Origin of the sequence: Parahaliea maris, from assembly GCF_008064665.1 — a bacterium.
Taxonomy (GTDB): domain Bacteria; phylum Pseudomonadota; class Gammaproteobacteria; order Pseudomonadales; family Halieaceae; genus Parahaliea; species Parahaliea maris.
Genome location: NZ_VRZA01000003.1, coordinates 228,575 through 343,917, shown reverse-complemented (window position 1 = coordinate 343,917; position 115,343 = coordinate 228,575). Strand labels below are relative to the sequence as shown.

The following is a 115,343-nucleotide window of genomic DNA, read 5'->3' as shown; positions in this document are numbered from 1 at the left end:
GTTCTACTCGGATTCACACAACGACCTGCCGCTGCTGAAGCAGGTGGAAAATCCGGTGGCGGTGGATCCTGATGAGACGTTGTTGGCTTATGCGGAGTCGGAGGGGTGGGAGGTTATCTCCCTTCGCTAACCGAGCACTTAGGTTGCGAGCGATCGACTTTGTGAGCGAACCGGGCTGTCGCTTCGATCAAATTATGTGGCGTCGCGCACGACGGGAGCGGGTTCTCGGACACGCCGCAAGTACATCCATGTAGTCTCGTGTTCGACATCCGTGTCTCACACGGTCCGCGAACCCGCTCCCGCCGTACGCTTCTTCAATTCTGGCTTCTTATCCCCGTTACACCACAGCAGAGGTTGCTATCGCCCATATTCTTAAGTCACGAATGTTGACTGAAGGACTTCGAATGGGAGGGCCCCGTAGAGACCGTCAGCGGCCTGGACGGCCGCTGTCGAGCGAGCCATGGATGGCATGCTTTATAGCGCGTCTCGGAGGGGGCCTGCCATTTGGAGGCCGCCACCAAAGTGTTATGAGACCATGAGGGTCAGACCAGAACCGAATCCAAAAACGCTTTCAGATTCATGAGTAAATGAGTCAGAGTGCCCTGAAAAAAAGCGCCTTCAGGTATTCCGTCTCCGGAATCGCCGGATGAATCGGATGATCCGGCCCCTGCGCCCCTTGCTCGATCAGCCGCACCTGCCGGCCCACACGCACGGCAGCCGCCTGCACCGCCGCTACCAGGTCCGCACGTGACAGGTGCATCGAGCAGGACCCCGACACCAGCACCCCACCGGGTTCGAGCAGCTTCAGCCCCAGCGCGTTGATACGCTGGTAGGCCTTGATGCCCTTCTTGATATCGCGCTTGCGCTGGATAAAGGCCGGCGGGTCGAGAATCACCACACCGAAGCGGCGCCCCTCGGCTACCAGCGTCTCCATCGCCTCCGCCGCGCTGCCCTGCAAGGTGCTGACCCGGTCCTCCAGACCATTCAGGCGGGCGTTGACCTCCACCCCATCGAGGGCGGTCGCGGAACTGTCCAGGCAGCACACCGCGCTGGCGCCATAGGCCGCTGCCTGGATACCCCAGCCACCGATGTAGTTGTAGACATCGAGCACCTCGCGGCCTGCCACATAGGGCGCCAGCCGGGCCCGGGCCATGCGGTGGTCGTAAAACCAGCCGGTTTTCTGGCCGGCGTGTACGGGGGCTTCAAAGCGTACCCCGTTTTCCTCCAGTGGCAGGCGTTCGGGCACTTCCCCGTGGACCACGGCTATGCGGTCTTCGAGGCCCTGCTCGCGACGGTTACGGCTGTCGGCCCGCAGCAGGACACCAGCGGGGGCCAGCAGGCCGACCAGGGCGTCGACAATGGCGGCCTCGTAGCGCTCGATACCGGCATTGTTGAGCTGGACGACAAGGTAGTCATCGAAGCGGTCTACCACCAGGCCCGGCAGCAGGTCGCTGTCGCCGTAGACCAGGCGATAGCAGGGACGATCGAAGGCCTGCTCGCGACCTGTCAGGGCGGCGGAGAGCGCCTCTGGCAGGCTCTCGACGAAGGATATCTCGCGGCCGGGTGCGTAGAGGCGGGCACAGATGAGGTTATTGGGTTCAAGATAGGCGCTGCCGAGAAGCGCGCCATTACTGGCGCGCACAGCAACACAATCACCGGCGGAGAAGTCGCTCAGGGGGCTGCGCGCGGTATCGACCTCGTTGGAGTACACCCACAGGTGACCTCCGCGCAGGCGACGGTCGCCGCCACGGCGGAGAAACAGTTCGTTGGCAACGGGCATCGGTTAATCCGGGCGCCGGCAGCGGCACCCGCGGAATCAGTCTTCGTCGTCGCAGTGCTGCTGATAGGCTTCGGCGGAGAGCAATTTTTCCAGCTCCGCGGCATCGCCCGGTTGCAGCTTGTAGAACCAGCCGTCGTTGTAGGGATCGGAGTTGACGGTTTCCGGCTCGTCTTCGAGCACCTCGTTCACGGCGATCACTTCGCCACCGATCGGGGCGTAGATATCGGACGCCGCTTTCACAGACTCCACAACGCCGGCCTCGTCGCCTGCGGCCAGGGTGTCGCCCACGCCGGGAAGTTCGACAAACACGACATCACCCAGCGCCTCCTGGGCGTGGTCGGTAATGCCAACGGTGACGGTGCCATCTTCTTCGAGACGGGCCCACTCGTGGCTGCTGGCGTACTTCAATTCACTGGGGGTCTGGCTCATGACGAATCCTCATCGGAGGCTGGTAGGCGGGCGGCACTCGGGCCGGCGAAAAATCAAGGCGCCATTTTAACCGCGGCAACGGCCAATCCCCAAGCCTGCCGGCGCAATTTCAGCCTGCCGGCGCAATTTCAGCCCGCTGGCACATTTCTGGTCGGCCAGCACTGTGTCCGGGACCAACGCCCACACAGCCAGATTACCCGCTCGCGCCCTTCTCAAGTGGCCCTCTCAAGTGCCTCTCTCTAGAGCCCTTCTCAAACGCCCAGGCCCATGGCCCGGCGCATGATCTCCTGTTTCAGCGGCCCAGCCCGGTGCACAGCGTTCATGCCAGCACTGCGCAACCAGCGCAGGGGCAGGGACTCCTGTTCGAACAGTCGTTTGAAGGTATCCATGGCCCCCATCATCAGCAGGTTCTCGCCCTTGCGACGGCGCTGGTAGCGACGCAGCACCGCCAGGTCGCCCGGATCCACACCGCGGCCGTGGGCGGCCAGCACTTCCTCGGCCAGCACCGATACATCCTTGAAGCCCAGGTTGATACCCTGCCCCGCCAGCGGGTGAATGGTGTGCGCGGCATCCCCTACCAGGGCCACCCGGGGGCGAATGTAGTCCACCGCGTGACGTTGTCGCAGGGGAAAAGCGGCACGGGGAGATGCCCCCACTACCCGTCCCAGGCGCTGCTCGAAGGCTTCCTCCAGCCGATCACAGAAAGCCGTGTCGTCAAGCGCCAGTACCTCGTCTGCCAGCGAGTCCCTTAGCGACCAGACAATGGAGCAGAAGTGCCTGCCGTTCTCTCCCGGCAACGGCAGGAAGGCAAGTGGGCCACTTGGCAGGAAGCGTTGCCAGGCTGTATTACCGTGAGGTCGCCCGGTCTCAACGGTCGCCACCAGGGCCCGGTGGCCGTAGTCCCATTCGCGGGTCCGGAACTGCAACAGTGACCGCACGCTGGACAGCGCCCCGTCCGCAGCCACCAGCAACCGGGCACGCAGGGTATCGCCGTCTTCGAGTTGCAGGTTGACCGTGTCGTCTTCAATGGCAACCGCCGCCAGCTTGCCCGGTGCCACAACACGCAGGTCGCCGGCGTCCTGCAGGCGAGCGATAAGGCCACTGATAACCGCCCGATTCTCGACAATGTAACCGAGGGCGCTGTGATCCACATCCGCGGCATCGAACTCTATCTGTCCCGTCCCCTCGGCATCCCAGACGGTCATGTGATGGTAGGCGCAGCAGCGATACTGCTCGACCGACTGCCACGCTTCAAGACGTTGCAACAGGCTCACTGACTCCGGGTTCAGCGCACTGACCCGGGAATCGAAAGCGTCCAGTTCCCGCTGCAAGGGAAGCTCCGGCGCAGTGAGCGGGCGCGACTCGATCAACGCCAGCCGCAGGCCCCGGCCACTGAGCGCTGCCGCCAGGGCACCGCCCGCCAGACCCGCACCGACAATGGCAATATCGACGTCACTCACGCCCTTCACAAAGCTTCTCCTGACTGGCCGTCCAGTGCGGCGACACCAGCCGCATAGCGCACAAACTCACGCTTGAGCCGGGGAGTGACATCGAGGCCAGACAGTGCCAGATCCCGCGCCATGCCCAGCAGGGGATCACTGTGCATGAACAATTCCGGCAGCAAGTCGCTGGCGCCGATGGTGCGCTGCTGGTCCGCCTGCTGGGCACGCTGGTAGCGCTGCAAAGGATCGAGGGCACCATAGTCGCCATCTCCCACCTCAGAGAGCACAGCGGCCAGTCGGGCCACGTCGCGCAGGGCGAGGTTAAAGCCCTGGCCCGCCACCGGGTGCAGGGTGTGGGCAGCATTGCCCATCACCACGACCCCCCGGCGCACCTGCTCCTGCGCCTCGCGCCGGGAAAGGGGGTAGGTATGCCGTTCACCGGCCCGAAGGAAGCGCCCCAGGCGATAGCCGTAGGCTTCCTGCAGCGCCTCCAGAAAGTCGTCCTCGTTACTCGCTTTGAGTTCTGCTGCACGCTCAGGCGACAGGGCCCAGACCAGGGCGCTGCGGTTGCTCGCTCCGGCTATCGGCACCAGCGGCAGGAGGGCCAGCGGCCCGGAGGCGGTGAAACGCTCGTAGGCACAGCCCCTATGGGGTTCGGCAAAGGCCACATTGGCAATCAGGGCATGCTGGCCATAGGGCTTGTCCGCTACCGCCACCCCGAGAGATTCGCGCAAGCTGGAGTCGGCACCATCAGCCACTACCAGTAGCCGGGTGTGCAGGCATGACTGCCCGGCGCCCTCCAGTTGCACCAGGGTGCCCGCCCGGTCCGGCTCAACGGCCGTGACCCTGGCGGGACTGACGACTTCCACCCGGCCCTGGCGCAGCAGCGCCTGGGCCAGGCTGTGCCCCAGCAAGGCATTCTCAACCACATAGCCCAACGCCGGCCAGCCGTGCTCTTCGGCGCGGAGGACCGCGCTGCCAAAGCGGCCCCGACGCGACACATGGATGGTCTCGATGGCACAGGCCTGCGCCGCCAGGTCCTGCCACTGCCCGGACTGCTCATAGAGCAGGCGCGAGCTGTAGCTGAGTGCAGTGGAGCGGGCGTCAAAGGAAGGGTGCCCCGGCGCGACGCCTTGCTCTGGAAATGGGTAGCCTTCAACCAGGGTAATGCGCACAGTGTCGGGAAGCCGGACTGCCAGTTGCAGTGCCAGGCTGATACCCACCATACCGCCACCGGCAATCAGGATATCGCGCTGCTCGCTCATAGGGGCCTCCGCCTGCTCAAAGGACTCACCTGCTGCTCCACATCATCAGGCCGCCATCAGGGCTTCAATCTCCGCTACCGTGCGAGGTACACCTTCCGTGAGAATCTCGAAGCCGTCCGCTGTCACGGCCACATTGTCCTCGATCCGGATTCCGATGCCGCGCCAGCGCGGTTCCACCCTTGTGTTGCCCGGTGCCACATAGATACCGGGCTCCACGGTCATCACCATACCGGGCTCCAGCACTCGCCAGGCGTCACCGACCCGATAGTCACCGACATCGTGAACGTCCAGCCCCAGCCAGTGTCCGGCGCGGTGCATGTAGAAGTCGCGATAGGCCTCGCGCTCGATAAGCTTTGACACCGACCCCTTCAACAGCCCCAGCCTCACCAGACCTTCGGTAATGACACGCACTGTTTCATCGTGGGGTTGATTCCAGTGGTTGCCGGGGCGGATAGCTTCGAACGCGGCGCGCTGGGCGGCGAGCACGACCTCATACAGCGCCTTCTGCTGGCGATTGAAACGCCCACCGACCGGAAAGGTGCGGGTTACATCAGCGGCATATCCCTCCAGTTCGCAGCCCGCATCGATCAACACCAGGTCGCCGCGCCGCAGCTTTGCGCTGTTTTCAATGTAGTGAAGGATGCAGCCGTTGGCGCCCCCTCCGACAATGCTCGGATAGGCGGGCTGGCGCGCTCCGGCCATGGCAAACTCGTGCAGGATTTCCGCTTCCAGTTGATACTCGTACTGGCCGGGGCTGCAAAATTGCATGGCGCGACAGTGAGCGCGTGCGGTGACCTCTCCGGCCCGGCGCATGAGGCGCAGCTCCGCGGCGCTCTTGATCAGGCGCAACTCGTGGAGCATATGGTCGAGGTCAGTGAGTTCTCCAGGCGGCACCGCGCCGCTCGCCTCGCGGGCGCGTATCTGGTTGACCCAGGCCATGACCTGGCGATCAAAATTGGCGCTGCGTCCCATGGAATAATAAACACGCTGCCGCCCCTCGATCAGGCCCGGCAGGATGTCGTCGATATCGCCGATGGGAAAGGCGTCGTCGGCACCGTAGTGCTCGCAGGCCCCTTCGGGCCCCTGCCGATAGCCGTGCCAGAGCTCCTTGTCGGCGTCGCGATCCCGGCAGAACAGCACACACTCCCCATGCTCCCGCCCGGGCACTAGTACCAGCACGGCATCCGGCTCACCAAAGCCCGACAGGTAGAAAAAATCGCTGTCCTGGCGAAAAGGGAACTCGGTATCGCGGCTGCGGGTCAATTCGCGCGCCGAAGGAATAATGGCAATACTCCCGGGCTCCATCATCGCCATGAGGTGGCTGCGCCGCCGGGCGAACTCTGCCCGGGACACACCGCCGGCGGCGGGCTTGCGCGGTTTGTCGGATTTTGCGCCAGCCATCAGTGCAGCGACGGCGAACCGCCGCCATCGGCAGCGGCCCGCCCCTGGGTATCCATGTACACGTTCAATGCGGCAAAACGCAGGTACTCAACGATTTCGGTGTAATTGCCCTCGGACTCGTCCTCGGGCAGCTCCTCGTCCACCCCGGCCTGGGCAATGGCGGCGATATCGCGCAGGATCTCGGCACTGTCGCCCGGCAGGCTGGCATCACCACTGCCGGCACTGGCGGTCGCCCGGGCATAACCGGCCATAAAACCCCGGCACCAGTTGCCCAGCGCCAGCACCCGCAGGTCCAGCTCGGTATCATCGTCGGGCAGCAGGGGATGGAAGTCGAACTCCTCGTCTTCCAGCGCTGCCAGGGTGACGGCGTAGAGTTCAAGCATGATTTCGGCGAGTTCGCCGTGCAGGTCCAGATTGAGTGCCTGGTTCAAGCCGGCCAGCCCCGCGGCGGGCTCACCCACCACTCCGGCAGCCATCAGGCCGGTAAGGCAGCCGTGAAGTTCCGAGGGCGAGCACTGCTCGCCCTGCTCTACAAGATGATCTGCAATTTCATCGAAATCGAAGACCCGGCCTGCGCCCGGCAAATCGTCGAACATTGAATCATTTCCGCGTGGTGCCCACCGCGCTGTCCAGTTACAGCAGTGACTGGAAAACCCTCGGCAGGCTATTGAATTCTCTATAATTTATATCGAGCCCCAAGGGCTACGGCGTTGACCTCATTCCGGTGCCCGCCTATAGTGATGGCACCCGAACGCACGCTAGTATAACGCCATGGCTGATAACCCGCTCAAGGCACTGGAGAGTAAAGTCGACCAGTTGATTGCCCTGTGCAATGATTTGAACCAGGAAAATCAGGCACTGAAGGCCGAGGCTGCCCGATGGGAAGCGGAGCGCCGGGATCTGATCGACAAGAATGAGCTGGCCCGGGGCAAGGTCGAGGCCATGATCGATCGCCTGCGGGCCATGGAGTAGTAGCGTGAGCCAGCCACATACCGTCACCGTTCGCATCCTCGACAAGGATTACCAGGTCGCCTGCCCGGAAGAGCAGCAGGCGGAGCTGATTGTGTCCGCCAAGTATCTCGACAAACAGATGCGCGCCATCCGCGACACCGGGAAGGTCATCGGGGTCGAGCGTATAGCCGTCATGGCGGCACTCAACATCAGCTATGAACTGCTCAAGGCCTCCGAACAGGGCGACGCCGGCGGCAGCCTGGCAGACGCCGACCCGGATGACGTACGCCAGTTGAATCGTAAAATTGACGACGCCCTCTACCACCTGCGACAGCTGGAAATCGGCTGATTCGATATTGCGGGGCGCAACCCGGTCCGCACTGCGTTATAATCCTCCTCGGATCCCTGGTGTATTCGCCAGGCAGACAGTCCTCGAGCCGATATCTGTAATACCGGGGGTTGCCAGCAACTGCTGTTGTGCAGGTCCGGTACAAACCGGAAAGCCTGAAGCGGTACGGCCACCACCACCTTGAACCATCGGGTTCAAGGGCAGCACTGCCAGCGGTATACCGGGAATCCATCCCCATGAACACTCCCCCGATCGACCCTTCGCACGACAAAGCCAGTCTCCGTGCCAGCCTGCGCGCACAGCGCCGCGCCATGAGCCCTGCGGAACAGGCCGAGGCGGCGTCCCGCGCTGCCGGCTACCTGGACAACCTGCCAGACTGGCAGCGATATCAGCACGTCGCGCTGTATGTCGCTGCCGATGGCGAACTGGATCCCACACCACTTGCACAAGCCTGTCGCCAGCAAGGGCGAACCCTGTACCTGCCCCGCCTGCTGGGCCCGGGGCAGATGTGTTTTGCTCAGTGGGAGGACAACAGGCCGCTGGAGCGCAACCGCTACGGCATTCCCGAACCGGATGCAGGGGCGGCGTTGCGCGAGGCATCGGAGCTGGACCTTATGCTCTTGCCCCTGGTGGGCTGGGACCGCAGTGGTAATCGCCTCGGCATGGGTGCCGGATACTATGACCGGGCCCTGGCAGAGGGGCGGCCGCGGTTACTGGTGGGACTGGCTTACGGCACGCAGGAGGTGGACCGGCTACCGGCCGACCCCTGGGATATTCGCCTGGATTTTGTGTTGTGCGAGAGCGGCCTGGTGCGCTGTGATCGCACCCCTGGATGACAACCCCCTGCCTTGAGGCAGGATGTCAGTCCTGGACGATTACCCCGGCCTGCAACTCGGATGCAGGCGCGGCTACCGTATCGTTGGCTGCCATCGGCACCAGCAGGGTGACCAACACCCCCATACCAAAGGCCGCCATCAGGATCAGCAGAAAATCCGGTCTACGTTTCACGCTCTGTTACTCTCGCTAAAAGGTCGATTCACCCTGACACTCTGCGGTGCCGTGGGCTCTGGTCTTGTTAGTTATGTTCTCTTCCTGTGATTATTCCCGTTTGTGAGGCCACTTTTGTCGAAATGCGATGCCGCTCACAGGCCGGCGCCCTTTTGTTGGCAATATTTCACAAACTGATTGCGAGTCTATCCCAGCAATTTCCGGAATGAAAGCCCACAACCCGCATAAACACTGGGTTTATGGACTTTTTGTCGCATTCCTTCCGCAACGGCCACCACTCAGTCCGCGGTGCGGCCAAGATAGAGCCGGTACGCCACATTGTCGGTCTCTTCCCAATACCGGTAACCGACCTCATCGAGCACCTGGCGGAACTGCCCACGCTCGTTCCGCGGCACCTGCACCCCGACCAGGATACGGCCGTAGGCGGCCCCGTGATTGCGGTAGTGGAACATGGAAATGTTCCAGTTCTGGCCGAGGCCGGAAAGGAACTTGAGGAGGGCCCCCGGGCGCTCGGGAAACTCCACCCGGTATACCACTTCATTGTCGACTTCAGCGGGGGCTCGCCCCCCCACCATATGACGGATATGCAGCTTGGCCATCTCGTTACTGGTCAGGTCCTCGCACTCGTAGCCGTCTTCGCGCAACTCCTCCAGCAACTCCTGGAAATCCGGGCCGGGAGTAATACTCAGCCCGACGAAGACCAGGGCCTGGTCATCATCGGCATAGCGGTAGTTGAACTCCGTAATGTTGCGTCGGCCCAGGGCACTGCAAAAGGCCCGGAAGCTGCCCTTGCGCTCGGGAATCGTCACGCTGATCACCGCCTCGCGCTGCTCGCCGATCTCGGTGCGCTCAGAGATATAACGCAAGCGGTCGAAATTGGTGTTGGCTCCACTGACGATGGCCAGCAGGTGCTGACCCTGCACGCCGCTGCGCTCCACGTATTTTTTCATTCCCGCCAGGGCCAATGCCCCGGCGGGCTCGGCGATGCTGCGGGTGTCTTCGAAGATGTCCTTGATGGCTGCGCACATTTCATCGGTGGAAGCCGTGATGACCTCGTCCACCGTATTGCGGATGACCCGGAAGGGCTCCTTGCCAATCTGCGCCACTGCACAGCCCTCGGCGAACAGGCCGACCTCGGGCAGGCGGCCCCGGCGGCCGCGATCCAGCGCCAGCTTGAGGCAGGCCGCATCCTCCGGTTCCACACCGACAATACGGGTGCTGGGCCAGACATAGCGGATATAGGCCGCCACCCCCGCCAGCAGGCCGCCACCGCCCACCGGCACGAAGATCGCGTCCAGGGGCTGCTGGTGCTGGCGCACAATTTCCATCGCCACGGTGCCCTGCCCGGCAATGACGTCCGGATCGTCGAAAGGGTGCACATACACCAGGCCCTTCGAATCCACCAGTTCCTGGGCCCGGGCCGCCGCCTCCTCAAAGGAGTCTCCGTGCAGCACCACCTTGGCGCCCCAGTTCCGTACCGCATCGACCTTGATCACCGGCGTAGTCCGGGGCATGACGATCGTCGCCTTGACCCCCATGCGCTGGGCCGCCATGGCCAGCCCCTGGGCGTGGTTACCGGCCGAGGCTGCCACCACCCCCCGCTTGCGCTCCTCGTCGCTGAGCTGGTGCATCTTGTTGTAGGCACCGCGCAACTTGAACGAGAACACCGGCTGCAGGTCTTCCCGCTTCAGCCACACCCGGTTGTCCAGGCGCGCCGACATCAGCGGCGCCTCCTGTACCGGCGTTTCACGGGCCACGTCGTAAACACGCGCGTCCAGGATTCGTTTGATATAGCTCTGTGGCATGGCAATTCAGGCGCTGTCAAAAAAGGAACAGGGCATGTTAATGGAGCAGCCGGGCTTTTTCACCCTGTGCGGGGCTTTCGGTAATTTTGGTGCTTCAGGTAACCGGCTTACCTATAATGTCCGACCCACGTAAGGGCGGCCCACGACAGGGCGACCGACAAGCAGGAGAAATGCAATGACCCAGGACGAACTGAAACAGGCGGTGGCAGATGCAGCCCTCGCCCATATCGAGCCCCACGTGGATGACGAGACTGTCCTGGGTATCGGCACCGGCTCCACCGCCAACCTTTTCATCGACGCACTCGCCACCATCAAGGGCCGGATCGGCGCCACGGTCGCCAGCTCAGAGGCTTCCGCCGAGCGCCTGCGCTCCCACGGCATTCCGGTCTACGACCTGAACGGTGTCGACCAGGTGGATTTCTATATCGACGGGGCCGACGAGAGCAATCGCGCCCTGCAGCTGATCAAGGGCGGCGGCGGTGCGCTGACGCGGGAGAAAATCGTTGCCGCCGTCGCGAAGGAATTCATCTGCATCGCCGACGACAGCAAACTGGTCCACACCCTCGGCAACTTCCCCCTGCCGGTTGAAGTGATCCCGATGGCCCGGGGCCACGTGGCAAGGGAGCTGGTAAAACTGGGCGGAGATCCGGTCTACCGGGAAGGCTTCATCACCGACAACGGCAATATCATCCTCGACGTCCACAACTTCCCGATCGCCCAGCCCCTGGCCACAGAGGAAAAGATCAACGGTATCACTGGAGTGGTCACCAACGGCCTGTTTGCCCTGCGCCCCGCCGACGTCCTGCTGCTCGGCACAACCGACGGGGTCCAGACACTGCGCGCGGAATAAGCGCGCCGGATCCCTCAGGTCTGGTGATACTGGGGTGAGAGCTCCTGCACCGCATCGACAAACGCAGTAACGTGGTCCGGATTCACCTCCGGCGTAATGCCGTGGCCAAGGTTGAACACATGGCCTGAACCGTGGCCGTACCCCGCCAGAATCGAGGCGACCTCCTCCCGAATTCGCGCCGGTGAGGCGTACAGCATGGCCGGGTCCATGTTGCCCTGCAGCGCGACCTTGTCACCGACCTGCCCCCGCGCAGTGGCGATGTCGGTAGTCCAGTCGATACCGACGGCCTGGGCGCCGCAACCGGCAATGGCCGGCAGCCACTGGCCACCACCCTTGGTGAATACGATGACCGGCACCGGGCGGCCTTCGGACTCGTTGGGCAGCCTGGAGATCACCCGCTGCATATACTTGAGGGAGAACTCCTTGTAGCCCGCCGCACTGAGGCTGCCGCCCCAGGTATCGAAAATCTGCAGGGCCTGGGCACCGGCCTTCACCTGCTCAGCGAGATAGTCCGCCACCGCATCCGCCAGCAGGGCCAGCAGGTCGTGCATGAGTTGCGGCTGGTCATAGGCCATGGCCTTGACCCGTCGAAAGTCCTTGGAAGACCCTCCCTCGACCATGTAGGTGGCCAGGGTCCAGGGGCTGCCGGAAAAGCCGATCAACGGCACGCTGCCATTGAGTGCGCGGCGAATGGTGCTCACGGCATTCATGACGTAGCCGAGGTCATCGGCGGCACTGATTTTGTTGAGCCCCGCCAGGTCCGCCTCGCTGCGCACGGTCTTGCGGAAACGCGGACCTTCGCCTTCCTCGAAGTACAGGCCGAGCCCGAGGGCATCGGGCACGGTGAGGATGTCGGAGAACAGGATGGCGGCATCCATGGGATAGCGGCGCAAGGGCTGCAGGGTCACCTCGCAGGCCAGTTCGGCGTTTTTGCACAGGTCGAGGAAGGACCCTGCTTCGGCACGCGTGGCCCGATACTCGGGCAAGTAGCGTCCTGCCTGGCGCATCATCCAGATGGGAGTGCGATCAACGGGCTGGCGCATCAGGGCGCGGAGGAAGCGGTCGTTTTTGAGTTCGGTCACGGGGATATCCAATTGAGCGTTGTTGGCCGTTTTAGTTGTCATTGGGCCGGTTGTGGAGCGTCTTCGCCCGGCGCCATCACGAGGAGGGGCTTCCACGACACGCCGTGAACCCGTCCATGGGGGCTTGTGCTCGGCATCCATGCCTCACACAGTCGTGGAAGCCCCTCCCCGCACTGGCGCCTCTGGCGGAGCGTGATTCAGAATTTGCACAATTGTACGCAATTCGATGAGAGAAAGCGCAAAGCCTGTTCGATCAGATGGGGAAACGAGGAGCGGAGAACCTTTAATGCAATCGTCTGCCCAAAGTCCACAGCTATAACGTCACGCCGGAAGAGGTGCCAGTGTACGGAGGGGGCTGTAGCGACTCTCTGAGACATGGATGTCGAAGAGAAGCCCCCATGGACGGGTTCACGGCGTGTCGCGGAAGCCCCCTCCGTGCGCTGGCACCGCACGACGGAGCTCGGCTTGTCACAGAAGTGGGGGTAACCTGCATCAGAGATGTACCCTGGCAACAGCTACAAAATCACACTTCCAGGTAATCCAGAATCCCCTCAGCCGCCTGCCGCCCTTCCCAGATAGCCGTCACCACCAGGTCGGAACCGCGCACCATGTCGCCGCCGGCGAACACCTTCGGATTGGTCGTCTGGAAAGCGTATTCCTGCTCCTCGGGAGCCACCACGCCGCGCCAGTCGTTGATCTCTACATCGACCTCCGCCAGCCACTCAGGCGGACTCGGCTGGAAGCCGAAGGCAATAATCACCGCGTCCGCTTCCAGCACCTGCTCAGAACCCGGAATGGGTTCAGGCCGGCGACGGCCACCCTCGTCGGGCTCACCGAGGCGGGTTTCCACCATCTTTACGCCGCAGGCCTGACCGAAGTATTCCACCACCTCGATCGGCTGGCGGTTAAACAGGAACTCAACGCCTTCCTCGCGCGCGTTCTTCACCTCGCGACGGGAGCCCGGCATATTTTCCTCGTCGCGGCGATAGGCGCAGATCACGTGCTCGGCCTGCTGGCGCACCGCAGTACGCACACAATCCATGGCGGTATCGCCACCGCCAAGCACCACGACCCGCTTGCCCTTGAGATTGACGTAGGCCTCGGGGTCCTGCTCGAATCCCAGGTTGTTGTTCACATTGCCAATCAGGTAGGGCAGAGCTTCATAGACACCGGGAAGTTCTTCGCCGGGGAAACCGCCGCGCATGTAGGTGTAGGTGCCCATGCCGAGGAACACGGCATCGTACTCGTCCATCAGTTCGTCCATGGTGACATCGGTACCCACGTCGGTGTTCAGGCGGAACTCGATGCCCATGCCCTCGAATACCTCACGGCGGCGCACCATGACCTGCTTTTCCAGCTTGAATTCGGGGATACCGAAGGTCAGCAATCCGCCGATTTCCGGATAGCGGTCGTAGACCACCGCTTTCACCCCGGCACGGGTCAGCACGTCAGCGCAACCCAGGCCCGCCGGGCCGGCGCCGATAATGGCCACTTTCTTGCCGGTGGGCACCACTTCGGACAGGTCCGGGCGCCAGCCCATGGCGAGGGCGGTGTCAGTGATGTATTTCTCGGAGGAGCCGATAGTCACGGCACCGAAACCGTCGTTCAGGGTACAGGCGCCCTCGCACAGGCGGTCCTGGGGGCACACGCGGCCACACACTTCCGGCAGGGTATTGGTCTGGTGACTGAGTTCCGCGGCCTCGAACAGGTTGCCCTCGGACACCAGCTTGAGCCAGTTGGGAATGAAGTTGTGCACGGGGCACTTCCATTCGCAGTAGGGGTTGCCGCACTCGAGGCAGCGATGCGACTGCTCGGCGACCTGCTCGCTGGTGAAGGGCTCGTAGATTTCTACGTATTCACTCTTGCGCGCTTCAATGGCTTTTTTGTCGGGGTCGTTACGATCGACATCAACAAACTGGAAGTGGTTAGACAAACGCTCACTCATAGCCTTAATCCGTATTGCGCAGGCGCGACAGCAGGCGGTCGAGGTCCGCCGCCTTGGGTTTCACCAGCCAGAATTTGCCTACGTAATCCTCGAAGTTTTCCAGCAGCTCGGCGCCCCATTCGGAACCGGTTTCCTCGGTGAACTCCTGGATGTTGCTGCGCAGGTGGTAACGATAGGCTTCCATGTGCTCGGCATTGACCCGGTGGATCTCCACCAACTCGCTGTTGTACTTGTCGATGAAACTGCGGTCCATATCCAGCACGTAGGCAAAACCACCCGTCATCCCGGCGCCGAAGTTCACCCCGGTGGGACCCAGCACGGTGATGTTGCCGCCGGTCATGTATTCACAGCAGTGGTCACCCGCTCCTTCCACCACGGCATGGGCGCCGGAGTTACGCACCGCGAAACGCTCGCCGGCGATACCCGCCGCGAACAGCTTGCCGCCGGTGGCGCCGTACAGGCAGGTGTTGCCGATGATCACCGACTCCTGGGATTTGAACTGCACACCCTTGGGCGGGTACACCACCAGTTTGCCACCGGCCATGCCCTTGCCAACATAGTCGTTGGAGTCGCCCTCCAGGTACATATGCAGACCGCCGGCGTTCCACACGCCGAAGCTCTGGCCTGCAGTGCCGGTGAGACGGAAAACAACGGGATTGGCTTCCATCTCGGTGTTGCCGTAGCGCCGAGCGATCTCACCCGACAGGCGGGCGCCAATCGAGCGGTCACAGTTGGTGACCGCAAACTCGAATTCGCCGCCCCTCTTGGCCTCGATGGCCGGCAGCGCCGCCGCCACCATTTGCTCTGCTTTTTCGCCGCGGTCAAAGGGATCATTGGACGCAACCTGGCAAAACTCGGGCTGGTCAGCGGCCGCAGGATCCTTGTACAGGATGGGGCCGAGATCCAGGCGAGCGTGCTTGTCGGTGCTGCCCGGCAGTCGCTCCAGCAGATCGGTACGACCGATCAGTTCTTCCAGTGAAGATACACCCAGCTTCGCCAGCCATTCGCGGGTTTCCATGGCAATGAAGGTGAAGAAGTTCACCACCATCTCCACGGTGCCATTGAAGTGGTCTTCCCGCAGTTTCTCGTTCTGGGTGGCAACACCTGTGGCGCAGTTGTTCAGGTGGCAGATACGCAGGTATTTGCAACCCAGGGCCACCATGGGCGCGGTGCCAAAGCCGAAGCTCTCGGCACCCAGTATCGCCGCCTTGATCACGTCCAGGCCGGTCTTCAGGCCGCCGTCGGTCTGCAGCCGAATGTTGCCGCGCAGGTGGTTGCCGCGCAGGGTTTGCTGGACTTCCGCCAGCCCCAGCTCCCAGGGAGAACCGGCATAGCGGATGGAGGTCAGCGGGCTGGCGGCGGTACCGCCGTCGTAACCGGAAATAGTGATCAGGTCAGCGTAGGCTTTGGCCACACCAGCCGCGATGGTGCCTACACCCGGCTCCGAGACCAGTTTCACCGACACCAGGGCCGCGGGGTTGACCTGCTTGAGGTCGAAGATGAGCTGGGCCAGATCCTCGATCGAGTAGATGTCGTGGTGAGGCGGCGGTGAAATCAGGGTCACCCCCGGTACCGAGTAGCGCAGCCGGGCGATCAGGCCGTTTACCTTGCCACCGGGCAGCTGGCCACCCTCACCGGGCTTGGCGCCCTGGGCAACCTTGATCTGCAGCACTTCGGCATTGACCAGGTAGTGGGGTGTAACACCAAAGCGGCCGGAGGCGATCTGCTTGATCTTGGACATCCGCTCGGTGCCGTAGCGGGCCGGGTCTTCCCCGCCCTCACCGGAATTGGAGCGCGCACCGATCCGGTTCATGGCGGCTGCCAGGGCCTCGTGGGCTTCCGGGCTCAGGGCCCCGAGGGACATACCGGCCGAATCGAACCGCGGCAGAATTGACTCGATGGATTCGACATCTTCCAGCGCCAGTGGCATGGCGGACTCGACTGGCTTCAGCAGGTCGCGAATGGTCGCCACCGGGCGCTCGTTCACGTAGCGGGCGTAGCGCTGGTAAGTGCTGTAGTCGCCGCTGGCCACCGCCTGTTGCAGGGTCATCACCACATCCGGGTTGAAGGCGTGGTATTCCTGCCCGTGTACGTACTTGAGCAGGCCGCCCTGCTGCAGGGGCTTGCGTTTGTTCCAGGCCAGCCGCGCCAGGGATTGCTGGTCGGCTTCCAGTTCGGCAAAGCCGGCGCCCTGGATGCGCGAAGCGACTCCGCGGAAGGCCACATCCACCACCTCGCTGGCCAGACCCACGGCCTCGAACAACTGGGCGCCACGGTAGGAGCTGACCGCCGAGATGCCCATCTTGGACATGATTTTCAGCAGGCCCTTGTTGACGCCCTTGCGGTAGTTCTTGAAGCAGAGACTGGGTTCCCCCAGCAACTCACCGTCGCGAATCAGGTCTTCCAGTACCGTGTAGGCCATGTAGGGATACACGGCGGTGGCACCAAAGCCCAGCAGGCAGGCAATCTGGTGACTGTCGCGGGCGCTGGCGGTTTCGATCACCAGGTTGGCGTCGCAGCGCAGGCCCCTCTCGATCAGGTGGTGGTGCACGGCACCCGTGGCCATCAGGCTGTGAATCGGCAACTGGTCCGGGGTAATACTGCGGTCGGACAGGATCAGGACTGTCTTGCCGTCACGCACCGCCTGCTCGGCAGCGGCATTCAGGTCGGCTACCGCCTGCTGCAGGTCCTTCTCTTGCGGATCGTAGGTGCCATCGATATCGGCGACGGCAAATCCGGGCCGATCCAGTTGCAGCAGGGTGTTGAACTTGCCCTGGGACAGTACCGGTGAGGCGAGGATGATGCGGTCGGCGTGCTCGGGCCCTTCGTGGAAGATGTTCTTTTCGGAGCCCAGGTCGGTCTCCAGCGACATCACGATAGTTTCCCGCAGGGGGTCGATCGGCGGGTTGGTCACCTGGGCGAATTTCTGCCGGAAGAAGTCGTACAGGGAGCGCTCCTGCTGCGACAGGACGGCCATCGGCGTGTCGTCGCCCATGGAGCCGACCGCTTCGTTGCCGGACTCGGCCAGCGGCCGCAGCACCTGGTCCCGCTCCTCGAAACTGACCTGGAACATTTTCATGTAGCTGTCGAGTTTCTCGGCTTCGATACCCGGAGTCAGCTCGCCACCGAAAGTGCCCTCGATGCGATAGGAGTTCTCCTTCAGCCACTTCTTGTAGGGAAAGCGGGATTTCAGCCGGTTGTCGATTTCGTCGGACTGTAACAGCTCGCCCGTGTGGGTATCGACCATCAGGATCTGGCCGGGCCCGACCCGGCCTTTGGCCACCACATCCTCGGCCTTGTAGGGGTGAGTGCCCACTTCGGAGGCAAGCGTGATGAAACCGTCGGTGGTCTTGACCCAGCGCGCCGGGCGCAAACCGTTGCGATCCAGCAGGCAAACGGCGTAGCGACCGTCAGTCAGAACGATACCGGCGGGCCCGTCCCAGGGCTCCATGTGCATGGAGTGGTATTCGTAGAACGCCTTCAGGTCCGGGTCCATGGACTCGATGTTCTGCCAGGCGGGCGGTATCAGCATGCGCAGGGCCCGCGCCATGTCGACACCACCGGTGAGCAGTGCGTCCAGCATATTGTCGAGGCTGGATGAGTCAGAACCGGTGCGATTGACCAGCGGTGCGATCTCGCGGATGTTGGGCAGCTTTTCGGTTTCGAACAGGGCCGCGCGGGCATCCGCCCAGTTGCGGTTGCCTTCGATGGTGTTGATCTCACCGTTGTGGGCCAGCAGGCGGAACGGCTGGGCCAGCGGCCAGCGGGGCATGGTGTTGGTGGAAAAACGCTGGTGGAAAACACAGATTGCGGTTTCCAGGCGCTCGTCGTCCAGGTCGTGGTAGAACCGCGGCAGGTCTACCGGCATGACCAGGCCTTTATAGGCGATCACCCGGTGGGACAGGCTGCAGATATAGAATTCGGGATCGTTGGCGGTGGCAATCTCCGCCTTGCGCCGGGCGACAAACAGGCGCGTGGACACTTCGTCGCCGGAAAGCCCCGGAGCATCGATAAAAATCTGCTCAATCACCGGCAGGGTGGAGAGCGCAATTTCACCACAGACGCTGCTATCGGTGGGCACAACACGCCAACCCACGACTGTCAGGCCCTGGTCTGTCACCGCCTGCTCCATGGCGGCACGACCCGCTGCGGCGCGGGCCTTCTCGGTGCTGAGGAAGATCTGGCCAATAGCGAACTGTTCTGCCAGTTCCTTGCCGAAATGCTCCTGTGCCAGGGTACGCAGGAACTGGGCCGGCATCTGCATCAACAGGCCGCAGCCATCGCCTGTCTTGCCGTCCGCAGCGATACCACCGCGGTGGGTCATACAGGTCAGGGACTCGATCGCGGTCTGCAGGAGGCGATGACTCGCATCCCCGGAGGTATGGGCGATCAATCCGAATCCGCAGTTGTCGCGGAATTCTTCAGGTCTGTAGAGGCCTGCACTCATAGTCAGTCCAGAATAATCAATGAAAACAGATGGTTATCGTGACGCGCCCCCTGCCACTGCAGTACCGGGGCGAAAAGGGGGAGCCATTTTACACAGATGGCCAAGAGCGAACAAACGTTGCTCAAGTAACTAAAATCTGCTTCCGGGCGCCGTTCAGGTGCTACCCAACAGCGCTGCCAGCTCACCTTCTGTCACGTCATCGACCACGGTGGCCGCACCAATTTCCCGCAACAACACCAGTCGCAGCCGGCCATCGAGGACTTTTTTGTCCCGCCCCATAAGGGTGCGGAATTCTTCCAGCGTCATTTCCGCAGGCGCCGCAACCGGCAGGCCCATGCTGAGCTGCAGATCCACCAGCTCCGCAACAGACGCGTCACTTATCCATCCACGCATTGCTGAGAGTTTTGCAGCAAGCACCATGCCAGCAGCAACTGCCTCACCGTGTAACCAGTTACCGTAACCCTGGTGCGTTTCGATGGCGTGACCAAAGGTATGCCCAAGATTGAGAATAGCCCGCAGGCCACCCTCACGCTCATCGGCAGCCACCACAGCGGCCTTGGCAGCACAGCTGCGCTCAATGGCCTCTGCCAGGGCAGCCTCCTCCCGCGCCAGTAATCGCGGCATGTTGCCCAGCAACCACTGGTAGAAACCGGCATCACAAATGAGTCCATATTTGACCACCTCGGCCAAACCCGCTGCGAGCTCACGGGCCGGAAGGGTCTGCAGTGTATCGATGTCAATCAGCACCGCCTGGGGCTGGTAGAAGGCCCCGATCATATTCTTGCCCAGCGCGTGGTTGACTCCGGTTTTACCACCCACGGAGGAATCCACCTGGGACAACAGGGTAGTGGGCAGCTGGATAAAGTCGACGCCGCGCTGGTAACAGGCCGCGGCGAAACCGGTCATATCGCCGACCACGCCGCCACCCAGTGCGATGAAGGTCGTGGTGCGATTGTGCCCATCAGCGAGCACCCGGTCGAAAATATGCTCCATACTGGCCAGGGTCTTGTGCTGCTCTCCGTCGGGAAGTACCACCTCGGTAACCAGGGAGCATCCTTCGAGCGCCTGTAATACCCGCTCCGCGTATAGAGGCGCGACCGTTTCGTTACTGACCAGCACCACCTGGGAGCCACCGACGTGACGCCGCAGTAAATCTCTGTCGCGCAGCAATTCGCGACCGATAAAGATGGGGTAGCTGCGCTCTCCCAGATCGACATGAAGGGTGTGGGCAATCACGACTTGCTCCAGTAAAAACAGGGGGCGCCCATGATAGCGCCGGGGCGCGGCCCTGTCTCGTGGGGCCATCGCTCGTGGAGGGTCCTGTGCGGGGCGCTTGAAAGACTTACCGCAAAGCCTGCCGGGGCAAATTACAGGAGGTCACGCACCAGGCGCTGGGCGACAGTGCGAGGACTGCAACCGTCGGTATCAATAACGTGATCCGCGATCTCACGATAGAGGGGGTCGCGCAGGGCCATCAATTCGCGCAATACGGCCTCGGGGTCACCCTTCTGCAGCAGAGGCCGGCGGCGGTCTTTGCGGGTCCGACGCACCTGCTCCTCAATCGTGGCGTGCAGGTAGATGACGAACCCCCGGGAGCCGAGAGCCCGCCGGTTTTCGGGCCGCTGCACTACACCTCCACCGGTGGCGAGCACGATATTGTCCCATTGGGTCATCTCTTCCACCACCTGCTGCTCCCGATCGCGGAAACCCTCCTCACCCTCGACATCGAATATCCAGGGAATATCGGCGCCGGTTCGCGCCTCGATCTCGGTGTCAGTATCGGCAAAGCCCAGCTTGAGGTGCTGGGCCAGATACTTGCCGATGGTGGATTTGCCGGCCCCCATGGGGCCGACCAGGAATACGCGCTGCAATACCGCCATTACGAACTAAACGCGCCCCGCCTCAATCCAGCAGGGTATCGGCGAGGATGCGCGGAGTGATGAAGATCAGGGTTTCTGTCTTGGTTTTGGACGTCGCCGTATTGCGGAACAGTGGGCCGATATAGGGCAGATCGCCGAAGAAGGGCACTTTGGTGACCGATTCGAGGTCTTCCGTACGGAACACTCCGCCCAGCACTACCGTCTCGCCGTTACCTACGAGGACCTGGGTGGTGAGCTCGGTGGTGTCGATGGAGGGGATAAAGCCGCCGTTCTGGCCACTGGGGACCAGGTCGCCCAGTGAATCCTGGTTGATCACCAGATCCAGCAGAATTCGATCGTCCGGTGTGATATTGGGTGTGACTTCCAGTTTGAGTACGGCTTCCTTGAAGGACACGGACGTCGCACCAGACTGGCCCGCAGACTCCTGGTAGGGAATCTCGGTACCGGACTTGATGGTCGCCTGCTGCTTGTCACCGGTAATCACCTTGGGCTGGGACACTACCTCGCCTTTACCGGCAGACTCGAGGGCGCTCAGTTCCGCGGTGAGGAACAGGTCATCACTGGTAAAGCCCACGGCAAAGCTGCCTGTGGCATTGGCAACGCCGAGGTCAACAGCCAGAGCACCCGGGAAGGTGGGTGACGGCTGGGTACCATTGATCACCGAGTTGTTCAGGTCGTATACGTTCTGACCATCGCCGGAAATGGAGATGATATTGCCATTGTGGTCCGGGTCGAGGTAGGCGCCGCCCCACTCGATGCCGAGTTCCTCTTCGAGGTCGGACTGGGCAATCACGATGCGGGATTCGATCATCACCTGGCGAATGGGGATATCGACCAATTCGATCAGCTCGCGAATATCCGCCAGCTTGGCCGCCGTTTCGGTAATGATCAGCGAATTGGTGCGGGGGTCGACTACCACGGAGCCACGCTCCGAGATCAGTTGGCCGCCTTCTTCGGCACCTGCCTGGAACAGCTTGACGATTTCAGCGGCACTGGCGTAACGGATCCGCACAAACTCGCTCTGCAGCGGCGCCAGCTCGGCGATCTGTTTGTTGGCTTCGATTTCCTGGCGCTCACGCTCGGCGATTTCCGCCGCCGGCGCCACCATTAGCACATTGCCCACCTGCCGCTTGTCGAGGCCCTTGGTTTTCAGGACCAGCTCCAGAGCCTGGTCCCAGGGCACATTTTGCAAACGCAGGGTAATCCGGCCACCCACCGTGTCGCTGGCCACCAGGTTAAGCTCAGTAAAATCGGCGATCAACTGCAGCACCGCCCGCACTTCGATGTCCTGGAAGTTCAGGGAGATGCGCTCGCCGACATAGTTGAACTCGTCGCGACGATCTTCCAGCTCCTTCTTGCTGAGCGGCTTGACGCTGATGACGTATTGGTTATCCGTCTGGTAGGCCAGGTAATCCGAGTCGCCGAGGGTTTTCAGGGTCAGCTCCGCACCGCGCTCGGTGGTATTGACGTCCACCCGCTCGACCGGAGTGGCAAAGTCGGTAACGTCGTAACGGCGCACCAGGCGCTCAGGCACGTTGGTGTCCAGGAACTGGACCTTGACATCGCCACTCTCGCTGAACACATTCACATCGACGCTGGGATTACTCAGCTGCAGCGTGAGCCGGCCCTCGCCATCCGCGGTACGGCGGAACTGGAGGTCGGTAATTTCGGATTCCACCTTGGCGACCTGCTCAACCTGGGTGGGCATACGTGTGGGGTCGGTGGTCTGCTTGACATAGTCACCGCCGGCTACACCCACCACCAGATACAGATTATTACCCTCCACCCGGGTGGTGTAGGGAACCAGGGTCACCAGATTGACCACCATGCGGGTGCGGTCGCCGGAATCGAGTACCACGACGCCGGTGGCGTTGCCGTAATTGAGGGAGTAGCGCTTGCGCTCCAGCGCGCTGCTGGTGTCGGGAAAATCGATGGCGATGCGCGCGGGTTTTTCAATGGTGTATGCCTGCAAGTCCGGTGGCGTCTGGTCGAACCCCAGGCGGACTTCGAACATACTGTTAGGTCGCGAACTGAATTCGATATCGGTCACGGTGGGGCCCGCCTGCACAGCCTGGGCGAAGCAGGCGACGAACACGGTGGCCACCAGCGCCCGCAACCGGTTTGCAGTCCTTTTTCTTCCTTCCATCACGGCTCTTTTCCCCAACGTCTCTGTTATTCTCAACATGGCATTCATCCGCAGCTAGATGCCGCTCATCTCGATGGTCCGCGGCCTTTCCACCCAGCCGTCTTCAGTACCATCGCTGACGATTTCTACCACCGCGACATAGGTGTCGGTCATCTCGACCACCTTGCCATGGTTGCGCCCCAAATAATTACCCAGCGTTACCCGGTGTATCCCGCCTTCCGGATCCCTGACCAGGCTCCATTCCGTGCCGCCCCGCTCCAGCGTCCCCACCATCTGCAGGGAGTCAAAGGTAAACTGTTCGAGGAATTCCTTCGGCCGGCTCTCATCCGGCTTCACGGCACTGATCGCCTGCAGCTGCTCCAGCTCGCGCACCTCGATCGGTCGATCGAAGGGGCTGCGCAACGCCGTCGCGCTGTAGGCAAAGGCCTCATAGGCCTTGAAGGTCGGTATCGGTGCAATCACGCCACCGGGGCGCGCCCGCTTCTCCGCCATAAAGGCATCGAGGTCGGAAAAGTCGTTACCCCCACAACCCGCCAACAACAGCACGGGTAAGGACAGGGCAATATAACGCATCTTCAGCCCGTTCATTTGCCGCCCTCCCCATCCTTGTAGCGGTAGGTCTTGGCGATGATTCCCAGGCTGAGTCGGTTGGTATTCGGCCCCGTCGCCCTGATATTGAAGTCATGCAGGGTCACAATCCGCGGCAGACCCGCCATGCCACTGATAAAGGCACCGAGATCGTGGTAAGAACCGGTCGCCTGAATGGAGATGGGTAATTCGACGTAAAACTCTCGTGCCTGTTCTTTCTGCAGGTCGATGCTGGCAATCTCGAGTCCGTTCAACAGCCCCTTGTTGGTAATGTCTTCCAACAACCCGGGCACCTCGGTATCACTGGGCAATTGCGCTACCAGGGCACCGAAGGTTTCCTCCATTTCGACCATCTGCTTGCGATAGGCATCCAGGTTTGCCACCTGGAAGGCCTTCTTCTCATACTCCTGCTTGAGCTGAACCTCTTTGGCTTTCTCGCCGTCGAGCTGGAGGCGCAAATCCTCGATATGGTAGTAGTACCCCCCCACCACCACGCCAGTCAGCAGCAGGGCGCAGAGAATAAACTTGATAATACCGGGCCAGGAACCGATGTTGTCGAAATCCAGGTCGCCGAGGTCAAACTCGCGGAGCGAGCGCATGCTGTCTTCAAATGCCACGACCTAGCCTCCTGATTCTTCTTCTGCTTTCGGGAGCTGCACTTTCACCGTCAGGTTGAAAGTGGTGGCCTGGTCGCCGTACTGGGCTGCGGCGTTGACCCGGTCCAGGTTCGGGTCCGCCAGCCAGTCGGATGCATCCAGCCGGCGCATCAGACTGGACACCCGGTTGTTGGATTCCGCCACCCCGGAAATCGAAATTGTTTTGTCCTTGGTCTGCAGGCTGGTGTAGAACACGCCGTCCGGTACCGTGCGCACCAGCTGATCCAGAATCCTGACAATGATCGGCCGGTTACCCTGCAGCTCCTGAATCACCCGCATGCGATCCAGCAGCTGGTTGCGCCGGCGCTGCAGTTCCTTGATCTCGGCAATTTTCTTGTCCAGTTCGCGGATATTCTGGGTCAGGTAGTTATTGCGGGACTGCTGGTATTCGATCTGGCCGTTCACGTAGCGATCGGCCAGCAGGACCAGCCCCACCGCCACCACAAAGACGACAGCCAGGATAGTCAGGAATTCTTTTTTCTGCTCCTGGCGACGTTCGTCGCGCCATGGCAGGAGGTTAATCTGCGCCATCAGTCAAAACTCCGTAGAGCCAGCCCGCAGGCAATCATCATTGCCGGCGCGTCGCTGCCGAGCGCCACTGCATTGACCCGTGAGGAAATACTCATATCTGCGAAGGGGTTGGCCACGGCAGCGGGGGTGCCCAGTTTGTCCTGCACCACGTCTGCCAGGCCCTCCATCGAGGCCACGCCCCCTGCGAGAATGATGTAATCCACATCGTTGTACTGACTTGAAGAGAAGAAGAACTGCAGTGAGCGCGCCACCTGCTGCACGACAGCTTCCTTGAACGGCTCGAGTACCTCCGGCTCGTAATCGTCGGGGAGTCCGCCCTGCTTCTTGGCCAGGCCGGCTTCCTCCAGGGGCAAACCGTAGCGGCGCATGATCTCGTCGGTGAGCTGCTTGCCACCGAACAGCTGTTCGCGGGTATAGATGGTATGGCCGCGATTCAACACGCTGAGGGTGGTCATGGTCGCGCCGATGTCGACAATGGCGACCGTGCTGTCCTCGTCGAGGTCCAGGCTGCCGCGAATCATCGAGTAGGCTCGCTCCATGGCGTAGGCCTCGACGTCCATGATCCTGGCAGTAAGATCCGCGCCCTCGACGGCATCGACCCGCGAGTCAATGGTTTCGCGGCGGCAGGCCGCCAGCAACACCTCGACCTGGTTGGCGCGGTCGGGGGACGGCCCCTGGACCTCAAAGTCGATTGCCACTTCGTCGAGTGGGTAGGGAATGTACTGATCGGCTTCCAGCGTCAGCTGGGTTTCCATGTCGTCGTCTGACAGGCCATCTGGCATGTCAATCACCTTGGTGATGACCGATGAACCCGCCACTGCCGCCGCGACCGTCTTTAGCTTGGTGCGGGACTGCGCGACAACGCCGCGGATGGCGTTGGCCACGCCATCGATGTCGTTGACGTTCTTTTCGATCACCGCGTCCTGCGGCAACGAACTCACCGCGTAGCTCTCTACGCGGTAGCGACCGCCCGAGTAGCTAAGCTCCAGCAACTTCACGGTGGTCGAACTGATGTCGAGCCCCAGCACCGGTGTTGCCTTTCTCTTCCCCAAAATACCGAACAATTTATTTTCCTATCAGTATCATTAACTTAGCTATTTTTTATGCACCGATACATTAAATTCTAGGTATAACATAGCCCCTTGTGTAATCAAAAGCCAAAAAAAGCTTATAATTACCAAAGGGCTCTCCCCCTGTTCTGGTTACAGTAATACAAGCCACTGTTTTGTAAAGGGATAAATGGACTTCCTCCGCTTTTTCTTGCGCGCGATCACGCTGTCATCCCTCGGAGGCGTGTGGATACTCGCCGGCGTATACCTTTATCTGAGCCCGAAACTGCCTGACGTAGAAACCCTGCGCGACGTCAAATTGCAGACGCCGATGCGGGTCTATACACGGGAAGGTGATCTGATCGGCCAGTTTGGTGAGCAGAAGCGCAGCCCCCTGCCTTTCGACGAGATCCCCCAGCAATTTATCAACGCCCTGCTGGCCGCCGAAGACGATAACTTTTTCCATCACCAGGGCATCGACCTGATGGGCCTGATGCGGGCGGTATCGGAACTGGTACTGACGGGTGAAAAAGGCTCCGGCGGCAGCACCCTCACCATGCAGGTGGCGCGCAACTATTTCCTTACCCTCGAGCGTACATTCCTGCGCAAGTTCAATGAAATTCTGCTGGCCATCGAAATCGAGCGGCGCCTTAATAAAGAGGAAATTTTCGAGCTCTATTTCAACCGCGTGTTTCTGGGCCATCGCGCCTACGGCTTCGAGGCGGCGTCCCACGTCTACTACGGCAAGGGTATTACCGAACTGAGCCTGGCCCAACACGCCATGCTGGCGGGGATCCCCAAGGCCCCTTCACGCAACAACCCCATCAGTGGCCCGGATGCCGGCCTGGAGCGCCGCAACTGGATTCTCGGACGTATGCAGCAGCTGGGCTATATCAGCCCGGAAACCTATAGCGGCGCCGTTCACGAGCCAATCAGCGCGGCCCATCACGGTGCCCAACTGAGCTTTGCCGCCCACTACGCCGCCGAGATGGCGCGCCAGGAAATGCTCGACCGCTACGGCATCGCCGCCTACAACGACGGCTTCCAGGTCTACACCACGATCAGCTCGGAACTGCAGCAGGTCGCCCAGCAGGCTGTCATTAACGGCCTGATCACCTACGACAAGCGCCATGGCTACCGCGGCCCCGAGCGCCAGTTGCCGCCCACAGTGAATACCCCGGAAGCCATCACCGCAATGCAGGACACCTGGATTGCCACACTGCGAGACACACCCACCGTCGCAGGGCTGCGCGCCGCCGTGGTCACGGCGCTTTATGACGACGGCATCACCGTCCTGCTGGGCGACAAACGCAGTGTCGAGATCCACTGGGCCAACGGCCTCAAACAGGCCAGCCCCTATCTCACGGAGAATTCCAGAGGGCGCAGTCCGCAACGTCCCGAAGAGGTCGTGGCGATCGGCGACCTGGTTCGCGTGAAACAGGATGACAGTGAAACCTGGCACCTCGCCCAGGTACCCGCAGTACAGGCCGCACTGGTGTCCCTGAACCCGGACAACGGCGCCATCGTCAGTGTGGTCGGAGGCATGGGCTTCGAGGACAGCAAGTTCAACCGAGCCACCCAGGCCCAGCGCCAGCCGGGATCCAATTTCAAGCCCTTCCTCTACAGCGCTGCCCTGGACGACGGTTTTACCGCCGCCAGCCTGGTCAACGATGCCCCGGTCGTGGTGGACGACAGCTCGCTGGAAGGCATGTGGCGGCCCGAGAATGACAGCGGCAAGTTCTACGGACCAACCCGGCTGCGCTGGGCGCTGACCAAGTCGCGCAACCTGGTGTCCATTCGCCTGCTGCAACAACTGGGAATCGACAAACTCCTGGCTTACATCGGGCGCTTCGGCTTCGACGCCAGCGAGTTCACCCCGAACCTGTCACTGGCCCTGGGCACCCAGACTGCGAGCCCGTTACAGATCGTCGCCGCCTATGCGGTACTGGCCAACGGCGGCTACCGGGTCGAGCCCTACCTCATCCAGCGTATCGATGACCTCAACGGCAACCCCATATTCGAAGCCCGGCCGCCTACCGTCTGTCGCGACTGCGGCAGCGAAAGCCCGGGACGGGACGGTGCCGAGGAACTCAGCATGGAGGAAATCCTGGCCCAGGACACGCCCGGGCAGGCGGCCCTGCCACGGGCAGAACGGGTAATGGACGAACGGGTCAATTTCATCATTAACAGCATCCTCCAGGACGTGATCACCCAGGGCACCGGCCGCAAGGCCCTGGCGCTGGAGCGCCGGGATCTCGCCGGCAAGACCGGAACCACCAATGGCCCGATGGACGCCTGGTTTTCGGGCTTCAATCGCGACGTAGTCACCACCGCCTGGGTAGGCTTTGACCAGTACACCCCGCTGGGGCGACGGGAATTCGGCGGTACCGCTGCGCTGCCCATCTGGATCGACTACATGCGCGAGGCACTCAGGGACAGCCCCGATGTACCGCGCCAGCTACCACCCGGTATCGTGCGGGTGCGGATAGACCCGGATTCAGGGCAACTGGCCACACCCGGCCAGGCCGGCGCCATGTTTGAGTATTTCCGCGAGGAGCGGGTACCCGCCGAGCCGGACATGGGCAGCGAAACTCTCCCCGGCACACGGGGTACCGAGGACCTGGTCCGGGATATTTTCTGAGACGGGTTATCTTGCGAAGGGCAGGATATCTTGCGAAGAAAGCGCCGCCGGCCGGCGGCGCCGGAGTTGCCTCGCCAGCCTTACAGCGAAGGGCAGTAATCTGCGGGCAGTGGAAGACGGGCAACGCCGGTGTCCACCGCTGCCTGAGCCACCGCAGGGGCAAGGCGTGTCAGCAGTCGCGAATCCATTGGCTTGGGAATGATATAGTCAGGGCCAAAGGAAAGTGACTCCAGGCCGCAGGCACGCAGTACCTCCGGTGCAACCGGCTCCTTGGCCAGATCACACAGCGCCCGCACCGCGGCCATCTTCATTTCTTCATTGATCGCGCTGGCACGCACATCCAGCGCGCCGCGAAAAATAAAGGGGAAGCCGAGCACGTTGTTCACCTGGTTGGGATAGTCCGAACGCCCGGTGGCAATGATCAGGTCATCGCGGGTCTGCAGGGCCAGTTCCGGCTGAATTTCCGGATCCGGGTTGGAACAGGCGAACACGACCGGACGATCGGCCATGGACCGCAGCATCTCGGCGCTCAGCAGGTTGGCACCGGACAGGCCGACAAACACATCTGCCCCGGCGATGGCGTCGGACAGGCTGCGTTTTTCCGTGCGGTTGGCAAACTCGCGCTTGAAGGCGTTAACGCCCTCGCGACCGGCATAGATCACACCCCGGCGGTCAAGCATGTAGATGTTCTCGCGGCGGGCACCCAGACTCACCAGGAGGCGCATGCAGGCAATGGCGGCGGAACCGGCACCGAGGCAGGTGATCACCGCGTCTTCCAGCTTTTTGCCCTGAATCTCCAGCGCGTTAATCATGCCCGCCGCAGTCACGATGGCGGTGCCGTGCTGGTCGTCATGGAATACCGGGATGTCACAGCGACTGATCAGGGTGGATTCGATCTCGAAGCACTCCGGCGCCTTGATGTCCTCCAGGTTGATACCGCCAAAGGTGTCGGCAATACGGGCCACGGTATCGATGAATTCGGCGGCATTCTCGGTGTCCACCTCGATATCCACCGCGTTGATGCCGGCGAAACGCTTGAACAGCAGCGCCTTGCCCTCCATCACCGGCTTGCTGGCCAGGGCGCCGAGGTTGCCGAGACCGAGAACCGCCGTGCCATTACTGATCACGGCAACCAGGTTGCCTTTGCCGGTGTAACGGTAGGCCTCTTCGGCATCTTCGGCGATTTCCCGGCAGGGCTCGGCAACGCCAGGGCTGTAGGCCAGTGACAGGTCAAGCTGGGTTTCGGCGGGCTTGGTCAGCTCGACGCTGATCTTGCCGGGGGTGGGTTCGGCGTGGTAATCCAGCGCCGCTTGTCGGAAGTCGTGTGTCATGGCGGTGTTCCGCGTCTCGGGGCAGGTCGTCAGGGGCACCCGAGAATATAGAAAAGGTGAATTGTCGACAAGGCGACAAATGTCAGGTTGACGCACTAACTATAGACGGAAGTATGGGGCCGGAAAAAGAAAACGCCGGCAAAGGCCGGCGTTTTCGAGAGACTGTGTGTTGGCTGCAGATTAACGCTTGGTACCGCGGCTGCCAAAACGCTTCTTGAAGCGGTCTACACGGCCGCCGCTGTCAACAATCTTCTGCTTGCCAGTGAAGAAGGGGTGACACTGGGAGCAGACGTCGACGTGGAAGTCTTCGCACAGGGTGGAGCGGGTCTGGATCTGGTTGCCGCAGCTGCAGGTCGCAGTTACCGCTTCATACTTGGGATGGATATCAGCTTTCATGGTTTTCTCCTGGATATCGGTACCGCCACCCGATCTTTCGCCGGGCACCGTACCTGGGTTCCGGACAGGCATTGCGCACAGGCGAAATGGCCAGCCGGTCAAAAAATAGGCGGGCATCTTACCAGAGGATCGCCAGGAAGCAAGCCCGCCTGAGGATTTGTTACAATCCCGCGCCACTGACCCGATTACCTCGCCAAACCAGACTCCGGGGCGTAATGACCATACTCGAACTGGCCCTACCCACTCCCCTGCGGCGACTCTTTGACTATCTGCCCCCTGACGGACTGACGCCGGAACACCTTGCAGCACTGAAACCGGGCCAGCGCATCAGGGTGCCCTTCGGCAAGCGGGAAGCCCTCGGGATTCTGGTCAAGGTAAAAACAGAGTCTGACGTTCCCACCGGGCAGCTCAAAGCGGCCCTGGCTGTACTCGACGGCGAGACCGCTGCCGTGTCACCTGAAATCCACGCCCTGTGTCGCTGGGCGGCCGATTACTATCACCATCCACTGGGTGAGGTATTCACTGCCTCCCTGCCTCGCCACCTGCGCCTGGGCAAGCCGCGTCAACCGGGGGCGATCAAGGCCTGGCGACTCACCCCCCGCGGACTCGGCCTGCCCCCAGGCGCACTGCCGCGCTCCCCGCGCCAGGCCCAGGCGCTGGCCGCCCTCCAGAAAGAGGATGCAGTGAGCACCGACCACCTGCAGGCGGCGGGCATCAGCGCTGCGGTGCTGCGGTCGCTGGCGGACAAGGGGCTGGCGGAACGCTGCCAGCTTGCCCCCGCCCGCTACACACCCGTCTGTCACCCGGGACTTGAGCTCAACCCGGATCAGGCAGCCGCCATGAAGGGAATACTGTCACCCGGGGGCGGCTTTGCCTGCCACCTGCTTGAGGGAGTCACCGGCAGTGGCAAGACAGAAGTCTATCTGCAACTGATCGCCGACTGCCTGGCCCTGGGCCAACAGGCCCTGGTACTGGTCCCTGAAATCGGCCTCGGCCCCCAGACTCTGGCCCGATTCCGCGCCCGTTTCGATGCCGAGATCGTCGTACTCCACTCGGCCCTGGCCGAGGGTCAGCGCTACCGCGACTGGGAGGCCGCCGCGGCAGGCCGCGCCCACATTGTGATCGGTACCCGCTCGGCGGTGTTCACGCCACTGGCACGACCGGGCCTGATCGTGGTCGACGAGGAACACGACGGTTCCTATAAACAGCAGGATGGCTTCCGTTACTCGGCCCGGGATGTGGCGGTGAAACGCGCCCAACTGGCCGCCTGCCCGGTGGTACTGGGCAGCGCCACCCCTTCCCTCGAAAGCCTGCACAATGCCATCGAGGGCCGCTACCACCACCACCGCCTGCCCCGGCGGGCGGGCAGCGCCGAATTGCCCCGCATCAATGCCCTGGACGTACGTCACCAGCCTCTTCAGGCCAGCCTGTCGGAAGCCCTGGCCACGCGCGTGGAACAGACCCTGGACCAGGGGCAGCAGGTACTGCTGTTTCTCAACCGCCGCGGTTTCGCCCCCAGCCTGCAGTGCCACGACTGCGGCTGGCTCGCCGAATGCGCGGCCTGCGATGCCCGCCTGACAGTACACCTGCGCCAGCGGCGCCTGCGCTGCCACCACTGCGAGGCCAGCCGCCCTTTGCCGTCCACCTGTCCCGAATGCCACGGCCGGCAATTACTGACCAGCGGCGTGGGTACCGAGCAGGCGGAAACTCACCTGCGCCAGCGCTTCAGCGGCTGGCCGGTTTACCGGGTGGACAGCGATTCAATGCGCGGCCGGGACGCCATGGAGACCCTGGCGGAAGAAATCAATCGCGGAGAGCCCTGCATTCTGCTGGGCACACAGATGCTCACCAAGGGGCACCACTTTCCCGCCGTTACCCTGGTAGCGGTGCTGGATGCCGACGCATTGCTGTTCAGCGCCGACTTTCGCGGCGAGGAGCGCATGGCACAGCTATTGACCCAGGTGGCAGGCCGGGCCGGGCGCGCCGACCTCCCCGGGGAGGTCATCCTCCAGACCCACCATCCGGACCACCCCGCGCTGCAGGCCATGCTGCACCAGAACTATGCCGAACAGGCTCGGCAGTTGCTGGCACAGCGGCGCCAGCTCGGGCTCCCTCCCTGCGGCCAGATGGTCATGCTGCGCACCGATGCCGCCGATGGCGAGGCGGGTGAGGCCTTCCTGCAAACACTGCGACGCGATTTCGAAGCGGCACCGGTGCCCCAGTGCACCCTGGTCGGCCCCCTGCCTTCCCCGCTACCAAGGCGCCAGGGCCGCTACCGCAGCCAGTTGTTGCTGTTGGCCCAGGGGCGGCCCGCCGCTCGCGCCGCGGCCGCTCGCCTGGTGGCGCTGGCGGAGGCCCTTCCGAGGAAGGGGGGCCTGAACTGGTCCATCGACATCGACCCCACCGAGGGCTGAGGCGCAAACAGCCAAAGCCCCATCACGGTGGCCAAGCCCCGCCGATACAGCGATAATAGGCGGTCATGGCCGATCACCACGGCCCTTCCCACAGACCAAGCAGGCTATTTTCCTTTCCCGATGAAGCAAGAACTCTCCGCGCTGATCCAACAGGCCCTGGATTCGCTGCAGGCACAGGGCGTGCTGCCCGCCGACATCACCCCCAACATCCAGATCGACCGCACCCGCGACCCGAGCCACGGGGACCTGGCGAGCAATATCGCCCTGACCCTGGCCAAGGCGGCGGGCAAGAACCCGCGAGAACTGGCCGGGCTGATTTGCGAGGCCCTGCCCAATGCGGGCTTTGTCCAGTCCACCGAGGTGGCAGGACCGGGCTTCATCAACTTTTTCCTGTCCCAGGCCAGCAGCCAGGCCGTGGTCCAGCGCGTGCTGGAGCAAGGTGAGAGCTTCGGCCGCAGTGACGAGGGCCAGGGTCGCAAGGTGCAGGTGGAATTCGTCTCCGCCAATCCCACCGGCCCCCTGCACGTCGGCCACGGCCGCGGCGCCGCCGTGGGCGACAGCCTGTGCCGCCTGCTGGCCGCCACCGGTTGGGATGTCTCCAGCGAGTTCTACTACAACGACGCCGGCGCCCAGATCAGCAACCTCGCCCTGTCGGTACAGGCACGCTGCAAGGGCCTCGGCCCCGACGATGCCAGCTGGCCGGAGGATGGCTACCGCGGTGACTATATAAAGGACGTCGCCGCTGCCTATATGGCCGCCGAGAAAATCGACGCCGAGGACCGCCACGTTACCGGAGCGGCCGATGCCGACGACCTGAACGCCATCCGCGACTTCGCCGTGGCCTACCTGCGCCGGGAGCAGGACCTCGACCTGAAGGCCTTCGGCGTGCACTTCGACGTGTACTTCCTCGAGTCCTCACTGTACGACTCCGGCGCCGTCGAACAGACAGTTGAGAACCTTATTGCCAAGGGTCACACCTACGAGCAGGACGGCGCCCTGTGGCTGCGCACCACCGACTTCGGCGATGACAAGGACCGGGTCATGCGCAAGCGGGAGGGTGGCTACACCTACTTCCTGCCGGATGTGGCCTACCACCAGAACAAGTGGCAACGCGGTTTCACTCGCGTCATCAATGAACAGGGTGCCGACCACCACAGCACCGTCACCCGGGTCCGCGCCGGCCTGCAGGCCCTCGATGCGGGTATCCCCGAAGGCTGGCCAGAGTACGTGCTGCACCAGATGGTGATGGTGATGCGCGGCGGGCAAGAGGTAAAACTGTCCAAGCGCGCCGGCAGCTATGTGACCCTGCGCGACCTGATCGACGAAGTGGGCCGTGACGCCACCCGCTACTTCCTGGTAGCCCGGGGCCCTGGCTCCCAGATCACCTTCGACATCGACCTCGCCCTGTCCCAGAGCAATGACAACCCGGTGTACTACATCCAGTACGCCCACGCCCGGGTGTGCAGTGTGCTGCGCAAACTGGAGGAAGCCGGCGGACAGTGGCAGGCCAGCGAGGGCCTGGCCCAGCTGGAGCGGCTGACCGAAGAGCACGAGGCAGCCCTGCTCAAGCAGCTCGACAAGTACCCCGAGGTCGTCGCCAATGCCGCCCGCAACAGCGAGCCGCACAACCTGGCCACCTACCTGCGGGAGCTGGCCGGGGATTTCCACACCTACTACAACGCCCACAAGGTGCTGGTGGACGATACCGCCCTGCGCGACGCCCGCCTGGCCCTGTCGATGGCGGTGCGGCAGGTGATCGCCAACGGTCTGGACCTGCTGGGCGTCTCGGCACCGGAGTCCATGTAGGTGGCGCGGGACTACGCCAGCGGCAAGCGCAATACCCGCAAGACGGCCACCCGCAAACCGGCAGCGAGTCGCAGCAAGACAGCGGCACGGCCGCGGGTCTGGCGCTGGTATGGCGCCGGCGTACTGACCGGGCTGGGGGCGGCCCTTGCCCTCTATCTGGTCACCCTGCCTCCCGCACCGGGCGACGCAGGTACTGAGGCCGCGCCGGTGGCGAGCACTCAACCCGCCGCCAAAACCCCGCCCAAGCCGCGTTTCGATTTCTACACGATGCTCCCCGAGCAGACGATCGACGTGGATGTGGACCCGGCCGAAGTGGCCCAACCCCGCGCCACGGCGAGTAGCAGCAAGGAAATCTACCTGTTGCAGGCAGGCTCTTTCCGCCAGCGCGCAGACGCGGACCGGCGGCGGGCCGAACTACTCCTGCTGGGGCTGGAGCCACGGGTGGAGGAGTCCAGCAGCGATAACGGCCGCTGGTTCCGGGTGTTTATCGGGCCTTTTGACTCCCGTTCCAAGATGGCGAAAGCCCGCAGTCTTACGGCTGGTCAGGATATAGATACCCTCTTGTTGAAGCGCGAAGGTTGACGCTTTCCAATTTGTCTCGGAACTGGGCGGCGATGTTCAAGAAGACTCCTGGTCCGGGACTCCGTAGGCCCGGGCGCGATCTGGGGGGATGCCTCCCCGGACACGCTGAAAGCATGACATCCATGTCGCGCTCCTCAGCGGCCATCCATGGCCGCTGAAGGTCCGGAGAGGCATCCCCCCAGCTCACACCCTATAACGGTGCGCAATTCCAAGCTTTGCCCAACAACGTAATGGGCCTGAGGATACTTCAGAGGGAGCGTGCACGGCGCGCGGGGGCCTTCCGGGACTCTATGAGGCAGGACGCCGAATAGAAGCGTACATGGAGAGCCCACCCCGCTTTATCGGGTGCGTATTCACAGCGTGTCCCGGAAGGCCCCCGGGTGCCGTGCACGCGGGTTCACGGCTCCGAATCCAGCCCTGAAGCCCCCACCCAAGCCAAAAAGCTGCACCGCTTGAAAATGCCCCAACCCACCCCCATATCCCCCCGACGCACAAAGGAGATCCAAAGTGGAACAGTACAGAGGAACCACCATCCTTTCCGTCCGCCGGGGCAACTCGGTGGTGATCGGCGGGGACGGCCAGGTCTCCATGGGTAACACCGTAATGAAAGGCAACGCCCGCAAAGTGCGGCGCCTGCACAAGAATGAAGTGCTCGCAGGCTTCGCCGGCGGCACTGCCGACGCCTTCACCCTGTTCGAGCTGTTCGAAGCCCAGCTCGACAAACACCAGGGCCACCTGGTGCGGGCCGCGGTGGAGCTGGCCAAGGCCTGGCGCACCGAGCGCTCCCTGCGCCAGCTGGAAGCTTTGCTGGCCGTCGCCGACAAGGAAACCTCGCTCATCATCACCGGTAACGGCGATGTGATCGAGCCCGAGGACAACCTCATCGCCATCGGCTCCGGCGGCCCCTTCGCCCAGTCCGCCGCCCGCGCCCTGCTCGACAACACCGAGCTAAGCGCCCGCGAGATCGTCCAGAAAGGGCTCTCCATCGCCGGCGACATCTGCATTTACACCAACCACAACCAGACCATCGAACAACTGGACTTCTGACTATGTCCAATATGACACCCCGGGAGATCGTGTCCGAACTCGATCGCCACATCGTCGGCCAGCAGGACGCCAAGCGCGCCGTGGCCATCGCCCTGCGCAATCGCTGGCGCCGCATGCAACTGGCGGAGGACCTGCGCGCCGAGATTACCCCGAAGAATATCCTCATGATCGGCCCCACCGGGGTCGGTAAAACCGAGATCGCCCGCCGCCTGGCCAAGCTCGCCAACGCGCCTTTTGTGAAGGTGGAGGCCACCAAGTTCACCGAGGTGGGCTACGTGGGCCGCGACGTGGAATCCATTGTCCGCGACCTGGTGGACATGGCGATCAAGATGTACCGCGAACAGGCCGTGGAGCGCGTGCGTTTCCGCGCCCAGGAAGCGGCGGAAGAGCGCGTGCTCGACATTCTGCTGCCCCCGGCCCGCGATGCCCAGCGCAGTGAAACCGACGCCAACAGCACCCGCCAGCTACTGCGCAAGAAGCTGCGCGAAGGCGAGCTCGACGACAAGGAAGTGGATGTCCAGCTCACCGGCCCCGCCGGCGGCGTGGAGATCATGGCGCCTCCGGGCATGGAGGAGATGACCAACCAGCTCCAGAGCATGTTCTCCAATCTGTCGAAGCAGCAGAGCAAAACCCGGCGCATGACTGTGAAGGCTGCCTTTGAGGCCCTCACCGACGAGGAAGCCGCCAAGCTGGTGAACGAGGACGACCTGAAGCAGAAGGCTATCGAGGCCGCCGAACAGAACGGCATCGTGTTTATCGACGAGCTCGACAAGGTCGCCAAGCGCTCCGAGGGCGCCGGCGCGGACGTCTCCCGGGAAGGGGTGCAGCGCGACCTGCTGCCGCTGATCGAGGGCTCCACCGTAAGCACCAAGCACGGCATGATCAAGACCGACCACATCCTGTTCATCGCCTCCGGCGCCTTCCACCTGGCCAAGCCCTCGGACCTGATCCCGGAACTGCAGGGCCGGCTGCCGATCCGGGTGGAACTGGAAGCCCTGGGCCCGGATGATTTCGAGCGCATCCTGACCGAACCCAAGGCCTCCCTGACCGAGCAGTACCAGGCCTTGCTGCAAACCGAAGGCATGCAGCTGCGCTTTACCGAGGACGGCATTCGTCGCATCGCGGAAACCGCCTGGCAGGTGAACGAGAAAACCGAGAACATCGGCGCCCGTCGCCTGCACACGATGATGGAGCGCCTGCTGGAAGAGGCCTCCTACAGTGCCGCTGACGCCGGCCTCGGCACTGACGAGTTGGTGATCGACGCCGGCTACGTCAACCAGCAACTGCAGGCCCTGTCGGAAGACGAGGACCTGTCGCGCTTCATCCTCTAGCCAGTGTTGCGCCGAGCCTGAAGGTATTCGCCCATGAGCAGTGACCCAGCCAGCGGGGCCGCGCCCCGCCCCCGGGACGTCAAACTCCACCGCCGTTCACGGACCCTCGAACTGGTCTACGGTGACGGCGAGAGCTACCACCTGCCCTGCGAGTACCTGCGGGTGTACTCCCCCTCGGCGGAGGTGCGCGGCCACGGCGAGGGGCAGGAGGTGCTGCAGACCGGCAAGCTCAAGGTGAACATCACCGGGGTCAAACCGGTGGGACACTACGCCATCCAGCTGATTTTCGACGATGGCCACGACACCGGCCTTTACAGCTGGGACTACCTGTACCAACTGGCCGCCGAGCAGGACGCGCGCTGGGAGGATTACCTGCAACGGTTGCAGGCGCAGGGCGGCAGCCGCGACCCCGAGGTGCAGGTACTGAAGTTCGATCCCTCCTGATACACAGGGCCGCATAGCCGCCTGCTTCAGGTGGGGCAACGCCCCTGCCTTGCCATCTCACATCGCGCTACAATGCGCGCTCAGTGACATCCGGGCGGAGGGCCCATGAGCGACAAGCAGACCACCCACTTCGGCTACAAGGAAGTGGACAAGGACGCCAAGGCCGGCATGGTGGCGGGAGTGTTCCACTCGGTGGCAGCCCGTTATGACCTGATGAACGACCTGATGTCCGGTGGCATCCACCGCATCTGGAAGCGCTTTACCATCGAGCTGTCCGGGGTCCGCAAGGGCAACAGCGTTCTCGACATTGCCGGTGGCACCGGAGATCTTGCCGCCCGCTTCAGCCGTATCGTCGGACCCGAGGGCCGGGTAGTGCTGGCGGACATCAACGACTCCATGCTCTCGGTGGGCCGGGACAAGCTCATCGACACCGGCAACCAGGGCAATATCGAGTTCGTCCAGGCCGACGCCCAGTACCTGCCCTTCCCCGACGATACCTTTGACTGCGTGACCATCGCTTTCGGCCTGCGCAACGTGACCGACAAGGACCTGGCCCTGCGCTCCATGCTACGGGTTCTCAAGCCCGGCGGCCGGCTGCTGGTGCTGGAATTCTCCAAACCGCAGAACGAACTGCTGGGCAAGGCCTACGACAACTACTCTTTCAAAGTGCTGCCAATGATGGGCAAGCTGGTGGCCGGCGACAGTGAGAGTTACCAGTATCTGGCGGAATCCATTCGCATGCACCCCGACCAGGAAACCCTCAAGCAGATGATGGAAGACGCCGGCTTCAGCCGCTGTGAATTCCACAACCTGACGGGTGGCATCGTGGCCCTGCACCGGGGCGTGAAGGCCTGATGCCGGATCCGACCCTGCACACTGCTGCCCTCGCAACGCTGGAGACGGGGATCAATCGCGCGCTGGCGCTGGACCAGCGCAGCGGCGAATTGCTGGGCAGCCTGGAGGGTTGCGTGTTTTCCCTGGACTGCACCACCCCGCCCTTTCAGGCCTTTTTGCTGCCTACGGCCGAGGGTATCCAGCTGGCGGGCCACTGGGAGGGCAAGGTCACTACGGCGGTGCGTGGCGAAGCCGGCGATTTCGCAGAACTCGCCACCGCCAGCGACCCCACCGCCGCCCTGATCAACGGCAACCTGACCCTGGAGGGTGACAGCGGCCCCCTCATCGAACTCCAGAAAATCCTTGCCGGGCTGGACCTCGACTGGGAGGCCCCGCTGGTCGACAGCCTGGGCGACGTGGCCGGCCATCAGCTGGCCGAAGCCTTTCGCGGCCTGTTCAGTTACGGCCGCATGGCCCACGCCAGCCTTGAACGGCAGCTCGAAGAGTTCATCCACGAGGAGGCCCGCCTCAGCCCGCCGCGACTGGAACTGGAGGACTTCTACCGCGATGTGGCAGCACTGGCGGAGCGCAGCGAACGCGTGGAGGCGAAACTGGCCCGGCTGCGCGCCCGGATCGAGCGCCTGAAGGCATGAGCTTTACGTTCTCCCGTGGCCGCCGGCTGATCCGGATTATGCGTGTGGCCGGTCGCAACCGCCTGGATACGTTCTTTGAGGCCGATCACCTGCCCACCTGGCTGCGCCTGGCCTTCCGCCTGTCGCCCTGGCGCCTGGGGCCGGCCCCACAGGAAAACCGCGGGGTACGCCTGCGCCGGGCACTGGAGGAGCTGGGCCCTGTCTTCATCAAGTTCGGGCAAATGCTGTCCACCCGGCGCGACCTGTTGCCGCCGGACATTGCCGAGGAACTGGCCAAGCTGCAGGACGAGGTACCGCCCTTCGACGAGGCCCATTCGGTAGCGATCATCGAACGCGCCCTCGGCAAGCCGGTCACCGAGCTGTTTGCCCAATTCGAGGCCCGGCCGCTGGCTTCGGCCTCCGTCGCCCAGGTTCACGCCGCAACCCTGACCACGGGCGAGGAGGTGGTGGTCAAAGTAGTCCGCCCGGATATCGAGCCGGTGATCCGCCAGGACCTGGCCCTGCTGTACACCCTGGCCCGACTGGTGGCCCGCTACCTGCCCGACGGCCGCCGCCTGCGCCCGGTGGAGGTGATCTCCGATTACGAAATCACCATCCTCGACGAGCTCGATCTCGGCCGGGAGGCGGCCAACGCCTCCCAGCTGCGGCGCAACTGGGAGGACAGCCCGCTGGTGTACATTCCCCAGGTCTACTGGGATTTCACCTGCCGCAACGTTTATGTCATGGAGCGCATCAACGGTATTCCGGTGACCGACATGGCGACCCTGCGGGCCCGCGGAGTCGACCTGAAACTGCTGGCTGAGCGCGGTGTGGAGATATTCTTCACCCAGGTTTTCCGCGACAGCTTTTTTCACGCCGACATGCACCCGGGCAACATCTTCGTCGACGCCACCGATCCCGCCGACCCGACCTACATCGCCGTGGACTGCGCCATCATTGGCAGCCTGTCGGATTCGGACCAGTACTACCTGGCCCGCAATCTCCTCGCTATCTTCCACCGGGACTACCACGAGTGTGCGCAATTGCACGTGGAGTGCGGCTGGGTACCACCCCACACCCGGGTGCAGGACTTCGAATCGGCCATGCGCGCTGTCTGCGAACCGGTCTTCGAACGACCGCTGCGGGAAATTTCCTTCGGCCAGCTGCTTATCTACCTGTTCCACACCGCCCGCCGCTTCGATATGGAAGTACAGCCCTCGCTGGTCCTGTTGCAGAAGACCCTGCTCAATATCGAGGGCCTGGGCCGCGAGCTCTACCCCGACCTCAACCTGTGGGACACAGCCCAACCCTACCTGGAACGCTGGGTTACAGAACGCTACTCGCCCCAGTCCGTGCTCAAACGGCTGCAACGGCACGCGCCCTCCTGGCTGGAACAATTGCCCGCCCTGCCGGACGCCGTGCTGGACAACCTGCAGCAGTCCCGTGACAACGAGCGCCAACTGGACAGTCAGCAGCAACAGCTGGCCGCCCTGCGCCAGCAACAACTGCGCCAGACCAGCAAACATCGCCGCCAACTCCTCGCCGCCCTGGCCTGCGGTGCGGCTGCCCTGCTCGCCTGGCCCGACGGACGCGAGCTCATCGCCCAGGCGCCGCCGGTAAGCTGGCTGCTGGCCGCGGCTGCGCTGGCCCTGGGCTGGCCGCGCAACCCGGACTAGCCTGTGCCATAATGCCCGGCCACAGGAACACACCGATGAATGATATTTCTTCACAAGCCGCCTCACTGAAATGGAACGAGCAGGGCCTGGTGCCGGCCATTGCCCAGGACTGGCAAACCGGCGAGGTATTGATGCTCGCCTGGATGAACCGCGAAGCCCTTGAACTGACGGTGCGAGAAGGCCGGGCCATCTACTGGTCCCGCTCCCGCGGCGCGCTCTGGCGCAAGGGTGAATCCTCGGGCAATGTCCAGCAGCTGAAGGAATTGCGTATCGACTGCGACGCCGACACGGTGTTGATGAAAGTCGAACAGGTGGGCGACATTGCCTGCCACACCGGGCGCCGCAGTTGCTTCTACCAACGTCTGGAAAATGGCGAATGGCAGGTCACCGACCCGGTGTTACAAGACCCCGAGGCCATCTACGGAAAATCCTGATGAGCAATTCTTCTGACCTGGACACACTGCAACAGCTGGATGCGACCCTGGCCCAACGCCGCAACGCCGATCCGGCTGAGTCCTATGTTGCGAGCCTGCATCACAAGGGCCTGAACAAGATTCTGGAAAAGATCGGCGAGGAAGCCACCGAGGTTATCCTCGCAGCCAAGGATGCCGAACGTAGCAGGCAGCGTGACGAACTGGTAGGCGAAGTGGCCGACCTCTGGTTCCACAGCCTGGTCATGCTGTCGCACCTGGACCTGTCCAGCACGGAAGTCCTGGCCTGCCTGCGCCAGCGCTTCGGGCTGTCCGGGTTGGCGGAGAAAGCGGCCCGGACGCAACAAGATTAGTATTGAAACTTCGTGTATTGAACGCGTATTGAACAAACTCTAGGAGAGACACATGGGAATTGGCGGTATCAGTATCTGGCAGCTGCTGATCATTCTGGCGATCGTGATCATGCTGTTTGGCACCAAGCGCCTGCGCAACCTCGGCAGCGACCTGGGCAGTGCGGTGAAAGGCTTCCGCAGCAGCCTGAAGGACGAGGACCAGGACAACACGGAAAAGAAAGAAGCCGAGGAACCCGACCCGGGTAGCCCGACTCCCGGGCAGGACGACAGCAAAGAGAAATAACCCGTGTTCGATATTGGTTTCCTGGAACTGGTCCTGATCGCCACCGTCGCCCTGCTGGTGATCGGCCCCGAGCGCCTGCCCGGCGCGGTGCGCACCGGCGCCGTGTACCTGCGCCGCGTCAAGCGCAGCTTCAATGAGATCCGCCAGGAAGTCGAACAGGAGCTGCACAACGATGCCGTGCTGCAGGAACTCAAACAGACCCGCGAGCAGGTTGGTGCCGAGGTGGATAAATTCAAACAGCAGGTTGACCAGGCCGGGCAGGAGGTCGAGCGCGAACTGAACGAGCCGGTTACGCCAACCTCAACCCCGTCCAGCGACAAACCCGAGACACCCCGGGAATGAGTGAACAGAATATCGACGACCAGCCCTTGCCGCTGGTAGCTCACCTTACGGAACTTCGTGACCGCCTGTTGCGCGCCTTACTGGCGGTGCTGGTGGTGTTCATTGGCCTGTTCCCCTTTGCCAACGAAATCTACACTTTCGTCTCCGAGCCCCTGCGCGCCATCCTGCCGGAAGGTGCTGGGATGATCGCCACCGAGGTGGCTTCGCCCTTCCTCACGCCTTTCAAACTCACTCTGGTCACGGCGGTGTTTGGCGCCATACCCTATGTGCTGTACCAGGCCTGGAGCTTCATCGCCCCGGGCATGTACAAGCACGAGAAGCGCCTGGCGATACCCCTGCTGGTCTCCAGCGTCGCACTGTTTTACGCTGGTGCGGCGTTCGCCTACTTCGTGGTCTTTCCCCTGGTGTTCGGGTTCTTTGCCAGTGTGGCGCCGGAAGGCATCACCATCATGACCGACATCAACAGCTACCTGAACTTCGTACTCAAGCTGTTCTTCGCCTTCGGCCTGGCGTTCGAGATTCCCATCGCCGCTGTGCTGATGATCTGGGCTGGCATCACCACCCCGGATGATCTCGTCAAAAAGCGGCCTTATATTGTGGTGGGCTGTTTCGTCTTCGGCATGCTGCTGACACCGCCAGATGTGATTTCTCAATCGCTGTTGGCAATACCGATGTGGGCCCTGTTTGAAGTGGGCGTGTTCTTCGGGCGGTTTATCCAGCGTCGCAAGGACCAGGACGAGGCCAACGCACAGGACGGCGCCTGAGGTGGCAACTGCCGGGCGTTCGCCCCTGCTGGCGCTCGGCCACTTCCTCAAGCCCTATCGCGGACGTGTCATCGCCGCCGCCTGCGCCCTGATCTTTACCGCCGGCGCCACCCTGGCCCTCGGGCGCGGTATCCAGGTACTGATCGATCGCGGCTTTGGCGCCGGTACCACCGCCGACCTGCAGGCCGCCATCGCCCTGCTGCTCAGTATCGCCGCGGCGATGGCCCTGGGGACCTTCATCCGCTTCTACCTGGTGTCCTGGCTGGGGGAACGGGTGAGTGCCGATTTGCGCAAAGCCGTGTTCGACAACCTGGTCCGGCTGCACCCGGGTTACTTCGAAACCAATCGCTCGGGCGAGATCATGTCGCGCCTGACCACCGACACCAGCCTGCTGCAGACCATCATTGGCTCCTCCCTCAGCATGGCACTGCGCAGCTGTCTTACGCTTACCGGCGCGCTGGTGATGATGTTCATCACCAACCTGAAGCTCAGCCTCATTATCGCCATCAGCGTACCCGCCGTGTTGATGCCGATCCTGCTGTTCGGGCGCCGGGTACGCGCCCTGTCGAACAAAAGCCAGGACAGCATCGCCAGTGTGGGCAGCTACGCCGGCGAAATCATCCAGCACATCAAGGTAGTGCAAAGCTACACCCAGGAGGACTTTGAATCGCGCGCCTTCGACGCCGAAGTGGAACGCGCCTTCGCTATCGCCCGACGACGGATACGCCAGCGTGCACTGCTCATCTGTGCCGCCATTGCCATGATGTTCGGCGGCCTCGCCGCCATGTTATGGACCGGCGGCCAGGATGTCATCAGCGGGCGCATGAGCGCCGGTGAACTCGGGGCCTTTGTGTTCTACGCCATCATGGTGGGCTCCGGGTTTGCCACCATCTCCGAGGTATGGGGGGAATTACAACGGGCCGCCGGCGCAGCTGAGAGGCTGCTGGAGTTGCTGGCCCAGCGCAGCGACATTCTCGAAAAGGATATCGCGAATGCCAGCCAGCCCGTGGCCAATGCCCGCATGGCGTTTGAAGCCGTGCGCTTTGCCTATCCCGCCAGACCTGACCAGGCGGCGCTGGACGATTTCAGCCTCGATATACCCGCCGGTCGCAGCCTGGCCCTGGTGGGCCCCTCGGGCGCCGGCAAATCCACCGTATTTGAATTATTGCAGCGCTTTTACGACCCCCAGGCCGGGCGCATCACCCTGGACGGCTGCGACATCCGCGATTTCAGCCTGCACGACCTGCGCTCCCACATCGCCCTGGTGCCCCAGCAACCCGCCCTGTTCACCGGCGATGTTCGCTACAACATTGCCTACGGCTGCGAGAACGCCAGTGATGAGGCCGTGTTCGCCGCGGCACGTGCCGCCCACGCCCACGACTTTATCCAGCAATTGCCCGGGGGTTACGCCAGCCACCTCGGCGAGCAGGGCGTACGGCTATCCGGCGGGCAGCGCCAGCGCATCGCCATTGCCCGGGCCATTCTCAACGACCCGGACATCCTGTTGCTGGATGAGGCGACCAGCGCCCTGGACACCGAGAGTGAATTCCACGTGCAGCAGGCACTGCAGGAACTCATGCGCGGTCGCACCACGGTAATCATTGCCCACCGGCTTTCCACGATCCTCCATGCCGACCGGATTGCGGTAATGGATCAGGGGCGGATAGTAGCGACCGGTACCCACGAGAGTCTGCTACGGGACAATCACTTGTACGCCCGGCTGGCCTCCCTGCAGTTCAGGGAGGCCGATCAGGCCGCAGGGTAGTTCGCTCTCCAAGCCCACGGATCCGGTGCGACAACAACTTACTGCTGGGCGCTATCGTCCAGCGATTGCGCCAGGGCCTGCAGGTAATCGATATAGGCCAGCTTGTATCGCGGATCGAAGTTTTTCTGGTCCGCCGCCAGCTTGACAATCACCACGCGGTTGCCGGGGTGCACGTAAATATTCTGGCCCCAGATGCCGCGGGCGAGAAAATCGCCATCCCAGTTCCGCGGTGTCCACCACTGGTACTGGTAACCGGATTCATTGGATGACTGCGGGTTTTTCCCGGGCATCAGGTGAGGCTCATCGGGGGTCACCGACGCCTTGACCCACCCCCGGGGCAGAATACGGGTGTCGTCGCGCATGCCATCCTGCAGGTACAGCAGGCCGAGCTTGGCGTAATCCCGGGCGCTGGCGGCAAGTCCGCCCATGGCCATCTCAATGCCCTGGGAATCCAGGGTCCAGAGTCCCTTGTGCTCCATACCGAGCGGCTGCCAGAGCCGGCTATGCATGTAATCTGTCAGGGACTCACCCGTCACCCGCACCAACAGGATTCCCAGCAACTGGGTGTTGATGCTGGCATAGTGATTGAATGTACCCGGTTCCTGTGCCCGTCCCAGCGTGTTGATGTACTCCAGATAGGTCATCGGCGGGACCAGGGTGGTCATCCGGTTGATGTCTGATTCCGGATCGGTGTAAGTCTCATCGAACTGTACTCCCGACGACATCTGCAGTATGTGTTTGACCGTCACCCCGTCGAAGGTCGGGCTGTCCAGTTCCGGCAGGTATTTGCGCACGGGATCATCGAGGCTGGCGATCCTGCCCTCCGACAGCGCAATGCCAAGCAGGGCGGAGGTAAACGACTTGGCCACCGAGAAGGAGGTATGCAGGCTGTCCTGCGAATCGCCGTGGCGGTACTGCTCAAAGATGATCGCGCCGTCCTTGATCACTAAAAAAGCCGAGGTATCAGACAGGTCGATAAACTCCTCCAGCGAGGTGTCCTCACCCAGGAAGTCTGCGCTGAAGCTCAAGGAGTCACGACTCTCTCCAAGATTCCAGGGAGTGGTCGAAGGGGCCACTTCCGAGGTGGGTACAAAACGCTCCATATGCCGGAAGTTCTCGAAGCGGTCGCCGGCAAACATGGCCGTCATTCCCGAGGCTTCCTCATCACTACCGGTACCCCCAATGGTGACTCCGGCAGCCTGCACCGTCGCAGCGAAGGCCACAGCAAGGACACAGGTGGAAATAGATATTGGTTTCTTATTCATGTTTTACCCTGCAGGTTAGTGTTTGCAGACGCCCATCAACCCACCCTTCGGGCGATGTAAACGCCATAGCCGTAATAAGATTTATACCGCTCGTACAGTGCGATTTCCCGCTGCTGCTCCTCCACTACGGCCAGCGCACCCCCACTGCTGCCATTTCTTTCGAGAAAATCTCCGAAGCCTGTTTGCAGTGGGTGATAGTAGTTCTCCCGCCAGCATTGTTCAGGTAGTGCAAAATAACCGAGCGGTGCGTAGCCGCTCTGCTCCAGCATCCGTATTTTTGCTGAAGCGAGGTCGATTTCCGGATAGATGGAATCCCAATAACGCTGAATCTCCGCAGGGCGTGTTCCGGTCAGCCAGGTGAGCTCGGAGACCACCAGTAGCCCTCCGGGCTTGAGGTAGTTCCTCCAGTCAGCCACACCTTTCTGAAAGCCCATGTTGTATATCGCGCCTTCGGACCAGATAACATCGAAAGCTTCAGCTACAAAGGGCAAATCCTCCATCGACGCGCAAAGCGTATCAATCCTGTCGGCCACTCCCACGCTTTGGGCCCTGGACTCCAGCACGTCGAGAAAATCCTGGAGAAAGTCGACTGCGGTAATATGGGCATTCAGCAGACTGGCAAGTGCCAGGGTCGAAGCGCCTGTACCACAGCCTATGTCCGCAATGGCCAATGGAACGCCACGGTCGATACCCGCCAGCTCGACTGCCATTACGGTCTCTGCCTCACCACCCGGCCCCTGCCGAAGCTTACCTTTGAAGAGGTCGATGAGCAGCCGAATGTCATCCATTACGCTTCCTTGCTCTTGTGTGCAAGCTTCTGGGCGTTTTGCTCCCAGTTCTGGCCGTCAAACTCAGTGACATTGACCACCAGGTTCTCGGTATCGAGGCAATGCACATTCACGTCCACACCATCGGGATTGGAGCGGGGCGTGTAAAAAGGCTTGATGCCACACTGTGTGCAGAAGGTATGTTGGGCGACACCAGTATTGAACGTATAGGTCGACAGGGAGTCTTCCCCGCTGAGCAATCTGAACTTCCCAAGGGGGACGATCAGGTGCAGATACCCGGACTTCTTGCAGATGGAACAGTTGCAATAGTCCGCTTCGATGACTTCTGGCGCATCTACCTCAAAGGTAACGGCTCCACAGTGACAACTACCCTGGTGAATCACAAATTTCTCCTTGCAAGCTATTGTAGCGGCGCCAGTGCCGCCGGTGGGGATGGCGAACGCAGATTTCGACAGGTCGACATCAGGCCTGAGCGTCAATACCTGGGAATGGGTTCCCGATTTGGCTCGACAAATTTCCGGCGTGCCTCGTCCGAAAACAGAAGTTCGGCCGAGTAATGGGATTGCATGATGCCGGAATCCAGCAGTAGCGGATTCTGGTCGATAAATTCATCCGCAGAATTGGAAGACTCCGTCTTGTTCATGAAATGATCGACGGCAAGGACCCAGGCTTCGGTGAGTGTTTCATGGTACTTCCCGGATGGGTCCACGCCCGCGTGCCGCAACAACCCCACCAGGGCAGACCGCATCAAATCCACCGCGGCACGCGCACTGTCCGCCTGCACCAGGTAGATATACGCCAGGCGCACATGGGCGCGGTGGTCAAAGTCTGCCACCGGAAATTCGCAGCGTTCTATCTGACGGCCAAATTCATTATCTTCCTGTGTTACCGAGTGCTTCATGGCGCTTTACCTGACCTCAGGTCAAAGTTGTCTGCAATTATCGAGGCAATAGCCTTCCCGTTGTGATCATCGCCAGAGAACAAGCCCTGTACGACACCCTGCTGATTTACCTCGGGTTGATTCTGGCTGAGCTTCCACTTCCCTGTGATCGTACCGACTTCAATACGAACACCGACAATGGCAGAAATCAGCTGCCGGGTGTACGTTTCTGGCGCATCACCAATCGACCAGGGATGCTCACGCCCGGATTCATGGGCGCTCGTCAACTCATCCACCAGGTTGTGTATCCAGGCAGTGTCGTGGACAAATGAAATCCTGCCTTTCACGTGGACCACAAGATAGTTCCAGGTCGGCACCACCCGGCCGTTCTCTGCCTTGGTCGGATAGTGGTTCGGGGAGATATAGCAGTTCGGGCCATTGAACACGACGAGTACTTCGGCACCCTCCCCTATCGATTTCCAGAGGGGGTTCGCCCGGGCGATATGGCCCTTGAGAAACAGCGCATCGCCACCCCCAGAAAGCAACATCGGCAAGTGCATCGCGTCCAGACCGGAGTCAGTGTGTGTCACCAGCGTAGCCAAGGGGTATTGACGAATAAGGAATGAGAGTTGCTCTGTGTCGTGCTGCTCGAACTTACTCGGAATGTACACTTCGGTTACCTGCTCTGGTTACATCAAGGCTCTCAGGAACATCCCGAATATCCGCCGGGAAGCCGGTCCGGCAAACTGGTTTCTCTCGCCCAGTTTAGTCCATGTATCAAGCGCAAGGCTCCGTTTTCTCTAACGCAAGCCACGAACTGGCACCATTTTGCTACAACAAAAACGCCGACCCAAAGGCCGGCGTTTTTGTAAGTGGGCAGCCCGCCGAAGCGGAAGACGGAGCGTTAGCCACTCAGCTCCCGAATCAGGCCGCCAATCGACTCCTTGGCATCGCCAAACAGCATCCGCGTGTTCTCCTTGTAGAACAGCGGGTTCTCGATGCCGGCAAAGCCGGAGGCCATGGAACGCTTCAGTACGAACACGGTGCGCGCCGAATCGACGTTGATCACCGGCATGCCGTAAATCGGCGAGGACTCCACCTCCCGTGCCGCCGGGTTCACCACGTCGTTGGCACCGATCACAATGGCCACGTCCACGGTTTCCATGCGCGGGTTGATGTCGTCCATCTCCAGCAACTGGTCGTAGGGGACATCGGCTTCCGCGAGCAGCACGTTCATGTGCCCGGGCATGCGGCCGGCCACCGGGTGGATCCCGAAGTTCACTTCCGCGCCCTTCTTTTCCAGCAGCTCGGTCAGCTCTTTCACCACGTGCTGGGCCTGGGCTACCGCCATCCCGTAACCGGGGATGATGGCCACGTTGGAAGAGGCTTCCAGCACGTAGTAGGCGTCCTCGACGGAGATCGGCTTGATCTCGCCCTCGATCTCGGTCTCCTCGGTGCTGACACTGCCAAAGCCGGAGAACAGCACGTTGCTCAGGGAGCGGTTCATGGCCTTGCACATGATCTGGGTGAGGATGATGCCAGAGGCTCCCACCAGGGAACCCGCCACGATCAGGATGTTGTTGTTCACCGCGAAACCCGCCGCACAGGCCGCCAGGCCGGAGTAGGAGTTCAGCAGGGAGATCACCACCGGCATGTCGGCGCCGCCGATGGGGATCACCGCCATGATGCCGAACAGCAGGGACAGGCCGATCACCAGGTAGAGCCAGGTCGGGTTTTCCGGCTGCAGGCAGAACATGACGGCGCTGGCCAGAATGCCCAGCACAACCAGACTGTTCACCACCTGCTGGCCACGGAACATCACCGCCCCGGAACCGATGGTTTCACTCAGTTTGCCCCAGGCGATCAGGGAGCCGGTAAAGGTCAGGCCGCCGATCAGGATGGACAGCACGATGGTCACCAGGGTGAAGGTGCCCGTAGCCGTGCTCAGCGCCGCGGCGCCCACCAACAGGCTGGCCATACCGCCAAAGCCGTTGAACAGCGCCACCATTTCCGGCATGGAGGTCATCTGCACCAGGCGTGCCGCCGCCGCGCCGATAGCGCCGCCGACCACAAAGCCGAGCAGAATCCACTGAAACTCCACGATGCCCTGGTCGAGCAAGGCGGCCACAATGGCCAGCAGCATACCGACCGATGACAGCATGTTGCCCTTACGGGCGGTGGCGGCGGAGCCCAGCAGTTTCAGGCCAAAAATGAACAGGGCGGCAGAGACCACATAGGCCAACTGGGTAATCAATTGCATCGTTTCCACAATCAACCCCCCTTCTTCTTGAACATGGCGAGCATGCGGTCAGTTACCAGGTAGCCACCCACCACGTTGATGGTGGCCAGGGCCACGGCGGCCGCCCCCAGCCAGTTGGCCAGGTCGTGCTGGCCGGTACCGGCCAGGGAAATCGCGCCCACCACGGTGATGCCGGAGATCGCGTTGGCACCGGACATCAGCGGGGTGTGCAGGGTTGCGGGCACCTTGTTGATCAGCTCGAAGCCCACAAAGATGGACAGCATGAGGATGAATGTCAGGAATACGGCTTCCATATCAGTTACCCCCCTCCAGAATGTTCTTGATGGTTGCGTTGGTCACCTCACCGCCGTGGGTGATGATGCAGCCGGGCAGGATGTCGTGTTCGAAGTCGACCACGAAGCGTTTGCTCTCCTTGTCCCAGACGTCTTCCACCAGGTTGAACAGGTTGCTGGAGTACATCTTGCTCGCATCGCGGCAGACGTTGTTGGGCAGGTTGGCCTGGCCGATGATCTTCACACCGTTGACTTCCACGGTTTCACCGGGGACAGAGCCCTCCACGTTACCGCCGGTCTCGGCGGCCATGTCGACGATGACGGAGCCGGGTTGCATGCCCTCCACCATGTCACGGGTGACCAGTACAGGTGGCTTGCGGCCAAAGACCTGGGCGGTGGTGATCACCACGTCGGACTGGGCGATCACATCTTTCTGGGCCTGGCGCTGCTTCTCGATCTGCTCCGGAGTCAGCTCGGTGGCATAACCGCCGGCGGTCTCGCCGGTATCGCCGAGGTCGATCTCAAGGAAGGTGGCGCCCAGGGACTGCACCTGCTCGGCCACCACGGGGCGGGTATCAAAGGCCGTCACCTTGGCGCCAAGGCGCTTGGCGGTGGCAATGGCCTGCAGGCCCGCCACGCCGGCACCGAGGATAAATACCTTGGCCGGCTTCAGGGTGCCCGCCGGGGTCATCATCATCGGCAGGATGCTGGGCAGGTGGTTCGCCGCCAGCAGTACCGTGACATAGCCCGCCAGGTTGGCCTGGGAGCTCAGGGCGTCCATTTTCTGGCTGCGGGTGGTCCGCGGAATCATTTCCATGCTGATCGCCGTCACCCCCTGCTGCTGCAGGGCCCGCACCAGCTCGTGCTCGTTGAAGGGGTCGAGATAGCTGATGTGGACACAGCCGGAGGGAATCATGGGGACCTCCTCCAGCGTCGGTTTGCGCAGGCGCAGTAATACTTCCGCCTCGGCAAACAGTTTGTTGCGGTCCGGCTGGATGCTGGCGCCGGCGTCAAGATAGTGCTCGTCGGAGAAGCCGGAGCCTGTGCCCATGCCGGGTTCGATAACGACCTCGGCGCCGAGCAGGCAGAGCTTTTTCACCGTTTCCGGGATGACCGGTACACGGTTCTCCCCGGGGTGGGTCTCCTTGGGTATTGCGATGCGCATAGATATTTACCCCATACCTGTGTGTCTAAGCTTGTACGTTGTTGGTTTCTGCAGTAACTTCTTCGAGCTACTTGTCTATACCGCCCGGCGGCTAACGCTAAATACAGCCCCCTGAAAAAAGCGGCGAACGACTGTAGCACAGCCCGGCACGACGCCGTAACTATGCCCGCCATTCATCCTCTGAATCCATAACGCGACTCGCGGGCGGCCGCGCACCTTATACCAGGCACGCTCAAGCCACTACTCTACTGGCCCCGCAGCGCCAAACAATGGCAGCAAATTCCAAATATATAGACTCGTAGGATCAAGACTCCCCTCCCTCATGCATTTGGGGGAGGCAGGGGATACTCTTTTAATCAACGGCGGAGTAGTGAAGGGCGGCTGCCCGGGCTGACTCAGCCCGGACGCAGGTGCAGGAAGGGGTTCATCCAGCGATGAGCCCAGCTGGTGAAGCGCAGCGGTGCGTCGAGAACACCGAGGCAGATGCAATCCTCAGACTGCAGGGCGGTGGGAGCGTGGGACTCCTCCCCCGCCTGGCGGAACAGGAAGTCGCCGGCGTGGTAATCGCCATCGGCATCGGAAAACCCGCCCTGCAACACCAGTGTGATCTCGTCACCACGATGTGCATGGAGGGGAATACGGCCACCAGCGCGAATGTGATACAGGGCGAATTCGTGGCTGGGATCGCCGGTACGCAGATAGGAGATAGACAGGGTTCGGGTCACCTTCTTCCACACCAGGTCGGCGAAATCGCCCCGCATAAGGCGCTGCAGTATGGGCGGCGGGGCCTTGGGAGCCGGGCGCACGTTCTCGAAATGCAGCGGAGGCTCCTCGTCGAGACGAGCCAGCACCGTATCCAGCAGGCGCTCGTTCACGGGTTCCGCTACTCCCTGTTCAAACAGGGCTGCTCCCACTTCCTGCAGCCCGTCCACCAGGCGCTGGCAGTCCCGACAGTAGTTGAGATGAGCTGCCACACAGGCCGCCTGGGCCAGGGGCAGTGAACCCGCCGCGTGGGCGGTGAGAAAGTCCAGGTTGGGGTGATGTTTGGCCATAATGCTAACTTGCCATCTGTAACTGTAGTTTCTGAAGGGCCAGCCGAACCCGTGATTTCACGGTCCCCAGAGGGAGGTCAAGTTCCGCCGCCGCCTCTGCATGGGATTTACCTTCCATGTAGACCTTGGCCAGGATCTGCGCCTGGTCCACCGGCAATGTTGCCAGCAGTTCCCGCACTCGCTGCCCGTTGCGCCGTTGCTGCACCTGCTCAAAAGGCTCCTCGCTACCCGAATCCGGGGCCACATCCTCCGCGGCCAGCGGGGTATCAAACTTTTGCAGGCGCCGGAACAGGTCGGTACGACTATTGCGCGCGATGGTATAAATCCAGGTGCTGGCTGCGGCGCGAGCCGGGTCGTATGCCGCAGACTTCTGCCACACCTTGATCATGACCTCCTGCACCAGTTCGTCGGCCAAATTCGCCGACAACCTCGAACCCGCCAGGGCAAACCCCCTGATCAGGGGCGCAAAATGCCGAAACAGCCGGGTAAAGGCCGCCCTGTCTCCGCTATTGGCAATGGCGACGAGGCATTCACTCCACTCGTCATCACGCCCTTCTGCGCCCGGTTTATCCTGTCCGTGTTTGCCCTCTGGTGACACCGGGCTCTCCCGTTAACTGGCCTGTGATCGAGTATACGCATGACATTGGAGAAGCGGATCACCCGATTTACTGCTACATATTATTGATCCGTCGCTGCAACACCGGCGTAACTTGGCCATAGCAGCGGCGCGTTGGCGCAGCCCCGTCGAACAGGGAGGACAACAAGCATGGACATAGCGGTTATCGGCGGTGGCATCTCCGGCCTTGCCTGTGCCCACTACCTGAGCCCGAGACATCGCGTCAGCGTATTCGAAAGCGCGCCGCGGGTCGGCGGCCACACCGCCACGGTTGACGTGCAACTGGGTACCCGCCGTTACGCCATTGACACCGGATTCATCGTTTTCAATGACTGGACCTACCCCAACTTTATCGCCCTGCTGGACGAACTGGGGGTCAGCAGCCGTCCCACTACCATGGGATTCAGTGTGCGCGACGCGGCCTCGGGGCTGGAATATTCCGGCACCAACCTCGACACCCTGTTCGCCCAGCGTCGCAACCTGTTCAAGCCACGCTTCCTGGGCATGGTGCGAGATATCCTGCGCTTCAACCGGGAATCGGTTGCAGACCTGGAAGCAGGCGCCGTCGAATCCGGAGAGACCCTCGGCCAGTACCTGAAGCGCGGGGGCTACGGCGAGGCGTTCCAGCGCGACTACCTCGTGGCCATGGCCTCGGCAATCTGGAGCGCCAACAGTGAGACAGTGGCGGCTTTTCCGCTGGAATTCTTTCTCCGCTTTTTCCGCAATCACGGGCTCCTGAGTGTTAAAGACCGCCCCCAGTGGCGGGTGGTGGAAGGCGGCTCCCGGGAGTACCTGCGGCCCCTGTGCCAGCGCTTCGAGTCCCGCATCCATACCAGCTGCGGCATCGCCAGTGTGCGTCGTCCCGCGGGCGGCGGGGTACAACTCGTGCTTGCCGACGGACGCACCGAGACCTTTGACCAGGTCGTGATAGCCACCCACTCCGACCAGGCTCTCGCCCTGCTGGAAGACCCGACCAGCGCCGAGCGGGAAGTCCTCGGCGCCCTGCCCTACCAGGCCAATGACGTGGTGCTGCACACCGACACCCGCCTGCTGCCCCGGCAGCGCAAGGTCTGGAGCAGCTGGAACTACCACCTGGACGCCAGCCGCGACCGGGCAGTGGTTACCTACAACATGAATATCCTGCAGGGCATCCAGGCACCGGAGACTTTTTGCGTCACTCTCAACCACACCGAGGCCATCAACCCGCACAAAATCCTGGGAAGATTCCGCTACGACCACCCCGTGTTCTCGCTCCAGGGCATAGCAGCCCAGCAGCGCTGGGGAGACATCAACGGCGTGCGCGACACCTGGTACTGCGGTGCCTACTGGCACAACGGCTTCCACGAAGACGGGGTCAGCAGCGCCCTGCGGGTCGCCAACACACTCCAGAGCCACAGGCAGGCGGCGGCGTGAGTGAATTGAGATCCCGCCTGTACGAGGGCTGGCTGCAACACCGCCGCCACCTGCCCCGGGGTCACCAGTTTCGCTATCGCGTGTTCATGCCCTACCTGTGCCTGGAGGAGCTTCCACGGCTCTTCAATTGCAGCCCCCTGTGGTCGAACGAAGGTCGGACACCGGCCAGTTTCCGGCGCTCGGACTTTTTTGGCGACCCGGAAATTCCCCTGGACGACGCCATCCGCCAGCGGGTGCTGGAGGCAACCGGCCAGTGCCCCTCCGGCCCGATCTACCTGCTGGCCAACCTCCGGTATTTCGGCTTTAACATGAATCCGATCGCCTGTTACTACTGTTTCAATCAGGACGAAACCCGGCTGGAACATATCCTGGCGGAAGTCACCAACACGCCGTGGAACGAGCGCCACAGTTACGTCATTCCCGGGCCAGAACAGGCACGAGGCTGGTTGCGCTCCGATTTCGACAAGGCCTTCCATGTGTCACCGTTTCAGCCGATGAACATGCGCTATCACTGGCGCAGCAACGTCCCCGGGGACCAGTTGCGCCTGCACCTGGCGAACAGCACCGCGGGTGAACGCGTCTTCGACGCCTGTCTCTCCCTCGAGGCGCGCCCCTGGAACCGCCGGAGCCTGCACAGTGCTCTACTGCGCTACCCGATGATGACTGCCACAGTCGGCCTGGGCATCTACTGGCAGGCCCTGAAACTGTTCGCCAAGCGCATTCCATTCTATTCACACCCAGACCTTCACTCAGCAAAAGAATCCTGTGACCGGAGCAGCCAATGAATAGCCAGTCTTCACTCAGCCCCACTGCCACCGCCTCCAACGCGACGGAGATAGCCCCCCGCGAGAGCCTGTCGCGCAAGCTACTGCTAAAAGTACTGATGCGGCTGGGCGCTGGCGAACTGCTGATCCGCGATGGAAGAGAGACATTCCAATTGGGAGGTAATGGTGAAGGTCCACAGGCGGAAATTCACGTCCATCACCCCAGGGCCTGGCAACGCGTGCTGAGCGGCGGGGTGATCGCCGCCGGGGAGAGTTACATGGACGGCGACTGGTCTACTCCCGACCTCGGCAGTGTTACCCGGCTGTTCTGCGCCAATGTTCCAACCATGGACAAGATGGAGACAACCCAGACCCTGCCCCTGCGCTGGGGGCTGAAATTCGCCCACCTGCTCAATCGCAACTCCCGCGCCCAGGCGCGTAAAAATATCAGCGCTCACTACGACCTGGGCAATGACTTCTTCGCCCTCTTTCTCGACCCATCAATGATGTACTCGTCGGCACTGTTCAGTGATGGCGCGACGACACTGGAGAGCGCTGCCGAAGCCAAGCTGGACGAACTCTGTCGCCAACTCGAGCTCACACCAGAGGACCACCTGCTGGAGATCGGTACCGGCTGGGGCGGCATGGCGCTGCATGCAGCACGCAACTATGGCTGCCGGGTGACCACAACCACCATTTCCCGCGAGCAGTACCAGTATGCCAGGGAACAGGTACAGCAGGCGGGGCTGGAGGACCGGGTGACCGTGCTCTGCGAGGACTACCGGCAGCTGACCGGCCAGTACGACAAACTGGTTTCCATCGAGATGCTCGAAGCCGTGGGCCACCAGTACTACAGCGAGTATTTCCGACGCTGCAGTGCGCTGCTCAAGGACACCGGCAAGCTGGTCATTCAGGTCATTACAATTCCCCAGCAACGCTACAAGCAGGCCCGCGATTCGGTGGACTTCATCAAGCGCTATATCTTTCCGGGAGGTTGCCTGCCTTCACTGGCCGTTATAACAGACCAGCTGGCCCGTCACACTGATATGGAGCTGGTACACCTGAGGGATATCACGGCCGACTACGCCACCACCCTGAAGTGCTGGCGCGACCGCTTCATGGATCAGCTCGACGCTGTGCGGGCACAGGGCTTCGACGAGCGCTTCATCCGCATGTGGGAGTACTACCTCTGCTACTGCGAAGGAGGGTTCCGCGAGCGCATTATTGGCACGGTGCAATTCGCCGCCGCCAAACCGGGATACCGTTTCAGTCAGCCTGACTGACCGCATCTTGAGCATCTGGCGCACCGGGCGCACTGGGAACAGGTGCGCTGTAATCCCACCAGGGAGGCAGTAACTCCCGGTAACCGGGCTGGGCAAAGCGCGTATCCACCAGCAGTGCACGGCCCTGGTCATCACTGGTGCGCACCACGCGGCCGATCGCCTGGGCTACCCGCTGCATACCGGGGTACAGGAAAGCGTAGGCAAAACCATCGCCATATCGCTGCTGGAACAGAAGCTGTCTGGCACGGCTGTCATGGTCCAGGCCAGGCATACCCACACCGACGATCACCACGCTACTGAGCAGGTCACCCGGCAGGTCCACGCCCTCTCCAAGGCTTCCTCCCAGAACGGCGAACAGCGCGAGGTCACGACGCCGGGACAGCAGTTCCAGTAGTGCCTCACGCTCCGCATCGCTCTCCCCGGCCTGCTGGGCCTGCACGGTGCGCCCCGGTACATCTCCCAGCGATACCAGGCAGTCCTGCAGGTAGCGATAGCTGGGAAAGAACAGCAGGCAGTTGCCGGGTACCGCCTCCAGCCACTGCCGCAGCCGCGCTGCAAGCATCGGCAGCGACGCACTGCGCTGCTGGTAGCGGGTGTCGATATCGCTCGCCACACTTACCTGCAATTGCCGGCGGGAGAACGGGGAGCTGGCGCGGAAACAGACCGTGTCCTCCGGCAGGCCGAGGGACTCCCGCGCCCAGGGAAAAGGGCTGAGGGTGGCCGAGAAGGCAATGGCTGCGTGAACCCGGCTGGCCCGCTCCGCCAGCAGTCGCCCGGCATCCAGGCAATTGAGTCGCACCCTGATTACCTTGTCCTCAAGGCTGAATTCGCAGCGATATTCCGGCCCCCAGTTCTCGAGGCAGCGCTGGAACTGCAGGGCCTCAAAGTACACATCCATCAGGGCCGTGTGGCGCACCAGTGCCAGGGGCTGTTTTGCCATTACCTCTCCAACGACGGACACCAGGTTGTAAAGGCCCAGTTGCAGCTTGTCGGGCAGGTCATCCCGGAGGCTGTACTCGCCCTCCCAGCCAGCCTTCTGCACGTCGAGCAGGGCCCGGTTGAAACGCTCAACGGCCCGGCGCACCGGGCCGGCCGGCAACTCACGCCGGGCGGCCAGTACCCGTCGCCGATGCAAGCGGGCGCTGTACATGCGCCGGGCGCGCTCGGGAAGGTTGTGGGCCTCGTCCAGCAGCACGGTGCTGCGGCGGCCCCCATCACCGGCCGCGGGCGCCAGTGCGGGGCTGAAACTGTAGAGGTAGTGGACATCGGCAATCACCACATCCACCCAGGGCAGCAGGTCCCAGGCCAGTTCATAGGGGCACACGTTGTGTTCCACGGCCAGCGCCTGCAGCGCGTCCTGGCTCAGGTTTGGCACCGCTAGCGCCGCCTGCATGGCGGCAGGCAGGCGATCGTAATAGCCTCGCGCGTAGGGGCAGTCGTCCCCGTGACAGGCTTTCCCCGGCGACAGGCAGACGCGGTCTTTGGCTGACAGACTGAGGGAAGTACCTCGGTAACCATTTTGCCCGAACAGCTCGAGTGTCTGCTCGGCCGACCGCCGACCGGAGCGCTTGGCGGTACAGAAGATCACCCGTTCATGCTTGCCGCGGCCCATTGCCAGCAGCGCTGGGTACAGTACCGCGGCGGTTTTGCCGATACCCGTGGGCGCCTCGAGCAGCAGGCGCCCGCCGCGGTCGATGCACTTGTACACCCGCTCCGCCAGATCCCTTTGACCGGAACGAAATTCCCCATGTGGAAAGGGCAGGGAGGCGAGGCTGGCATCCCGCGCTACGCGCAGCGCCAGCACCTGCGCCAGCCAACCCGAGAAGCGGGTGAGAGCATCCTCCAGGAAGGCCTCCAGCTCGTCGCGGGTGTAGTGCTGGCTGAGGGGATATTCGCGGTCCTCGTCGATGTGCAACCAGGTCAGGCGCACCTCGAGTTCTGCCAGGTCCCGCTCCTGCGCGATCAACGCGGCGTAGAGACGCGCCTGGGCGAGATGTGCCCGGGTCAACGCCTCGGGCAGGGTCGCCGGGTCCACACGACAGGTTTTAATCTCCTCGACCAGGGCCGCGTCGGGGTCGAAACCATCAGCGCGCCCGCGCAGGACGATGGGCATTCCGGCCGGGTTGCAGCGGAGCTCGACCCCATACTCCGGCAGGTAACTCCCGGGTCGTTTACGGTAGATGCGCTGGTGCCCTTCGATGCCCTCGCGCGCATCGGGCGCCGGGCGCAGGCGGTGATCGATATCGCCACTGCGAAAGCAGAAGGCCGCGAGTTCGCGTACTGAAACCGTAAATTCAGTCATCCAGCCACTGCACCCAAGCGACTGTGGCCGGAATATTTTCCTCGCCGAAGACCCGCAGCCAGCGCTTCTGACTCTCCTGCAATGCGTCCCCCGGGCCTTTGACCTCAATCATGCAGTAATCCCCCGGCGCACTCCCCAGGGCCAGCAGGTCGGGAAACCCGCGCCGATATTCCGCCGGGTCGAACAACATGCGCCGCCACATCGCCAGCAAGTGCGCTGCCGGCATACAGGCAAGCGCCTGCTCCAGCAGTGGCAGGGACAGGAAGCGCCAGTTGATCCAGCGACACTGCAGGCCCTCGTGCCGGCGCCAGGCTGCGACCAGTTCCTCGTCCAGATTGGCACACTCCAGCGCCCGCAGCCGCCGATCCAGCAAGGCCCGGCGTCGTGGATAGAAATCGCCCTCGTACATGTCCGCCGGTGCCGCCTGAAAAGGGTTGTGAAAGGCACCGCGCACCGGGCTGAAAATTTCGTCCCAGAAGGCCAGGCCAAAGAGGCCGTTGACCAGCGTATTTTCCACGTAGTGCACTGTCTCCCATTCGCTCGACAGGGCCAGGGCCGTGGCGACCTCGACGCGCTCGTCGCCGCGGGGCAGGACCAGGTCGACTCGGGCAAAGTTGTCCCGTCGCCGCGTCACCGGGGACAGCCCGAGCTTGCGCTGGGCACGGGGCAGAATGCGCGCCGCTGCTTCCCTCTCCTCCTCGCCCCAGGGAGCCGCCAGGATTTGCTCGCAGCGGTCCACCACTGCCTGCCAGTCTCCCCCGGCCTCGAGCACCCGCGCCTCCCGTTCCCGGGCCGGTTGCAGGCGCGAGCGCCGATAGAGCGCCAGGGCCAGCTCCAACTCGCCGAGTCGCTCAAGCTGGCGCGCGACCCGGTTGAAGAGGCGCCACCAGCGGCGTTCACTGGCAGCGTGGTCAACCCTCACCCCGGTGAGCAGCCGGGCCAGTTCCAGCAAGCCGTCGTTATCTTCCAGCTCACGTAATTCAGCGTAGAGATCCGCCAGCGCTCCGCAAGCCAGGTAGTCGTCCACCGCTTCGCGGTCCGGGAACAGGCGGTGCGCCCGGTCCAGTCGATAGGGGTAATAACGCGCGACACCGAGGTCGCTGAGAATGAATTCTGTCAGGCTCTGGCGACGGTTGCCAAAGAACAGCAGCTGCAACAGGCCCATCCATTCGAGCCGCGTTGGCGCCACCAGGACATCGCTACCGGCGCAGGCGGCGAGCAGCGCTTCCTCTCCCGCCCCTTCAGCCCACAGGGCCAGCGACGCGATATCCGCCGCCTTGTCGCGGCCCGCCGGCAGCAGTTCGGGAAACCGCTGCCGCAGCTCTACGCGGGTAAACAGCCGGCCGGCTTCGGTGGCCTCAAGGCGGTCGGCCCGAATCAGGAATCCCGCGACCTCCAGGACCAGCACCGGCTCTTCGAGGGGGCCTATCTCCGGGTAGTCGAGCCGCTCCAGCCGAAACCAGGGGCCGACCCGGGAGGCCAACCTGAGGTAGAGGCATCGGGCGCCCTCTGGCAGGTCGCGAAACTGCTGCAGCCAACCCCGCTCTTCATCGTGCAGCAGGTCGGCGTACTGCGCCTCCACGGTGTCGCACAGACGCTGGAAGTTCTCGAGATAGTAACGCGGTGGTAATTCAACCGCAGTGGCGGCCGCGGCCTTCATCAGCCACCCTGGGGGCCCAGGTCGAGGCGAATCAGGCGGGCACCACCCGCCAGGGCATAGACCTTGCCGTCGGGCCCGATCTGCACGTCGCGAATACGCATGCCCAGGTTGGCGAGCAGTCGCGTTTCACTCCCGACCTTGTCACCTTCCAGTTCCAGGCGGCTGATCCGGGTGAGCTTCAAACCGGACACCAGCAGTGAGGGTTGCCAGCCGGGATAGAGGTTTCCGGTGTAGAACGCGATATTGCCCGTGCCAATGGACGGCACCCAGTACACCAGTGGTTGCTGCGTACCCTCGAGGTGGGTGCCCTCGCCAATCGTGCCGCCGCCATACTCTTCACCATAGGTCACCAGGGGCCAACCGTAGTTGGCGCCGGGGCGCAGGACGTTGAGCTCATCGCCGCCCTGGGGACCGTGCTCGGTCACCCAGATACTGCCGTTGGTCGGGTGCTGCGCCATTCCCTGGGGGTTGCGGTGACCATAGGTCCAGATCTCCGGCCGGGCGCCCTGGGTTCCGACAAAGGGATTGTCCGGCGGTATGCTGCCATCCTCGAGCAGGCGCATGACCTTGCCGTTGTGGGTGGCGAGGCTCTGGGCCTGCTCCCGGTTGCCGCGATCACCGATGGTGATGTAGAGGTAGCCGTCGGCCAGCAGCAGCCGGGAACCGAAGTGACGGCGCTCACGGTAGAAAGGCTTGGCAGTGAATATCTCCTCAACGCCCTGCAGCGCGCCGCCCTCCAGCCTGGCACGGCTGACCCGGGTACTGTACTTACCGCTCCCGTCGGTTACGGTGTAGCTGAGATAGACCCAGCCGTTGTCGGCAAACTGCGGGTGTACCAGCACATCCAGCAAACCGCCCTGTCCCGCCCGCTCGGAGCTGGGTACACCGGTCACCGGGGTCACCGTGTAGTTTTTGCCATCCACCAGTTTCAGTGCGCCACCCTGCTCGGTGACAAGCAGGCTGCCATCCGGCAGGAAGTCCATCCCCCAGGGTTCGTCAAGACCGTCGACCAGTGTAACCATCCGCATACCGGTGGGAGCGCCCGGGCCGGTCGCGTCGGCAAGGCCTTCCGTGGCCGGTGCAACCGGAGGGACTTCCTCCGTCGTGCCAGTCACGCCACAGGCAGGTAACAGGCTGAGGCTCAACAAACCGAGCATGGCAGCCAGCCGGGGCGGGCGCAGGATCGGGCGCAAGGTCGAGCGCAGGATCGAGCAGGGAGTGGCGTGAGGAAACAGCATGCAGGTCTTCCCGGGAGTAAATGCGGAAAGCGCTATGGTACGTGATCGGGAGGGGGCTGTCAGACCCGGCAGGGCCGGCTGTACCCGGGCAGCCTTTTCAGGCATCCTGCAGCCTTTCGGACTGCCGGCGCGGCGGGCCGTTCGCGGTCACCAGAACAACCACAACGAGAATTTCCAGCCTTGAGCGTAACCAGCCATACCAACCCTCGCCTGACCCTGCCACTGGCCCTGACCCCCATCATTTTCCTGGTGGCGATGCTGGCCTGCTCGGTCTACCTGTTCGGTTCCGACTCGTCCTATGGCGCCAACCAGATTGCCCTGGTCCTCGCCAGTTGCGTCGCGGCCCTGGTGGGCCAGCGCACCGGCATCCGCTGGCGTGAGTGCCAGCAGGGTATCGTCGACGGCATTGGCGTCGGCCTGGGACCCACCCTGATCCTGCTGTCGGTGGGCATGCTCATCGGGACCTGGATACTCAGCGGCACAGTACCCGCCATGATCTACTACGGCGTGGCGGTGCTCGATCCGTCCATTTTCTACGCCGCCAGCGCCGCCATCTGCGCCATCGTGGCCATCAGCATCGGCAGTTCCTGGACCGTTGCCGGCACCCTCGGCATCGGCCTGATGGGGATTGCCGGCAGCTTCGACCTGTCCCCGGCCATCACCGCCGGGGCCATCGTGTCCGGCGCCTACTTCGGCGACAAACTGTCGCCCATGTCCGACACCACCAACCTGGCCTCCGCCGCCACCGGCGTCGACCTGTTCGACCACATCCGCCACATGCTGTGGACCACCGTTCCCAGCTTTACCATCGCCCTGCTGATCTTCGCCCTCATCGGCAGCTCCGAGGCCGCCACCCCGGAGGAGATTGCCGCCCTGCAGGACAGCATCCGCCAAGAATTTGATATCGGCCTGCACCTGCTGTTTCCCCTGCTGGTGATGCTGGGCCTGGTGTACAAGCGCTTTCCGGCCTACCCGGCCATTATTGTCAGCGCCCTGGTCGGCGCGGTCTTCGCACTCATCTTCCAGCCCGATACCGTGCGCGGACTGGCGGGCGAAGCGGGGGAACTGGGCAGCAGCTTCCTCCTGATCAAGGGTGTCTGGATCAGCCTGTTCAATGGCTATGTGTCCAACAGCGGCAACGAGTTCCTCGACGCACTACTGAGCAAGGGCGGCATGAGCAGCATGCTCAACACCGTGTGGCTGATCATTTCCGCCCTCGGCTTTGGCGGCGTGCTGGAGCGTACCGGCATCCTCAACTACCTGCTGACCCTGGCCCTCAAGGGCGTCAACAGTGTGGCTTCCCTTGTCGCCACCACCGTCGGCACCTGTATTGCCGCCAACATCCTGGCCGCCGACCAGTTCATCGCCGTGGCCCTGCCCGGGCGCATGTACAAGGACGAATACGAGCGCCATGGCCTGTCGCGCCTGAACCTGTCACGCACGCTGGAAGACTCCGCCACCCTCACCTCGGCCCTGATTCCCTGGAACACTTGTGGGGCCTACATGGCCGCCACCCTCGGTGTGGCAACCATGTCCTACGCACCCTTCGCCTTCTTCAACCTGCTGTGCCCGGTTATCGCCATCATCTACGCTTTCTTCAATTTCGCGATCAAGCCCGCGGAGGAGCCTGCCACCGGGGCTCCCGCCGCGGCTGAAACCGAGGCATGAGCGAACTGGAGGCACTATGGGACCACCCCGGTCCCTTCGTGGTGGAGCATCGGGTCAGCCCGGAGGATATCGACGGGCTGGACCACACGAACAACACGGTCTATGTAAAGTGGTGTGAGCAGGCAGCCTGGGGCCACTCGGTGTCCCTCGGCCTGGACCTGGACTGCTACCGGCGCCTGGACCGGGCTATGGCCATCACCCACGCGGAATACGACTATCTGCAGGCGTCCCGGGCGGGGGAGGATCTGCTCACGGCCACCTGGATTGTGGGCTGGGATCGCAAGCTGACGATGGAGCGACGGTTCCAGATTATCCGCTCTGCGGATGGGGTGACCTTGCTACGCGGGGGGATGCGCTTTGCCTGTATCGAGATCAGTACGGGGCGGCCGCGCAGGATGCCGGCGGAGTTTGTTGAGGGGTATGGGCCGGCAGTGATTGGTATATAGCAAGGACGAGCAACTGGTCACAAATTCATAACTCCACGGTCGCGGCTACGGGGGTGTGCTTTCCCGGACACGCTGCAAGTACGTCCATGTACGCTTCTGCTCGACATCCATGTCTCACAGAGTCCGGAAAAGCACACCCCCGCATCCACTCCCTCCAATCTCGAAGTTTTGGTACTTCGTAATGGATACACAACGTATAGGGAGGTGGTTACTGAACCGAACTTCTCGCCTGCATTGAGGCGTTGGGTGTGGGCCGGCCTCGGCGGACTCTATGAGGCATGGATGCCGAATAGAAGCGTACATGGACGTATTCACAGCGTGTCCGACGAGGTCGGCCCGCAGCCAACGCCGGACTACCTACGAAGAGCTTATAAAACATGGGAAGCCTAACTCCGCGACCAATCAAACGCCAAAACCCGCCGGATATCCCGCTCCCCGGTGGCCAGCATCAACAACCGATCCACCCCCAGCGCCACCCCGCTGCACTCCGGCATCCCCACCTCCAGAGCCTCCAATAGCAGTTCATCAATCGGCCGCGGTTCCTGCCCAAGAGCCAGCCGGCGCTCATTGTCGGCGACAAACCGGGCCCGCTGTTCGCCGGCATCGGTGAGCTCGTGATAGCCATTGGCCAGCTCGACCCCATCGATATAGAGCTCGAAACGCTGCCCCACTGCGAAGCCATCAACAGACACAATCTTCGACAGCGCCGCCTGGGAAGCCGGATAGTCGTAGACAAAGCACAGGCCCTGTCCGGCCAGCCAGGGCTCCACCTCGTGGGTCAACAGCAGGTCGAGCCACAGGTCGCGGTCCCCGGAAAGGTTGCCCAGGTCGTGCCTGGCCCGGGCCCGGGATTCCAGTTCCTCCACCGGCTGCAGAAAGGGGTCGATGCCGATGCTGTCGAGAAACAGTTGGCGGTAGCTGAGGGCCTTCCAGTCGCGCGGGCCGAGGCAGGCGCACACCAGGTCGGCGACTTCGGCCATCAGGGCGTGGTGATCGAAGCCCGGCCGATACCATTCCAGCAGGCTGAATTCCGGGTTGTGGCGGGAGCCGGCCTCGCCGTCGCGGAAGGCCCGGGCAATCTGGTAGATCGGGCCGGAACCCGCCGCCAGCAGCCGTTTCATGGCGTATTCCGGGGAAGTTTGCAGGTAGCGCGGTTGGCCGGCTACAGACTGACCGCCCGCAACGATCAGGGGCTCGATGGCAGGATCCGTGATACCGGCGCTACACAGCAGCGGAGTTTCGACTTCGAGAACGCCGCGCTCGTCGAAAAAGCGGCGCAGGGTGGCCAGCAGCCCGGCGCGGGCCCTGAGTTGCTCGAGGCCCGCGCCAGGTTGCCAGGACACAGGGCTTACTTGCTGACCCGGTTCTGGTATTCGCCGGTGCGGGTGTCGACGCGGACCACCTCGCCGGTGGTGATGAACAGCGGCACTTTGACGACTGCGCCAGTGGTCAGGGTGGCCGGCTTGCTGCCGCCCTGGGCGGTGTCGCCCTTGAGGCCGGGGTCGGTCTCGACAATTTCCAGTTCCACGAAGTTGGGCGGGGTGACGGACAGCGGGGTGCCGTTGTACAGGGTCACCACGCACTCGTCTTGCTCCTTCAGCCACAGGTGGGCTTCACCCACAGCCTTGGCATCAGCCTGGTGCTGTTCGTAGGTGTCGGGCTCCATGAAGTGGTAGAACTCACCGTCGTTGTAGAGGTATTCCATGGTGCGGTCCATCACGTCGGCGCCTTCCAGGCTTTCGCCGGACTTGAAGGTGCGCTCCCAGACGCGGCCGGTATTCAGGTTGCGCAGGCGCACCCGATTGAAGGCCTGGCCCTTGCCGGGTTTGACGAACTCGTTCTCGAGGATGGAACAGGGGTCACCGTCCAGCATTACTTTGAGGCCGGAACGGAATTCGTTGGTGGAGTAGTTAGCCATGACTGTGTGAGAGTTGCTGAAAAAATGGGCGCCAATCATACCGCACACGGGCGCGTATTGGCAGCGTCGGGTACACCCAGGCCGGCCAACCGTGGCTATGGCGGTAGGGTTGCCAGATAGGCTACTCTTTACCCAGAACGGTTCACAGAGTCCGCGGCCATCCATGAGTGAGAGTACTCCCATCAAGCTGCGCATACCGCGCCAGGATCTGGAGCAATTCAGGACGTTTGCCCTCAATGCCGATGCCGCCCGAGAGTGGGCGAAAGCGCTGCCCGCCAGCGACTTGCGCGGCACGGTAGGGCAATTGCGGGAAGCGGCCCGCGACCTGAACCGGGTCGAAATGCCTCCGGTCCAGCGCCACGAGATACTCGAGGCCCTCTCGCCCTCCCTCAACAGCGCCCTGCAGCAGTTGTCGCGGCGCTTCCTGAACCAGCCCCTGGTGCTTCCCGAGGACGCCCGCCAACTGGCGGAACTGGCCGAGAGCCTGCTCAGCCTGTTCAGTACCGGTTACACCCTGGTGGCGATTCACGCCATTCAACGCTCCTCCGACGAGCACCGGGTCAACCCTGCCCGCCTGGCCTGCGAGGCCCTGCAGCGGGCGATCGAGCTCACTGGCCGTCGCATGCTGCAGGTGTTTCAGCTCTACCAGCCCCTGGAAGCCCAGAGCTGGTTGACCCTGCACCAACTGTATGCGCTGGGCGAACGCCAGCAACTGGCGCGGCTACCCATTCGCGACCAGCACGGCCGCGAACTGACCCTCACTGACGCCTACCTGCAGGTCGCCGTACTGGGCTGTTGCAAGCCCAACCAGTTGCGCCAGACAGACCTCGCCGGCCTGTATCGCGCGCTGCAGGAACGCTGGGGCGCCATGTTGCAGCTACAGGGCGTTGGCAGCGGCGCCAACAACCAGTTTGTGATCGACCTGCGCAGCGACCAACCACCGAGCTACAACACCGGAACGCAGCGCGGTAGTGACCTGCGCTATATCGACACTGGCGGCCTGATGGCCCACCTCCAGCAACTGAAGCAGCAGGAACGCAACCAGCGCGGGAGCGGTAATCTGCAGCGGGAGCTCGGCCTGCCGCCGTCCATAGTCGATCACCTTATCGCCGCCCTGTCCGCTCCCGGCCAGCGCAATTTCAGCCGCCGGTCGGGCAGCGCCGAAACCCTCGAGGTCGCGGTGGGACTGAGCAGTGCTCACTACCACTGCGCCGGTGGACGCACCTTCCGTGAGTTCCTCCCAGCGCACCTGGCACTGGCGGATGCCGAAGACAACCCCTTTGGCGTGCGTTCCCGCGGGAGCGATCTCTGGGAAGAATCGGAAACCGATGACATCCACCGCGGCGAAGCCGATGCGGGCAGTCACAGCAGCGCCGACAGCAGCCATTCGGTGCAGGTTGACCCGCTAACCCTGGCGCGTATCGAGGAGCAGCCACCCCCCGATGAAGCACGCGGACAGGAGCGCTTCACCATCTATCAGGCGACCGTGGTCAACGCCAGCCCCGGCGGCTACTGCCTGGCCTGGAACGACCCGACACCGGTGACCCTCCGCTCCGGCGACATACTCTGCGTCCGGGAACCTGGGCACGAGGACTGGGTGATTGCCACGGTGCGCTGGATCAGCGCACTGGAACAAGCCAGCACCCTGATCGGGCTGGAACTGCTGAGCCCGAGGGCCATGCCTTACGGCACGCGGGTAGTGGGGCACGGCGGGGCACTCAGCCGGCCGATACGCGTCCTTCTGCTACCGGAGATCCCGCTGGTCGGCAAACCTCATACCCTGCTCACCCCCCGCACCGGGTTCCGCGAGCGCCAGCGGGTGGTACTCCTGGGCGACGGCGAGGAATTCCTGATTCAGTTGCTGCGCCAGGTTAGTGCGAGCAGCAGTTACAGCCAGTTCGATTTCCGCTACATCCGGGAACTGGAAAAGAGCAGCAGCGCCGTCGCCGAGGAGGTATCCCTGCCTCGCTCGAGCTTCGACTCCCTGTGGTCACAGATCTGAGCGCACCCCCAGTCAGTGCTGCTGATAGCGGTCGGAGATGCCCAGCAGATAGAGGATGGCGTCCAGGCCCAGGGTGGAAATGGACTGTTCGGCGCGCTGTTTGACCAGGGGTTTGGCGCGGAAGGCGACACCCAGACCGGCGACACTCAACATGGGCAGGTCGTTGGCGCCGTCTCCCACCGCAATCACCTGCTGCAGATCGATACCCTCGCGGGCCGCTATCTCCCGTAACAACTCGGCCTTGCGGCGACCGTCCACAATGTTTCCCGTCACTTTGCCGGTCACCCGGCCGTCGACGATATCCAGGTCATTGGCGTAGACGTAATCGATACCCAGCCGTTGCTGGAGCTGGTGGGCAAAGTAGGTAAAGCCCCCGGAGAGGATGGCGGTACGGTAACCCAGGCGACGCAGGGTGCTGATCAGGTGCTCCGCGCCCTCGGTGATCCGGAGGCGGGCTGAAATACGCTCCAGGGCCTCTTCCGGCAGGCCCTGCAACAGGGCGACCCGGGCGCGGAAACTTTCGCTGAAGTCGAGCTCTCCGCGCATCGCGCGTTCGGTGATCTCAGCCACCTGCTCCCCGACGCCCGCTTCCAGGGCCAGTTCATCGATGACCTCGGCCTCGATCAGGGTGGAATCCATATCGAAGGCCACCAGGCGCCGGTTGCGGCGGAACATATTGTCCTGCTGCAGGGCCAGGTCGACATCGAGGCTGGCGGCCAGCTCCAGCAGATCGCTGCGGAAAGCTTCCGGATCGGCCAGCGGACCGCGCACCGAGAACTCCACACAGGCTTTGCTCAGGGGCGGCAGTTCGCCCAACGGCAGGCGACCGGACAGGCGCGTGATGCCATCGATGCCCAGCCCGTGGCCGGCAAAGACGGCGCTGACCTGGCTCACCTGCTCCGCGGTGATTTTGCGCGCCAGCAGCGTAATGATGTAGCGTGCCCGACCCTGGGCTTCCACCCATTCACCATAGGCCGCCGGCGCGACATTCTCACTGCGCAGGCTCAGCCCCTGCTCATCAGCAAAGGATTGCAGGGCATCGCGCAAGTCAGCGGCGTCACAGCCGGGTGGCAGTTCCACCAGCAGACCCAGGGAGAGGGTGGAATGAATGACCGCCTGGCCGATATCCAGCACATTACCGTTGTGCCGGGCCAGGACGGCGGTCACCGCGGTGGTGATGCCGGGGCGATCCGGACCGGAAAGGGTCATCAGCAGGATCTGGTTCACGGGGTGATCTCGTTGGCAGCGGAGCGCGGTATTCTACCCGCGCCGGGCTGGCTGTGAAACCGGACACAGACCCGGGGCCCAAACGCCGCAGCGGCCCCCGGGTGGTTTATACTGTCGCGCTTTGGGGAGCGATGGCGGGCGACGTGATCAGCCGGATACAAAACCTGAAACTGGGGCAACAGCTGGCCCTCGTTGCTGCGGGCTGTTGCCTGTTTGTCAGCCTGTCGCTGGTGTTACTGGCCACCTCCTCCAGTCAGCACCTGCTGCAGTCCCAGCAGGCGGAACACGGTAACGCCCTCGCCCGGCAAATCGCCAATCGACTCGGCACGGCACTGGAAACCGGCGACCTGCTGAGCGTAGCAGCCTCGCTGCAGCGCTTTGTAGCCGACTCCCCCGCCGACCAGGTCGCCATCTACGACGTCGAAGGCAAAGCCCTGGGCCAGGCCGGCAGCCCCCGCGGTAACAGCCAGCAGCAGTACCGGGCGCCAGTCCGTGTGGCCTCCGATATTGCCGGGGAGGTCGTGATCACCCTCAACACTGACAACGCCCAGGCCGCCCGCTGGCGTTTCCTGCTCAGCCTGCTGGGCCTGGCCATCCTCCTCAGCTCCGCGGTCTACGGACTCACCTTGCACCTCGGCCAGCGCCTCGGCAAACAGTTGCTGCAGTTGGGCCGCAGGATAGCGCTGGAAGAAAACCGCGGCGGCCCCCGGCCACCCAACGAGGTACAGTCCCTGGCCGTAGACATAGACGCCCTGCCCATGGACCTCCTGCGCGCCCGCTCGGGCACCGGCCCCCGCGACGAAAACTACGACAGCAGCGCCATTCTCTACATCCACCTTACCAGTCTCACTGAATACGTGGACACCCTCGACGAGGAATCCCTGCACCGCTACACGGACCGCCTGCACCAGGTGGTCTATGCCGCCGCCGGCTTTTACGATGGCCGCATACAGGTCATGCGCCAGTTCGGCCTCGCTATCCTGTTCAGCGGCCAGGGCAACGCCGGCAGCGCCGCCTTCCGCGCGGCCTCCTGTGCCTGGCTGGTACAGGCGGTGAGCCGCGAGGTGGAAAAACAGATGTCGCTGTCGCTGGGCATGAATATGGCGGTAGCCCACAGCGAGCTCGGCCTGGGCGACGAGACGGATATCTATCCGGGCCTGTATATGCAGCACACGCTGGATGAGCTGCAGAATGTCTGCGCCAGCCGGCCGCCGCGGGTGATGCTGTCACCCGGGGTCTGCGAGGATGTGGAGGTAAACGGCCGGCTTGAAGCACAGCCCAGTGAGCTGGGTGATTACTCGATTCTGGAGAGTTTCGAGGGGCCCTATGCGGATTTGCTGGAGCGGCAGTTGCAGTTGATATTGCGGAAGATCGCGGGGCCGTGAACTATCGCGCTGTTAATCTGGTACTTTGCCCTCGGGAGCTCTGATCTCTGACAGGGGCGCCCCCCGCACGGTAGGGCCTCTCCGCGACACGCTAAAACCGCGCCGTCCATGGCTCGCTCGGCAATGGCCATCCATGGCCATTGACGGTCGCTACGAGGCCCTCCCGTACGGGAGGCTTCAGTTCACGCTACGCACTTCGTAAGGAAGCACCGAGCGCGCCTACCCCATCAGTGTGGGTACTACGAACAAAGGCATGCCCGCCGGATAAGCACTCGCGGACCTCCCGAGCGGCCGGCTTCACTTCGAGTGATGAGCTTCGTAAGAAGGCCCAGACTGCCTAAAGCTGTTTAACGTACCTCAGGTCAGATGAAGGCGTGGATGTCGGAGGCGTAATTGCGGACTCTATGAGACATGGATGTCGAATAGAAGCGTACATGGATGTATCCACAGCGTGTCCGCAATTACGCCTCCGGCAGCCAGGCCGCCACTATCCAAGAGCAGTGCTCCATACAACTGTCGATCTCAGGCATCGGGCCGGCGAACTAGATGAGGAGGGCCTAACCCTCCACCACCATGCTATCCACCTTCTGGAACCCCCGCGGCAGCTTGTTCCCCCGCCGCCCGCGCTCACCGATATAGTGCTCAAGCTCAGAGAACTTCAGCTTCAAGTGGCGCTTGCCTGCGTAGACCACCAGAGCCTGTTGCTGCGTGAGCACCTGCACCGAGACCATGTACTCCTCCCGCGCCTGAACCCGCGCGCTGGGGATGCCGATGATCTTGTTGCCCTTACCCCGGGCCATCTGCGGCAGCTCTGCCAGGGGGAACACCAGCAGGCGCCCCTCCGTGGTGACCGCCGCCACATAGTCGCCCTCACCAGTGCCGGCAATGGTCGCCGGCTGCATCACCTTGCCGCCTTTGGGCAGGCTCAGGGCTGCCTTGCCGGCCCGGTTCTTCGATTGCAGGTCGGCGAGTTTGGCGACAAAACCGTAGCCCGCATCGGAGGCCAGCAGACAGAGCTGGTCCTCGGTGCCCATCATCATGCCCTCGAAAGTCGCCCCCGAGGGAGGGTTGATGCGGCCGGTCACCGGCTCGCCCTGGCCCCGGGCCGAGGGCAGGTTGTGGGACGCGAGGGTGTAGGAGCGGCCGGTGGAGTCGAGCATGACCACCGGCTGGTTACTGCGTCCGCGCACCGCCAGCTTGAAGGCGTCGCCGGACTTGTAGCTGAGGCTGGAGGGGTCGATGTCGTGGCCCTTGGCGGCCCGGATCCAACCCTTGTCGGAAATCACCACCGTAATGGGGTCGGCGCTCATCAGTTCCAGGGCGGAGAAAGCGCGCGCCTCTTCGCGTTCGGCCAGGGGCGAGCGGCGGTCGTCGCCGTACTGCTCGGCGGCGGCGATGAGTTCCTTCTTGATCAGGGTCTTCAGGCGCGCTTCCGAGCCGAGGGTCAGCTCGAGTTTTTCCCGTTCGGCGTTCAACTCGTCCTGTTCGCCGCGAATCTTCATTTCCTCGAGCTTGGCCAGGTTGCGCAGTTTCAATTCGAGGATGGCTTCCGCCTGCACGTCGGTAATCCCGAAGCGCTCCATCAGCGCCTGCTTGGGTTTGTCCTCGGTGCGGATGATATGAATCACCTCGTCGATGTTGAGGTAGGCAACGAGGTAACCTTCCAGGATGTGCAGGCGCTTGAGCACCTTCTCCAGGCGGTATTCGAGACGCCGGCGCACGGTGGTGGTACGGAAGCTGAGCCACTCCTTGAGGATGACGTTGAGCGCCTTCACCGCCGGGCGGCCGTCGATACCGATCAGGTTGAGATTGACCCGATAGGTTCTCTCGAGGTCGGTGGTGGCGAAGAGGTGGCTCATCAGCGCCTCTACGTCCACCCGGTTGGAGCGCGGCACGATCACCAGCCGGGTCGGGTTTTCGTGGTCTGACTCGTCCCTGAGGTCGGCCACCATCGGCAGCTTCCTGGCCTGCATCTGCTGGGCGATCTGCTCCAGCACTTTGGAACCGGAGACCTGGTAGGGCAGCGCGTTGACCACAATGTCACCGCCATCCCTCTCCCACACGGCGCGCATACGCATCCCGCCGCGACCGGTCTCGTACATGGCGAGGATCTCCTCGCGTGGGGTGACGATCTCCGCCTCGGTGGGGTAGTCCGGCCCCTGCACGTATTCACAGAGCTCGGCGACAGTTGCTTTGGGTGATTCCAGCAGGTGCACTGCGGCGTTCACCACCTCCCGCAGGTTGTGGGGCGGCACGTCGGTGGCCATGCCCACGGCGATGCCGGTGATGCCATTGAGCAGCACGTTGGGTACCTGGGCGGGCAGCACGGAAGGCTCGTCCATGGTGCCGTCGAAGTTGGGCACCCAGTCCACAGTGCCCTGGCCCAGTTCGCCGAGCAGGACCTCGGCGTAGGGGGTCAGGCGCGATTCGGTGTAGCGCATGGCGGCGAAAGACTTGGGATCATCCGGTGAACCCCAGTTGCCCTGGCCATCCACCAGCGGGTAGCGATAGCTGAAGTTCTGGGCCATCAGCACCATGGCCTCGTAGGCCGCGCTGTCACCGTGGGGGTGGAACTTGCCGATCACATCGCCCACGGTACGGGCCGACTTCTTGAACTTGGCCGTGGCCTTCAGGCCCAGCTCGCTCATGGCGTAGACGATGCGCCGCTGCACAGGCTTCAGGCCGTCGCCGATATGCGGCAGGGCCCGGTCGAGAATCACGTACATGGAGTAATCCAGGTAGGCCTTCTCAGTATATTGCTTCAGTGACACCTGTTCGGTGCCTTCGTTATCCATTTCCACTATGTCGGACATGGGAAAGTCGTCCTGTATTCGGTCATCGGTAGCTGGCCGCCATATCGGCGGCTGTGACCGTCGACCCGCTGCCGCGGGCCGACCGGCCTAGATTTGCGGTTTGCGAGTGTTGCTGCGCAGGCCCACCAGTTGCTCATTGAGGTTGACGATGGAGTTGGCCATGTCGATCAGCAGGCTGTGGATGGTGGCAGGGTTGCTCTTGATCAGGTCAGTGAACTGTTCCTTCGGTACTTTCACCACGGCGCAGGGTGTTTCCGCCCGCACGGTGGCGCTGCGATCGGCGTGGGTGAGGGCCGCCATTGCGCCAAAAATCTCGCCCTCGCCAATGCGCCCGACGATCACGTCGTCCACCAGCACCTCGGCACTGCCGGAAGACAGGTTGAATACGTAATCGGCGCGCTCGCCCTGGCGGATAATGATTTCGCCCGCCTCGAACATTTCAAAGCCCGGCGTAGCCTGACTGTCTTCGTGGGTCCGCGCCGCGGTGAGTCGCAGCATCATGCCGGCATAGGTGATCAGCAAGCGGGTCCAGAGTTTGATCGCCGCCGGGTCGGAAAAGACCCGCTGCATAAACTCCAGGGCCGGATAGCTGTACAGACTGGCGCCCGCCTCGCTGCCGTAGAAAACAGCGATATCACGATTACCAAGGCCGGCAATATCGGGCAGCAGCATGTCCCCCTCCTCGAGGAAGTACACTGTGCGGCCGCGATAGCGGGCACTGATGGAACCGCTGTCCACCAGGTAGAACTTGCCACCATCAAAGCCCCTGAAATTGCCCTCCGGGGTCGCCTCAACCTCCACCCGCACCGGGGGGATGTTGACCAAATCCAATAACGCCGACACCAACTCCTTGTGCTGTTGGTTGAGTCGGTTGAAATCCTGTGCGAGCTCCGCGTTCGCTAACATTTTTCGCCCTTGTTGTACCAGGAGCTCTGGCGGCTCCCTGCGTCCCACAACATCGTCTCGCCGCCCGCCAGATTCCGCGGCGGCAACGCTGGGCAGTATAGTAGCAAGAGCCCTCCCGGGGGAACACGGAATCGCCGTCAACACCGGCGCTCATGATAGAATCGCGCGACTTTTTCAGGAGAAACCCCGTGAATATCAGCCAGCACACCGTGGCCACCTTCCACTACACCCTGCGCAACGAGCAGGGCGAGGAACTCGAAAGCTCCCGCGACGCCGACCCCAGCGCCTACCTGCACGGCGCCGGCAATATCATTCCCGGGCTGGAAAGCGCCCTGGAGGGCAAGAGCGCCGGCGACCATGTCGAGGTCACCCTCGCCCCCGCCGATGCCTACGGCGAGCGCCGCGAGGAAGCGGTACAGAAGGTGCCGGTAAAGCACCTGATCTTTGAAGGCCGGCTGCGCCCGGGCATGATCGCCCAGCTCAACACCAGCCAGGGCCGGCATCCGGTCACTGTCACCAAGGTGGGCCGTCACTCCGCCACGGTGGACACCAATCACCCGCTGGCCGGCATGGCCCTGACCTTCGAGGTCGACATTGTAGAAGTCCGCGCTGCCAGCCAGGAAGAAATCGATCACGGCCACGCCCACGGTGTCGGAGGCCATCACCATTGAGTGGCACGGCCGCCCAGTTGCACTGGCAAACCCTGACGTTTGACGATCTGAGCCTGGACGCGCTCTACGCTGCGCTGCAGTTGCGCCAGGCCGTGTTCGTGGTGGAACAGGACTGTCCCTACCAGGACCTCGACGGCCTGGACCAGGCCTCTTTCCACATGCTGTGCTGGCGCGGCGATGAATTGCTGGCCACCCAGCGCTGCCTGCCCCCCGGGCTCAGTTACACTCAGAGCGCCATCGGTCGCATCGTGGTATCACCCCAGGCCCGGGGCCTGAAGCTGGGCCGGGAACTGGTCCGGCGGGGTATCGACTTCAACCTGGCGCAGTGGCCGGGCAGTGGTATCCGTATCGGCGCCCAGGCCTACCTGCTGGATTTCTACACCAGCCTGGGCTTTGTCAGTGAGGAGGATGAGTACGTGGAAGATGGCATCCCGCACATCCATATGCTCTTCCGGGCCACCGGTTAAGCGCGTTCGGCGTCACCAGCCAGCATCGGGATGGACCTGACACTGACCGGCAAAAGCCAGCTCAGTCAGAAAAAAGGCTTCCAGTGACCATACAAACCTGGTTACCGCTGATCAGCGCTTGATTACCTATTCACTTTTGCTATTAACTTACGGTTTCGCTAACAGGCGCTATTTTCCTGGAGCGCCAGAACGTAGACCGACTCGACGGTACTTTTTCATTCGGCATTCACCGGCATGACGGCCGTTACAGGGAAAGTCAGGGAATAGCCGAAAAATGACAACCACGCCGGCTGAATCAACGGAAAGCAGCAGACTCGGGGCATGAGCACACTGGATATCCCAGGCTATATCCTCCTGGAGGAGATAGGACGCGGAGGCATGTCCACCGTATTCCTGGCCGAGCAGACCAGCTTCGGGCGCAAAGTAGCGCTCAAAATACTGTTCAGCGACGTGGCAGAGACCGAATACTTCGGTCAGCGCTTTCTGCGTGAGGCACGAATTTCAGCCAGTTTCTCCCACCCGAATATTGTCTCTGTTTACGATACCGGCTCAGTCGAAGGTTGTTACTTCCTGGCAATGGAGCACCTGTCAGGGGGCAACCTGCGAGAGCGCCTGAGAAGCGGCATTCCTCTCCCGGACATTCTGGGCATCGTCGAGGCCATCGCCGATGCCCTCGATTACGCTGGCAGCAGGGGAATCGTCCACAGGGATATAAAGCCCGGAAACATCATGTTCCGCGAGGATGACAGCCTCGCGATAGTGGACTTCGGCATCGCCAGGGACATCGCAACCGAGACACAGGTTACCCAGGCCGGGACCATCCTGGGAACCCCGCACTACATGAGCCCGGAGCAGGCTCTGGGTGAAGAGATCGATTACCGCTCCGATCTGTACAGCCTCGGCATTATTTTCTTCGAATTACTGAGCGGGGCGGTACCATTTCGGGCAGACAGTGCTGCCGCAGTGGGGATCAAGCACATTAACGCACCGATTCCATCGCTCCCCGAAAACATGGCGGCTTTCCAGCCAATCGTCAACAAAATCCTGGCCAAGTCTGCAAACGACCGGTACCAATCAGGTACAGAGTTCATCAGCGATCTGGCTGACACATGGCAAAACCTGTCAACCGAATTGCAGACCACCGTGCTGCTCAGCATGGACGATGGCGGTGAGGTTAGTAGTCGACACTCCTGGAACTCCCAACGCCCGGCGGCCGGCAGCCAGCGATTCTCACGCCACAGTCGCCCGTCCCGGGCCATTACAGGAACCGGTCTTCCAGATTCTCGCAAGTCCAGCTTTGCCAAAAAAGCGGCTTCCCTCAGCGCCGTGGCAATTGCTGCCGCGGCTGTCACAGGCCTGGTACTTTACAATAGCCAGCAAGACCCTGATTCCCCACCAACCGTTGTCCAGCCGCCCACTGATACCGGCAGCACGCCGAGGACGCCTTACCCTGACCCGGTAACCAGCGAACTGGACCTCGCGGCGGCGGCAATGGCGAGTGGGAATCTTGTGAGCGCAGAGGAGCATCTGGACAACGCCACCAATTCTGGATCGCTAGCCCGCGCTCAAAGCAAACGGCTTGACGCGCTCCGCGAGGCTCTCGAAACCCAGTCTGCGATAGCTTCCCAACGCGAGGCGCTGGTCAATACGTTTAATGAGCAGCTTTCCAGGCAGCAACTTTATCTTCCGAGCGAAGACAATGCCTTTGGAACACTGGCGCTGATGTCTGAAGCGGGAGTACCAGACCAAACTGTGGACGCTTACCTGGCCAGGGTATCCGCTATGTCTGCGGGACAGGTCAATACGCTACTAAATCAGGGCAAACTGGAACAGGCTCAACGTGAGCTGAACGCTTGGGCAGCGGTGGATGAAAGCCCCGCCATCCAGAGCGCACGAGATAACCTGGCGTCACTGCAACTCAAACTGGCCCGCCAAAGAGACGAGCAAAATATTCTCCGGAAAATAGCCCCACTGGAGAGTGAAGCAGACTCCAGTATCGAAAGTAACGACAGATTGTTGCAAATGTGTACGGAGATACTGAAGGAGTCCCCGGGCTCGCAAGCGGCAAAGCAATGTCAATTTTCCGGCCGAAACAGGGCCCTTGCCTTCGCTCGTGAGGCGCTGAACGCAGAAAATCTTCCCCGAGCAGAGAGGGCTTTGAAGGTACTACAAAAGGTTCAACCCGCCCATCCTGAGTTGGCCAGCGTCGAGGCCGAGTTGAGGCGGCGGCAACAAAATCAGGCTCGGGCTCTTAGTTTCGTCGAGCAGGCTCGCGAATCAACAGACCTGCTGCTCAATGACAATAGCGTGGATCTCGATCAGCCAGTGGTAACAGAGTTGCTGAGAGATGCCCTGGCAAAGCTCGACCAGGCAGAAATACTGATGCCCGAGCTTGTTGAGATAAGCGAGACACGGCAGTCTCTCGTCGGCACTTGCAGAAGCCATTTCGAACGACTTCTGAAAGATGGGGACGTAAAGGCGGCAGCGGCGTTTGCCAGTGAGTTCCAGCGCATCCGCCCTGCCGGCACAGAAGGCATGCGACTGGCCCTGGACATGGAAAACGCGCTTGCCGAGGGAGCCCAAGAAAAGAAAGCGAGGGACTACCCGAGCTTCTAGGCAGCCCCACCGGCAGTTACAACACGTAGAACATGCCGACCGAGATTGACGTTTCGATCTCCTCCACGTCCACCCTTACCCCCTCGCCACTGAGGTCGTAGTCGTAGTCAAATCGCTCCACCCCCACGGAATATCCCCACTTTTCGGTCAGTGCGGCACGCCAACTAATACCGAACTTGATCCCCGAACCGTCACCATTCGCCGGTGGAACCTCGAATCCGTAAAGAGTTTCCTCAATTTCGCAGTCCAGCCAGGCGTGGCCGACAGACAGAGTCAGTCCCCCGCTCTCGGTGATGGGTATGCGATAGCTTGCACCGAGAAAGTATCCATCGTGTTCAAAGGAGTATTCCGATGCCGCGATGGAACTGCCTTCGGTTAGAGAATCGCGGTATCCCGCAAACACATTTATCTGGTCTGCAAGGTTATAGCCGAACGCAGCACTCCATTCCTGCCGATCACCTGACCACTTTATTGTCGGCAGGCCCGGAATGATCTGGTCGTCCGAGTCCTCGTCGGTACCGCGGTAATTCACATTCGCATAGAACTTGCCCATGCTCGCCACAGCGCCGACGGTGAAATCGAGCATATCGAAATTAAACGAGTTTTCCGTTTCGATAAACGTGCCGTCAGGCAGCGGCACCGATCCATCAAACGTGAGTTGGTACCCCACAGTTCCCACTTCTGCGTAGGGGACGATATCAATGCCCTCCTGCGCTTGGGCTACCTGGTTCATGAGAAACCCGGAACACGCCACAGCGAGGGCTAGGACTGCTTTTTTCATAATATGGATTTTCCCCTGGAGAAATTAGTGTTGTTCTACCGCTGTCGATTGCATGCCTTCCGGCCGGCAACGTAGGGTTATATACCACAATACATTATTGATAGAAAAATGAGGGGAGCTACAAGCAATGGCGGGTAGATGACCACCGGTCGTCCAGGGAAAGGGGACTGAAAATTATTGTCTTTCCGAGATTCCGGGCGCGTACCGACAGATTTTTGTGATAAAGCGATCGGCACCCCGAACTACTCCCTATCACAGATTCTTGCGGGAATCGGGCAGGGAAACCGTACGTTGAATCCGGTAGGTAGGGACTAGCCAGAATTCTCAAGAAGAAAGGTCACCGGCCCGTCGTTCACCAGCGATACCTGCATGTCGGCACCAAAGCGACCAAAGGCGCAGTGCTCGTGATCGCGCTGCAGTAACTGACAGATCTCGAGATAGAGGGATTCGGCTTCGCCCGGTGGCAGGGCACTGGAAAAACTCGGACGCAAGCCCTTGCGGGTGTCGGCGGACAGGGTGAACTGGGACACCAGCAGCACGCCGCCACCGGTGTCTGCCACACTGAGGTTCATGCGCCCCTCGGCGTCGCTGAACACCCGATAGCGCAGCAGCTTGTCCAGCAGCTTCTGCGCCACGGTGAGGTCATCGCCCTTGTCCAGCCCCAGCAGCACCAGCAGGCCGGGGCCAATTTCCCCGACGCACTCGCCGCCCACGTGGACGGCGGCAGAGCTGACGCGCTGGAGCAGGGCCTTCACGAGTCGATGAGCAGCGCCTTACGCCGCCCGGCTGGCGCGCTTGCGCTCGTGCTCCAGCAGGAGTTTCTTGCGCAGGCGGATGCTCTCGGGAGTCACTTCCACCAGCTCGTCGTCTTCGATGAACTCCAGTGCCTGCTCCAGGGTGTGGCGCACCGGCGGGGTCAGGGTCAGGGCTTCATCGGTGCCGGCGGCGCGGATGTTGGTGAGCTGCTTGGCCTTGGTGGGGTTGACCACCAGGTCGTTGGCGCGGGAGTGCAGGCCGACGATCTGGCCTTCGTAGATGTCCTCGCCGTGGCCGAGGAACAGGCGGCCGCGATCCTGCAGGGTATACAGGGCGTAGGCCAGGGTCTTGCCCTTGACCATGGACACCAGCACCCCGTTGGTGCGCTTGGCCACTTCGCCCTGCTTCACCGGGCCGTAGTGGTCGAAGATACTGGTCATGATGCCCGAGCCGCTGGTGAGGGTCAGGAAGTGTGAGCGGAAACCGATCATGCCGCGGGAGGGCACCACAAAGGTCAGGCGTACCCGGCCCTTGCCGTCCGGCTCCATGTTGGTCAGCTCTGCCTTGCGCAGGCCGAGCTCTTCCATGATCGGGCCCTGGTGCTGGTCTTCGACATCGATCACCACCTGCTCGTAGGGCTCCTGGATCTCGCCATCGACCTCCTTCTGTACCACTTCCGGCCGGGATACACCCAGCTCGAAGCCTTCCCGGCGCATGTTCTCGATCAGTACCGACAGGTGCAGCTCGCCGCGGCCGGAAACCTTGAACTTGTCCGGAGAGTCGCCCGGCTCAACCCGCAGGGCCACGTTGTGGATCAGCTCCTGGTCGAGGCGTTCCTTGATGTTGCGGGAGGTGACGAACTTGCCTTCCTTGCCGGCGAAGGGCGAGTCATTGACCTGGAAGGTCATGCTCACGGTGGGCTCGTCGACGGTCAGTGCCGGCAGGGCCTCCGGTTTCTCCGGATCACAGAGCGTCTCGGAGATATTCAGCTCACCTACCCCGGTAATACAGACGATATCACCGGCACTGGCCTGGGCCACTTCGACCCGCTCCAGCCCGTGGTAGCCCATGACCTGCAGCACCTTGGCCTTGCGCTTGTTGCCCTCGCGGTCGAGGATCACCACCTGCTGATTGGGCTTGAGCATGCCGCGCTTGATGCGGCCCACGCCGATCACACCAACGTAGCTGTTGTAGTCCAGGGCGGAGATCTGCATCTGGAAGGGACCGTCGAGATCGACTTCCGGCGGGCTCACCTTCTCGGTGATCATCTCGAACAGGGGGGTCATGTCGTCCGCCATGTCGCTGTCGTCGAGCCCGGCGATGCCGTTCAGCGCCGAGGCGTAGATCACCGGGAAGTCCAGCTGCTCCTCGGTCGCGCCGAGGCTGTCGAACAGGTCGAACACCTGATCCATCACCCAGTCGGGACGGGCGCCGGGGCGGTCGATCTTGTTGATCACCACGATCGGGTTCAGGCCCTGCTCGAAGGCCTTCTGGGTCACGAAGCGGGTCTGGGGCATTGGGCCGTCGACCGCGTCCACCAGCAGCAGGACCGAGTCGACCATGGACAGCACCCGCTCCACCTCGCCGCCAAAATCGGCGTGTCCGGGGGTGTCGACGATGTTGATGCGGTAGTCGTTCCACTTGATGGCGGTGTTCTTGGCCAGGATGGTGATGCCGCGTTCCTTTTCCTGGTCGTTGGAATCCATGATGCGCTCGGCGCCTTCAGAACGGCGGTCGAGGGTGCCAGACTGCTGCAGCAGGCAGTCCACCAGGGTGGTTTTGCCATGGTCAACGTGGGCGATGATGGCAATATTGCGGAGATTGTCGATCAAGGGGAAATCCTCGGCCCTGTAGGGTCGGCGGGTAAAAAAGGCGGCGGATTATACCCCAGGGAGCGTGAAAGTCGCAGTCGTTGTCAACGGTGATATTCCCATGTTGCGGCGCGGGTCACGGGGTTGGAGTTGACGAGCGACGGGTCCAAATCCGCGATGAACGGGGTCAGAGTCACGACTCTGACCCCATTTAACCGGCCCCGGCAGGTTTACGGCGCGTAAACCTTGACCGCCAGCCCGCCCTCCGCCTGCAGGTGGCTCGCATGCAGGCGGCTCATGACGCCCTTGCCGCAGAACAGCATATAGGTGGTGTCCCGGGGCAGGTCAGCCGCCTTGCGGTGCAACTCATAGAAGGGAATCTTCAGCACCGTGTTGTGCACCGCCAGGGGCGCCAGCTCCTCTTCTTCGGGGTGGCGAATGTCGACGATAGTGGCCCCGGCCAGCGGCACCGACAGTACTTCCACTTCCAACTTCTCGAGCTCTTCCTCTGCCAGGCGGTCGATACGGGTCTGTCGCGCATTGGCCAGGGCCCGGTCGAGGATGGCCATGTCAAAGCGGGTTTCCTCGTGCTGCACCCGCTCCAGTCGTGCCCGGGTAGTCGGGTTTACCGAGATAACCCCACAGTACTCCGGCATGTTGGCAGCGAAATCCCGGGTACCGATGTCGGTCGCCATGCGCACGATGTCCTCCTTGTCGGTCGCGATCAGGGGCCGCAACACCAATCGCTCGCTGACTTCGTCAATCACCGACAGGTTGCGCAGGGTCTGACTGCTCACCTGGGCCACACACTCCCCCGTTACGAGAGCGTCGATTTCCAGGTCCTCGGCGACACGATCCGCCACCCTGAGCATCATACGCTTGAGGATGACCCCCATCTGGCTGTCCTGAACCTTGGTCAGCAGCTCGGCCACCACCTCTTCGAAGGGCACGCTGATAAACAGCACCCGCTGGTTGCAGCCGTACTTCTGCCACAGGTAGAGGGCCACTTCCTTGACCCCGACTTCGTGATCGCGTCCGCCGAGGTTGAAAAACAGGAAATGGGTGCGCATGCCGCGCTTCATGGTGAGGTAACTGGCTACCGGCGAGTCGAAGCCACCGGAAATCAGCGACAGTACCGGCCCGATACTACCCACGGGATAGCCGCCGATACCACGGTGCCGCTCACCGACCACGTAGAGTGTGCGTTTGCTGATTTCGATGTCGACGGTAACGTCGGGATGCTTGAGCTTCACGCCGGTGGCGCCTGTCCGGGCCAGCAGGGCGCCGCCCACCTGCCGCTCCACCTCGACCGAGGTGAAGTCGTGATCGCCGGTACGCTTGCAGCGCACCGCAAAGGTGGCCCCCTCCAGCCGCCGGGCGTAGGCTGGCAGTACGTGCTCCACAATCTCGTCCAGCTCACCCAGGGGATAGGTCTGCACTTCCAGTACATAGGTAATGCCCGCAACATGGCGCAACGCGTCCACCATCTGCCGCTGCAGCACCGGACCGGCGGCGGTTTCCACCTCCAGCTTGTCCCAGTGCCGACGCACCACCACCTCCGGGTCGATGTCCCGCAGCACAGCCCGTATATTCTCCGCCAGCTTGTCGACGAAACGGCGGCGAACGGGCTTGCTCTTGATGGCGATTTCCGAGAAGAACTTGATAATGTATTTCATGGGAGCGGCATGGCAGTATTGCGAAGCTGTCAGATCAGTGCGCTACCCTCAGGGTAGGCGAAAACGGCGGCGGAGTATAACTGCGACAGGATCGCGCTGCAGCCTCGGGCAACGTCAACAAATCCCGGTTTTTCCGCGATTGAATGACGCTCAACGGAGAAAGTCATGCCAGAGTTTCAGCAACAGAAAAATGCTGAGTCACCTCTCTACGCGGAAGAGATGGACGCCCCCCTGCCCGAAACGCTCAACCCCAATACCCGCTACGCCTACTTCTCCACGATCGCCAAGGGTGGCAAATCCCTGATCAAGTCCTGCCGCGACCTGCACCTGCGCCGGACCATCTGCTACAAGACCCTGCGCCCCGAATTCGTCAACGACCCCATCGAAAACCGCAGGCTGGTGCGTGAAGCGCGCATCTCGGCCGCACTGCAGCACCCCAACACCCTGCCGACCTACGAGCTGGGGCGCGACAACCGGGGCAACTACTATTTCACCATGAAGCTGGTGCATGGCTACACGCTGCGCGAGATCCTGAATTTCCGTGAGCGCTACGACCTGACCCAGCTCATGGATGTGCTGGAGCAGGTCGGCCAGGCGCTGGGCTATGCCCATTCCATGGGCGTGCTGCACCGCGACATCAAGCCGGACAACATTCTCGTCGGCCCCTATGGGGAGGTCCTGCTGATGGACTGGGGACTGGCCAAGGTGTGGCACAAGGCGGATAGCAAACAGAGCGACGAGGACCACGAGGAGGCCGAGGGCGACCCCGGGATGACCGGCGAGGCAAAATTGCAGGGCACGGTCATGTACATGTCGCCGGAACAGATAAACCGGGACCCGGGCATCTCGTTCGGGTCCGATATCTACAGCCTCGGCGCCCTGCTCTATGAAACCCTCACGGGCACCACCCCCTTTCAGGGCGACCTGGTCTACAAGCTACTGGACCAGATTCGCGGCGACGTCCCCCCGGACCCCCGTACGGTAAGCAAATACCCGATACCCGGTGCCTTGGCCGAACTCACCATGCAATGCCTGGAAAAAGAGCCGAGCGCAAGGCCCGAGTCGGCGGACCAGTTGATCCGGGTGCTCAAGAGTGACTGGCTCAATGACTGAAACCACAAGAAACGCCTGACCATGTCCGACACGAACCTGCAAGAGACCGCCGCCATCGCCGACCGCGCCGAAGCTGATGCCAGCGGCGGTGGTAACGCCCTCACGTGGCACAGCGCGAGCCGTACCGATGTCGGGCGCGTACGCCATATCAACGAGGACGCCTTTCTGGATTCGCCGGAACAGCGTCTGTGGGTCGTGGCCGATGGCCTGGGCGGGCACAGCAGGGGCGACTACGCCAGCAGCGCCGTGGTCGAGCAGCTGCGGGCATTTCCGCGCCAGCACTCCGTGCTGGCCAACCTGCAGGATATGGAAGCCCGCCTGCAGGTCGCCCACGAGAAATGCCTCACGGCCTTTCGCAAGCACAGGCCCGGCGCTACTGTTGCTGCACTGCTCGCCCATGGCAGCTACTGCTTCATGCTGTGGGCGGGTGACAGCCGGATCTACCGGCTGCGGGAGGGAGTGCTGGAGCAACTGACACAGGACCACAGCCTGGCCCAGGAGAAATTCGCGAGAGGCGAGCTGACCGAACAGGAGCTGGCGAGCCATCACTCTGCACATGTGCTCACCCGCGGGGTCGGGACCCACAAAAACCTGCGGCTGGATATGCGCTACTCACCTGTCCAGCAGGGCGACCGCTACCTGCTGTGCAGTGACGGCCTCTACAACTCGCTTGAATCCGCGGCAATATGCACCGCGATGGGGCAGGGATCACCCGGGGACGCCTGCAAGACCCTGGTCGACCTCGCCCTCAAGCACGGAGGACGAGACAATATAACGGTCGTGATTGTGGACGCCGACCGACCCGACGAAGCCTAGAAGCACCAGTATAGTGCGCTAACGCCTAAATTCGAACCATATTGGTGCACCCCCAGCCAGCCCGACAACTGTAGATTCGCCCGGAAGGTGCAACCCTGCACGCAAGCCGTTCATTTCTGAGCACTTTTTAGGTGCACTCCCTGCACCCGGTGTAGCCTGGGCAAGGTTGGAACGGTTTTTGCTTTTCCTGAAACTGCTAAAAGATGAGCCGGCGACAAACGGCTCTTCCGGCTCTCAATCCTTACAACAAGGGACACGCAAGATGAAAAGCAAGTTGGAATACATTTGGCTCGACGGCTACAGCCCCACCCAGAGCCTGCGCAGCAAGACCATGGTCCGTAAGGATTTTGGCGGCACCCTGGAAGAATGCCCCATGTGGTCCTTCGACGGCAGCTCCACCGAACAGGCCGAGGGCAACGCCTCTGACTGCCTGCTGAAGCCGGTTATGGTCATCCCCGACCCGGATCGCAAGAACTCCTACCTGGTCATGACCGAGGTACTGAACGCTGACGGCACGCCCCACGTGTCCAACGGCCGCGCCACCATCATGGAAGGCGACGACGACGAGGATTACTGGTTCGGCTTCGAGCAGGAATATTTCCTGTGGGATTCCGCCACCAACCGCCCCCCGGGCTTCCCCGCCGGCGGCTTCCCCGACCCGCAGGGCCCGTACTACTGTTCCGTGGGCGCCAAGAACGCTTACTGCCGTGACATCATCGAAGAGCACCTGGACCTGTGTCTGGAAGCCGGCCTGAACGTTGAAGGTATCAACGCTGAAGTGGCCGCCGGCCAGTGGGAATTCCAGATCTTCGCCAAGGGTGCCAAGCGTGCCGGCGACGAGATCTGGCTGGGCCGCTACCTGCTCGAGCGCACCGCCGAGAAATACGGCCTGTGGATCGAGTGGCATCCCAAGCCGCTGGGCGACACCGACTGGAACGGCTCCGGCATGCACGCCAACTTCTCCAATACCGCGATGCGTGAAGAGGGCAAGGAAGAAGTCTTCATCAAGATCTGTGAGGAGTTCGGCAAGAACATCGAGCGCCACATCAGCGTTTACGGTGCCGACAACCACCAGCGCCTGACCGGCCGCCACGAAACCCAGGCGATCGACGAGTTCAGCTACGGCATCTCCGACCGCGGCGCTTCCATCCGTATTCCTATCACCACACCGGAAGATGGCTGGGTCGGCCGACTGGAAGACCGTCGTCCCGCATCCAACGCGGATCCCTACAAAGTGGCCGCTGCGATCATCAAGACCTGCAAAGAAGCTGGCTACTAAGTACTGCCAGTTCCTGTCCGGCCCGGCTTTCGCCGGGCCGTCTTTCCCCGCTCACGCTCCCCACAACTTGACAACGCTTCCCTGAGAGGCGATAACTCTCGCGTCTGATCAGGGCGTGTATTTCGCGCCAATGCCGTTCGTTGGTGTCACCACATCCCGGAAGAAACTTACTGATTTTCAACCAGTTGCCGCCCGCATACCTGAGGTGCAGCTGTTGCTTTGAGGCACCGAGTGGTGCCCCGGGGAGCAGGCTCCCCGACCCGGAATAACATAGCAATCCGGCCGCAAGCGGCTTGAAAACCACCCCATGGAGGAAAACCAATGTCAGAGAACACTCTGAACCTGATCACAGAAACCGAAGCCACCTGGGTGGACCTGCGGTTCACCGATACCCGCGGCAAGGAACAGCACGTCACCATTCCCGCGACTGAAGTCGACGAGGACATGTTCGAAGAGGGCAAGATGTTTGACGGCTCCTCCATCTCTGGCTGGAAGGGCATCAACGAATCCGACATGATCCTGATGCCGGACGACAGCACCTCCGTTCTCGACCCCTTCACCGATGACACCACCGTCATCCTGCGCTGTGACATTGTCGAGCCCTCCACCATGCTGGGCTACGAGCGCGACCCGCGCTCCGTCGCGCGCCGTGCCGAGGAGTACCTGAAGTCCACTGGCATCGGTGACACTGCCTTCTTTGGCCCGGAACCCGAGTTCTTCGTGTTCGACGACATCAAGTGGTACGCCGACATCAGCGGTGCCGGCTACAAGATCAGCTCCGACGAAGCGGCCTGGTCCTCCAACCTGTCATTTGACGAGGGCAACATCGGTCACCGCCCGCGCGTAAAAGGCGGCTACTTCCCGGTTCCCCCGGTCGACTCCCTGCACGACATCCGCGCCGCCATGTGTACCGCCATGGCACAGATGGGCCTGCCCATCGAAGTACACCACCACGAAGTGGGTACCGCCGGCCAGTGTGAGATCGGCGTCAAGTTCAACACCCTGATCAAGAAAGCGGACGAAGTACAGATCCTCAAGTACTGCGTGCACAACGTAGCCCACGCCTACGGCAAAACGGCTACCTTTATGCCCAAACCGCTGGTTGGCGACAACGGCTCCGGCATGCACGTTCACCAGTCCATTTCCAAGGACGGCGAAAACATGTTCGCTGGCGACGGCTACGCCGGCCTGTCTGACACCGCCCTGTTCTACATCGGCGGCATCATCAAGCACGCCCGCGCCCTGAACGCCTTCACCAACGCGTCCACCAACTCCTACAAGCGCCTGGTACCTGGCTTCGAAGCCCCGGTCATGCTGGCCTACTCCGCCCGCAACCGCTCCGCTTCCATCCGTATTCCCTACGAACCGAGCCCCAAGGGCAAGCGCGTGGAAGTTCGCTTCCCCGACCCCACCGCCAACCCCTACCTGGCCTTCGCAGCCATGCTGATGGCCGGCATCGACGGCATCAAGAACAAGATTCACCCCGGCGATCCTGCCGACAAGGACCTGTACGACCTGCCGCCGGAAGAAGGCAAGGCGATCCCGACTGTGGCCTCCAGCCTCACCATGGCGCTGGAAGCCCTGGATGCGGACCGCAACTTCCTCACCGAGGGCGGCGTGTTCACCGACGACATGATAGACGGCTACATTGAACTGAAACAGGAAGACGTACAGCGTCTGGACATGACCACCCACCCGGTCGAGTTCGACATGTACTACTCGGTGTAAGTCCCGCGCTTCACTCCGGAAAGCCCGCTTCGTGCGGGCTTTTTTGTTGGTCCTGGATTTAGGAGTTGCCCGGCATCGGCCTCAGGGTGAAATTCAGCCGCGCGCACGGCACCCGGGCCCCTTCCGGGACACGCCGTGAATCCATCCATGGAGGCTCCTCAGCGGCCGTCCGGGCCGCTGAAGGTCCCGGAAGGGCCCCGGGTACCATACACGCTCCCCCGGAGTTTGCTTCAATACAGGAACTTCGTTTCTGGAAACTGGAAAACAGAATCTCGTACCAAAGCAGGGTGGGAGCTGGGGGTGCACCTCCCCGGACCTTCAGCGGCCATGGATGGCCGCTGAGGAGCGCACATGGACGTGCTTGTAGCGTGTCCGGGGAGGTGTGCGCCCAGCTCACGCCCGGACTACGGAGTAACCATCCGTGGGCTTCGCGGAATAATTCCCGCTTACTACATTGTGCAGGGCCAGTTCTGCATCCCCCTGAAGGCGCGCAACTTCGAAGCCCGAACTATAATAACCCCATGATCCGCGCTAGCCTCGCAGCCCTCACCCTGGCGCTCCTGTCCAGCGGCACCCTCGCCGACTCCGCCACCGTCTACAAGACAGTGGACGAGGATGGCGTTGTCAGCTTTTCCGACACCCCGCCAGCCGAAGGCAAAACCGCCGAAACCCTCGAATACAGTACCGCCAACAGCGCCCCGGACGAGGCCTACCAACAGCGACTCGAGGACATGCGAGAGACCACCGACCGCATGGCCGCCGACCGGCGGGAGCGGGAAAAACACCGGGCGGAACTGCGTCGACAGTCGCAGCTGGCGCGGGATGAGGCCCTGGCCAGCAACCAGAACTACGACTACAACGACTACCTGGGCTATCCGGGTGGCTACGCCTACCCCTACCCGATCTACAACAATCGTCCCCACCACCGACCGCGCCCACCGCGGCCGCCTCTGGCCAAACCACCGACCGGGGTCGAGGCTCTGCGCCGCAACCTGAATAACAACTCCCAGTTGATGCGACCCATGCTGCCACGCCGTGAGCACTAATAGCACAGCCCCGGACTGGACAGGCACCATTTACGGGCGCACCATATTGGTGCAATAACTGGTGCACAACCGGCTCTGCGTGCTTCGCCAAAGTGCCGGAAACCCGGCAGGCTGCCCCACGACGCGGGCCATCTACGCCTAGCCAGCTGAAAATACTGCACTTTTCTTCAAGCAATAGTTTCTGCCCCACTGTGCATCTTTTTGGCTCTAATTTTGCTAAGCCAAGAAGCATGCCGCAGGAAGGCGGTCAATCATGGGGCAAGCATGGTTCTGCAACAGGATATTCTCGACAACATGAGCACCGGGGTCATCTGCCTGGATGACGAGTTGTGCGTGACCGCCATCAACGCCTCTGCCCAGGCCCTGATGGAGGCCTCTGCCGCGCGCGTGGTTGGCCAGGACGCCGCCCAGCTCTGCCTGAACCCGGACGAATTACTCGACACCCTGCGCCAGGTTCGCGACGCCCGAACACCCGTCACCCAGCGCGGCATGTCCATGCACCTTCCCTCCAGCCATACCATCCACCTCGACCTGTTCGTCACCCCGATCCTGCAGGCGGGGGAGGTCGATTCTCTGCTGGTGGAACTGCAGCCGGTGGACCGCCTGCAACGTATCAGTCGCGAAGAGGGTATGCAGCAGGCCCAGGAGACGACCCGGGCGGTGATCCGCGGGCTTGCCCACGAAATCAAGAATCCGCTCGGCGGGGTACGCGGCGCCGCCCAGTTGCTGGCCAAGGAGCTCCCCGATGACAGCCTCACCGAGTACACGCGCATCATCATCCGCGAGGCGGACCGGCTGCGCGACCTGGTAGATCGCCTGCTGGGGCCGCATCACCAGCTACAGCTGGCCGAGGTCAATATCCACGAAATCCTCGAGCACGTCCGCAACCTGATCAACGCCGAGGCCGGCGGCAAGGTGACGTTGCGACGGGACTACGATCCCAGCCTGCCCGACCTGCCCGGCGACCGCGTCCAACTGATCCAGGTTGTACTGAACATCATGCGCAACGCGCTGCAGGCGGCGGAATCTCCCAGTGACTGCGAGATCTGCCTGCGCACCCGCTCGCGGCGCCAGTTCACCATCGGCTCGATACGCCACCGCCTGGTCTGCCGCATCGACATCACCGACAACGGCCCGGGCATCCCCGAAGAATTACAACAATCGATCTTCGTACCCATGGTCACCGGCCGCGCCGATGGCACCGGACTCGGGTTGTCCATCGCCCAGTCGATCATCAGCCGCCACGGGGGCCTGCTGGAATGTCGCAGCGAACCGGGCTGCACCCGATTTACAATTTACCTACCTATGGAACAGCAGAATGACAGGACAAGCTAAGGTCTGGGTCGTCGATGACGACAGCTCGATTCGCTGGGTGCTGGAACGCGCCCTGAACCAGGCCGGTATAGACAACCAGAGCTTCGCCGACGCCGACAGCCTGCTCGAGCAACTGCGTGATGACCAGCCCGACGTGATCATCAGCGATATCCGCATGCCCGGCACCGACGGCCTGGCGCTGCTCTCACACCTGAGTGAACACCACCCGCAACTGCCGGTGATCATCACCACCGCCCACTCCGACCTGGATTCGGCGGTGGAGTCCTACCAGCGTGGTGCGTTCGAGTATCTGCCCAAACCCTTCGACATCGACGAGGTGGTGGCCATTACCGAGCGCGCCCTGGCCCAGGCCCGGGAAAAGCGTGGAGAAATTCCCTCCCAGGAGGCCCTGCCGCAGACCGATATCATCGGTGAGGCGCCGGCCATGCAGGAGGTATTCCGCGCCATCGGCCGCCTCGCCCACAGCAATATCACCGTGCTGATCAACGGTGAATCGGGTACCGGTAAGGAGCTGGTGGCGCGCGCCCTCCACCGCCACAGCCCGCGGGCGGCCAACCCCTTCATCGCCCTGAACATGGCCGCCATCCCCAAGGACCTGATGGAGTCGGAGCTGTTCGGCCACGAAAAAGGCGCCTTCACCGGCGCCAACGCCAAGCGCGAGGGTCGCTTCGAACAGGCCAACGGCGGCACCCTGTTCCTGGACGAGATCGGCGACATGCCGGCGGAAACGCAAACTCGCCTGCTGCGGGTACTGGCCGATGGTGAGTTCTACCGGGTGGGCGGCCACACGCCGGTAAAAGTGGACGTGCGCATCATCGCCGCCACCCACCAGGACCTGGAAGAACTGGTTCAGCGCGGCGACTTCCGCGAGGACCTGTTTCACCGGCTCAACGTGATCCGCATCCACATTCCCAAACTGGCGGAACGCAGGGAAGACATCCCGCGGCTGATGCAGTTCTTTTTCCAGCGCGCGGCAGAAGAACTGGGCGGGGAATCCAAGGTACTGCTACCGGAGACCGAACAGTTCCTGATTGGCCTGGACTGGCCCGGCAACGTGCGCCAGCTGGAAAACACCTGTCGCTGGATTACGGTGATGGCTTCCGGGCGCGAAATTCACCTGCGTGACCTGCCCCCGGAGCTGGGCAAGACCACCTCACCGGCGGAGGCTGGCACCCAGGCGGACTGGCGCGAACTGCTATATCGCTGGGCCCGCAACGAACTGGTCCAGGGCAAGCACCACATCCTGCGCCAGGCGGTGCCCACCTTCGAGCGGGTCATGATCGAGGTGGCCCTGCAACACTCCCAGGGCCGCAAACGCGACGCCGCCGAATTGCTGGGATGGGGGCGCAATACCCTGACCCGGAAGATGAAAGACCTGAATATGTAGCGGCCCCCGCAGGGCGCCGGTAGACTGCGCCGATGCCTGACTCCGTGCCCTGCATCGTTCTTTTTCAGCCCGAGATTCCACCGAATACCGGCAATATCATCCGCCTGTGCGCCAATACCGGCAGCCAGTTGCACCTGATAGAGCCGCTGGGATTCGACCTCGATGACAAGAAGCTGCGCCGGGCGGGCCTCGATTACCGTGAGTTTGCCGCAGTGCAGACCTGGCCCGACCTCGACAGTTTCTGCCGGGCCCATCCCGACACCCGCCTGCTCGGGCTCACCACCCACGGCAGCACGCCCTATCACCGGGTGAGTTATCAGCCCGGGGACGCCCTGTTATTTGGTCCGGAAACGCGGGGCCTGCCGCCGGCCATCCGCGACAACCTGCCGCCCCAGCAGCGGGTTCGGGTGCCCATGCGGGAAGACAGCCGCAGCCTGAACCTCAGCAACACGGCAGCGCTCGTACTCTACGAGGCCCTCAGGCAGCTGGAATTTCCCGGGTTGGGATAAAAGCGGGGAAGGGAGATAGAAGGCTGGGGCGAGCGCGAACCTGCCGCGTCGCCCCTGAAGGGATCAGTGAGTCGCTGCCTCACCGCCCTCTGCTGCGGCCGGCGCGCCTTCGGCCTGGGCCTGTGCCAGCGCCTGCTGGTACAGGGCGTCGAAATTCACCGGTGCCAGCATGACGGGCGGGAAGCCGCCTTTAACGCAGATCGCATCGATGTTTTCGCGGGCGTAGGGGAACAGGATGTTGGGGCAGGCAGTGCCGAGTACACGGCGCAGGTTCTCACCCTCGATGCCAGTGATGAAGAAGATACCGGCCTGCTGCACTTCCACCAGGAACGCGGTTTCCTCTTCCACGGTGGCGGTCAGGGTGATGGTCAGTACCACCTCGTAGTTGCCGTTCTCATCCAGTTTGTCGCTCTTGGTGTTGAGATCGACATTGACCTTGGGCTGCCACTGCTTGCGGAATACAGCCGGACTGGAAGGAGACTCGAAAGAGAGATCCTTGGTGTAAATCCGCTGCATGGAAAATTGCTGTTGCGGCAGGTCCTGCCCACCGGTTGCTGCTTGTTCTTCGGCCATGGGGCCTTCCTCCATTACTTGGTTATAAAAACTAGTTCGCCAGCCCGAGCAGGCCGTCGAGGCTTCCCCCGTGTTCGAGGGCGGCCAGATCGTCGTATCCGCCCACGTGGCGCTCGCCGATCCAAATCTGGGGTACCGTACGGCGACCGCTGCGCTGCATCATCTCCTGGCGCAGGCCAGGGTCGCTGTGGACACCAATCTCCCGGTAGCTCACCTGCTTGCCGTCCAGCAGTTGCTTGGCGCGAATGCAGTAAGGGCAGTAGGGGGTAGTGTAGATGGTTACCTTGGAAGTCATATCCGGCCTGTTACTAGCGGGTCGTGGGCAACTGCAGGTTGCTCCACTCGGTCATGCCGCCGGCCATCTTGTAAACCTGCTCGAAACCACCGGCCTTGAGCTTCTTCCCCGCAGCCCCGGCATGCTGACCCATCTTGCATACCAGCACTATGGGGGCGGCCCTGAATTTTTCAAGCTCTCCCACCCGGGCGTCCAGTTTGCCGGCGGGAATGTGCACGGCACCGGTGATATGGCCCTGCTTGAAATCCGCGGCATCGCGCAGGTCGACGAATACACCGCCCTGCTGGTTGACCAGGTTGATCGCCTGCTGGGGGCTCAGTGAAGGGCCCGCCTTGCGCGATTCGTGGAAGATCAGCATGCCAACGGCAGCCAACAGGGCCGCCGCCAGAATCCATTGCTGGGCGAGAAATTCGAGAAAGAGTGCCATGTTGCGTGTCGAGGTCCGGGTAGTCAGCGGCGTGAGGCCGGCTGGAGGGGGCTGCAAATGCCCCTCACTGTTCAAAAAGGCGGCAAGTATACCGGCTCCGGGCGGGGTCGACCAGCGCGCCAGCGCCCCGGATGGGGGGCGCCGATACTAGCGGCAGCCCGCTTCGAACCAGGCCAGCAATTGCCTGGCCAGCGCAATCCGGCTGCGGGAAAAGCTGTGGTCCCCCGGCAGCACGCGGCTGTGCAGGCTCAGGCCGGAAACCTTGCCGTAGGCATCCACAATCGGACGGAAAATCGTCGCCTTCGGCGTGACCGCATCCTGCTCGCCGACCACCAGAAATACCTGCTTGCCCGCCAGGCCGGGGCCGAAACGGGTGGTGTCGAGCTCCTGGGCCGGTACTGCCTGCAGCTGCTGGCGCAGGCGGGGCCCGTCGAAATTCGCCAGCATGAACAGGCTGTCGGCATAGTCCAGGAGCCCCAGGGCCTCGGGGTCATCCCGCTCGAGTCCCTCGGCATCCAGGCCGAAATTGGCCGGAGCCATCGCCGCCACACAGACCAGGTTCGGGTCCTGGCTGCCGGCTTTCAGTGCCGTATAGCCGCCCAGCGAGTGCCCCAACAGGGAAAGTTTGCTGCGGTCGACCCGGTAGCGGGCCGCCACCTCGTCCTGGCGCAGGAAGGCGAGGGCAGCCAGGGCATCGTCATCCACCGTGAGTATCGAGTAATCACCCTCGGCGCCCCAGGCTCCCCGGTAGTGAAAAAACAGCACGTTGAATCCCGCCCGCCGCAGCACCTGCGCCAGATCGAGGTTTTTCTCGGTGCCGGGAATGCCGTGTAACAGCACAACGGTGGGATGGGGCCCCGGGCCCGTTGCTATGTACATCAGCCCCGGCAGGCGGTAGCCGTCACTGTCGAAAGCGAGTTCCGCAATCGCGGGCGGATAGTCGCTGTCGAAAGCCGGGTCCTCGGCGACCGGGTCAAAGGCGGCGGCGCTCCAGATCAGGCTGCAACTCAGCAATAGCAGGGCCAGTCGAAACACGGTGATTTCCTCCCAGTGGTTTGGCCCACACTCTAACCCGCTTTTTACCCGGCTTTCACCCACCCCTTGCCCCCTCCCTCCCCCACCCCCGCAACCAGCGGCGCACCGGGGCGGCCCAATGGCGGGGGAACCCGGAGGCCACGGACTCGCGAGCCCCTGCCATCGCGCGCCAGACAATGTAAAATGGGGAGTTCTCTTTGCTGTGAATTCACCTGGACGAGACATGAGCGATACAGGCAAAAAACCCACCGTACTGATTGTGCTAGACGGCTTCGGTTACCGCGAGGACACCCGCGACAATGCCATCGCCAACGCTGCCACCCCGGTATGGGACCGCCTGTGGCGGGACTCCCCCCATACCCTGATCTCCGGCTCGGGCCTGGACGTGGGCCTGCCGGATGGGCAGATGGGCAATTCCGAAGTGGGGCACATGAGCCTCGGCGCCGGGCGGATCATCTACCAGAACATCACCCGCATCGACAAGGCCATCGCCGACGGCAGTTTCGACACCAACCCGGTCTACACGGACGCCATCGACAAGGCGATTGCCAACGGCGGCGCCGTGCACGTACTGGGCCTGCTGTCACCCGGCGGCGTTCACAGCCACGAGGACCAGATCCTGGCGGCGGTTCGCCTGGCAGCAAAACGCGGCGCCACACGGGTCTATCTGCACGCCTTCCTCGACGGGCGCGATACCCCGCCGCGCAGTGCCGAAGCGTCACTGGCCAAGGCCGACGCGGCCTTTGCCGAGCTGGGCTGTGGCCGGGTCGCCAGCATGGTCGGCCGCTATTACGCCATGGACCGGGATAACCGCTGGGATCGTATCGAGGGCGCCTGGGACCTGCTGGTGCGCGCCGAAGCTCCCTACAGCGCCGCCTCCACCGGCGACGCCCTGGCCGCGGCCTACGAGCGCGACGAGAATGACGAGTTTGTGCAGCCCACGCTGATTGGTGGCTCCGACGCAGCCATCGTCGACGGCGACGCGGTGCTGTTCATGAATTTCCGCGCCGACCGCGCCCGCCAGCTGTCCCACACCTTCCTCGATCGCGACTTCGACGGCTTCGATCGCGGGAGCGTGCCGACACTGGCCGCCTTTGTGACCACCACCGAGTACGCCGCCAGCCTGGACGCTCCCTGCGCCTTCCCGCCCGAGAGCCTGAGCAACGTGCTGGGCGACTACCTGGCCCAGCGCCACATGACCCAGCTGCGAATCGCCGAGACTGAAAAGTACGCCCATGTCACCTTCTTCTTCAGCGGCGGCCGCGAGCAGGAATTTCCGGGGGAGGAGCGAGTGATGATCCCGTCGCCAGACGTGGCCACCTACGACCTCAAACCGGAAATGAGCGCCCCGGAGCTGACCGACAAGCTGGTCGAGGCCATCGGCTCCGGCAAGTACGATCTCATCGTGTGCAACTACGCCAACGGTGACATGGTCGGGCACACCGGCGTTTACGAAGCGGCGGTGAAGGCCGTGGAGGCCCTCGACGAATGTCTGGGGCGGATAGAAACCGCCCTGCTGGAGCACGGCGGCCAGGCCCTGGTGACCGCAGACCACGGCAACTGCGAACAGATGCAGGATTACGAGTCGGGCCAGAAGCACACCCAGCACACGACTGAACACGTGCCGCTGGTTTACCTCGGCGGGCGCCAGCTCAGCCTCGACCCCGCTGGCGGTATCCTGGCCGACATCGCCCCCACCCTGCTGGCGCTGATGGACCTGCCGCAGCCGGAAGAGATGACCGGCCACAACCTCACCCGCCCTCTCGCCTGAACCAGTGAGGTCCCGGTCTGTTCTGCTGCTGGCGCTACTGCTGGCGGCCCCCGCGGGCCTGGCCCAGACTGACGAGGAACAGACTCGCGCCAAACTGAACGCCCTGCAGGGTGAGATCAAACAGCTCGATCGCGAACTGAGCAGTGCCCGCAGCCGTCGCGACAAGCTGCTGGCACAGCTGCGCGAGGCGGAGACGGCGCTCGGCCGCCTGCAGCAACAGATTGCAGCAACCCGGGCAGATATCTCCAGCACCGAGGCTGAGCTGGCTTCCCTGAGCGGGCAGCAAGCTGAGCTCGAACAGCGCCGCACCGCCCAGCAGGAACGGCTTGCCCTGGAGCTTGAAACCGCCTGGAAGATAGGTCGTCAGGACCAGGTCAAGGTGCTGCTGAACCAGGAGGCGCCGCACACCCTGGCCCGGGCCATGGCCTACTACCGCTATTTTTTCGATGCGCGCAACGAGCAGATCGAGGCCTTCCGCAAGACGCTCGAGGAACTGGCTGCGGTGCAGCGGGACATCGAGGCACAGCGCTCCGAGCTGGCCGCGCGCCAGCAGACCCTGGCCAGCGAACAGGCCACGCTGGAGAAACAAAAAGGAGTCCGCCAGGAGGCCGCCGAGCGACTGGCCGCGGATATCAACTCCAAGGGGGATGCCCTGGCGCAGCTGAAGAAAGACCAGAAGGAACTGGAGCAACTGCTGGAAACCATCCAGCGCGCCGTGATCGACATGGCCCTGCCGGACAATGCCCAGCCCTTTACCACCGCCCGCGGCAAAATGCCCTGGCCAGTGGCCGGTAAACCCAGCAACCGCTTCGGCCGCTCCCGCAACGACGGTAAAATGACCTGGCAGGGGGTGAACATACCCGCCGCGGCAGGCCAGCCCGTGCGCGCCATCCATCACGGCCGGGTGGTCTACGCCGACTGGTTCCGCGGCTCCGGCCTGCTGCTGATCATCGATCACGGCGATGGCTACATGAGCCTTTACGCCCACAACCAGAGCCTGCTGCGAGAGGTGGGCGAGTGGGTTCAGGCCGGTGCGGAGATCGGCAGCGTCGGCGAAAGTGGCGGGCTCGAACGGCCCGCCCTCTATTTCGAGATTCGCCACAAGGGCAAGCCGGTGGACCCCGCCAAGTGGTGCCGGGGCTAGTTACGCTGGCTCCAGGTTACCGGTTCAGGGTTACCGGTTCAGGGCCCCTGCCACGCCGACCGGGCTTTGGGTTACACTGGAGGCCACTTGTTTTTTCAATGCACCGGCCCCGGGCCCCAGTGGCGGTAATCATGCACATTCCCCGTTTTACCCGAACCCTGATGGGGGCTGCCCTGCTCAGCCTTCCTCTCTCACTGACCGCCGCGGTGGAACAGGAGCCCCTGCTTCCACTGGACGACCTGCGCACCTTCGCCGACGTGTACAACCAGATCCGCATCGGCTACGTCGAGGAGATCGACGACTCCACATTGCTGGAGTACGCCATCCAGGGCATGTTGATGAGCCTGGACCCCCACTCGGTCTATCTCACCAAGGACGCCTTCGAGGACCTGCAATCCAACACTACCGGCGAGTTCAGCGGGCTGGGCCTGGAAGTCGGCATGGAAGACGGCTACGTCAAGATCATTGCCCCCATCGACGGCTCCCCTGCCGCCGAGGCCGGGCTGCAGACCGGGGATATCATCCTCAAGCTGGACAAGCAGCCGGTCAAAGGCATGAGCCTCAATGAGGCTATCGATGAAATGCGCGGCCCGAAAGGCAGCGAAATCCAGCTGACCATCGGCCGACCCGGGGAAACCGAGCCCTTTGAGGTGACCCTGAAACGCGACACCATCAAGGTGGCCAGCGTGCGCGAGCGGGAACTGGAGCCCGGTTACGGCTACATTCGCATTGCCCAGTTCCAGAATCATACCGGCGAGGACGTTAGCGCCTCCCTGTCCAAACTCAAGGAAAAAGGCAAGCTGAAAGGCCTGGTGCTGGACCTGCGCAACAATCCTGGCGGGGTCCTGCGGGCCAGCGTCGACGTGGCGGACCTGTTCATGGACGGCGGGCTGGTGGTCTATACCGAAGGCCGGCTGGCCAACTCCGACGTACGCTACGAAGCCCAGCCGGCGGACTCAACCGACGGCATTCCCATGGTAGTACTGATCAACGGCGGCTCTGCCAGCGCTTCGGAGATTGTGGCCGGGGCCCTGCAGGATCACGGCCGCGCGGTCATCATGGGCACCAACAGCTTCGGCAAGGGTTCGGTGCAAACGGTACTGCCCATCTCCGAGTCCCGCGCAGTCAAGCTGACCACCGCGCTCTACTTCACCCCCAACGGCCGCTCCATCCAGGCCTCGGGGATTGAACCCGACATCCAGGTGGAGCGGGCCAGGGTGACGGCCTACGACACCTCGCGCCAGATCAGCGAGGCGGACCTGTCGGGCCACCTCGACAACGCCAACGGCGACGCCGGGCGCCCCGCCAGTCGCAGCGTGAACGGCCTGCTGGCGACTGACAACCAGCTCTACGAAGCGCTCACCCTGCTGAAAGGGGTCAACATCCTGGGCCTGCGCGACAAGCGGGCGCGCGCTGCCGCGGCTCTCGACAGCGAGTCCTGACACCCTGCGCGGCCTCCTCCTTATCGGATTGATGCTGGCGGCCCTGCCCGCCAGCGCCGAGCGCTGGCACCGCGGGGAGTGCAGCTACCTCAGCGATGAATACCAGGCACCGCGCTACACCCTGGTCCTGATCATCGACGATATCGGCAACCAGCTGGACAATGGACGGGCGGCTGTCGAGCTCCCGGGCAGGCTGAATTACGCCGTTCTTCCCCACACCCCTCACGGCCCGCAGCTGGCCGAACTGGCGCACCGTTACGGCAAGGAAGTACTCCTGCACCAGCCAATGAGTAACCTCGGTCACAAAGCCCTGGGCCGCGGTGGCCTGACCCCGGAACTGGACAGAAACCATTTCCACCAGATTCTGACAGCGGCGCTGGCCAGCGTTCCCCACGTGCGCGGACTCAACAATCACATGGGTTCCGACCTCACCCGGCGCCGGCCGCAGATGGAGTGGCTGATGGCCGAGCTGTCGGCGCGCCAGCTCTACTTTGTCGATTCCCGCACAGACAAGGGTACGGTCGCCGCCGTCGTAGCCGGCGAAGCCAGCGTGCCGCACCTGTCGCGGCAGGTGTTCCTTGATAACCAGCGTAGCGAGGAGGCGATTGCTGAACGCTTCGACTATTTCATCCAGCTGGCACGGGAACGTGGGCTGGCAGTGGCCATTGGCCACCCCTACCCGGAAACCATCGCCTACCTGCAGCGGGTACTGCCCAAGCTGACGCACAGTTCCTATCGACTGGCGCTGGTATCAGAGGTACTCGATACCAGCGCGCCGGGGTCGGCCGCAGCCGGCCCCTAGTGGTCGCGATACAGCACTCCGGTTCCCCCTGATATACCGCCTCAGAGTCTCTGCCTGTCAATGTCCTCGGGGCCATTTCACGGGCAGGCGACTGAAGCTACTGTAACGCCCTCCGCAATCCCTCGAGGTCGATCGAATGGCTGTAATTTCCCGCCTGCTTGCCGCTGTATTGGCACTGACATTCACGAACCTGGCCCGGGCTGAAAACAGCCCCCGGATAGAACAACTCGCAGCTCCGGAGGGGGCTCCCAACGTGGTCGTGGTACTACTCGACGATGTCGGCTTCGGCGCAGCCAGTACATTCGGCGGCCCCGCGGACACCCCGGGGCTGGAAGCGCTGGCGGCCGAGGGTCTGCGCTACAACCGCTTTCACACTACCGCCATCTGCTCACCCACACGGGCAGCGCTGCTCACCGGACGCGACGCTCACCGCGCCAATGTGGGAACAGTGATGAACGTGGCCAATGCCTACCCCGGTTACCAGGGCGTGCTCAACCCGCACACCGCCACCGTGGCGGAGATGCTGCGCCAGCGCGGCTACAGCACCGCCGCCATCGGCAAATGGCATCTTGCTCCCAGCTGGGAAACCTCTCCCATGGGCCCCTTCGACCGCTGGCCAACCGGCGTCGGCTTTGAAAAGTTCTATGGGTTCATGGGTGGCGAGACCGACCAGTTTGATCCCACCCTCTACGAGGGAACCCGGCCCGTCATGCGCCCGGACGTGGACAACTATCACTTCACCGAAGACATGAGCCGGGAGGCGATTGAATGGCTGCAACTGCAGCACAGCCTGACCCCGGACAAGCCATTCTTTCTCTATTACTCCACCGGTGCGGCACATGCTCCCTTACAAGTCCCCAAAAACTGGATCGAACGCTACAAGGGTCGCTTCGACCAGGGCTGGGACGCCATGCGCGAAGAGATTATCGCCCGCCAGAAGCAGCTCGGGGTAATTCCCCCGAACACGGACCTGACACCGCGCCCCGACCTCATTCCCGCCTGGGACAGCCTCAGCGACGACCAGAAAAAGGTCGCCGCCAGGCTCATGGAGACCTACGCTGGATTTCTGGCTCACACCGACGCCCAGGTAGCCAAACTGGTAGATCACCTCAAAGCCAGCAAGCAGTTCGACAATACCCTGTTCTTTTACGTGGTCGGTGACAACGGCAGCAGCGCCGAAGGCGGTCCCCCGGGGAGCATCAACTATATGGGCGCGCTCCAGGGTCTGCAGGAGCCTGTACAGCTACAACTGGCCAAACTCGACAGCATCGGTAGCGCCGAGTCCTATCCCCAGTATCCCGCTGGCTGGGCCTGGGCACTGACCACCCCTTTCCAGTGGGTCAAGCAGGTTGCCTCCCATCTGGGTGGCACCCGTAACCCGCTGGTCGTGTCCTGGCCCAGGGTCATCGAGGACAAGGGAGGCCTGCGCCAGCAGTTCTCCCACGTCAACGACATTGCCCCCACCATCCTGGCCGCTGCCGGTATCGAAATGCCGCAAGCAATCAACGGCGTCAGCCAGCTACCGATGGACGGCAGCTCCATGCTGGCAAGCTTCGCCAGTGCCACCGCCCCCGAATTCCACGACACCCAGTTGTTCGAAGTGTTCGGAAACCGCGCCATCTATCACGACGGCTGGATGGCTTCCGCCCGCCACGACCGCATCCCCTGGACGGTTGGCCTGGCCAACAAGCCCTCCAACTTTGACGATGACCGATGGGAGCTCTACAACCTGGATGACGATTTCAGCCAGGCCCATGACTTGTCGGCCGAACAGCCGGCAAAGCTGGCCGAGTTGCAGCAACTGTTCAACAGCGAAGCACAGGATCTGAGGATCCTGCCCCTGCGCAACGCGGCCAATGTGCGCACCCCGATGCCCTTCCTGGCCGAGGGCCGTGAGCGGGTCACCTACTACACCGGTACCGTCGGTGTGCCGGAAGACCAGGTACCCAATATCGACAACCGCTCCTGGTCGGTGGTCACAGATGTTGCGGTGAATCGGGATGGCGGCGGCCGCGGCGTCCTCGCCACCATGGGTGGCACCGCCGCCGGCTGGTCGCTCTATCTCGACGACAGCGGCCGCCCGGTGTTCGAGTACCGCATCTTCGAATTCGGCCAGATCCGCCTGCAGGGACGTGATCCCCTGCCAGCGGGCGCCCACAACATCGCAGTCAAGTTCGACTACGACGGCCCCGGCTATGCCAAAAGCGGAACCTTCACCCTGAAGGTGGACGGTGTGACCCAGGGCAGCGACAGTGTCCGCGCCAGCCAACCGGCCTTTTTCTCGATTGACGAAACTTTCGACACCGGCATCGATACCGGCTCACCCGCGGGCCATTACCCGGACGATGCCCCTCTGGGTTACCCGCTGCGCGGCGCCATCCTGCACCAGGTCGATCTCGGCGGTCGCTAGCGAGCGCTATTTGCCGGTCACTTGCAGTGGCCGGCAATCACCACCACGCCGGCCCCGAGACCGGCGTTTTCATTCCCGAAAGTTGTACACAGGTGACCGAGGAAGTCTAGCGTTTCACGGTAGGCGGCAGCCGCGTATGATTGCCGGTTGCGCGTGCAACCAAAAGGCTGACATCCGCCCCGGATGCCGCTGCGTACCCCCTTTTTTGTTACCGGCTGATGAAACAAACCATCATGAAGAAATTGCTGTTCGGAAAACGCATGTGGCTCATGCTGATCGCCACCCTCCTCATCTTCGGCGGGGTACTGGGCATGCAGTGGTATGGCAATATCAAAATGAACGAGTTCATGGACAATATGCCGGTGCCCCCCAAGGCGATCACCACCGCCGAAGCACGCACGGCCATGTGGCAGGACGCGGTTGAATCGGTGGGCACCCTGGCAGCCATTCGCGGCGCCGAGCTGGCGACCGAAGTCCCTGGCACCATCGAGGAAATATTCTTCGACAACGGTGCAGAGGTCGCGGCAGGAGACATCATTCTCACGCTCAACTCGGCGCCGGACCGGGCTGAACTCAAGGCACTGGAGGCCGCCGCAGAACTCGCAGCCATCGAGCTGCGCCGCGCCAACAGCCTGGTTGAATCGCGCAACATCTCCAAGTCTGAGCTGGACCAACGCACCAGCCAGGTCGACCAGGCCACGGCCCGTGTCGAGGCCCAGAAAGCGCGTATTGAGCAGAAGGCGCTGCGCGCCTCCTATTCGGGCCGACTGGGCATCAGGCGTTTCAACGTCGGCGACTATGTCCAGGCCGGCGACACCATCATCGAACTACAGTCACTGGACAGCCTCTACGCCAACTTTACCTTGCCCGAGCAGTACAGCGGGCAGATCGCCACCGGCATGACCGCACAGGCCCGCCTGCAGGCGCTCGGCGGTGCCAGTTTCGAGGGGAAGGTAACTGCCATTGCCCCGGTTATCGATCCCGACACCCGCAACTTTGCCGTGCAGGCAACCCTGGAGAATCGCGATGACCTGCTCAAGCCCGGTATGTTTGCCAGCCTGACGCTGCCGATCGGGCTGCAGGTGGAGCAGGTCATCGTACCGCGAACCGCCGTCGCCTATCGGCCTTATGGTAATTCGGTCTACGTGGTGAACGAGAACGGGCAGCAATTGACCGTGACCCAGCGCTTTGTCTCTCTGGGCCCGGTTCGCGGCGACCTCGTAGCGATTCTCGACGGGCTGAATCCCGGAGAAACGGTGGCCACCAGTGGCCTGCTGAAACTGAATTCGGGATCCGTCGTCACCATCAACAACCAGATCCAGCCCGACGCCAGTCTCGAACCCAAACCGGATAACGGCTGATATGAAATTCACAGACATTTTCATCCACAAGCCGGTCCTGGCTAGCGTTATCAGCCTGTTTCTGCTGGTGCTGGGGTTGCGCGCCGCCAACGATCTGAACGTGCGTGAGTACCCGATGATCGAGAACGCGGTGATCACCGTGTCTACCGCCTACACCGGCGCCGATGCCGAACTGATCCGCGGTTTCATTACCACGCCGCTGGAAAGGGAAATCGCCACCGCCGAGAACATCGACTACATCACCTCCAACAGTACCCAGGGGCTGAGCAGTATCAGTGCCTATGTACGGACCGACGCGGACCCGGACGAGGTCCTGACCCAGGTGGTCACCAAGGTCAACAAGCTGCGCAACCAGCTGCCCAGGGAGTCAGAGGACCCGGTCATTACGCTGGCCATCGGTGAGCAGGTAGGGAGCATGTATATCTCCTTCGACAGCGATGTGCTGCCCACCAACCGGGTGGCCGATTATGTGATCAGGGAAGTACAGCCCAAGTTGTCCACCCTGCCCGGTGTATTGCGTGCCAGTGCGGAAACCACCAGTGTTTTCGCCATGCGGGTCTGGCTGGACCAGCAGCGCATGACGGCACTCAATGTCACCGCAGGCGAAGTGCGCTCGGCGCTGGCAACCAATAACGTGTTGTCGGCAGTAGGTGCGACCAAGGGCAGCATGATCACAGTCGACCTGAAGGCCAATACCGACCTGTCTACGGTGGAACAGTTTGAACAACTGGTGCTGAGGGAGGAGGACGGAGCGATTGTTCGCCTGGGTGACGTCGCCGAGGTCGAGTTGGGTAACGAGGGCTACGACCAGTCGGCAATGGTCATCGACAAGGAAGCGGTATTCATCCAGGTTGATGTGGCCACCGATGCCAATGCCCTGGAGGTCATTGCCCGGGTCCGCGATGTCTATGACAACGTGATCGACCCGCGGCTGCCGGAGGGCATCAACGGCGACATCAACTACGATGCGACCATCTACATCAACAACGCTATCAGCGACGTGCAATCCACCATCGTGGAAGCCATGGTCATCGTAATCCTGGTGATCTTCCTCTTTCTCGGCTCCATGCGCTCGGTGCTGATTCCCGCTGTGGCTGTGCCCCTGTCGCTGATTGGTGGCCTGTTCCTGATGCAGTTGATGGGTTTCTCTATCAACCTGCTCACCCTGCTTGCCATCGTCCTGGCCATCGGCATTGTGGTGGACGACGCGATTATCGTACTGGAGAACATCCACCGTCATATCGAGGAAGGCATGGCCCCGGTCGATGCAGCCCTCAAGGGTGCGCGCGAACTGGCCTGGCCCATTGTCGCTATGACCACGACGCTGGTGGCCGTCTACATTCCGATTGGCTTCGTGGGTGGACTGACCGGCACGCTGTTTACCGAGTTTGCCTTTACCCTGGCTGGGGCCGTACTCATCTCGGGCATTGTGGCGTTAACCCTGTCGCCCATGATGTGCGCAAAGATGCTGACCAAACACGAGGGCACTGGGGGCAATAAACTGGAGAACTGGCTCGACGATCGCTTCGAGGCGTTGCGGCGGGTCTACCACCGCGACCTGGACCGGGTCATGGAGGACCGCGCCGGCATCCTGGTATTCGGCGCGCTGGTGATTGCCTCCTGCTATTTCCTGTTCCTGCGCGCCCCGGCAGAACTGGCCCCCCCGGAAGATCTCGGCCTGATTTTCTATCTCGGTGAAGCAGATCCCTACGTCACCCTCGATTACATCGAGAAGTACTCGGCGGAAATCGGGGCCATCACCCGGAGTACCGACGAAATCGCCGTCAATTTCCTCTTTAACGGCGTCAGCCGCCTGTCGCCTGGCTCGACCAATGGCATCTTCGGCGGTTTTATCTTCAAGCCCTGGTCCGAGCGCGAACGCAGTTCCAGAGAGGTGTTGCAAGAGACGATACAACCCCGCACCCAGAACATTGCCGGTCTCCAGGTAAACGCGATCAATCCACCTCCCCTGCCAGGCGGGGGTGTCATGCCGGTCGAGTTTGTCATCAATACCACCCTGGACTTCCCTGTTCTCTCGGAGGCCTCGAGTGCAGTGCTTAAGCGAGCCAGGGAAAGCGGCAAGTTCATCTTCATCGACCAGGATCTCAAGATCGACAAACCACAACAGAGAATCGTGATCGACCGCAACAAGGCGGCCCTGCTCGGCGTGGACATGCAGACCCTGTCGGCTGACCTGAGCGCCCTCCTGTCGGGTGGCTACATCAACCGCTTTGCCATGAATGACCGGTCCTACAAGGTTATACCCCAACTCGAGCGCCAACAGCGCTTGAGCAAGGCTGACCTCCACAACTACTACACCCGAACCCGGAGCGGCAAACTCATCCCGCTGCACACCCTGGTGACCCTCGAGGACGACGTGGTACCGCGCTCACTGAAAGGCTTCCAGCAGTTGAATGCGGTCACCCTCAGCGGGATACCCCGGCCCGGCATTGCCCTGGGTGACGCCCTCAAAACCCTGGAAAACATCGCCGACGAGGTTCTCACCCGTGAGTACAGTATCGACTACGGCGGTGAGAGCCGACAGCTGAAGACCGAAGGCAGTTCGCTATTGACCACCTTCTTCTTCGCCCTGCTATTGATCTACCTGGTGCTGGCGGCGCAGTTTGAGTCATTCCGCGACCCAATCATCATGCTGGTGACGGTACCGATGTCGGTCAGTGGTGCCCTGCTGTGTCTCAACGTACTGGCGATGTTCCAGATCACCGGCGCGACCCTGAACATTTACACCCAGGTAGGCCTGGTCACGCTGATCGGAGTGATCTCCAAGCATGGCATCCTCATCGTGGAGTTCGCCAACCGGTTGCAGGAGGAGGGTATGAACAAGCGGGAGGCCATCGAGGAAGCCGCCTCGGTGCGCCTGCGTCCGGTGCTCATGACCACCGCCGCCCTGGTGCTGGCCATGATCCCCCTGCTGATCGCCGAGGGCCCCGGGGCCTCCGCCCGTTTCTCCATGGGGCTGGTGATCGCCTCCGGTATGACGATCGGCACGCTCTTTACCCTGTACGTACTCCCCGCGGTGTACATGTACCTGGGCCGCGATGTGGCCGCACGCAGGGCGGGCGCAGAGCAGGTCGCCCTGGCAACCGGCGCAGGACAGCATTAACTCCCTGAATGCCCTGATTTTCATTGGACGGAATGGCCCCCTGTGCCATCCTGCCCGCGTGCCGTTCAGCCTTTGTTCAGCTTTGGCACGCTAGGCTGGTACCCAGGATCAAGGAGGCTACTATGCTGTTTAATAAGGGAAATATCACCAAGAGTGCCATCGCCCTCATCGCCGCGGCGATGCTGGCCGGGGCAGCCAATGCGGCCCCGCCGGCCCATGCGGGCGGCCCCAACAAGGACAAGGGCAACACAGCCAAGGTCAAACACGACAAACAGGGTGGCTACGACTCCCGCGACCGGGACAATATCGACGTAAGCATCGTGTTCGACAGCCCCCATCGCAGCATCATCCGCGACTATTACAGCAACGAATTCAGCCGCCAGGGATGTCCCCCGGGGCTGGCCAAAAAGGGCAACGGCTGCCAGCCCCCGGGGCAGGCGCGGAAATGGAGTGTCGGCCATCGATTGCCGGATGACGTCGTTTACTATCCGCTACCCCACGATCTCCACGTACGGCTGGGTTATGACGACCCGGCCTACAAACTGATCCGGGTCGGTTCCGACATCCTGCGTATCGGTGTGGGTACCGGGATAGTAGTAGAGGCAGTGGAGGACCTCGGCGGCCTGTTCTGACCCGGCGCCCGCCCCTGGTCACGCCCTGGACTATACTTCCGGGGCGCAACAGTACCGGGATGGGGCATGCGAATATTCAAAGCGAGTGTGAGTGCATTACTCCTCGGGCTGGCCATCACCGGCTGTGGCCCGGGAGACACCCCGGCCGAAGAACCCACCGCCTCTGCCGAACCTCCGCCAGCCGACTGCTGCAACTGCGACTACGCCGCGACCGCGATCTATCCCGGTAACGAGGAGTTTCAATGCAGCTTCGCCTATCCCGCCCACTGGGAGGCGCGCTATATCCCCTCGGAAAATGCCGTGGACGTGAGGGCGCCCCGTTGCGCACAGCGCTGCAAGGGCGCACGCATCATGTCGTTCTCCATCGGACCCAGCGACAACACCAATGCCGAGTACCGGGAACAGGAGTGGCGCAAGCGGGCCGAGATCGTAGGCGAAAATACCTGCGGCGGTCGCGACGGGCCTATTATCCGCGCCGGCGACACCGGGCCCGGAAGCAGGTCGGGGATGTTGATATTCCACGCAGGCAACTTCGACGGCAAGGCCTATGATGCGCGCGTCCAGTTCAGCTGCCCCAATGTCGGCGAGTGGCAGAAACTGGAGCAATTATTTCTCGAATCCCTGGACGACCGCCACCCAACAGGCACCTAGCCGGCGCCCTGACAGCGAATCTCAGGTCGCTGTACGGCGCGCCCTGACCCAGCTCACAAACGCCACCACGGCACGCAATACCTGCTCGCTGCGCAGGGAGTGGAACATATCGAAGGCATGCTGGGCGTCACTGACGGGCAGAAAGACCACCGGCTGTTGCGAAGTCTGCTGCAACTCACGGGCGAAGTACTCGCCCTCTGGGAAAGCTGTCAGGCTGTCTTTGGTGCCGTGTATGACCATGAAGGGCGGCGCCTCGGCCGTGATGTTCGCCAGGGGTGACAGGGCGCGGTAGAAGTCGATGTCCACCAGCGGTGGCCGCCCGGCCACCGTGCTTTCCATGTAACCACTGATCGACAGGTTGTTGTGCAGACCGTGTTCATTGGCCAGGTCGTACACGCCATAAAAACTGACGCAGGCCTGGACCGAAGTATCCACCTCCTCGAATCCGGGCTGCAGGTCCGGACGGTTTTGGGTCAGCGCCAGCAATGAACAGAGGTGGCCGCCAGCAGAGCCGCCGGTGATGACCACGAAATCCGGGTCGCCACCGTATTCGGCGATGTGCTCCTTCACCCAGGCCAGGCCGCGCTTGCAATCAATGGCGTGGGCCGGCAATTTCCAGGTGGGACTGAGACGGTAACTCAGGGCCACGCAAACCCAGCCCAGGGATGCCAGCTCGTTCATCAGCGGCAGGCCCTGTTCATTCTTGCTGCCCATTTTCTCGGTCCAGCCACCACCGTGGATCTGCACCAGGACCGGCGCTTTCTCGGGCACCTGTCGGGGCCGGTACAGGTCCAGCATCAGCCGGCACTCCGGTTCGCGGTGAAACTCGATGTCCTTGATACGCTCCACCCCGGGGAGGTGCATACGGAAGGGGCGCTTCAGACGGTCCAGGTCCAGTGGTGCATCCAGGTGGCTTTGCAAGCTGTTGTCGATTGCTTCGAGGTAATCCTCTCCCAGGCCTTCACATAAGGCCTCATCCGCTTCGTCGGCACAGCGCGTGGCGCGAAAGGCGTAATACCCCATGCCCAACCAGGCCGCGACCACCAGCAGCACACCCATCGCACCCCAGAAACCCGTCACCACACCACCCGCTATAAAGGCCAGCAGCAGGAGCAATTCCACCAGGAATGCATATTGAACAAGTTCGCCCACAAGCCAGCCCGTCAGGAAGCTGGCGATAGAGAGAATGGGCTGGCGCAACACTGGCCTGAACAGGTTCCAGCTCAGCAGGGCACAGAGCAGGGCGAACAGGAAAAAGACGGTGGACATGGCTGGCTCCTCGCAGCAATCAGTCAAGCCCACTTATACCGGAACCGGGCCGTGGTGGGAAAGCCCGGATTGAATGGCGACTAGAGCCGCACCTCGATGCCGTGCTCGGCCATGTAGGCCTTGGCCTGGGGAACGCTGTACTCGCCAAAGTGGAAGATCGATGCCGCCAGCACCGCATCGGCGCCGCCCAGGGTAATACCCTCCACCAGGTGGTCGAGGTTACCGACACCGCCGGAGGCGATCACCGGAATATCCACCGCGTCGGAAATGGCGCGGGTCACTCCCAGTTCAAAGCCATTTTTGGTACCGTCCCGGTCCATGCTGGTGAGCAGGATTTCGCCGGCTCCCAGGTCCGCCATTTTAACCGCCCAGGCCACGGCATCGATGCCGGTTGGCTTGCGACCACCGTGGGTAAAGATTTCCCAGCGCGGCTTGCCGTCGACATCGTCGACCCGTTTGGCGTCGATGGCCACGACAATGCACTGGGCGCCAAAGCGCTCGGACGCCCGGCGCACCAGTTCTGGCTCATGAATGGCCGCGGTATTGATGCTGACCTTGTCCGCGCCGGCGTTGAGCATAGTGCGGATATCCTCGACCGAGCGGATACCGCCACCTACAGTCAGGGGGATAAAGACCTGCTCGGCAATCTGTTCCACGGTGTGCACCGTGGTATCGCGGCCCTCGTGGCTGGCGGTGATATCGAGAAAAGTGATCTCGTCGGCGCCCTGTTCGTTGTAGCGTCGGGCAATTTCCACCGGGTCACCGGCGTCGCGGATACCGACGAAATTTACGCCTTTCACCACCCGGCCATTGTCCACGTCCAGGCAGGGAATAATGCGTTTGGCGAGACCCATGGCTACCTACCTACGCCGCGTTGTCGCAGAGTTTCTGCGCTTCGGCCACGTCGAGGGTGCCCTCGTAAATGGCGCGGCCGGTGATGGCGCCACAGATACCCTCGTGGGCAACGGCGTTCAGGGCGCGAATGTCATCCATATTGGTAATGCCGCCAGAGGCGATCACCGGAATACTGGAAGCGCGGGCCATGGCCACGGTGGCTTCCACGTTAACGCCCTGCATCATGCCATCGCGGGCGATGTCGGTGTAGACAATGGAGGACACACCGTCGCTTTCGAATTGCTTGGCAAGGTCGGTGGCTTTGACTTCCGACACTTCGGCCCAGCCGTCGGTGGCTACCAGGCCGTCCTTCGCATCCAGGCCCACGATGACCTTGCCGGGAAAAGCGCGGCAGGCCTCAGGGACAAAGGCGGGTTCTTTCACCGCCTTGGTGCCGATGATCACGTAACTCACACCGGCCCGCACATAGTGCTCGATGGTTTCGAGGTCGCGGATGCCGCCGCCGATCTGGATCGGCAAATCCGGGTAGGCAGCGGCGATGGCGGTGACCACCTCGCCGTTGACCGGGGTGCCGGCAAAAGCACCATTGAGATCCACCAGGTGCAGGCGGCGACAGCCAGCCTCCACCCAGCGGGCGGCCACGGCCACCGGGTCATCGGAAAAGACGGTGGAGTCATCCATCAGGCCCTGGCGCAAACGCACGCACTGGCCGTCCTTCAGGTCGATGGCGGGGATAATCAGCATGCGGGGTTCCACTCCAGAAAGTTGCGCAGCAGCTGCAGCCCGGCGGTATGGCTCTTCTCGGGGTGGAACTGCACTGCGAACAGGTTATCGATGGCAAGGGCGGCGTCGGCTTCCACCCCATAGTGCAGCGCGCCGGCCTGCAGGCTGCGATCTTCGGCGTGCACATAGTAGCTGTGCACGAAATAGAAGCGGCTGTTGTCGGCAATACCGTGCCACAGGGGGTGAGGCAGGGTCTGCTTCACCTCGTTCCAGCCCATGTGGGGAACCTTCAGCCGCTCGCCGCTGGCATCCAGCAGGTGCGGGCCCTGCACGGTGCTGCAGAAATGGCGGACCTGCCCCGGGATGATGTCCAGGCAATCCACCCCGCCGTTTTCCTCGGAGCGGCTCATCAGGGCCTGCATGCCGACACAGATGGCGAGCACCGGCTTGCGCTCTTCGGTCAGGGCGCTGGCAAGCAGTTCGTCGCACTTGAGGCGGCGGATTTCCGCCATGCAGTCCCGAATCGCGCCCACCCCCGGGAATACCACCCGGTCGGCAGCGCGGATTTCCTCTGGATCACAGGTAACGTGAACTTCACCGGCACCCACGTGAGCGAGGGCGCTCGCCACCGAGTGCAGGTTACCCATGCCGTAATCGATGACTGCGACCCGCTGTGACATAGCCGCTACAGCACTCCCTTGGTGGAGGGGGTGATGCCAGCCATGGCAGGATCCGCGGTCAACGCCATACGCAGGGCGCGACCAAAGGCCTTGAATACGGTCTCGGCCTGGTGATGGCTGTTTTCACCGCGCAGGTTATCCACGTGCAGGGTGATCTGGGCGTGGTTGATAAAGCCCTGGAAGAATTCGTGGAACAGGTCCACGTCGAAGGTACCAATGGCGGCGCGGGTGAAAGGCACATGGAATTCCAGGCCGGGACGGCCGGAAAAGTCCACCACCACTCGCGACAGGGCCTCGTCCAGCGGCACATAGGCGTGCCCGTAACGCAGGATGCCCTTCTTGTCGCCCACGGCTTTGGCCACCGCCTGACCGAGGGTGATGCCGATATCCTCCACCGTGTGGTGGTCGTCGATGTGGGTATCGCCCTTGGCGTCGACTTCGATGTCCATCATGCCGTGGCGGGCAATCTGGTCCATCATGTGCTCCAGGAAGGGCACACCGGTATCGAATTTCGCCTGCCCGGAACCATCCAGGTTCACCGTCACGGTGATCTGGGTCTCCAGGGTATTGCGGCTAACCGTTGCCTTGCGCTCGGCCATTGTCATCTCCAATCCGGGGGATCGCGGGCAGCTTTGCCAAAAAAGGCGGGCGATTATAGCAAAAGCAGGCGCGGCCGACAGCGGCCGCGCAGTGGCAATTGTAGGCCGGGGGAGGGGTTTACAGCTGGGGCAGCATGTCGTTGATGGCACCGGCGTTCCAGCCGCCGTCGACCTTGAACTCGGAACCGGTGCTGTAACTGGCCTCATCCGACGCCAGGAAGGCGGTGACTGCCGCCACTTCGCCCGGCATGCCCACCCTTGGCAGGGCCTGGAAGCCATAGGTGGCATCGGCCTGCTCCCGGGTCATAAAGTCCTTGCCGTGCATGTCGGTGTAAACGCCACCCGGGTGCACGCTGTTCACCCGGATGTTGTACTTGCCCATCTCCAGGGCCGCGGTCTTGGTCATGCCGCGCACCGCCCACTTGCTGGCCGTATAGGCCACCAGGGAGTTCTTGGACTGGAGGCCGTCGATCGAGGAAATATTGATGATGGAACCACCACCGCCGGCCTTCATTGCCTCGAACACCGCCTGCATCCCCAGGAACACGCCCAACTGGTTGATGCGGGTGACCAGCATGAAGTCCTCTTCGGTGGTGTCCATGATGGTCTTGTGGATCAGGATGGCCGCGTTATTGACCAGCACGTTGAGCGTACCCAGCTGTCCGGCGGCCGCCACAGCGGCCTGCCACTGGGCCTTGTCGGTCACATCCAGGTGGACATAAACCGCAGCGTCGCCCAGCTCGTCCGCTACTCGCTGGCCCTCCTCGTCGAGGATATCTGCCAGTACCACCTTCGCGCCCTGCTCGACCAGCAGGCGCGCGGTGGCCTCTCCCATACCGCGGGCTGCACCGGTAACAATGGCGACCTTTCCATCCAGTCTCGACATCCGTGTACTCTCTTTTTATTCGAAGAATCAGGGCCGGGAAGCATACCCGCGCGAAACAGGCGGCGCATACTCCAAATGAAGGAGGCTGCTCAACTGACCAGGGCGATTGACCAGAGAGGGTAGCCCCGCTACCGTGGCGCTCACCATGACCACACCCTCTACTGCCTCAAAGTCTTTCGCCAACCGCCTGCTGGATTGGTTCGATAATCACGGTCGCCACGACCTGCCCTGGCAGCAGGACATCAGCCCCTACCGGGTCTGGGTCTCCGAGATCATGCTGCAGCAGACCCAGGTGAAGACTGTCATTCCCTACTTCCAGCGGTTTATGGACGTCTTCCCCAGCGTTGAAGACCTGGCAGCGGCGCCCATTGACGAAGTCCTGCACCACTGGACGGGCCTGGGCTACTACGCCAGGGCCCGCAACCTGCACCGGGCGGCGCAGCAGGTTTGCGAGCAACTCGGGGGAAGCTTTCCCGACTCGGTAGAACTACTGGAGCAATTGCCCGGTATCGGGCGCTCCACCGCCGGCGCGATTGTCAGCATCGCCTTTGGCCAGCGCGCCGCCATTCTCGACGGCAACGTCAAACGGGTACTGGCGCGCCACGCCAGGGTCTCCGGGTGGCCGGGGCACACCCCGGTACACCGGGCGCTGTGGCAGCTGGCAGACGAGCTGACCCCCGGCGACAGCCGGCGCAGCGCCGACTACACCCAGGCCATCATGGACCTGGGCGCCACCCTGTGCACCCGCAGCAGGCCGCGCTGCGAACTGTGTCCGGTCAGTGGGGATTGCGGCGCCCGCGCCACGGGAGAACAGGCCAACTATCCCGGGCGCAAACCGAAAAAAACCCTGCCCGTGCGTGCCACCGTGATGTTGATTGCGATGACTCCGCGGGGCGAAGTCTACCTGCGCCAGCGTCCTCCTAGCGGCATCTGGGGTGGGCTGTGGTGTTTTCCGGAACTGGATGACGCCAGCGGCGCGGGCAATCTGTGCATCGACAACTGGGGTATGCAACCGGCACAACTGGTGACCCTCGACACCTTTCGCCATACCTTCAGCCACTACCACCTGGACATCACGCCGGTACGGGCCGAACTACCCGCCGCGCCCACTGCCGTCATGGCCTGCGACGGACACCTCTGGTATAACAGGGCGCAACCTTCCCGGGTGGGTCTCGCCGCACCGGTCGCCAGGCTGCTGGCCCGGCTCTGAACCCCCTACCCGCGTACCCGATCAGGAATTCCGCCATGCCCCGCACTGTTTTCTGCCGCAAGTACCAACAAGAACTCGAAGGTCTCGACGCGCCGCCCTATCCCGGCCCCAAAGGCCAGGATATTTTCGAGAACGTGTCGACACAGGCCTGGCAGGAGTGGCAGGCGCACCAGACCATGCTCATCAACGAGAAACAGCTGAGTCTGGTAGATCCCCAGGCCCGGAAGTACCTGCAGGGAGAGATGGACAAGTTCCTCGCCGGTGAGGACTACGACCAGGCCGAGGGCTACGTCCCGCCCGCGGAGTAATCAGTCCCGCAGGGCGGCGATCATCCGCTCGACGTTGTCCTGCTGATCGCCAATGTGCCGTGACAGCGCGCTGCGGGCACCGCGCCAGTCCTTCTCCAGCAGGGCCTCGACGATCTCGCAGTGCTCCCTGGCCATTTCACATTTGACGGCGTCGTCGGTGACCGCAGAGTTGAACAGGGTGTTGTAAAACACGCTGTAGCGGGCGAAGAATTCCTGAATGTAGCGATTGTCGCAGCGCTCGATCCAGTAGTCGTGCATGTCGTAGTCGAGCACAGGCGCATGGCCGTTGGTGGTCTGGTTGGCCGCGAGCAGGGAGCGCAGTTCGGATTCGACGAAATTAGGCCGGGCCAGGTCCAGGGCCTTCAGCTCCAGGGATTCACGCACCACCAGATAGTCGAGGGTGTCCGCTGCACTGTAGGGTTTTACCCGCCAGCCACGACGCGGCACATGCTCCAGCATGCCGGCCCCGGCCAGCCGGGAGAAGATCTGGCGCACCGCGGTGCGCCCGGTGGAGAACTGTTCGGCGGTGGCCTGCTCGCGGAGGAACTCGCCATCCTGGCGCAGGCTGCGGCACACCACCTCCCGGCGCACCTCCTGTTCCAGTCCCTGCCGGTTGCCGGGCTTACCGATCTGGCGTGACAGCGAGGCCAGCGTGCGGCCGCTGACCTTGCCGGGTGCCAGGCGACCGTTGTCCAGGCGCCGGATAGCGCCGAGGCCCACCAGATCCTCCACCGCATTGCGCACGGGCGTCATACTGACGCCATAGTGCTTCGCCAGGGCATCCAGGGTCAGCCTGCAGGGGAGCGCCTGCTCCCCCTGGGCAAGGCAACTGGCCAGATCGGCCTTGATCTGTTCGGCAATCGTCATGGTGTTTACATTATTCCTGTCGATACCGCCGTCGGACGGCACCGCGCCATTGTACTCCACCTCGAAAATAAACCGGGCCGGATGGCAATATTGCACATCCGGCCCCAAGGGAGGACCCGCAGGGCGGGTCGGGGGAAAGTGCCCTACAGGTCCATTAACTCGCCGCCCGGGGCCGAGAAAATGGCCTGTTCCGGGAGTTGGTCGGTGTCGATAAGCTGGCCGCGGGCGAACACCGCTGCCTGCTGCCGGATGTTGCGGATATCCACCAGGGGGTTGGCGTCCAGCAGCA

The 115,343-nt window shown here is 62.5% G+C and carries 104 protein-coding genes and 1 other RNA gene (2 of these 105 running past the window's edge); 51 read left to right on the top strand and 54 right to left on the bottom strand.

Translation table 11 applies throughout. From position 1 onward, the window contains the following. On the top strand, positions 1-130 hold the 3' end of the coding sequence (locus FV139_RS09940) for a histidinol-phosphatase (protein WP_148068281.1). The gene continues 524 nt to the left of window position 1, outside the view; the window shows 130 of its 654 coding nt (coding positions 525-654); the start codon falls outside the window, past its left edge; it ends in the stop codon at positions 128-130. Positions 131-592: 462 nt separating this feature from the next. On the opposite strand, the gene FV139_RS09935 is transcribed toward FV139_RS09940, so the two are convergent. The 6 genes from FV139_RS09935 to FV139_RS09910 all read right to left on the bottom strand — a co-directional run bounded on the left by FV139_RS09935 (position 593) and on the right by FV139_RS09910 (position 6,913). Continuing rightward, positions 593-1,780, bottom strand: coding sequence for a class I SAM-dependent rRNA methyltransferase (locus FV139_RS09935; protein ID WP_148068280.1), 1,188 nt, complete (start codon positions 1,778-1,780; stop codon positions 593-595). Between the two features lie 36 nt (positions 1,781-1,816). Beyond that, entirely contained in the window at positions 1,817-2,209 is a 393-nt protein-coding gene (gene gcvH, locus FV139_RS09930; RefSeq protein WP_148068279.1) for a glycine cleavage system protein GcvH, read from the bottom strand. A 251-nt stretch (positions 2,210-2,460) separates the two neighbouring features. Further along, positions 2,461-3,678, bottom strand: a complete 1,218-nt coding sequence (locus FV139_RS09925) for a UbiH/UbiF/VisC/COQ6 family ubiquinone biosynthesis hydroxylase (RefSeq protein WP_148068278.1) — start codon at positions 3,676-3,678, stop codon at positions 2,461-2,463. Continuing rightward, a complete protein-coding gene (ubiH, locus tag FV139_RS09920; protein ID WP_148068277.1) occupies positions 3,675-4,916 on the bottom strand; it encodes a 2-octaprenyl-6-methoxyphenyl hydroxylase in 1,242 nt (413 codons plus the stop codon). The genes FV139_RS09925 and ubiH overlap by 4 nt, the downstream gene beginning before the upstream one ends. Before the next feature lie 45 nt (positions 4,917-4,961). Beyond that, the gene (pepP, locus tag FV139_RS09915) at positions 4,962-6,317 is read right to left on the bottom strand and encodes a Xaa-Pro aminopeptidase (RefSeq protein ID WP_148068276.1); all 1,356 of its coding nucleotides are present in this window, start codon (positions 6,315-6,317) and stop codon (positions 4,962-4,964) included. Beyond that, positions 6,317-6,913 carry a UPF0149 family protein gene (locus FV139_RS09910; RefSeq protein WP_148068275.1) on the bottom strand — a complete coding sequence of 199 codons (597 nt, stop codon included), beginning with the start codon at positions 6,911-6,913 and terminating at the stop codon, positions 6,317-6,319. Before FV139_RS09910 ends, pepP begins: the two co-directional genes overlap by 1 nt. Positions 6,914-7,088: 175 nt before the next feature. Between FV139_RS09910 and FV139_RS09905 the strand changes: the two genes are divergently transcribed. The 4 genes from FV139_RS09905 to FV139_RS09890 all read left to right on the top strand — a co-directional run bounded on the left by FV139_RS09905 (position 7,089) and on the right by FV139_RS09890 (position 8,453). After that, entirely contained in the window at positions 7,089-7,289 is a 201-nt protein-coding gene (locus FV139_RS09905) for a TIGR02449 family protein (protein WP_148068274.1), read from the top strand. A gap of 4 nt (positions 7,290-7,293) precedes the next feature. After that, the gene (locus FV139_RS09900) at positions 7,294-7,617 is read left to right on the top strand and encodes a cell division protein ZapA (protein ID WP_148068273.1); all 324 of its coding nucleotides are present in this window, start codon (positions 7,294-7,296) and stop codon (positions 7,615-7,617) included. A gap of 50 nt (positions 7,618-7,667) precedes the next feature. Further along, positions 7,668-7,848, top strand: a non-coding RNA gene (gene ssrS / locus FV139_RS09895) — 6S RNA. A gap of 5 nt (positions 7,849-7,853) precedes the next feature. After that, positions 7,854-8,453 (top strand): 5-formyltetrahydrofolate cyclo-ligase, encoded by a 600-nt coding sequence (locus FV139_RS09890; protein WP_148068272.1) that lies wholly within the window; start codon positions 7,854-7,856, stop codon positions 8,451-8,453. Positions 8,454-8,478: 25 nt separating this feature from the next. Here the strand turns inward: FV139_RS09890 and FV139_RS21045 are convergent, their stop codons facing one another. Next, positions 8,479-8,625, bottom strand: a complete 147-nt coding sequence (locus tag FV139_RS21045; protein ID WP_187276473.1) for a hypothetical protein — start codon at positions 8,623-8,625, stop codon at positions 8,479-8,481. Between the two features lie 278 nt (positions 8,626-8,903). Beyond that, positions 8,904-10,430, bottom strand: coding sequence for a threonine ammonia-lyase, biosynthetic (ilvA, locus tag FV139_RS09885; RefSeq protein ID WP_148068271.1), 1,527 nt, complete (start codon positions 10,428-10,430; stop codon positions 8,904-8,906). Positions 10,431-10,605: 175 nt separating this feature from the next. Between ilvA and rpiA the strand changes: the two genes are divergently transcribed. Next, positions 10,606-11,280, top strand: coding sequence for a ribose-5-phosphate isomerase RpiA (rpiA, locus tag FV139_RS09880; protein WP_148068270.1), 675 nt, complete (start codon positions 10,606-10,608; stop codon positions 11,278-11,280). 14 nt (positions 11,281-11,294) lie between these two features. Here the strand turns inward: rpiA and hemE are convergent, their stop codons facing one another. From hemE to FV139_RS09830, 10 genes are all read right to left on the bottom strand, one after another. Then, positions 11,295-12,362 (bottom strand): uroporphyrinogen decarboxylase, encoded by a 1,068-nt coding sequence (gene hemE / locus FV139_RS09875; RefSeq protein WP_148068269.1) that lies wholly within the window; start codon positions 12,360-12,362, stop codon positions 11,295-11,297. A 523-nt stretch (positions 12,363-12,885) separates the two neighbouring features. Next, positions 12,886-14,307: an FAD-dependent oxidoreductase gene (locus FV139_RS09870; RefSeq protein ID WP_148068268.1), complete on the bottom strand. Its 1,422-nt coding sequence runs from the start codon at positions 14,305-14,307 to the stop codon at positions 12,886-12,888. Between the two features lie 4 nt (positions 14,308-14,311). Further along, entirely contained in the window at positions 14,312-18,754 is a 4,443-nt protein-coding gene (gltB, locus tag FV139_RS09865) for a glutamate synthase large subunit (RefSeq protein ID WP_148068267.1), read from the bottom strand. Between the two features lie 153 nt (positions 18,755-18,907). Continuing rightward, positions 18,908-19,990 (bottom strand): 3-dehydroquinate synthase, encoded by a 1,083-nt coding sequence (gene aroB / locus FV139_RS09860; RefSeq protein WP_235898610.1) that lies wholly within the window; start codon positions 19,988-19,990, stop codon positions 18,908-18,910. A gap of 131 nt (positions 19,991-20,121) precedes the next feature. Next, positions 20,122-20,634 (bottom strand): shikimate kinase AroK, encoded by a 513-nt coding sequence (gene aroK, locus FV139_RS09855; RefSeq protein WP_187276472.1) that lies wholly within the window; start codon positions 20,632-20,634, stop codon positions 20,122-20,124. A 22-nt stretch (positions 20,635-20,656) separates the two neighbouring features. Then, complete coding sequence (gene pilQ / locus FV139_RS09850; RefSeq protein ID WP_235898609.1) at positions 20,657-22,780, bottom strand: type IV pilus secretin PilQ; 2,124 nt, start codon at positions 22,778-22,780, stop codon at positions 20,657-20,659. A gap of 54 nt (positions 22,781-22,834) precedes the next feature. Beyond that, positions 22,835-23,368 (bottom strand): pilus assembly protein PilP, encoded by a 534-nt coding sequence (locus FV139_RS09845; RefSeq protein WP_148068264.1) that lies wholly within the window; start codon positions 23,366-23,368, stop codon positions 22,835-22,837. Next, the gene (locus FV139_RS09840) at positions 23,365-23,985 is read right to left on the bottom strand and encodes a type IV pilus inner membrane component PilO (RefSeq protein WP_148068263.1); all 621 of its coding nucleotides are present in this window, start codon (positions 23,983-23,985) and stop codon (positions 23,365-23,367) included. The genes FV139_RS09845 and FV139_RS09840 overlap by 4 nt, the downstream gene beginning before the upstream one ends. 3 nt (positions 23,986-23,988) lie before the next feature. After that, complete coding sequence (locus FV139_RS09835) at positions 23,989-24,555, bottom strand: PilN domain-containing protein (RefSeq protein ID WP_148068262.1); 567 nt, start codon at positions 24,553-24,555, stop codon at positions 23,989-23,991. Further along, entirely contained in the window at positions 24,555-25,583 is a 1,029-nt protein-coding gene (locus FV139_RS09830; RefSeq protein ID WP_328592279.1) for a pilus assembly protein PilM, read from the bottom strand. The genes FV139_RS09835 and FV139_RS09830 overlap by 1 nt, the downstream gene beginning before the upstream one ends. A gap of 211 nt (positions 25,584-25,794) precedes the next feature. Here FV139_RS09830 and FV139_RS09825 point away from each other — a divergent pair, with 211 nt between their 5' ends. Next, positions 25,795-28,245, top strand: a complete 2,451-nt coding sequence (locus FV139_RS09825) for a penicillin-binding protein 1A (protein WP_148068260.1) — start codon at positions 25,795-25,797, stop codon at positions 28,243-28,245. 80 nt (positions 28,246-28,325) lie between these two features. On the opposite strand, the gene FV139_RS09820 is transcribed toward FV139_RS09825, so the two are convergent. Together FV139_RS09820 and rpmE are read right to left on the bottom strand one after the other, a co-directional pair. After that, a complete protein-coding gene (locus FV139_RS09820) occupies positions 28,326-29,576 on the bottom strand; it encodes a malic enzyme-like NAD(P)-binding protein (RefSeq protein ID WP_148068259.1) in 1,251 nt (416 codons plus the stop codon). 180 nt (positions 29,577-29,756) lie between these two features. Beyond that, positions 29,757-29,972, bottom strand: a complete 216-nt coding sequence (gene rpmE, locus FV139_RS09815) for a 50S ribosomal protein L31 (RefSeq protein ID WP_148068258.1) — start codon at positions 29,970-29,972, stop codon at positions 29,757-29,759. Between the two features lie 215 nt (positions 29,973-30,187). Between rpmE and FV139_RS09810 the strand changes: the two genes are divergently transcribed. The 15 genes from FV139_RS09810 to FV139_RS09740 all read left to right on the top strand — a co-directional run bounded on the left by FV139_RS09810 (position 30,188) and on the right by FV139_RS09740 (position 44,676). Further along, positions 30,188-32,386, top strand: a complete 2,199-nt coding sequence (locus tag FV139_RS09810) for a primosomal protein N' (protein ID WP_148068257.1) — start codon at positions 30,188-30,190, stop codon at positions 32,384-32,386. Between the two features lie 120 nt (positions 32,387-32,506). Then, the gene (gene argS / locus FV139_RS09805; RefSeq protein WP_148068256.1) at positions 32,507-34,192 is read left to right on the top strand and encodes an arginine--tRNA ligase; all 1,686 of its coding nucleotides are present in this window, start codon (positions 32,507-32,509) and stop codon (positions 34,190-34,192) included. Beyond that, positions 34,193-34,774 carry an SPOR domain-containing protein gene (locus tag FV139_RS09800; RefSeq protein WP_148068255.1) on the top strand — a complete coding sequence of 194 codons (582 nt, stop codon included), beginning with the start codon at positions 34,193-34,195 and terminating at the stop codon, positions 34,772-34,774. 507 nt (positions 34,775-35,281) lie between these two features. Next, positions 35,282-35,821, top strand: a complete 540-nt coding sequence (hslV, locus tag FV139_RS09795; protein ID WP_148068254.1) for an ATP-dependent protease subunit HslV — start codon at positions 35,282-35,284, stop codon at positions 35,819-35,821. Between the two features lie 2 nt (positions 35,822-35,823). After that, a complete protein-coding gene (gene hslU / locus FV139_RS09790) occupies positions 35,824-37,152 on the top strand; it encodes an ATP-dependent protease ATPase subunit HslU (RefSeq protein ID WP_148068253.1) in 1,329 nt (442 codons plus the stop codon). Between the two features lie 33 nt (positions 37,153-37,185). Further along, on the top strand, positions 37,186-37,596 hold the full coding sequence (locus FV139_RS09785; protein ID WP_148068252.1) for a gamma-butyrobetaine hydroxylase-like domain-containing protein: 411 nt from the start codon (positions 37,186-37,188) through the stop codon (positions 37,594-37,596). A 105-nt stretch (positions 37,597-37,701) separates the two neighbouring features. Beyond that, the gene (gene ubiE / locus FV139_RS09780) at positions 37,702-38,451 is read left to right on the top strand and encodes a bifunctional demethylmenaquinone methyltransferase/2-methoxy-6-polyprenyl-1,4-benzoquinol methylase UbiE (protein ID WP_148068251.1); all 750 of its coding nucleotides are present in this window, start codon (positions 37,702-37,704) and stop codon (positions 38,449-38,451) included. Then, positions 38,451-39,083 (top strand): ubiquinone biosynthesis accessory factor UbiJ, encoded by a 633-nt coding sequence (locus FV139_RS09775; RefSeq protein WP_148068250.1) that lies wholly within the window; start codon positions 38,451-38,453, stop codon positions 39,081-39,083. The genes ubiE and FV139_RS09775 overlap by 1 nt, the downstream gene beginning before the upstream one ends. Next, the gene (ubiB, locus tag FV139_RS09770) at positions 39,080-40,738 is read left to right on the top strand and encodes a ubiquinone biosynthesis regulatory protein kinase UbiB (protein WP_148068249.1); all 1,659 of its coding nucleotides are present in this window, start codon (positions 39,080-39,082) and stop codon (positions 40,736-40,738) included. Before FV139_RS09775 ends, ubiB begins: the two co-directional genes overlap by 4 nt. Positions 40,739-40,773: 35 nt before the next feature. After that, positions 40,774-41,172: a phosphoribosyl-AMP cyclohydrolase gene (gene hisI, locus FV139_RS09765; protein ID WP_148068248.1), complete on the top strand. Its 399-nt coding sequence runs from the start codon at positions 40,774-40,776 to the stop codon at positions 41,170-41,172. Further along, positions 41,172-41,522, top strand: a complete 351-nt coding sequence (locus FV139_RS09760) for a phosphoribosyl-ATP diphosphatase (protein WP_148068247.1) — start codon at positions 41,172-41,174, stop codon at positions 41,520-41,522. The genes hisI and FV139_RS09760 overlap by 1 nt, the downstream gene beginning before the upstream one ends. Positions 41,523-41,574: 52 nt before the next feature. Continuing rightward, positions 41,575-41,805, top strand: coding sequence for a Sec-independent protein translocase subunit TatA (gene tatA / locus FV139_RS09755; protein ID WP_148068246.1), 231 nt, complete (start codon positions 41,575-41,577; stop codon positions 41,803-41,805). 3 nt (positions 41,806-41,808) lie between these two features. Continuing rightward, positions 41,809-42,147 carry a Sec-independent protein translocase protein TatB gene (gene tatB, locus FV139_RS09750; protein ID WP_148068245.1) on the top strand — a complete coding sequence of 113 codons (339 nt, stop codon included), beginning with the start codon at positions 41,809-41,811 and terminating at the stop codon, positions 42,145-42,147. Further along, a complete protein-coding gene (tatC, locus tag FV139_RS09745) occupies positions 42,144-42,911 on the top strand; it encodes a twin-arginine translocase subunit TatC (RefSeq protein WP_148068244.1) in 768 nt (255 codons plus the stop codon). Before tatB ends, tatC begins: the two co-directional genes overlap by 4 nt. A gap of 1 nt (position 42,912) precedes the next feature. Further along, positions 42,913-44,676 (top strand): ABC transporter transmembrane domain-containing protein, encoded by a 1,764-nt coding sequence (locus FV139_RS09740; RefSeq protein WP_148068243.1) that lies wholly within the window; start codon positions 42,913-42,915, stop codon positions 44,674-44,676. 38 nt (positions 44,677-44,714) lie between these two features. Here FV139_RS09740 and FV139_RS09735 read toward each other — a convergent pair whose 3' ends face one another. The 10 genes from FV139_RS09735 to FV139_RS09690 all read right to left on the bottom strand — a co-directional run bounded on the left by FV139_RS09735 (position 44,715) and on the right by FV139_RS09690 (position 52,956). Continuing rightward, on the bottom strand, positions 44,715-45,941 hold the full coding sequence (locus tag FV139_RS09735; protein ID WP_148068242.1) for a serine hydrolase domain-containing protein: 1,227 nt from the start codon (positions 45,939-45,941) through the stop codon (positions 44,715-44,717). Positions 45,942-45,976: 35 nt separating this feature from the next. After that, the gene (locus FV139_RS09730) at positions 45,977-46,729 is read right to left on the bottom strand and encodes a class I SAM-dependent methyltransferase (RefSeq protein ID WP_148068241.1); all 753 of its coding nucleotides are present in this window, start codon (positions 46,727-46,729) and stop codon (positions 45,977-45,979) included. After that, the gene (locus FV139_RS09725; protein ID WP_148068240.1) at positions 46,729-47,112 is read right to left on the bottom strand and encodes a GFA family protein; all 384 of its coding nucleotides are present in this window, start codon (positions 47,110-47,112) and stop codon (positions 46,729-46,731) included. Before FV139_RS09725 ends, FV139_RS09730 begins: the two co-directional genes overlap by 1 nt. Positions 47,113-47,204: 92 nt before the next feature. After that, positions 47,205-47,630: a hypothetical protein gene (locus FV139_RS09720; protein WP_148068239.1), complete on the bottom strand. Its 426-nt coding sequence runs from the start codon at positions 47,628-47,630 to the stop codon at positions 47,205-47,207. Beyond that, complete coding sequence (locus tag FV139_RS09715; RefSeq protein ID WP_148068238.1) at positions 47,627-48,280, bottom strand: FMN-binding negative transcriptional regulator; 654 nt, start codon at positions 48,278-48,280, stop codon at positions 47,627-47,629. The genes FV139_RS09720 and FV139_RS09715 overlap by 4 nt, the downstream gene beginning before the upstream one ends. 233 nt (positions 48,281-48,513) lie before the next feature. Further along, complete coding sequence (locus FV139_RS09710) at positions 48,514-49,869, bottom strand: NAD(P)(+) transhydrogenase (Re/Si-specific) subunit beta (RefSeq protein WP_148068644.1); 1,356 nt, start codon at positions 49,867-49,869, stop codon at positions 48,514-48,516. Between the two features lie 11 nt (positions 49,870-49,880). After that, complete coding sequence (locus FV139_RS09705) at positions 49,881-50,162, bottom strand: NAD(P) transhydrogenase subunit alpha (protein WP_148068237.1); 282 nt, start codon at positions 50,160-50,162, stop codon at positions 49,881-49,883. A gap of 1 nt (position 50,163) precedes the next feature. Beyond that, complete coding sequence (locus FV139_RS09700; protein WP_148068236.1) at positions 50,164-51,306, bottom strand: Re/Si-specific NAD(P)(+) transhydrogenase subunit alpha; 1,143 nt, start codon at positions 51,304-51,306, stop codon at positions 50,164-50,166. A 395-nt stretch (positions 51,307-51,701) separates the two neighbouring features. Then, positions 51,702-52,358 carry a ChrR family anti-sigma-E factor gene (locus FV139_RS09695; RefSeq protein ID WP_148068235.1) on the bottom strand — a complete coding sequence of 219 codons (657 nt, stop codon included), beginning with the start codon at positions 52,356-52,358 and terminating at the stop codon, positions 51,702-51,704. 4 nt (positions 52,359-52,362) lie between these two features. Further along, positions 52,363-52,956, bottom strand: a complete 594-nt coding sequence (locus FV139_RS09690) for an RNA polymerase sigma factor (protein WP_148068234.1) — start codon at positions 52,954-52,956, stop codon at positions 52,363-52,365. A 168-nt stretch (positions 52,957-53,124) separates the two neighbouring features. On the opposite strand from FV139_RS09690, the gene FV139_RS09685 reads away from it, so the two are divergent. From FV139_RS09685 to FV139_RS09675, 3 genes are read left to right on the top strand one after another with little or no spacing between them, the layout of a single operon-like run. Beyond that, the gene (locus FV139_RS09685; protein ID WP_148068233.1) at positions 53,125-54,387 is read left to right on the top strand and encodes an NAD(P)/FAD-dependent oxidoreductase; all 1,263 of its coding nucleotides are present in this window, start codon (positions 53,125-53,127) and stop codon (positions 54,385-54,387) included. After that, on the top strand, positions 54,384-55,172 hold the full coding sequence (locus tag FV139_RS09680; RefSeq protein WP_235898608.1) for a DUF1365 domain-containing protein: 789 nt from the start codon (positions 54,384-54,386) through the stop codon (positions 55,170-55,172). Before FV139_RS09685 ends, FV139_RS09680 begins: the two co-directional genes overlap by 4 nt. Further along, a complete protein-coding gene (locus FV139_RS09675) occupies positions 55,169-56,434 on the top strand; it encodes an SAM-dependent methyltransferase (RefSeq protein ID WP_148068232.1) in 1,266 nt (421 codons plus the stop codon). The genes FV139_RS09680 and FV139_RS09675 overlap by 4 nt, the downstream gene beginning before the upstream one ends. Here FV139_RS09675 and FV139_RS09670 read toward each other — a convergent pair. The 3 genes from FV139_RS09670 to FV139_RS09660 are packed head-to-tail and all read right to left on the bottom strand — an operon-like array spanning position 56,418 to position 61,634. After that, entirely contained in the window at positions 56,418-58,736 is a 2,319-nt protein-coding gene (locus FV139_RS09670) for an ATP-dependent DNA helicase (RefSeq protein WP_148068231.1), read from the bottom strand. The genes FV139_RS09675 and FV139_RS09670 overlap by 17 nt on opposite strands. Then, positions 58,729-60,396 carry a VRR-NUC domain-containing protein gene (locus FV139_RS09665; protein ID WP_148068230.1) on the bottom strand — a complete coding sequence of 556 codons (1,668 nt, stop codon included), beginning with the start codon at positions 60,394-60,396 and terminating at the stop codon, positions 58,729-58,731. The genes FV139_RS09670 and FV139_RS09665 overlap by 8 nt, the downstream gene beginning before the upstream one ends. Continuing rightward, positions 60,396-61,634, bottom strand: coding sequence for a PQQ-dependent sugar dehydrogenase (locus tag FV139_RS09660; protein ID WP_187276470.1), 1,239 nt, complete (start codon positions 61,632-61,634; stop codon positions 60,396-60,398). Before FV139_RS09660 ends, FV139_RS09665 begins: the two co-directional genes overlap by 1 nt. 180 nt (positions 61,635-61,814) lie before the next feature. Here FV139_RS09660 and nhaC point away from each other — a divergent pair, with 180 nt between their 5' ends. Beyond that, complete coding sequence (gene nhaC / locus FV139_RS09655) at positions 61,815-63,302, top strand: Na+/H+ antiporter NhaC (RefSeq protein ID WP_235898607.1); 1,488 nt, start codon at positions 61,815-61,817, stop codon at positions 63,300-63,302. Then, a complete protein-coding gene (locus FV139_RS09650) occupies positions 63,299-63,748 on the top strand; it encodes an acyl-CoA thioesterase (RefSeq protein ID WP_148068228.1) in 450 nt (149 codons plus the stop codon). Before nhaC ends, FV139_RS09650 begins: the two co-directional genes overlap by 4 nt. A 386-nt stretch (positions 63,749-64,134) precedes the next feature. Here FV139_RS09650 and epmA read toward each other — a convergent pair whose 3' ends face one another. Next, positions 64,135-65,091: an EF-P lysine aminoacylase EpmA gene (epmA, locus tag FV139_RS09645; RefSeq protein WP_148068227.1), complete on the bottom strand. Its 957-nt coding sequence runs from the start codon at positions 65,089-65,091 to the stop codon at positions 64,135-64,137. A 5-nt stretch (positions 65,092-65,096) separates the two neighbouring features. Continuing rightward, positions 65,097-65,666: an elongation factor P gene (gene efp, locus FV139_RS09640; protein ID WP_148068226.1), complete on the bottom strand. Its 570-nt coding sequence runs from the start codon at positions 65,664-65,666 to the stop codon at positions 65,097-65,099. Between the two features lie 163 nt (positions 65,667-65,829). Between efp and FV139_RS09635 the strand changes: the two genes are divergently transcribed. Beyond that, a complete protein-coding gene (locus FV139_RS09635) occupies positions 65,830-67,668 on the top strand; it encodes a GTPase (protein WP_148068225.1) in 1,839 nt (612 codons plus the stop codon). 12 nt (positions 67,669-67,680) lie between these two features. On the opposite strand, the gene serB is transcribed toward FV139_RS09635, so the two are convergent. Further along, positions 67,681-68,895 carry a phosphoserine phosphatase SerB gene (gene serB, locus FV139_RS09630; RefSeq protein ID WP_328592278.1) on the bottom strand — a complete coding sequence of 405 codons (1,215 nt, stop codon included), beginning with the start codon at positions 68,893-68,895 and terminating at the stop codon, positions 67,681-67,683. Between the two features lie 53 nt (positions 68,896-68,948). Between serB and FV139_RS09625 the strand changes: the two genes are divergently transcribed. Beyond that, positions 68,949-70,280 carry a hypothetical protein gene (locus tag FV139_RS09625; protein ID WP_148068224.1) on the top strand — a complete coding sequence of 444 codons (1,332 nt, stop codon included), beginning with the start codon at positions 68,949-68,951 and terminating at the stop codon, positions 70,278-70,280. Positions 70,281-70,837: 557 nt separating this feature from the next. Here the strand turns inward: FV139_RS09625 and parC are convergent. Both parC and FV139_RS09615 read right to left on the bottom strand, forming a co-directional pair. Further along, positions 70,838-73,093, bottom strand: coding sequence for a DNA topoisomerase IV subunit A (gene parC, locus FV139_RS09620; RefSeq protein WP_148068223.1), 2,256 nt, complete (start codon positions 73,091-73,093; stop codon positions 70,838-70,840). Between the two features lie 87 nt (positions 73,094-73,180). Then, the gene (locus tag FV139_RS09615) at positions 73,181-73,999 is read right to left on the bottom strand and encodes a Crp/Fnr family transcriptional regulator (protein ID WP_148068222.1); all 819 of its coding nucleotides are present in this window, start codon (positions 73,997-73,999) and stop codon (positions 73,181-73,183) included. 188 nt (positions 74,000-74,187) lie between these two features. Between FV139_RS09615 and FV139_RS09610 the strand changes: the two genes are divergently transcribed. The 3 genes from FV139_RS09610 (at position 74,188) to FV139_RS09600 (ending at position 77,753) form a co-directional block, all read left to right on the top strand. After that, positions 74,188-74,670, top strand: coding sequence for an FKBP-type peptidyl-prolyl cis-trans isomerase (locus tag FV139_RS09610; RefSeq protein WP_148068221.1), 483 nt, complete (start codon positions 74,188-74,190; stop codon positions 74,668-74,670). Then, positions 74,667-75,137 (top strand): GNAT family N-acetyltransferase, encoded by a 471-nt coding sequence (locus tag FV139_RS09605; protein ID WP_235898606.1) that lies wholly within the window; start codon positions 74,667-74,669, stop codon positions 75,135-75,137. The genes FV139_RS09610 and FV139_RS09605 overlap by 4 nt, the downstream gene beginning before the upstream one ends. 321 nt (positions 75,138-75,458) lie before the next feature. Then, the gene (locus FV139_RS09600; RefSeq protein ID WP_148068220.1) at positions 75,459-77,753 is read left to right on the top strand and encodes a serine/threonine-protein kinase; all 2,295 of its coding nucleotides are present in this window, start codon (positions 75,459-75,461) and stop codon (positions 77,751-77,753) included. 16 nt (positions 77,754-77,769) lie between these two features. Here FV139_RS09600 and FV139_RS09595 read toward each other — a convergent pair whose 3' ends face one another. From FV139_RS09595 to thiI, 4 genes are all read right to left on the bottom strand, one after another. Then, the gene (locus FV139_RS09595) at positions 77,770-78,534 is read right to left on the bottom strand and encodes a CREC-EF hand family protein (protein WP_148068219.1); all 765 of its coding nucleotides are present in this window, start codon (positions 78,532-78,534) and stop codon (positions 77,770-77,772) included. 311 nt (positions 78,535-78,845) lie between these two features. Further along, the gene (gene dtd, locus FV139_RS09590; protein WP_148068218.1) at positions 78,846-79,289 is read right to left on the bottom strand and encodes a D-aminoacyl-tRNA deacylase; all 444 of its coding nucleotides are present in this window, start codon (positions 79,287-79,289) and stop codon (positions 78,846-78,848) included. A gap of 18 nt (positions 79,290-79,307) precedes the next feature. Continuing rightward, positions 79,308-81,122, bottom strand: coding sequence for a translational GTPase TypA (gene typA / locus FV139_RS09585; protein ID WP_148068217.1), 1,815 nt, complete (start codon positions 81,120-81,122; stop codon positions 79,308-79,310). 209 nt (positions 81,123-81,331) lie between these two features. Then, on the bottom strand, positions 81,332-82,777 hold the full coding sequence (gene thiI / locus FV139_RS09580) for a tRNA uracil 4-sulfurtransferase ThiI (protein ID WP_148068216.1): 1,446 nt from the start codon (positions 82,775-82,777) through the stop codon (positions 81,332-81,334). 165 nt (positions 82,778-82,942) lie between these two features. On the opposite strand from thiI, the gene FV139_RS09575 reads away from it, so the two are divergent. The 8 genes from FV139_RS09575 (at position 82,943) to FV139_RS09540 (ending at position 91,990) form a co-directional block, all read left to right on the top strand. Beyond that, positions 82,943-83,890 (top strand): serine/threonine-protein kinase, encoded by a 948-nt coding sequence (locus FV139_RS09575; RefSeq protein WP_148068215.1) that lies wholly within the window; start codon positions 82,943-82,945, stop codon positions 83,888-83,890. Between the two features lie 21 nt (positions 83,891-83,911). Next, a complete protein-coding gene (locus tag FV139_RS09570) occupies positions 83,912-84,706 on the top strand; it encodes a PP2C family protein-serine/threonine phosphatase (RefSeq protein WP_148068214.1) in 795 nt (264 codons plus the stop codon). A 262-nt stretch (positions 84,707-84,968) separates the two neighbouring features. Further along, positions 84,969-85,985, top strand: a complete 1,017-nt coding sequence (locus tag FV139_RS09565) for a glutamine synthetase beta-grasp domain-containing protein (RefSeq protein WP_148068213.1) — start codon at positions 84,969-84,971, stop codon at positions 85,983-85,985. Between the two features lie 321 nt (positions 85,986-86,306). Next, positions 86,307-87,713 (top strand): glutamate--ammonia ligase, encoded by a 1,407-nt coding sequence (gene glnA, locus FV139_RS09560; protein WP_148068212.1) that lies wholly within the window; start codon positions 86,307-86,309, stop codon positions 87,711-87,713. 521 nt (positions 87,714-88,234) lie between these two features. Beyond that, positions 88,235-88,759: a DUF4124 domain-containing protein gene (locus tag FV139_RS09555; protein WP_148068211.1), complete on the top strand. Its 525-nt coding sequence runs from the start codon at positions 88,235-88,237 to the stop codon at positions 88,757-88,759. 264 nt (positions 88,760-89,023) lie between these two features. Beyond that, complete coding sequence (gene glnL / locus FV139_RS09550; RefSeq protein ID WP_148068210.1) at positions 89,024-90,094, top strand: nitrogen regulation protein NR(II); 1,071 nt, start codon at positions 89,024-89,026, stop codon at positions 90,092-90,094. Continuing rightward, positions 90,078-91,481 carry a nitrogen regulation protein NR(I) gene (gene glnG, locus FV139_RS09545; RefSeq protein WP_148068209.1) on the top strand — a complete coding sequence of 468 codons (1,404 nt, stop codon included), beginning with the start codon at positions 90,078-90,080 and terminating at the stop codon, positions 91,479-91,481. Before glnL ends, glnG begins: the two co-directional genes overlap by 17 nt. A gap of 32 nt (positions 91,482-91,513) precedes the next feature. Continuing rightward, positions 91,514-91,990 (top strand): tRNA (cytidine(34)-2'-O)-methyltransferase, encoded by a 477-nt coding sequence (locus FV139_RS09540; RefSeq protein WP_407946813.1) that lies wholly within the window; start codon positions 91,514-91,516, stop codon positions 91,988-91,990. Between the two features lie 63 nt (positions 91,991-92,053). Here FV139_RS09540 and secB read toward each other — a convergent pair whose 3' ends face one another. The 4 genes from secB to FV139_RS09520 all read right to left on the bottom strand — a co-directional run bounded on the left by secB (position 92,054) and on the right by FV139_RS09520 (position 94,320). Beyond that, a complete protein-coding gene (gene secB / locus FV139_RS09535) occupies positions 92,054-92,563 on the bottom strand; it encodes a protein-export chaperone SecB (RefSeq protein WP_148068208.1) in 510 nt (169 codons plus the stop codon). Positions 92,564-92,594: 31 nt separating this feature from the next. After that, on the bottom strand, positions 92,595-92,858 hold the full coding sequence (grxC, locus tag FV139_RS09530) for a glutaredoxin 3 (RefSeq protein WP_148068207.1): 264 nt from the start codon (positions 92,856-92,858) through the stop codon (positions 92,595-92,597). A gap of 13 nt (positions 92,859-92,871) precedes the next feature. Beyond that, entirely contained in the window at positions 92,872-93,285 is a 414-nt protein-coding gene (locus FV139_RS09525; RefSeq protein ID WP_148068206.1) for a rhodanese-like domain-containing protein, read from the bottom strand. 147 nt (positions 93,286-93,432) lie between these two features. Further along, positions 93,433-94,320: an alpha/beta hydrolase family protein gene (locus tag FV139_RS09520; protein WP_213004079.1), complete on the bottom strand. Its 888-nt coding sequence runs from the start codon at positions 94,318-94,320 to the stop codon at positions 93,433-93,435. A 223-nt stretch (positions 94,321-94,543) separates the two neighbouring features. Here FV139_RS09520 and gpmI point away from each other — a divergent pair, with 223 nt between their 5' ends. From gpmI to FV139_RS09475, 9 genes are all read left to right on the top strand, one after another. Then, positions 94,544-96,091 (top strand): 2,3-bisphosphoglycerate-independent phosphoglycerate mutase, encoded by a 1,548-nt coding sequence (gene gpmI, locus FV139_RS09515; protein WP_148068205.1) that lies wholly within the window; start codon positions 94,544-94,546, stop codon positions 96,089-96,091. 4 nt (positions 96,092-96,095) lie between these two features. Then, positions 96,096-97,235 (top strand): murein hydrolase activator EnvC family protein, encoded by a 1,140-nt coding sequence (locus FV139_RS09510; protein WP_148068204.1) that lies wholly within the window; start codon positions 96,096-96,098, stop codon positions 97,233-97,235. Positions 97,236-97,366: 131 nt separating this feature from the next. Next, entirely contained in the window at positions 97,367-98,677 is a 1,311-nt protein-coding gene (locus tag FV139_RS09505; protein WP_187276469.1) for a S41 family peptidase, read from the top strand. A 31-nt stretch (positions 98,678-98,708) separates the two neighbouring features. Continuing rightward, entirely contained in the window at positions 98,709-99,479 is a 771-nt protein-coding gene (locus tag FV139_RS09500; RefSeq protein WP_148068203.1) for a divergent polysaccharide deacetylase family protein, read from the top strand. Positions 99,480-99,615: 136 nt separating this feature from the next. Further along, positions 99,616-101,889 carry an arylsulfatase gene (locus tag FV139_RS09495; RefSeq protein WP_148068202.1) on the top strand — a complete coding sequence of 758 codons (2,274 nt, stop codon included), beginning with the start codon at positions 99,616-99,618 and terminating at the stop codon, positions 101,887-101,889. A 233-nt stretch (positions 101,890-102,122) separates the two neighbouring features. Beyond that, positions 102,123-103,250, top strand: a complete 1,128-nt coding sequence (locus FV139_RS09490) for an efflux RND transporter periplasmic adaptor subunit (RefSeq protein ID WP_187276468.1) — start codon at positions 102,123-102,125, stop codon at positions 103,248-103,250. Between the two features lies 1 nt (position 103,251). Beyond that, a complete protein-coding gene (locus tag FV139_RS09485) occupies positions 103,252-106,374 on the top strand; it encodes an efflux RND transporter permease subunit (protein WP_148068200.1) in 3,123 nt (1,040 codons plus the stop codon). Positions 106,375-106,496: 122 nt separating this feature from the next. After that, positions 106,497-107,006, top strand: coding sequence for a hypothetical protein (locus FV139_RS09480; RefSeq protein ID WP_148068199.1), 510 nt, complete (start codon positions 106,497-106,499; stop codon positions 107,004-107,006). Positions 107,007-107,072: 66 nt separating this feature from the next. Further along, the gene (locus FV139_RS09475) at positions 107,073-107,657 is read left to right on the top strand and encodes a hypothetical protein (protein WP_148068198.1); all 585 of its coding nucleotides are present in this window, start codon (positions 107,073-107,075) and stop codon (positions 107,655-107,657) included. A 21-nt stretch (positions 107,658-107,678) separates the two neighbouring features. Here the strand turns inward: FV139_RS09475 and FV139_RS09470 are convergent, their stop codons facing one another. From FV139_RS09470 to FV139_RS09445, 6 genes are all read right to left on the bottom strand, one after another. Continuing rightward, positions 107,679-108,926, bottom strand: a complete 1,248-nt coding sequence (locus tag FV139_RS09470; protein ID WP_148068197.1) for an alpha/beta hydrolase — start codon at positions 108,924-108,926, stop codon at positions 107,679-107,681. Positions 108,927-109,006: 80 nt separating this feature from the next. Continuing rightward, complete coding sequence (gene hisF / locus FV139_RS09465) at positions 109,007-109,780, bottom strand: imidazole glycerol phosphate synthase subunit HisF (RefSeq protein ID WP_148068196.1); 774 nt, start codon at positions 109,778-109,780, stop codon at positions 109,007-109,009. A 10-nt stretch (positions 109,781-109,790) separates the two neighbouring features. Then, the gene (hisA, locus tag FV139_RS09460) at positions 109,791-110,525 is read right to left on the bottom strand and encodes a 1-(5-phosphoribosyl)-5-[(5-phosphoribosylamino)methylideneamino]imidazole-4-carboxamide isomerase (RefSeq protein WP_148068195.1); all 735 of its coding nucleotides are present in this window, start codon (positions 110,523-110,525) and stop codon (positions 109,791-109,793) included. Then, positions 110,519-111,184, bottom strand: coding sequence for an imidazole glycerol phosphate synthase subunit HisH (gene hisH, locus FV139_RS09455; protein WP_148068194.1), 666 nt, complete (start codon positions 111,182-111,184; stop codon positions 110,519-110,521). The genes hisA and hisH overlap by 7 nt, the downstream gene beginning before the upstream one ends. 5 nt (positions 111,185-111,189) lie before the next feature. Then, positions 111,190-111,783 (bottom strand): imidazoleglycerol-phosphate dehydratase HisB, encoded by a 594-nt coding sequence (gene hisB, locus FV139_RS09450; RefSeq protein WP_148068193.1) that lies wholly within the window; start codon positions 111,781-111,783, stop codon positions 111,190-111,192. A gap of 118 nt (positions 111,784-111,901) precedes the next feature. After that, positions 111,902-112,669 carry a glucose 1-dehydrogenase gene (locus tag FV139_RS09445; RefSeq protein WP_148068192.1) on the bottom strand — a complete coding sequence of 256 codons (768 nt, stop codon included), beginning with the start codon at positions 112,667-112,669 and terminating at the stop codon, positions 111,902-111,904. A 145-nt stretch (positions 112,670-112,814) separates the two neighbouring features. Between FV139_RS09445 and mutY the strand changes: the two genes are divergently transcribed. Both mutY and FV139_RS09435 read left to right on the top strand, forming a co-directional pair. After that, on the top strand, positions 112,815-113,879 hold the full coding sequence (gene mutY, locus FV139_RS09440; protein WP_148068191.1) for an A/G-specific adenine glycosylase: 1,065 nt from the start codon (positions 112,815-112,817) through the stop codon (positions 113,877-113,879). Between the two features lie 35 nt (positions 113,880-113,914). Next, complete coding sequence (locus tag FV139_RS09435; RefSeq protein ID WP_148068190.1) at positions 113,915-114,187, top strand: oxidative damage protection protein; 273 nt, start codon at positions 113,915-113,917, stop codon at positions 114,185-114,187. Here the strand turns inward: FV139_RS09435 and FV139_RS09430 are convergent, their stop codons facing one another. Together FV139_RS09430 and FV139_RS09425 are read right to left on the bottom strand one after the other, a co-directional pair. Continuing rightward, a complete protein-coding gene (locus FV139_RS09430) occupies positions 114,188-115,150 on the bottom strand; it encodes a GntR family transcriptional regulator (RefSeq protein WP_148068189.1) in 963 nt (320 codons plus the stop codon). It lies immediately after the preceding gene. 47 nt (positions 115,151-115,197) lie between these two features. Next, a protein-coding gene (locus FV139_RS09425) for an amidohydrolase family protein (RefSeq protein ID WP_148068188.1) crosses the window boundary here: on the bottom strand, positions 115,198-115,343 show its 3' portion. 1,330 nt of this gene lie beyond the right edge of the window; 146 of the gene's 1,476 nt are visible here — the last part of the coding sequence; its start codon lies beyond the right edge, outside the window; it ends in the stop codon at positions 115,198-115,200.

Bases quoted from the DNA above. Each gene is read 5' to 3' on its own strand.
- FV139_RS09710 (WP_148068644.1), bottom strand. From the start codon at position 49,869: ATGCAATTGATTACCCAGTTGGCCTATGTGGTCTCTGCCGCCCTGTTC.
- FV139_RS09595 (WP_148068219.1), bottom strand. From the start codon at position 78,534: ATGAAAAAAGCAGTCCTAGCCCTCGCTGTGGCGTGTTCCGGGTTTCTC.
- FV139_RS09525 (WP_148068206.1), bottom strand. From the start codon at position 93,285: ATGGCACTCTTTCTCGAATTTCTCGCCCAGCAATGGATTCTGGCGGCG.
- FV139_RS09870 (WP_148068268.1), bottom strand. From the start codon at position 14,307: ATGAGTGAGCGTTTGTCTAACCACTTCCAGTTTGTTGATGTCGATCGT.
- FV139_RS09480 (WP_148068199.1), top strand. From the start codon at position 106,497: ATGCTGTTTAATAAGGGAAATATCACCAAGAGTGCCATCGCCCTCATC.
- gltB (WP_148068267.1), bottom strand. From the start codon at position 18,754: ATGAGTGCAGGCCTCTACAGACCTGAAGAATTCCGCGACAACTGCGGA.
- hisB (WP_148068193.1), bottom strand. From the start codon at position 111,783: ATGGCCGAGCGCAAGGCAACGGTTAGCCGCAATACCCTGGAGACCCAG.
- pilQ (WP_235898609.1), bottom strand. From the start codon at position 22,780: ATGGAAGGAAGAAAAAGGACTGCAAACCGGTTGCGGGCGCTGGTGGCC.
- ilvA (WP_148068271.1), bottom strand. From the start codon at position 10,430: ATGCCACAGAGCTATATCAAACGAATCCTGGACGCGCGTGTTTACGAC.
- grxC (WP_148068207.1), bottom strand. From the start codon at position 92,858: ATGACTTCCAAGGTAACCATCTACACTACCCCCTACTGCCCTTACTGC.
- thiI (WP_148068216.1), bottom strand. From the start codon at position 82,777: ATGAAATACATTATCAAGTTCTTCTCGGAAATCGCCATCAAGAGCAAG.
- hisA (WP_148068195.1), bottom strand. From the start codon at position 110,525: ATGCTGATTATCCCCGCCATCGACCTGAAGGACGGCCAGTGCGTGCGT.
- FV139_RS09470 (WP_148068197.1), bottom strand. From the start codon at position 108,926: ATGTCCACCGTCTTTTTCCTGTTCGCCCTGCTCTGTGCCCTGCTGAGC.
- glnL (WP_148068210.1), top strand. From the start codon at position 89,024: ATGGTTCTGCAACAGGATATTCTCGACAACATGAGCACCGGGGTCATC.
- mutY (WP_148068191.1), top strand. From the start codon at position 112,815: ATGACCACACCCTCTACTGCCTCAAAGTCTTTCGCCAACCGCCTGCTG.
- FV139_RS09505 (WP_187276469.1), top strand. From the start codon at position 97,367: ATGCACATTCCCCGTTTTACCCGAACCCTGATGGGGGCTGCCCTGCTC.
- FV139_RS09685 (WP_148068233.1), top strand. From the start codon at position 53,125: ATGGACATAGCGGTTATCGGCGGTGGCATCTCCGGCCTTGCCTGTGCC.
- FV139_RS09735 (WP_148068242.1), bottom strand. From the start codon at position 45,941: ATGAATAAGAAACCAATATCTATTTCCACCTGTGTCCTTGCTGTGGCC.
- gcvH (WP_148068279.1), bottom strand. From the start codon at position 2,209: ATGAGCCAGACCCCCAGTGAATTGAAGTACGCCAGCAGCCACGAGTGG.
- FV139_RS09665 (WP_148068230.1), bottom strand. From the start codon at position 60,396: ATGAAGGCCGCGGCCGCCACTGCGGTTGAATTACCACCGCGTTACTAT.
- FV139_RS09475 (WP_148068198.1), top strand. From the start codon at position 107,073: ATGCGAATATTCAAAGCGAGTGTGAGTGCATTACTCCTCGGGCTGGCC.
- tatA (WP_148068246.1), top strand. From the start codon at position 41,575: ATGGGAATTGGCGGTATCAGTATCTGGCAGCTGCTGATCATTCTGGCG.
- FV139_RS09575 (WP_148068215.1), top strand. From the start codon at position 82,943: ATGCCAGAGTTTCAGCAACAGAAAAATGCTGAGTCACCTCTCTACGCG.
- FV139_RS09825 (WP_148068260.1), top strand. From the start codon at position 25,795: ATGGACTTCCTCCGCTTTTTCTTGCGCGCGATCACGCTGTCATCCCTC.
- FV139_RS09810 (WP_148068257.1), top strand. From the start codon at position 30,188: ATGACCATACTCGAACTGGCCCTACCCACTCCCCTGCGGCGACTCTTT.
- ubiE (WP_148068251.1), top strand. From the start codon at position 37,702: ATGAGCGACAAGCAGACCACCCACTTCGGCTACAAGGAAGTGGACAAG.
- hisI (WP_148068248.1), top strand. From the start codon at position 40,774: ATGAATGATATTTCTTCACAAGCCGCCTCACTGAAATGGAACGAGCAG.
- FV139_RS09935 (WP_148068280.1), bottom strand. From the start codon at position 1,780: ATGCCCGTTGCCAACGAACTGTTTCTCCGCCGTGGCGGCGACCGTCGC.
- FV139_RS09730 (WP_148068241.1), bottom strand. From the start codon at position 46,729: ATGGATGACATTCGGCTGCTCATCGACCTCTTCAAAGGTAAGCTTCGG.
- efp (WP_148068226.1), bottom strand. From the start codon at position 65,666: ATGGCTAACTACTCCACCAACGAATTCCGTTCCGGCCTCAAAGTAATG.
- FV139_RS09785 (WP_148068252.1), top strand. From the start codon at position 37,186: ATGAGCAGTGACCCAGCCAGCGGGGCCGCGCCCCGCCCCCGGGACGTC.
- FV139_RS09600 (WP_148068220.1), top strand. From the start codon at position 75,459: ATGAGCACACTGGATATCCCAGGCTATATCCTCCTGGAGGAGATAGGA.
- parC (WP_148068223.1), bottom strand. From the start codon at position 73,093: ATGTCCGACATAGTGGAAATGGATAACGAAGGCACCGAACAGGTGTCA.
- FV139_RS09485 (WP_148068200.1), top strand. From the start codon at position 103,252: ATGAAATTCACAGACATTTTCATCCACAAGCCGGTCCTGGCTAGCGTT.
- FV139_RS09760 (WP_148068247.1), top strand. From the start codon at position 41,172: ATGAGCAATTCTTCTGACCTGGACACACTGCAACAGCTGGATGCGACC.
- FV139_RS09650 (WP_148068228.1), top strand. From the start codon at position 63,299: ATGAGCGAACTGGAGGCACTATGGGACCACCCCGGTCCCTTCGTGGTG.
- secB (WP_148068208.1), bottom strand. From the start codon at position 92,563: ATGGCCGAAGAACAAGCAGCAACCGGTGGGCAGGACCTGCCGCAACAG.
- FV139_RS09670 (WP_148068231.1), bottom strand. From the start codon at position 58,736: ATGACTGAATTTACGGTTTCAGTACGCGAACTCGCGGCCTTCTGCTTT.
- FV139_RS09820 (WP_148068259.1), bottom strand. From the start codon at position 29,576: ATGACACACGACTTCCGACAAGCGGCGCTGGATTACCACGCCGAACCC.
- glnG (WP_148068209.1), top strand. From the start codon at position 90,078: ATGACAGGACAAGCTAAGGTCTGGGTCGTCGATGACGACAGCTCGATT.
- aroK (WP_187276472.1), bottom strand. From the start codon at position 20,634: ATGGCGGTATTGCAGCGCGTATTCCTGGTCGGCCCCATGGGGGCCGGC.
- FV139_RS09570 (WP_148068214.1), top strand. From the start codon at position 83,912: ATGTCCGACACGAACCTGCAAGAGACCGCCGCCATCGCCGACCGCGCC.
- FV139_RS09500 (WP_148068203.1), top strand. From the start codon at position 98,709: ATGCTGGCGGCCCTGCCCGCCAGCGCCGAGCGCTGGCACCGCGGGGAG.
- gpmI (WP_148068205.1), top strand. From the start codon at position 94,544: ATGAGCGATACAGGCAAAAAACCCACCGTACTGATTGTGCTAGACGGC.
- FV139_RS09890 (WP_148068272.1), top strand. From the start codon at position 7,854: ATGAACACTCCCCCGATCGACCCTTCGCACGACAAAGCCAGTCTCCGT.
- FV139_RS09490 (WP_187276468.1), top strand. From the start codon at position 102,123: ATGAAGAAATTGCTGTTCGGAAAACGCATGTGGCTCATGCTGATCGCC.
- tatC (WP_148068244.1), top strand. From the start codon at position 42,144: ATGAGTGAACAGAATATCGACGACCAGCCCTTGCCGCTGGTAGCTCAC.
- FV139_RS09495 (WP_148068202.1), top strand. From the start codon at position 99,616: ATGGCTGTAATTTCCCGCCTGCTTGCCGCTGTATTGGCACTGACATTC.
- pepP (WP_148068276.1), bottom strand. From the start codon at position 6,317: ATGGCTGGCGCAAAATCCGACAAACCGCGCAAGCCCGCCGCCGGCGGT.
- ubiH (WP_148068277.1), bottom strand. From the start codon at position 4,916: ATGAGCGAGCAGCGCGATATCCTGATTGCCGGTGGCGGTATGGTGGGT.
- FV139_RS09845 (WP_148068264.1), bottom strand. From the start codon at position 23,368: ATGAACGGGCTGAAGATGCGTTATATTGCCCTGTCCTTACCCGTGCTG.
- FV139_RS09835 (WP_148068262.1), bottom strand. From the start codon at position 24,555: ATGGCGCAGATTAACCTCCTGCCATGGCGCGACGAACGTCGCCAGGAG.
- hisH (WP_148068194.1), bottom strand. From the start codon at position 111,184: ATGTCACAGCGGGTCGCAGTCATCGATTACGGCATGGGTAACCTGCAC.
- FV139_RS09445 (WP_148068192.1), bottom strand. From the start codon at position 112,669: ATGTCGAGACTGGATGGAAAGGTCGCCATTGTTACCGGTGCAGCCCGC.
- hslU (WP_148068253.1), top strand. From the start codon at position 35,824: ATGTCCAATATGACACCCCGGGAGATCGTGTCCGAACTCGATCGCCAC.
- FV139_RS09705 (WP_148068237.1), bottom strand. From the start codon at position 50,162: ATGGAAGCCGTATTCCTGACATTCATCCTCATGCTGTCCATCTTTGTG.
- FV139_RS09910 (WP_148068275.1), bottom strand. From the start codon at position 6,913: ATGTTCGACGATTTGCCGGGCGCAGGCCGGGTCTTCGATTTCGATGAA.
- rpiA (WP_148068270.1), top strand. From the start codon at position 10,606: ATGACCCAGGACGAACTGAAACAGGCGGTGGCAGATGCAGCCCTCGCC.
- FV139_RS09555 (WP_148068211.1), top strand. From the start codon at position 88,235: ATGATCCGCGCTAGCCTCGCAGCCCTCACCCTGGCGCTCCTGTCCAGC.
- glnA (WP_148068212.1), top strand. From the start codon at position 86,307: ATGTCAGAGAACACTCTGAACCTGATCACAGAAACCGAAGCCACCTGG.
- FV139_RS09695 (WP_148068235.1), bottom strand. From the start codon at position 52,358: ATGGCCAAACATCACCCCAACCTGGACTTTCTCACCGCCCACGCGGCG.
- FV139_RS09565 (WP_148068213.1), top strand. From the start codon at position 84,969: ATGAAAAGCAAGTTGGAATACATTTGGCTCGACGGCTACAGCCCCACC.
- argS (WP_148068256.1), top strand. From the start codon at position 32,507: ATGAAGCAAGAACTCTCCGCGCTGATCCAACAGGCCCTGGATTCGCTG.
- FV139_RS09435 (WP_148068190.1), top strand. From the start codon at position 113,915: ATGCCCCGCACTGTTTTCTGCCGCAAGTACCAACAAGAACTCGAAGGT.
- FV139_RS09905 (WP_148068274.1), top strand. From the start codon at position 7,089: ATGGCTGATAACCCGCTCAAGGCACTGGAGAGTAAAGTCGACCAGTTG.
- FV139_RS09635 (WP_148068225.1), top strand. From the start codon at position 65,830: ATGAGTGAGAGTACTCCCATCAAGCTGCGCATACCGCGCCAGGATCTG.
- FV139_RS09700 (WP_148068236.1), bottom strand. From the start codon at position 51,306: ATGCGCATCGCAATACCCAAGGAGACCCACCCCGGGGAGAACCGTGTA.
- hisF (WP_148068196.1), bottom strand. From the start codon at position 109,780: ATGGGTCTCGCCAAACGCATTATTCCCTGCCTGGACGTGGACAATGGC.
- ubiB (WP_148068249.1), top strand. From the start codon at position 39,080: ATGAGCTTTACGTTCTCCCGTGGCCGCCGGCTGATCCGGATTATGCGT.
- FV139_RS09660 (WP_187276470.1), bottom strand. From the start codon at position 61,634: ATGCTGTTTCCTCACGCCACTCCCTGCTCGATCCTGCGCTCGACCTTG.
- FV139_RS09540 (WP_407946813.1), top strand. From the start codon at position 91,514: ATGCCTGACTCCGTGCCCTGCATCGTTCTTTTTCAGCCCGAGATTCCA.
- FV139_RS09720 (WP_148068239.1), bottom strand. From the start codon at position 47,630: ATGAAGCACTCGGTAACACAGGAAGATAATGAATTTGGCCGTCAGATA.
- FV139_RS09775 (WP_148068250.1), top strand. From the start codon at position 38,451: ATGCCGGATCCGACCCTGCACACTGCTGCCCTCGCAACGCTGGAGACG.
- FV139_RS09615 (WP_148068222.1), bottom strand. From the start codon at position 73,999: ATGTTAGCGAACGCGGAGCTCGCACAGGATTTCAACCGACTCAACCAA.
- FV139_RS09675 (WP_148068232.1), top strand. From the start codon at position 55,169: ATGAATAGCCAGTCTTCACTCAGCCCCACTGCCACCGCCTCCAACGCG.
- rpmE (WP_148068258.1), bottom strand. From the start codon at position 29,972: ATGAAAGCTGATATCCATCCCAAGTATGAAGCGGTAACTGCGACCTGC.